Source organism: Bradyrhizobium sp. 164, from assembly GCF_023073715.1.
GTDB lineage: Bacteria > Pseudomonadota > Alphaproteobacteria > Rhizobiales > Xanthobacteraceae > Bradyrhizobium.
The window spans coordinates 1-112,499 of the sequence record NZ_JADPKA010000110.1 but is presented as its reverse complement, the minus strand read 5'-3'; the positions used below and the strand labels follow the sequence as shown (position 1 = coordinate 112,499).

Here is a 112,499-nt window from a genome sequence, read left to right as displayed (position 1 = left end):
TCGCCCAGCAGGGGGTGGCCGATATGGGCGAGGTGGACACGGATCTGGTGGGTGCGCCCGGTCTCGAGCTCGCAGGCGAGCAGGGCAGCGACGGGTTTGCCATCGCGGCCAGCAAAGCTCTCCAGAATTTGCCAATGTGTCACCGCCTCGCGGCCGCCTTGGCGAACCGCCATCTTCTCGCGCGCATGCGGATGGCGGTCGATCGGCGCGTCCACCGTGCCGCGATGCCGGTTCGGCACACCCCAAGCGAAGGCCATGTAGCCGCGCCGCATCTCGCCCGTGCGGCCGTGGTCGGCGAATTGCGTGGACAGCGAGGCATGGGCGAGGTCGTTCTTGGCGACCACCATCAGCCCTGTCGTGTCCTTGTCGAGCCGGTGCACGATGCCGGGCCTGCGCACCCCGCCGATGCCGGAGAGGGAGGCGCCGCAATGGGCGATCAGCGCGTTCACCAGCGTGCCGGTCTCGTGCCCGGCCGCGGGGTGCACGACGAGGCCCTTCGGCTTGTTGATGACGACGATGTCGTTGTCCTCGAACACGATGTCGAGGGCGATATCCTCGCCCTTCGGCTCCGCCGGCGCCGCCTCCGGCACGTCGATTGTGATCGTATCGCCGGGACTGACGTGATAAGCGGGGTCGCGGACCGCGGAGGCCTTCAGGTGTACTGCGCCCGCCAGGATCAGGGCTTTCAGCCTCGATCGCGACAGTTCGGTAAGGTGCGCCGCCAGCACGCGGTCGAGCCGGGCCGAGCCCTCGTCGCCGGCGACGACAACCTCCAACCTTTGCGCAGAGCCCGAGCTTTCCATGACGACCGAAACCGCTGTTCCCGAACCGACCCCCGAGCAGGCCGCGCTGTTCGCGCGGGTGCGGCGGATGATGCTGATCGCGGGGTTGACCACGGCGCTGGCGATCTGCGCCGTCCTGATCGCGGTGGGCTACCGTCTTTTCAAGTCGGAGGGAAGGGCGGTCGAGGTGGCCGGCGACGTCATCGCCACCCTGCCGAAGGGCGCCAGGATCGTCTCCACCGGCGTCGCGGGCGATCGCCTCGTGGTCACACTGGACATCGGCGGCGCCACCGAGCTCCGCACCTTCGATGCCCGCACCTTGAAACCGGCCGGAATGTTGAAATTTGCCAATGAGCCCTAAAACGGCTGCTGGGTCCTTGCGGCGGACAAATTTCGAGGTTATTGGCTAACCCTCACGCTCCCTTCGTCTAGCGGTTAGGACGCGGCCCTCTCAAGGCTGAAACAGGGGTTCGATTCCCCTAGGGAGCGCCATTTGCCTGCGAGCTGGGCACTCCAAAATTGGCCGTTTTACTGCTCGAAGCCGCAACGAGCGCTTGAGCAAGCTCTTGGCGTGGCTTGGCACCGCGCTCCCTTACGCCGTCGTGCCGTCGATCGAGCGGCGGATCACCCGCTGCACTTCCGCATTCGACAGAAACAGATCGTGGTTGACGATGCCCCAGCCTTCCTGGGACGCATCGATCACCCGCACACCGAGCCGCGAGATCGCAGCCTTCTCGGCGGCGCCGACCCTCGTCATTCCACCTGCGATTTGTCCCGACAGCGCCAATGCGCGATCGTTCGTCGCGGCAATCACGGTGATCTTGCCGGCGAGCGGGCCGATGCGCTGGATCGCCGACGAGAATACGTCCATGTCGATATCGGGCGCGGCAAACACGACCGAGCCGATCTTGCTCGCAACGGTGTCGCCGTAGCGGGCATAGAGCTGACGCAGGCTTTCGAGCGTCAGCATGGTTCCCATGCTGTGCGCAACGATGTGCACGCGACCGGCGCTTGGGGCCGACACCAGCGCAGAGAGCACGCGTTCGAAATCGTCGCGAGACCACATCGCGCTGTCGCGGTCATAGGCATAGTCGAACAATCCCGCCTTGGAGGGCCAGGAGAACACCATGGTCCGGCCGCGGAACTTGATCCCATCGGAGAGATGGGCACCGTCCAGCACCGCCGTCTCGAATGTCTGCTTGAAGCCGTGCACATAGATCAGCACGTCTCCTCCGCCAGCCTGCGCAACGAGATCGGCAACGTCGGCCGACACCGGCTCGACCCGATCCAGGCGCCAATCGCCAAGTCCAACAGAGGCGAGAGAAAGACGGCTTTCGTCCGGCGCCACCAGCTTCGCCCGCGCGACCGTCATGCTGGTCGCGCGCTCCGGCCCGAACCAGGGTTTGGTGCGACCGCCGCTCACGGGCTTGCGCGTGGTGGTGACAAGCAATGTGGGGTCGATCGAGAGGGACGAGGCGTCGAAGCGCGCGCCGGTCGCACCCAAGCCGGCGCATCCGCCGAGCGCGAGGGCACTCCCTGCCGACACAAATCCGCCGAGCAGAGCGCGGCGGGAAACGGCATGACGGGAGTCGCGTTGCAGGAGACGTCGGATGATCACAGGAACCTTTGGGAACTTTGCCCACCGTAACGCCGCCCCGGCTAGCTCCCTGAATGACAATGGAGGCGAGAAGACGGCGGAGCCGCTTCGCGATTGGTTGCATGATCATGGCGTCCGCGTCCGCTGCCGCAGGACGTGCGAGCGTCCGGTGAAGTTCTGGAACCGGCTGGCGTCGTTTCAATGATGACCCTCCGACACCCTTGCGGCATAGCAACCTAGCCCCGGTCGTAAAAATTGCCGCGCCGTCGCGCGGTATCGGCGGCGGCTCGGATGGGACCCACCGACGTCGGGCAAAACAGCTAAATTGGCGTCAAGCCTTCCTTGCAAAAATATTCCACTTTACCGAAATTCGGATTTGTCGTATGTGTCGCCCATTCCAGCCCTCCAAAGGGGCGGTCGTACGTCGTCACGAACGCGGGCTGGAGTTGCGGTGGACGCGGGCGGCGTTAAAGGCGGGCTTGTTGCGTGCAGGGCGAGATGAACCTCGTGAGCATGGCACGTCCCGCGAAGGCGGACGGCGCCCATGTCCGGCGAGGCCTTTTGGCGGAGCCGGATGGCTCGCGTGCGGCGAAACCGTGTGGTCCTGGCCGTCGTTGCTACGGTCAAGCTCTTGCGGATGCGGCATTGGCGTCAACCGGCGCGGTGTCCGTGACTTCTGCGAGGGCGAGGGAGGCCAGAACGAATTCGGCTCCCGGGAGAGCGCGGCATAGGCCGTCAAACCATCGCGCAGGGAAGGCCTGGTTTCGGCTGCCCTGTGTCTCCCCTGTGCATTGCGTGTGCATTCGTTCAGCGCAGGGGTCCTATGGGTGCCAGCCGGCGCCCGGTCTTCCCGGCGCCCTTTCTTTCGAGAGGGTGTTAAGAGGAGAGCACAGCTCGGGCACAACATGCCGCGGGGCTGCAAGCGCGCCTCCGTGATCTGCTGCCAAACGACCTTCCGGGGAAGCATGATGCGTCGGCCTCGGTGGAGGTGGTCGTTGCCCGCGGAATCTGCCTTGATGCGATATCAGCGCGGAGGAGTTTCGACATGAGCGGCTTGGTGATCTCTGGCGGTCGGGTAGTGGATCCCGCCAGCGGAATGGACGCCATCGGCGACGTTGCGGTGGTGGACGGCAAGATCGCCGCGGTCGGCGCCTCGCTCGGCAGCGCCGAGCGGGTGATCGACGCGACCGGCCTCGTGGTCGCGCCCGGCTTCATCGATCTGCACGCGCATGGCCAGTCGGTCCCGGCCGACCGCATGCAGGCCTTCGACGGCGTGACGACGACGCTCGATCTCGAGGCCGGCGTGCTGCCGGTCGCATCCTGGTATGAACGCCAGGCCAGGAAGGGGCGCGTGCTGAATTACGGCGCCGCCGCCAACTGGGCATTTGCGCGCATCGGCGCGATGACGGGCTCTAATGCGGAGAGTTCGCTGGAGGCTTTCGGCAATGCCATGCGCGACCGCCGCTGGATCGAGAACGTCGCGACCGATGCGGAGGTCGCCGGCATCCTCGATCGCCTTTCGCGCGGCCTCAACGAGGGCGGCATCGGCATCGGCATTTTGAACGCCTACGCGCCCGGCGCCGGGGTGCAGGAGTTGACCGCGGTCTGCCAGCTCGCGGCCGCCAAGGACGTGCCGACCTTCACCCACGTCGCCTTCATGTCGCGCATCGACCCTGAGAGCGCGGCGGAAGCCTATATCCGCCTGATCGGCTATGCCGGCGCCACCGGCGCGCACATGCACATCTGCCATTTCAATTCATCGAGCAAGACCGACATCGAGCGCTGCCGCGTGCTGGTCGAGAAGGCGCAGGCGCAGGGCCTGCCGATCACGGTCGAGGCCTATCCTTACGGCACGGGCTCGACCGTGCTCGCCGCCGCCTTCTTCAGCGATCCCGAGTTCGTCGAGCGCAACGGCACCGGCTATGATTCGGTGCAGCGGGTGACTGACGGCCATCGCTTTCGCGACCGCGAGGAGCTGCTCAAGGCGCAAACCGAAGAGCCGTCCTCGCTGGTGCTCTGGCACATTCTCGACACCGAGAACAATGCGCATCACCGCGACCTGCTCGACCTGTCGGTGCTGTATCCCGGCGGCGCGATCGCTTCCGACGCGATGCCGTGGACGCTGCCTGACGGCTCGACCTACACCGGCGATGCCTGGCCGCTGCCGGATGATGCCACCTCGCATCCACGCTCGGCCGGCTGCTTCACGAAATTCATCCGCGAATGGGTGCGTGAGCGCAAGACGGTGTCGCTGCTCGAAGGCGTGCGCAAATGCGCGCTGATCCCCGCGGAGATATTGTCGCAGAGCACGCCGGCGATGCGCGCCAAGGGCCGGCTCGACAGGGGCGCGGATGCCGACATCGTCGTGTTCGACTACGAGAAGCTCTCGGACCGCGCGACATTCACGGCGATGAACCGTCCCTCTGAAGGCGTGCGGCATCTGATCGTCAGCGGCGAGCCGCTGATTAGTGACGGCGTGCTGGACGTGGCGGCGCGGCCCGGCCGCCCCGTGCGCCGGCCCGTCATCGGGAGCTGATTCATGCCGGTCCCCATCCTCCTGGTGACGGGCTTTCTGGGGGCGGGCAAGACCACGGTCGTGAACCATCTGCTGGCGCATGCGGACGGGCGACGTATTGCCGCCGTGGTCAACGATTTCGGCGCGATCAACATCGATGCCGAGTTGATCGCCGGTGCGAGCGACGGCGTGGTTAGCCTCGCCAACGGCTGCATCTGCTGCTCGCTCGAAGGAGATCTCTTGCGCACGCTGTCGACGTTGCTGCGGCGTGATCCTAAGCCCGAATATATCGTCATCGAGACCAGCGGCGTCGCGGATCCCGTCGACATCGTGCGCAATCTGATGGATCCGGTGATCCTGCGCGAGGCGCCGCTAGAGACAGTGCTCTGCGTGATGGATGCGACGGCACCGACGGCCTCCCTGGAGGATGCGCTCCAGCGGTCGCAATTGCGCGTTGCTGATATCGTGGCGTTGACCAAGCTGGATCTGGCGGATGCCAGCGCAGGGCTGCGCATGCGCGAGGCCATCCGGGCACAGCGCGTCCCTGCCGCGGTCGTCGATGCGAACCATGGCGAGATTCCTGCCGCGCTGCTGTTTCCTGCGAATGTCGACCGCGCGCCCGCGCTGCGCGAGCCCGGGCCGAAACGTCCCGCCGAGGAGCGCTTCGAGACGCTGAGCTGGACCTCGGAGCAGCCCATCTCGCTGCCGCGTTTGCAGCAGGCCATCAGCCGCCTTGCGCCAAAGCTGGCGCGCGCCAAAGGTCTGTTCGAGACTATCGAGCAGCCCGGCCGCCTGATGGTGTTTCAATTCGCCTCCGGCCGCGCCACGCTGGTGCCGGGTGAAGCGCCGGCACCAGGCGTGCCGCGAGCACGCATCGTTTTCATCGCCGAGCTCGGGGTGCTCTCGAAGGCGGAGCTGGATGGAATCATGGAGGCGTGCGTTGCAGGCTGAAGCTGCAACTCGTACCAATCAGGCGAATTGCGCGATGCCGTTTCCGACGGACCAGTTCTCCTTGGGCGCATCGAGCACGTTCACGAACACGTCCGCGGGCCGGATGCCCGGGCTTTCGCCGAGCAGGTCCGCGATCCGGCGATACAGCGCCATCTTCTGCTCTGCGGTGCGCGAGGCGAACACCGTGATCTGGATCAGCACGGCGTCATCGCTGCGCTGGACGCCGTAGGCGTTGCCGCAGCGGAAATTCGCGGGCGCGAGCTCGCTGATAGTCATGAATTGGTCGCCCTCGGGCACGTTCAGCGTCTCGCGCATGGCGCCGTAGAGACCGTCGAGGATCGCCTGCCGATAGGCTTCCGGCTTGCCGGCGCGCATCGAGATGTGGAGCAGAGGCATCGGGATTGCCCTTTTGGTTTTCGGCGCGACCGCCTGCTAGCGGGCCGGCGCATAGACGATGCTGGCGATCAATTTGTTTTTGACGTAGTTGTCAAGAAATCACGTTCTTGACACCTTGTCAAATACCATCGGCCAAGTCAGGACCGGCAGTTAAAGAGGATCGCCATTGAGACCGCGCGAGTTCGACCACGACGACGTCCTGCGCATCGCGTTCGAGCAGTTCTGGCGCAAGGGTGTGCGCGGCACGTCGCTGTCGGACATCGCGCGTGATGCCGGCGTCCAGCGCGGCAGCCTCTACAATGCGTTCGGCAGCAAGGAGGCGCTGTTCTTGCAAGCCTATGAACGCTACGCAGGCGATTATCTCCTCGTCCTGCAAAAGGCGCTCGGCGCGGGCTCATTGCGCAAACGCCTCACCGCGTTCTTCGACTTGACCATCAGCAACTTCCGCTCCGGCTCTCCCCCGCGGGGATGTCCGACCACGCGTGGCTTGATGGAGCTCGGCGCGGCCAAAGGCGAAGGGCTGGATGAAGAGGCACGGCAGGCTTTTGCAAGCCTCGTCTCGCGCATCACTGCTCTGGTCCAGGATACGTTGTCAGCGGGCGCCGAACGTGGCGAGTTCAGCGGCAACCCCGCCGCCGCAGCCCTGCACATCGTTGCGGTGACGCGCGGTCTCGCCGTGCTCGAACGTGCATTCGGCGACGAGCCGCAATTGCGCAAGATCGCCGCCCACACAATCGACCTCGTGCTGGGTAAGAAGGGTGGCTAGGTGGATATGCGAGAAACGACGATCCCAGCGGTGGTCGCGCCGGGATCGTCTGGAGGTTTTATGGAAGGCGTCGAGCTCCGCCTCTCCATGGCGACGTTGATAGCGCAAGGCCGCGCCGGATGCGACTAGAAGCCGTCAAAATGTCAGCACAACGTCAGTGCAGCGTGGGACTGCCCACAAACCAACTTTTCACGGCCATCGTCCGATCATGTGCGAGTGAGCGGACGTGCCGGTCGGGCAGGATGAGACCTGCCACGCGGAAGATCGTTGCAAGCCCGCGCACCGGCGCCAGCGCCCAATCGGCTCCCTCCGGCAGCAGCCAGCACTCGAACTGCTCGCGCGCGACGCCGATGCGCTCCTGCTGGGCCGCGGCAATCGCCCGCAGGACTCCGTGCTCACTATCGGACATGCGCGGGCAGGTGGGGCAGTGCACTTCGATCGCCGTATGCGCCGTGCACGCAAAGATCTCGATGATGGATTCCAGCGAGGGCACGGCATCGCCGACGCGAAAATGGTCGTACACCTGCTTGATCTCGGCGGCCGTCGGGACGGCGCTTCCGCTGCGTGCTTTCGCCCGAAATCCCCAGATGAAGAGCCGCTCCGCCGCGCTCAGCGCGGGAAGGTTGAGAGACCCGGTATATGTCGATTGATGCATTGAGGCTCCGGCCTTCGGCTGTGCTCACGCCACGGCTGGCGTTGATCATCTGCGCCGATGCTTCTGCCAGAGCCCTCTGCAAGTCAACGTTCGCAGGGGCGATATCGAAGTCTTCTAGATTTGAGAAGCTTCAATCTCGGATGCAAGCCAGCTTTGCAGGCCCGCGAAGCCGGGCGGTGCACCTGCACTCGTCCCCACGCAATTTTGCGGAGACTTGGGAAAGCCAATGCTTAAAGCTTTGCTAAGGAGCGCAGGATAAAACTGACATATCTGCCCTTCCAATTCCTGCGAGCACCGATGATTTTCTCCCGCATCAGTTTCAAGCTGGTCCTGATTGTCGGCATCAGCCTCCTCGGCATGGTCGCGCTGGTGCCGCTCGCGCTATCCACCCTGCGCGCGCAGATGATCGCCGACCGTCAGGCCAAGACGCAGCACATGGTGGATGTCGGCTACGGCATCCTGGCGCATTACCAGAAGCTCGAGAGCGAAGGAAAACTCTCGCGCGAGCAGGCCCAGGCCGGGGCAATGGCCGAAATCAAGAGCCTGCGCTATGACAAGGTCGAGTATTTCTGGATCAATGACATGGCCCCCAAGATGGTCATGCACCCGATCAAGCCCGAGCTCGACGGCAAGGACCTCTCCGGGATGAAGGATCCCGCGGGCAACGCGCTGTTCATGGGCTTCGTAGACGTCGTCAACAAGCAGGGCGCGGGCTTCTACGGCTATCTCTGGCCGAAGCCCGGGTTCGACCAGCCGGTCGGGAAAATCTCCTATGTGAAGGGCTTTGCGCCCTGGGGCTGGATCATCGGTACCGGCATCTATCTCGATGATGTCGACGCCGTCTTCCGCCAGAATGCGATGACGTTCGGCTATTTATGCCTCGCCGTGCTGGTCCTGGTCCTCGGCGCCTCCTTCCTGATTGGGCGAAGCGTCACCCGGCCGCTGGCCAGGATCACCGGGCTGACCGAGCGGCTCGCCGCCGGCGATAGCGCGTTCGATGTGCCCTACACCGACCGCCGCGACGAGGTTGGCGGGCTCGCCAAGGCGCTCGCCATATTCAAGGACAATGCGTCGGCGGTCAGCCGGATGCATGACGAGCAGCAGGAGTTGAAGCAGAAGGCCGACGACGAGAAGCGCAGGGCGATGGCCGATCTTGCCGGCAAGTTCGAGGCAAGCGTTCAGGCTGTCGTGCGCGATGTCTTCAACGAGGCGCGCGCGATGCAGCAGGCCGCGCAGGGCATGGCGGAGACCGCGAACAAGGCGACCGACCGCGCGAGCTTCGTCGCCACCGCCTGCCAGCAGGCCTCGAGCAACGTGCAGACGGTGGCCTCGGCCGCCGGCGAGCTGTCGTCCTCGATCGCCGAAATCAGCCAGCGCGTCGCGCAGGCCGCCAGCGTGGCCGACAAGGCCGCCGCCGATGGTCAGCGCACCAACGACACCGTGCAGGGACTGGCCGCCGCCGCGCACAAGATCGGCGAGGTCATCGACCTCATCAATCAGATCGCCTCGCAGACCAATCTGCTCGCGCTCAACGCCACCATCGAGGCAGCGCGCGCCGGCGAAGCCGGCAAGGGCTTTGCGGTGGTCGCGAGCGAAGTGAAATCGCTGGCGAGCCAGACCGCCAAGGCGACCGACGAGATCGGGGCGCAGATCACCGCGATCCAGGCCGAGACCAACCAGGTGGTTGGCAACATCGAGAGCATTCGCAAAACCATCATGGAGGTCAACGAGATCTCCTCGTCGATCGCAGCGGCGGTCGAGGAGCAGGGCGCTGCGACCCAGGCGATCGCCCACAGCGTGCAGGAGGCGGCCGCCGGTACCGACCAGGTCTCGCAAAATATCTCCGGCGTCACCGATGCCACGGCGGCGACAGGCCAGGCCGCCGGTCTCGTGCTGCAATCGAGCGGCCGGCTGACGCAGAAGCTGCAATCGCTGGAGAACGAGGTCAGCGTCTTCGTTGCGGGCGTGCGGGCGGCCTGATCGTCGCCGATCCGTCTGCCGTGACGTGGACTATTGGCCTCGTCACGGCGCATGCGACTGGATCGAAATTCCGGCCTGCGGGAGCGGTCATTGCGACCGTCCTTCTCGCTCTTGACCGCTGCGGTTAAAGTGAAGAAGCAGGATCATCGAACCTGCCGACCCGCGCCGGGCCTCGCGGGCAAGGAGACCGTTGCATGTCGTTCAAGAAGCTCCTGATCGCCAACCGCGGCGAGATCGCCATCCGCATCGCGCGCGCCGCGGCCGAGGCCGGCATCATGACCGTTGCGATCCACCCCGCCGACGATGCGCTGTCGCTGCATGTGCGTGTTGCCGACGATGCGATCGAGATCGCCGGCCGTGGTGCGCGGGCCTATCTCGACATCGATGCGGTGGTGACGGCAGCGAAAGCGGCCGGTTGCGATGCCGTGCATCCCGGCTACGGCTTTCTCAGCGAGAACGCGGCATTCGCAAGAGCCTGCGCTGACGCGGGCGTCGCTTTCGTCGGGCCGAAGCCGGCAGCGCTCGAGCTGTTCGGCGACAAGGTTGCGGCACGGCAATTGGCGAAGCGCTGCGGTGTGCCGATCATCGCGGGCACCAGCGGGCCGTCCTCACTGGAGGAGATCACAGCCTTCTTCGCCTCGCTCGGCAGCAGCGCCGCGATTGTGATCAAGGCGATGGCCGGCGGTGGCGGTCGCGGCATGCGCGTCGTGGACAATGCCACCGATCTCGCGGAAGCCTATGCGCGCTGCCAGTCCGAAGCCAAGGCGGCGTTCGGCTTCGACGGTGTCTATGCCGAGCGGCTGATCCGGCAGGCCCGCCATATCGAGGTGCAGATCATCGGCGACCGCTTTGGCGCGATCTCTCACCTCTGGGAGCGCGAATGCACCATCCAGCGCCGGCACCAGAAGCTGATCGAGGTCGCGCCGAGTCCCTCGCTGAGCGATGGCTTGCGCGGCCGCATCATCGAGGCGGCAAAGCACCTCGCCGCGGCGGCCTCTTACGACAACCTCGGCACGTTCGAGTTCCTGGTCGATGGCAGCGCCGACGACAGCTTTGCCTTCATCGAGGCCAATCCGCGGCTCCAGGTCGAGCACACCGTGACGGAAGAGGTGCTCGGCCTCGACCTCGTCCGCGCTCAGCTCGCGGTCACCGCAGGTGCGACGCTCGCCTCGATCGGCTTTGCGCAAGTGGATATTCCGAAGCCGCGCGGCTATGCCATGCAGCTTCGCGTCAACATGGAGACGCTGGACGAAACGGGGGCGACGCACCCGACCGGCGGCGTGCTTGCCGTGTTCGAGCCGCCGTCAGGGCCCGGCGTTCGCGTCGATAGCTTTGGCTATGCCGGCTATAAGACCAGCGCGGCATTCGACTCGCTGCTGGCGAAGGTCATCGTGCATACGCCAGTCGATGCCTGGCACGACGTTGTCGCGAAGGCCTCGCGCGCCTTGCGCGGGTTCCGGATCGACGGCGTCGTCACCAACATCGCCTTCCTTCAGGCCGTGCTTGCGCATCCCGATTTCAGGATCAACCGCATCGCGACCGATTTCATCGACCGCAATATCGGCAAGCTCGTGGACGCATCCGACGGTGCTGCAAAGCCGCTGTACTTTGCCGCGAGCGAGCGAAGCAGCGCTCACGGCACCGAGGCGAACGTCGCGCAAGTCGTGCCCGAAGGGGCGGTGATGGTCGCGGCCCCCTTGCAGGGAACCATCGTCACCGTCCAAGTGAAGGAAGGCGAGATCGTCCGCCCCGGCCAGCAGCTCGCCGTGATCGAATCCATGAAGATGGAGCACCTCGTCATGGCCGAGCAGGGTGGCCGGGTCATGAAGCTCGCTGCCGCCGACGGCGTCACGCTGATGCATGGCGAGCCGATTCTTTTTCTGGAACCGCTCGACGTCGCGGCGGATAGCACGGCGGCGGAAGCCGACATCGATCTCGATCACATCCGTCCCGACCTCGCGGAGCTGATCGCCCGTCAGGCCAATACGCTCGACGAGAACCGCCCCGCCGCGGTCGAACGCCGCCGCAACACCAACCAGCGCACCGCGCGCGAGAACGTTGCCCAGCTCGTCGACGCCGGCTCGTTCATGGAGTATGGCAGCCTCGCGATTGCGGCCCAGCGCCGCCGGCGCAAGCTCGACGATCTCATCAAGAACACGCCGGCCGACGGCCTCGTCATGGGCATTGCCACCGTCAACGCCGAGAAGTTCGGCCCGCAAGGCGGGCGCTGCATCGTCGTGGCTTTTGACTACACCGTGCTCGCGGGTACGCAGGGCCACATGAACCACAAGAAGATCGACCGCATGCTGACGCTGGCGGAGGATTGGCGCGTGCCGCTGGTGTTCTACGCCGAAGGCGGCGGGGGCCGGCCCGGCGACACCGACCGGCTCGGCATGACCGGCCTGGACGGGCCGTCCTTCGTGCAGTTCGCAAGGTTGTCCGGCCTCGTGCCCGTAGTCGGTGTCGTCTCCGGCTATTGCTTCGCCGGCAATGCTGCGATGCTCGGCTGCTGCGACGTCATCATCGCGACCAAGAGCGCCTCGATCGGCATGGGTGGCCCGGCAATGATCGAGGGCGGCGGGCTCGGCGTCTATCATCCGGCCGAGGTCGGGCCGGTCTCGTTCCAGGCGCCGAACGGAGTCATCGACATCCTCGTCGAAGACGAAGAGGAGGCAACGCGCGTTGCGCAGAAATACCTGTCCTATTTCCAGGGCGCGGTGTCGAATTGGGAGGCCGCCGACCAGCGCCTGCTCCGCCGCGCCATCCCCGAAAACCGTCTTCGCGTCTACGACATCCGCCGCGTGATCGAGCTCGTCGCGGACAAGGGCTCCGTGCTGGAGCTGCGCCGCGACTACGGCGTCGGCATGATCACCGCGCTGATCCGCATCGAGGGCAAGCCGTTCGGCCTGATTGCCAACAATCCGCGCCATCTCGGCGGCGCGATCGATGCCGATGCCGGCGACAAGGCCGCGCGTTTCCTCCAGCTCTGCGACGCTTTCGATCTGCCCATCGTCTCGCTCTGCGACACACCCGGCTTCATGGTCGGCCCGGAAGCGGAGAAGACCGCGATCGTGCGCCACGTCTCGCGCATGTTCGTGACCGGCGCCAGCCTCACCGTGCCTTTATTCGGCGTCGTGCTGCGCAAGGGCTACGGGCTCGGCGCGCAGTCGATGATCGGCGGCGGCTTCCACGCCTCGTTCTTCACCGCGGCTTGGCCGACCGGCGAGTTTGGCGGCATGGGGCTGGAGGGCTATGTCCGTCTCGGCTTCCGCAAGGAGATGGAGGCGATCGCCGATCCCGCAGAGCGCGAGACCTACTACCGCAACAAGGTCGCCGAGCTCTATGCCAACGGCAAGGCAGTTTCGATTGCCTCCGTGTTCGAGATCGACAACGTCATCGACCCCGCCGAGACGCGGCGCTGGATCATGGCGGGCCTGCGCTCAGTGCCGAAGCCGCCCGCGCGGACGGGCAAGAAGCGGCCGTGCATCGATACGTGGTGAGCGCGGTGCAGCAATTTTGACCGCGCCGCGTACGTTCCCGGTTCCCGATTGACATCCCCGCCCGCAGTGCCAGACTTTGCACAATAATACAGGGTGGAGACGTCCGCGATGGCCAGCCTTTCGGCCTCGAACCATGTCGCCCGTGTCTTGTCCGTCGCCAATCACGTGGCCGACGTCGATGCCTCTTCGCGGATTGCCAATTCCTGGCGGCGCTGCCTGGTCAATCACAAGCTCGATCCCGCCCGCCGCGGGCCGCCGCAGACGCTGACCGAAGCCGAGATCCGTCACGTTGCCGAGCCGATGGAGGAGACGATCAGGCTCGCAACGCCCGAGCTCGACGATCTCGCCACGGTGCTGCGCGAGGCCGGCTATTGCGTCAATCTCGCGGACGCGAGCGCGACCATGCTGTTAAGCCGGTTGCCGGGCGAGGCCGACGCCGACATCTTCCTGCGCTGGAAGGTCTACACCGGCTCCAATTTTTCGGAGGCCTTCGAAGGCACCAACGGACTCGGCACCTGCCTTGCGGAGCAGAAACCGATCCTGGTGCATCGGGACGAGCATTTTCGCGAGCAGTGGAGCATCTTCTCCTGCGCGGTGACGCCCTTGTTCGACCAAGCGGGTCGCATTGCTGGCGCCGTCAACATCACGTCGTGTCGTGATGACCTCAGCCGCGCCGCGCATCAGCTTGCGCTCGCGGTGACGATGGCTGCGGCGCGGCGAATGGAGGACGCGATCTTCCGCGGTCATTTCCGCGACGCCTGGGTTGCGACCGTGCCTGGAGACGGCGGCCGCGGCCTGCTCGCCTATGACGATGATCGGCGCATCGTCGGCGCCTGCCGTTCGGCGCGTGCGCTGCTGGGCCTGACCGACGGCATGATCGCGTCCGGCATCGATCTATCACGCTATGTCAGGTTCGTTCGTCACGCAGCGCGCGGCGCGGACGAGATCGTCGAGCTGCGCCGGGCCGACGGCAGTCCGTTAGGCCGGGGCCGTGTCGCGCCGCCGTTGCGTGCGAGGGCGCGTCGGCCGGCCCCGCGCGGCGACGGCTCCGTCGATCGCTTCGTCGCGCTGCACCGGCTCGCCGGTGGCGACCCCGGACTGATCAGAAGCGTGAAACGGCTCAAGCGCGTCAGTGACCACAATCTGCCGGTGCTGCTGCATGGCGAGACCGGCGTCGGCAAGGACGTGTTCGCGCGCGCCATTCATGCGGCCAGCAACCGCGCGCGCAACAATTATGTCGCGCTGAACTGCGCGGCGATGCCGGAGAGCCTGATCGACGCCGAGCTGTTCGGCTACGAGGCCGGCGCCTTCACCGGCGCGCGGCGCGACGGCTCGAAAGGCCTGATCGTGCAGGCCGATGGCGGCACGCTGTTCCTGGACGAGATCGGCGACATGCCGATCGCGCTCCAGACCCGCTTGCTGCGCGTGCTGGAAAACCGCGAGGTCTGGCCGCTCGGCGCGCTCAAGCCTGTCGCCGTCGACATCCGCCTGATCAGCGCCACCCACCGCGATCTCGGCCGCATGGCCGAGGAGGGCGCCTTCCGCGCCGACCTCTATTTCCGCCTGCGCGGCATGGAGGTGCGATTGCCGGCGTTGCGTGAGCGCGCCGACCGCGACGACGTCATTCGGCAGATCGCACGCGAGGAGGCGCCGAACTGCCGAGTCTCGGATGAAGCCTGGTCGCAGCTCGTGGCCTATCCGTTCCCCGGCAACATGCGCCAACTCCGCCACGTGCTGCGGCTTGCCGGCTGCACCGCGGAGGACGGTGTCATCACCGATGCCGATCTCGATTTGCCGCGGTTCGGAAAGGCGGAGCCGGATCTCGAAGCGGCCGAGCGCGCCACGATCGTCGAGGCGCTGCGCAGGCAGGGTGGTCGCGTCACCGAGGCAGCACGCGCGCTGAAGCTCAGCCGCGCGACGCTCTATCGCAAGATCAAGCTGCTGAAGATCGAGACGACGCAGTAGTGTCGAGAAAACGAGCCGCTCCCGCGAGCGGGGCGAGAGAGCACACCGCCACTGCCGCCGTCACGAAAAATCCGTCCAGCTCAGATGCCGTGCATCGATGTCGCCAATCGTCACGCCCTCGCGGATCTCCTGCGGCCTGTGAAAATTACCGCGCAGATAGACCAGCGGCTTGGCGGCATCCGCATGCGACACGCCGCGCACCTCGCCGATGAAGATCGAATGCGTCTTCGTCTCGAACTCCTGCGCCAGCACGCAGTCGAAAGCCGCGACCGCGTCCGTCAGCACCGGCGCGCCGGTCTTGCCTCGCGTCCATTGTCCGAAAGCGAAGCGGTCGTCGCCGTTGACGCCTTTCTGGCCGCTGAAAGTCAGCGCCAGCAGGGCGTGATCCTCGTGCAGGAAGTTGATTGCAAATGCGCCTTCCTCGCGGATGCGCCCGTGTGCGCTGGCGCTACGGTTGACGCAGACGATCAGCGACGGCGGATTGTCAGAGAGCGAGCAGGCCGACGTCACGGTCAGTCCGGTGCGTTTGCCGTGCTGGGCGCCGACCGTCACCAGCGCAACCGCGCCGGCGCATTGGCGCATCGCCTGCTTGAAATCCTTGGCGTCGACCGTCACGCGGAAATCTCCGAGATTGGGTGGGTGCGGCACGATCGCGCCGCACCCATACCGGGTCAAGCCGCCTTGCGCGCCGAGCCGAGATGCGTCAGGCGCGGCATCACCTCGTTTTTCAGCAGCGACAGCGAATGATGCCAGGCTTCGGCCTTGTGCTTGTAGTCGAAGCCGAACACCAGGAGGACGCCGAAGCCGCCGACCTCGTCGTAGATCTTCTCGATCTTCTCGGCGACGGTCGCCGGCGAGCCGACGATCCAGTTCCGCTTGGCGCAATATTCGACGGTGACGTCGCTGTCGGGCACGTCAGGCGCGTGCTTGAGGTAGTCCTTGAAGCCGAAATGGCCGAGCAGCGGCAGGAAGTATTCGCTCATCATCCGGCCCATCATGTCGCCGGTCGAGAGCTTCCAGGCTTCCTCGTCGGTATCGGCAACGAACACTTCTCGCACCAGCCGCCAGTCCTGTCGGTTCGGTTTGCGTCCGGTCTTGGCGGCGCCGATCTCGACCGAATCCCAATGGCTCGAGACATAGGCCGGGTTGAGGTTGAGGCTCATCGGAATGAATCCGCGCTCGCCCGCCAGTTTTAGCGTGTCCGAATTCTTGGAAAGCCCGGCGACGCCGATCGGCGGATGCGGCGCCTGGAACGGCTTGATGTGAGGCTTGAGGAAGTCGAACATCGTGTCAGGCTTGGTCACCGTCCAGAACTTGCCCTTGTGGGTGAAGGGCGCCGGCTCGGTCCACAGCTTCAGGATGATCTCCAGCGCCTCGCGGGTCATGTCGCGGTTCTGCCCGCTCATGCCGTCGACGTTGAACATCGCCCAGTCGCTCGGCAGGCCGCTCGCCGCGACGCCGAAATTGAGACGGCCCTCGGAGAGATGATCGAGCATCGCGACGCGATTGGCGAGCTCGGCCGGGTGATGGTAGGGCAGCAGGAAGCCGCCCGGTCCGATGCGAAGATTCTTGGTCTGCATCAGCGCCTGTGCGATTAGAAGATCCGGCGTCGGGTTGGGTTCCCAGGGCGCGGTGTGGTGCTCGCCGACCCAGGCCTCCTGATAACCGAGCTCGTCGAGCCAGCGCATGACCTGCAGGTCCCAGTCGTTCCCTTCCTTCAGGCCGCACTCCGGCGGATGCGAGGGCATCGTGAAATAGCCGATCTCCATGGGTTTCCTCATCTGATGTTGACGCGTCTTGTTGCGCGTTGACGGAGTTGAGTGGCGAAGCTTCAGCAAGCGGTGTGCCAGCGCGGCGGGGCTTCAAATCGATGAGAAAGGGCTGGTTTGCCCTCGCAATCGCCGGTATCTCGGCACAGACTTGCAACATGTCGTCTCATTGTCGCGAGACGACGTCTTAGCTGCAAGACGAGGACAGTTTCGAATGACCGAACCCGCCTACGCCGCGGTGGACTGGGGCACCAGCAGCTTTCGGCTCTGGCTGATCGATCGTGCCGGTCAGGTGCTGGCGGAACGCCGCAGCGGCGAGGGCATGCTGGCTGCGGCCAAGACCGGCTTCCCTGCCGTGCTGCAATCGCATCTTGCAGCCGTCGAAGCGCCGGATCATCTGCCGGTTCTCGTCTGCGGCATGGCCGGCGCCAAGACGGGCTGGGTCGAGACCGGCTATGTCGACACGCCGGCGCCACTTGCCGCCATCCTGAAGCAGGCTGCGCTCGTACCGGGCGAGCTGCGCGACATCCGCATCCTGCCGGGCATCGCGCAGCGCGATGCAAACACGCCGGACGTGATGCGCGGCGAGGAGACGCAATTGCTCGGCGCGCTCGGACTCGATGCCGCCGGCGAGGCGCTGGTCTGCATGCCCGGCACGCATTCGAAATGGGTCCGCGTGAAGGGTGGCATTGTCGAGCACTTCTCGACCTTCATGACCGGCGAGCTCTTCAGTGTCGTCTCGCGCGAGACGATCCTGTCGCTCGCGGTCGTCGGAGCCGATGACGCCGAGGACGTCGCAAGCTTCAAGGCGGCGGTGGTTGCTGCATTCAAGGCGCCGGCCTTCGCCGCCAATCTTCTGTTCACCGCGCGCTCGCGGCAGCTCCTGTTCGGCGGCACGCCGGCCGCGGCGCGCGAAACGGTATCGGGTACCCTCATTGGCGTTGAGCTCGCAGCGGGCCTTTCGGGCGCCGTCCCGAAAGCCGGCGTCACGCTGATTGCCTCCGGCCGGCTCGCGACGCTGTATCGGCTCGCCTTCGAGGCGTTAGCAGTCACCGTGCAGCCGATTGACGCCGATGAAGCCGTTCGCCGCGGTCTTTCGATGGCGGCCGCCGCGATCTGGATGAAATGAGAGGAATCTTGAAATGAGCGTTGCCTTTCCGCCGATGAAGCGTCCGCTGGTCGCGATCCTGCGCGGCGTCAAACCGGAGGAAACCGAGGCGATCGTCGGCGTGCTGATCGAGGCTGGCATGACCGCGATCGAGATCCCGCTGAACTCGCCAGATCCGTTCCGCTCGATCGGGACCGCCGCGAAGCTCGCGCCCGCCGGCGTGTTGATCGGCGCCGGCACTGTGCTGACGGCCGCAGACGTCGATCGTCTCAACGACGTCGGCGGCAAGCTGATGGTCTCGCCGAATGTCGATACCGGAGTGCTGGCGCGCGCGCATCAGCACGGCATGGTGACGATGCCCGGCGTGTTCTCGCCGACCGAAGCGCTTCTGGCGGCGCGCGCCGACGCATCGAGCCTGAAGTTCTTTCCGGCGAGCGTGCTCGGCGCGTCCGGCATCGCCGCGATCCGCGCCGTGCTGCCGGCCGGCGTGATGATCGCCGCTGTCGGCGGTGTCTCCGACCAGAATTTTGCCGAATACATCAAGGGCGGCGTGACGGCGTTCGGGCTCGGCTCAAGCCTCTACAAGCCCGGCATGACGGCGACGGACGTTGCCGCTCGCGCAAAGTTGACGATCGCGGCGTACGATCGGGCGATTGCGCAAGCCTGAGCCGCCAATAAACAAGCCGTGATGCCGTCACGGTCCTGCGTTATCCTATCTTGCTGCACCAGCGAGTTCAGGAGACCGACATGGCGATCAACAACATAGCCGATCTGTTCGTGGCGACGCTCGAACAGGCCGGCGTCAAGCGCATCTATGGCATCGTCGGCGATAGCCTGAACGGCCTCACCGAGGCGCTGCGCCGCCGCGGCACCATCGACTGGATCCATGTCCGGCACGAAGAGGTCGCGGCGTTTGCCGCCGCCGGCGAAGCCGAGATGACGGGAAGCCTTGCGGTGTGCGCCGGCTCCTGCGGCCCCGGCAATCTGCATCTGATCAACGGCCTGTTCGACGCGCATCGCAGTCGCGTTCCGGTGCTGGCAATCGCGGCGCAGATCCCCTCGGCCGAGATCGGCGGCGGCTATTTCCAGGAAACGCATCCGCAAAGCCTGTTCCGCGAATGCAGCCATTATTGCGAGCTGGTCTCCGACCCTAGCCAGCTTCCTTACGTGCTGGAGAATGCGATCCGTGCGGCGGTCGGCCTGCGCGGTGTCGCCGTCGTCGCCATGCCCGGCGATGTCGCTTTTCGCAGCCCGCCGAAGCGCGCGCAGTCGACGACGCGCGGGCTTACGCCGGCAGCGCCGAAGGTCGTGCCACAGACGGGTGAGTTGCAAGCGCTCGCGGATCTCTTGAACGGTGCCGAACGCATCACCTTGTTCTGCGGTCGTGGCTGCGCCGGCGCGCATGCGCCGCTGATGCAGTTTGCCGAAACGCTCAAGAGCCCGATCGTGCACGCGCTCGGTGGTAAGGAGCATGTCGAATACGACAATCCCTACGACGTCGGAATGACCGGCTTCATCGGCTTTTCCTCGGGCTACGCGGCCATGCACGCCTGCGACGCGCTGGTGATGCTCGGCACCGATTTCCCCTACAAGCAGTTCTTCCCGACCGACTGCCAGGTCGCGCAGATCGACATCCGCCCCGAAAATCTCGGCCGGCGCTGCAAGATCGATCTCGGCCTCGTCGGCGATGTCCGGCTGACCATCGAGGCGCTGCTGCCGCTCTTGAAGACCAAGACGCAGCGCAGGCATCTCGACGATGCCCTCGCGCACTACAAGAAGGCGCGCGAGGGTCTCGACCAGCTCGCCAGGGGGACGCCGGGAGCCAAGCCGATCCATCCGCAATATCTGGCAAAAGTCATCAGCGACCATGCGTCCGACGATGCCGTGTTCACCGCCGACGTCGGCACGCCCACGGTGTGGGCCGCGCGCTATCTCGACATGAACGGCCGCCGTCGGCTGATCGGCTCCTTCGTGCACGGCTCGATGGCCAATGCCATGCCGCAGGCGATCGGCGCGCAGGCTTCCCAACCCGGCCGCCAGGTGATCTCACTGTCGGGCGACGGCGGCTTCACCATGCTGATGGGCGATCTGATCACCCTGACGCAGATGAAGCTGCCGGTGAAGGTAGTCGTCTTCAACAACGGCGTGCTCGGCTTCGTCGCGCTGGAGATGAAGGCCGCGGGGTTCGTCGATACCAATGTCGATCTGGAGAACCCGGATTTCGCGGCGATGGCGCGCGCGATGGGTATCTTTGCCCAACGCGTCGAAGACCCCGGCGAGCTGCCCGGCGCGATGAAGGAGATGCTGGCTCATAACGGGCCGGCACTGCTCGACGTAGTCACCGCCAAGCAGGAGCTGTCGATGCCGCCGACCATCACGCCCGAGCAGCTCAAGGGCTTCAGCCTCTGGGTGCTGCGCGCCGTGATGAACGGTCGTGGCGACGAGGTGCTGGACCTTGCGAAGACGAATCTGCTGCCGCGTTAACTGCGCTTGGCTGACGGCACCGGTAGCCGCTCGTGGCGGTGCTGGAAGCGCTGCCAGTGCAGCACGGTGCCGATCAGCAGCGCCGGCACGAAGCCGAGCACGATCAGCAAATGCGGCAGCGCCTTCGGCGAGATGAAGGCAATGGCAACGTCCGAAATCAGCCAGAGCGCCGCGAACATCACCGCGAAATCCGTCCGTGGGCAGCGCAGATAATAGAACACGGCAGTGATGACGATGGCAGGCCCGATCGCAATGGCGATCATCACCGCCGTCAGCTCCTTCGGCGTCAGCGCGTCGAGCACCATCGATGCCAGCAGCCAGAGTGCGGCGAACATGGCGACGATGTCGAGCGGATGCCGCAACCCAATACCTCTCGCGGGAACGCGCTATCGTTGTGTCCTGCGCCCCGCCCGTCAAGTGAAATACGCCTATTCCTCGTCACTTCCGGGCGTTGGCCGCAACATGAAATGACCGAAGGCCGTGGCGATCGGCTTGTCCGGATCGTCCTGCCAGGCCCGCGCCTCGAAGGCGACGATGCGCCGCCCCTGCTTCACAATTGATACGTCGGCGAAGGTGTCGAGCGCCCGGCCGGAGCGCAGATAGTTGACGGTGAGGCCGATCGGTTTGGGTGGCGCCGCAGTGCCGAGCTCGCGCGCCACGCCGACGATCGCGGTGGTTTCGAGAAAAGCGCCGGTCATGCCGCCATGGATCGCGGGCAGGATCGGATTGCCGATGATCTTCGGCGAGAACGGCATCGTCAGCGTGGCGTCTCCGTTGACGCGAATGCCGAGGCAGCGCGCGAACGGGCTATTCGCGAACGGGCCATCCGGATCCTCGGGCGCCTCCAGCGTCGGAATGCTGCGCGAATCCATTCTCCGGTCCGCGAGCATGTTGGTGCGGTTGGCGCCGATCATGAAGCAGGCGGTCGCGGTCGCGACCGGATCGTCTTCGGACTCCTGATAGGCGGTGGAGCGGACGAAGGCGATCGAGCGTGTGGTGCGGTAGCAGACGGAATGCGCCTTGATATCGAGGCCCGGCGTTGCCGGCTTCTGATAGTCGATCCGCAGGTCGAGCGTTGCGATCGCGCGCGTGCCGTCGAGCGCGAGCTGCACCGCCATGCCGCAGCTCTCGTCCAGCATCGCGGTGACGACACCGCCATGCAGAACGCCGGTCTCGGTGTCGCCGACGAAGACGGGACGGTAAGGCAGGCTGGACCAGGCCTCACCGGGCGCGAAGCGGTCGAGCTGGAGCCCGCTGATATGGCCGTAATCGGAGCGCCGGCCCTTGATGGCCTCGGCGAGTTCCTCGAAGGGAAGCGTGGTCGATGAGCAAGACATAGCGACGTTCTAGACCAGTGCCGCGCATTGCGCAAAACCCCGCATGTAACCTTCGCACGGTCCTGCAAGGCCGGTTTGGTCTCGACAGAGGCGGCCGAAGCGACGATGGTGGGTGCTTCGTTCGTTCGACCTATCCGCAAGGAGCGCCCATGACCGACCCCGAAACACCCTCGACCGCCCAGGGGCCCGTCACCATTTCGACCTCCAGCTCGGAGCGGGCGCCGATCATCTATTTCGACGGCGCCTCATGCTTCGGCCATCATAACGGCGCGATCCAGATCGAGCTTGCCGCGAATCTCCTGATGCCGGTCGGCGCCGCAGTCAGGGTCGACGTGGTCCAGACCGCGCACCTGCGTTGCAGCGTGGCCGCGGCGCTTGCCCTGCGCGAGGCGCTCGACAAGGCGCTGACGATGTACAAGCAGGGCCAGCAGCAGCCGACGGAGGAGATTCCGGCAGTGAAGAATTGATGGCAGTCGCGCCATTGCAGGGCCTTCATGGTTCGAGACGCGCCGTAAGGCGGCGCTCCTCACCATGAGGGTCAAAATGAGGGTCAAAGATCGCGCTGCGAGGATGACCTCATCTTGAGGGCCCGCCAACGGCAGGCGTCTCGAAGGATGGGCCGCGAGGAATCCGTCGCCAGCTTCCTTGCGGCGGCACTCAGCCCACATGCACCTTCGGCTTCTTGCCGCCGTTCCACTTGCCGTCGAGCGCGCGCTCGATCTGGGCGGCGAGTTGCAGCAAGAGCCCGTCATTGGCCTGCTTGGCGATCGCCTGGATGCCGAGCGGCAGGCCGTGCTCGTGGGTCGCCATTGGCAGCGAGATCGCCGGGATGCCGCAGAGATTGGCGAGCGGCGTGAAGGCGAAATTGCGCCAGAGATTGCCGAACCAGTCGAGCACGTCGGGATTGTCGGAGATCGTGAGATATTCCTTTGTGCCGACCTTCGGCGTCGGCAGCGCGGTGACCGGCGTCAGGATCACGTCCCACTGCTCGAAGAAAGCGCCGAAGCCGCGGGAGGCCGTGTTGAATACGCCTTGCATCTTCGCGCGCTCGGCGAAGCTCGTGTGTCGGCCGGCTTCCCAGATGCGGATGTTCATGGGTTCGATCAGATCTTCCGGCGGCTTCTCCAGCCCGCGCGCGGCGAGCATGTTGGAGATCACCACCGCAAAGTTCGAGATGTAGCAGGTGGTCTGCGCCGCGAACGCAGCGCGGAAATCGAGCTCGGGCAGCGCATAGTCGACGTGATGGCCGAGCCCTTCGAGGAAGCGGCCGGTCTTCTCCAGCTCGGTGGCGATGTGCGACGTTGCGGTGTAATCGCCCCAGGTGTGCGATAGCGCGATCCGGAGCTTGCCGGGATCGCGCTTGATCATCTCGGAATAAGGCTGCGCCGTGGTCCAGAACGGCATGAACTCGCCGGGGGCAGGTCCCCTTGCATGATCGACAAAGGTGGCAGTGTCGCGCACACTGCGCGACTGGCAGCCCTGGATCGAGACGAGGCCGGTGAGATCGGACATGTGCGGTGCGAGCGAGAACACGCCACGCGATACTTTGAGCCCGATATTGCCGTTGACGCCCGCGGGAATGCGGATCGAGCCGCCGCCGTCGGTTGCATGCGCGATCGGCACCACGCCGGCCGCGACCATCGCGGCGCTGCCGGCCGACGAGCCGCAAGTGGTGTAGTCGGTATTCCAGGGATTGCGCGTGACATAGACGGCGGGATTGTCGGCCGAGCTGCAGACGCCGAATTCCGGCGTCGTGGTACGTCCGATCAGGTTGAGGCCAGCCTGGCGGAATTTGCCGGTCAGGAAGGTATCGGCGTCCGCGCGATTGCCGCGCATCAGGAGCGAACCCATCTCCTGGAGGCGGCCCTTCATGGTCGGTCCCAGATCCTTCATCAGGAAAGGCAGGCCGGCGAACGGGCCGGAGAGGTTGGCGCCGTCCTTGGCGGGATCGGCGATCACGTCCTCGAACAGCTCGACCACGCCCGACAGCGCCGGATTGACCTTGGCGACGCCCGCCGCGGCCTGCCGCGCCAGTTCCTTCGCCGTCAGCTCGCCGTTGCGGACGCGCGCGGCCAGCGCCACGCCGTCGTGCTGCGCCCATTCATTCCAGCTCATCGGCAAAGTCATGTCGGCAAAATCCTCTTGATGCGGCGCTACCTTTCCTTTCGCAAGGATCTTCGTGAATCAACTGAGCCGGCGCGGGGGGCAGGGTTGCATGGGGCGGAGAGGTGGAGGCGCAGAGCTGCCGATCGTCTCAATCCGACAGTCGCGCGATCACTGCAACCGGCCCGCCGCCCGGCGGTCCCTGATGCTCGGCCCCGCCGGAGATGTAGATGGCGCCGGTGCCGGCAAGTCCCGCAATCAGGCCGCCGACCGCAGCGCGGGCGTGGCGGGTGGCGCTGATGTCGGTGTCTTCCAGCATGGTGTGGCGAAAGCCGCGCACGCTGCCGCTCGGTGAAGCCTCCGCCTTGGCGAAGATATTGACCAGTTCGCGACCCGTCTTTGCCTGCGGCGCCACGCCGAGCCCGACGCTGTTCAGCGCCGATACCACCGCCGGGGCATCGATCGCGTCGGTCATCACGGCATGCCCGATCTCGAACGCGCTTGCTGAAGACAAGGAGTTGCCGAGCACGATGACGACGTTGTGCATCAACTCGATTCCGGCCGAAGTGGAGGCAACGGACGAGAACAGATCATCGCGCCGCAGCACGTCCTCGTCGCCGACGTCAGGCGCTATCTCGCCGAGCGCGACTGCGACGCCGAGCGCGGAGGCGCCGCGCGAATAGGCCATCGAGCCATAGGCGCTGGTCGTCGCCGTCTTGCTGCCGCGAGCGTTGGCCGCTTCGACGCGATCGCTGGTGAGCAGTGGACACTTGATCTGCACGAAATGAACGTCGGCAGAGTCAGTGATGCCGGCATCCGCCATTGCCGCCTTCACGGCTTTCGCCGTCTCGGTGATCTGTGCCGAGTGGCCGAACTCCTCGGGGAGGAAATCACGGGTGTGTGCCATGCCGATGCTCAGGCGCTTGCCGGACATGCCCGCCGGCCGCCCCTCGACGTCGCGCCGCGTAAACACCGTGATATGCGGGCTGAGCACGCCTTCGGTGCCGCCCGACATCACGAAGGCGATGCGCTGCTCGACCTCCTCTGGAGACAGGCCGAGCCGCGGCGCAAGCGCCGCGCACAACGCGGCCACAGCATATTCCCGCGTGAAATCGTTGACTCCGCCATTGCCCTCGGTCTTGCCGAGGATTGCGAGGATTTCGCTTGGATCGATCGCGCCTGAGCTGATCATACTGATGAGGCCGGACACGTCGCCGGGGCCCTTGGTGGCGATCCTGATGGCGTCGACCGATGTCGTCTGCATTGCACTTCTCTTTGGGGGTTCGGTGGTCCGGCAGACAAAACAGTCGTCCAAGCTTGGCGCCTGTCAATCCCCGTCGTCGTCCTGGCGAAAGCCAGGACCCATTACCCCAGGGAGCAATTTGGCGAAGATTCGTCGTTCGGTATTGCTTCCGGCCGTGATCGACAGACTAGCGGTGAGTCCTGGTCTCTGCCAGGACGACAGCGGAATTTGTGCGCCGTCTTCGCCATCTCCACGAATGTGGCGAGATCGCATCGGTTCAATAAAAAATCCTCTGTCGACGGCCGTCCGCTGCACCTTGATGAATCAACCCCGGTTGGTTCATAAGCGGCGTCCCGTGGCCGGTGGTTCGCCGCCGTTGCTAGGATAGAGGAATTCTCGCGTGGCAAATATCAACCAGAAAATTGCGCAGGAGCTTGGGGTTCGTGCCGAGCAGGTCGAGTCAGCGGTGACGCTGCTCGACGGCGGCGCCACGGTTCCCTTCATCGCCCGCTACCGCAAGGAAGCGACCGGTGCGCTCGACGACGCGCAATTGCGCACCCTGGAGGAGCGCCTGGTTTACCTGCGTGAACTTGAAGACCGCCGCAAGGCCATCCTCGAATCGGTCCGCGAGCAGGGCAAGCTCGACGCGGCTCTCGAAGCCAGCATTCTTGCCGCCGACAGCAAGGCGCGCCTCGAAGACATCTATCTGCCGTTCAAGCCGAAGCGCCGCACCAAGGCCGAGATCGCCAAGGAAGCCGGCCTCGAGCCGCTCGCCAATCAGCTGATGGCAGAGCCTGGCAATGATCCCAAGGCCGTGGCCGAAGCCTTTGTCGACGCCGAGAAGGGCGTTGCCGATGCCGCTGCCGCGCTCGACGGCGCCCGCGCCATCCTGGTCGAACGTTTCGACGAGGACGCCGATCTGATCGGCGCTCTGCGCGAGGAGATGTGGACCAATGCGCGCATGGTCTCCAAGGTGCGCAACGGCAAGAAGACCGAGGGCGAGAAGTTCGCCGATTATTTCGATTTCTCCGAGCCGCTGACGAAGCTGCCGTCGCACCGCATCCTGGCGATGTTCCGCGGCGAGAAGGAAGAGATCCTCGACCTCCAGATCCAGGCCGAGGCCGAGGCGCCGCCGCCGGGCGTGCCGAGCGCCTATGAGCTGAAGATCATGAAGCGGTTCGGCATCGCCGACCTGAAGCGCCCCGGCGACCGCTGGCTGATCGACACCGTGCGCTGGGCTTGGCGCACCAAGATCCAGGTGCATCTCAACATCGATCTGCGCATGCGGTTGTGGAATTCGGCCGAGACCGAGGCCGTCCGGGTGTTCGCCTCGAACCTGCGCGACCTCCTGCTCGCCGCGCCCGCCGGCACCCGCGTCACCATGGGGCTCGATCCCGGCTACCGCACCGGCGTCAAGGTCGCGGTGGTCGATGCGACCGGCAAGGTGGTCGACACCACCGCAATCTACCCGCACGAGCCGCAGCGGCAATGGAACGAGTCGCTGGCGACCCTCGGCAGGCTCGCGCTGAAGCATCGCGTCGAGCTGATCGCGATCGGCAACGGCACCGCCTCGCGCGAGACCGACAAGCTCGCGGCAGACCTCGTCAAAGGCCTGCCCGAACTGAAGATGACCAAGATCGTCGTGTCCGAAGCGGGCGCGTCGGTCTATTCGGCCTCGGCTTTCGCCTCGGAGGAATTGCCTGATCTCGACGTCACCTTACGCGGTGCGGTCTCGATCGCGCGGCGGCTCCAGGACCCGCTCGCCGAGCTTGTCAAGATCGAGCCCAAGGCGATCGGCGTTGGCCAGTACCAGCACGACCTCGGCCAGGCCAAGCTCGCCAAATCGCTCGATGCCGTGGTCGAAGATTGCGTGAACGCCGTCGGCGTCGATGTCAACACTGCGTCCGCACCGCTACTGGCCCGCGTGTCGGGCGTCGGCACAGGTCTTGCGCAGAGCATCGTGGCGCACCGTGACGTCAACGGCCCGTTCAAATCGCGCAAGGCGCTCAAGGACGTGCCGCGGCTCGGGCCGAAGGCATTCGAGCAGTGTGCGGGCTTCCTGCGCATCGTCGGCGGCGAGGATCCGCTCGACGCCTCTGGCGTGCATCCGGAAGCCTATCCGGTGGTGCGCCGGATTCTCGCGGCGACCAAGAGCGACATCAAGGCGCTGATCGGCAGCAGCGAGATCGTGCGCACGCTGAAGCCGAAGGATTTCGTCGACGAGACCTTCGGTCTGCCGACCGTCACCGACATTCTGCGCGAGCTCGAAAAGCCCGGTCGCGACCCGCGCCCGGCGTTCAAGGCCGCGGTGTTCAAGGAAGGCGTCGAGGAGATCAAGGATCTCAAGAAGGGCATGATCCTCGAGGGCACAGTGACCAACGTCGCCGCCTTCGGGGCCTTCGTCGACATCGGCGTGCACCAGGATGGCCTCGTGCACATCTCGGCGATGTCCAAGACCTACATCAAGGATCCGCGCGAGGTGGTGAAGCCCGGCGACATCGTCAAGGTGAAGGTGCTGGACTTCGAGGTCGCCCGCAAGCGCATCTCGCTGACGCTGCGGCTGGATGACGAGATCGGCGCCAAGAAGGACGCGCCCGGCATGCAGCGCGACAACAATTCGCGCAACAGCGCGCGCATGACCTCGTCGGCGCCGCGCAAGCAGGAATCCTCCGGCGGCGGCGCGCTTGCGGAGGCGTTGCGACGTGCAGCCGAGAAGAACGGCGGCAAGCGGGTGTGAGTCTCTCCTCGCCCATCGGGGAGAGGCGATCTGCTCCGCGGATAGCGAGTTCTATCGCGTCGTCATTGCGAGCGTAGCGAAGCAATCCAGACTGCCTCCACTGGACAGTCTGGATTTGCTTCGTCGCAAGAGCTGCTTGCAACTGACGAGGAGAGAGCGGTGGCCCGCCTCCCTAACACGCGCGTCAGAATCTGGCGCATTTGTAAGTTGAAGGAGACGGCGCGTTCTCCTCTTCTGAACCTTCGAGTGCGGCTGTGTGACCACCGCACTGTAGGGAGGATTTTCCGATGAAACACAGGCTTCTCACAGGCCTCGCCGCAGCGGCAGTTGCCGCGACGCTGGCGGTCGCGTCGCCCGTTCTTGCCCGCGCCGGCGGTGGCGGACATGGCGGGTTTGGCGGCGGTGGCCACTTCGGGGGTGGCGGCATGCATGTCGGTGGTGGCGGCATGGGTGGCGGGGGCATGCGAGTGGGCGGCATGGGCGGCGCTCATTTCGGTGGCGCGCGCTTCGCCGGTTCGCCAATGGCCGCCCGCGCCGCCATCGGGCCGCGCTTTGCCGCTGCTCCGCTCGCGACCCGTGCCGCCTTTGGACCGCGGTTTGCCGGCACGGGCTGGCACGGCAGGCCTTTCATCGGCCGGCATGCGTTCTTCCATCATCATCATCGCTTCCACCGGTTCGCCTTCTTTGGCGCGCCCTTCATCTACGCCAGCTATTACGACGACGGCTGCTGGCGCAGGAGCTGGACGCCCTATGGCTGGCGATGGGTCAATGTGTGCGGAGACTATTGGTACTAGCATCGCCGGACCGCACCATTGTCGCGGTCGCCACCGGGCAGTTCCGCTCAGCCCCGGAACGGGATAGTCTGGTGGCGATCGTCGCGCGGAGTTCGTCATGACCGGAGGTCACCGCCGCATCCTGGTCGTCGAGGACGATCCGGAGACTGCAGGCCAGCTCGTCGAGGAACTGACGACCTCCGGTTACGAGGTCGATCTTGCCGGCACGGGCCGCGAAGCGCTTCACCAGGGCGGCGCGCGCGACTATGCCGTGATCACTATCGACCGCATGCTGCCCGATATCGACGGCATCACCGTGATGCGCCAATTGCGCGACGACGGCATCGCTGCGCCGTTCCTGATCATTTCCGCGCTTGGCGAGGTGGATGATCGCGTGCGCGGCCTGCGCGCCGGCGGCGACGATTATCTCGTCAAGCCGTTCTCGTTCGTCGAGCTACTCGCACGGCTGGAGGCGCTTGGCCGCCGCAGCGAGACCATCGCCAAGGAGACGCTGCTGCGGGTCGGCGATCTCGCCGTCGACCTGATCGCACGCAGCGCCAGTCGCCGCGGCCGCAAGATCCCGCTGCTGCCGCGCGAATTCCAGCTGCTTGAATATCTCGTTCGTAACGAGGGCCGCGTCGTCTCCCGCGCAATGCTGCTCCAGCACGTCTGGGACCTGCATTTCGATCCCTCCACCAACATCATCGACGTCTATGTCGGGCGCGTTCGCCGCAAGGTCGACGATGCCCAAGCCTATCCGCTGATCCACACCATCCGCGGCATCGGATATTGCCTCCGTGCTCCTGGCTAAGACGCTCCGCTCCTCGACCTTCCGCCTCGCGCTGATCGCGATCGCGGCGTTCGGGCTGATCGTCGCGGCGATCATGGCTTACGTCTATTTCGGCACGCTCGCCTATGTGCAGAGCCGGCTCGGCGAGGCCGGCGATCACGATGCCTTCGCGCGCATGATCGAGCTCGCGATCGCTGCGGTCGCCGTGCTGCTTCTGGTGCTCTCCGGGCTCGCGGCCGTGCTGGTGACGCGGCGCACGGTCGGGCGGATCGAGCAAATCAACGCCACCAGCCGCGCCATCATGCTCGCCGGCCTCGACCAGCGCATTCCCCTGCGCGGCAGCAACGACGAATGGGACCGCGTCGCGGAAAACCTCAACCAAATGCTCGACCGCATCGAGACGCTGATGGGGGAGGTCAAACAGGTCAGCGACAACGTCGCCCACGATCTGCGCACCCCGCTGACGCGCATGCGCGGACGGCTGGAAAAGGCCTATCACACCCCGCGCAACAGCGAGGCGGATGCGGCGCTGATCGGCGACACCATCGCCGATCTCGACGCCGTGCTCGGCATGTTCGCTTCCATCACCCGGATATCGGAGATCGAGACCCGGGCCCGCACCGGCGCCTTCCGCGGGCTCGACCTCGCCGAGATCGCCGGCGAGGTCGTCGAGCTCTACGATGCCGCCGCCGAGCAGGTCGCCACAAAGCTCAGTCTCGCCAGCGACCGCGAGGTGCCGGTGACCGGCGACCGCGACCTCTTGTTCGATGCCATCGCCAATCTCGTCGACAACGCGATCAAGCACGGCCGCAAAGGCGGGCAGGTGACCGTCACCTGCCGCAGCGCCGATGGCGGCGCGGTGATCGCGATCGCCGACGACGGCCCGGGCATTCCCGCGGAGGAACGCGATTACGTGTTCAAGCGCTTCTACCGGCTCGAGCAGAGCCGCTATACGCCGGGCAATGGCCTCGGTCTCAGTCTCGTTGCCGCAGTCGCGCGCCTCCATGGCGCCGAGATCGCGCTGCATGACAATGCGCCGGGCCTCACCGTCCAGCTCAGCTTCAAGGCGGCACTAGCGACGTGAATTGGTGGTGTCACAGCTCGATCACGCCGCGGCGCGCCGCATGCGCGACCGCGTCGGTGCGGCCGGTGGCATCCAGCTTGTCGAGCAGCGAGCCGACATGGAATTTCACGGTGTGCACGGAGATGCCGAGCTGGCGCGCGATCATCTTGTTGGAGGCGCCCTCGGCCATCAGCGCCAGCACGTCGAGCTCGCGCTGGGTCAGCGCGATCTCGCCGGGCATGATGCGCGGATCGCGGGCAACAATCGTCGCCGCGGCGGCTTCGCCAGGCGCGACGAGGCGAAGTCCGGCGACGTTGCCGAGCAGCTTGGCCAGCCGATCGGCGAGGGCTGGGTCGTCGATCTCCAGCGCGAGCACGATCTCCGGCGCGTTGTCCTCGCTCACGCCTCCGGCCTCTCGCCGACCGTGACCTTGAAGCTGACCGGCTCGCCGCCGCGGCGAACTGCGACATCGACCACCGCGCCGACGCTGGAAGGTCCCAGCGTCCGCGACAGCGCGCGCACGCCGGACAGTTTCTGGTCGTTGACCGCCACGATCACGTCGCCCTGGCGGATGCCGGCCGCGGCCGAAGGCCCGGTCTTATCGACATTCATCACCATCGCACCGATACCGTCGTCGAGCCGCACCGGCTGCAGCCCGACGCCGAGATAACCGCGCGCGATGCGGCCGCGCGCCTCGAGCTGCGGCGCGACGCGCTCGATCGTCGCCGTCGGGATCACCAGCACCCGCCGCGGTCCGAGCACGGCCATGCCGAAGGCTTCACCCGATGCATCGAGCGCAAGGCCGCCCTGCTGGCTACCGCGCAGGCGGACGTCGAGCTCGATCCGTGCATCGATGTCGCCGCCGCGTAAGGAGCGCCAGCTCTTGCCGGACGCCGATACCATCCCGAGCGCCGCACTCGGCGCATCGCGATTGGTGGCGACAACGATCGACAGCGTGCCTAGCGCAGGGACCGATGTGGTCAGCTTGACCGGGGCAATCGCGGCCTCAGTGCGCAGCAGCGCGATATCGGTCGTATGGTCGCGACCGGCGATAGCGGCGGCCACTCGGCTGCCGTCGGGAAGGCCGATCTCGACCGCACCCTCGTCGGCGAGGGCCTCGTCGGCCGTGACGATCAGGCCTGGCTTCCACACGAAGCCGCTCGCGCGGGAGCGATGCGAGTAGACGGAGACGACGGACGGTGCGGTGCGCGCCACCATGTCCGCGAGCGCGGACGACAGTGAAGACAGAGGAGTTGGGTCGGTCATGGCAGGCTCCTGTAGCTGTGCTCAATCTGGGATGTCGCAGGCAATCCGGAAACTGGCCGGGTGGCCAGGGCAGCGTCAGTGCCGGCCGACGAACATGTGATTGGGACCCACTCACGGAAACGTGTAGCAACCGGCCCGACATTGCGCTGTACGGCGTCAAACCATTTCCGCGAGCCCTGACTGAATGAGCATCGATCTCACCCGCCGCACCCTGCTTCAGCTCGCCGGCGCGGCCTCTCTCGCAATGGCGGCGGCTGCCGCGGCGCGCGCCGAAGGCAATGCGCAGGGCGGTGGCCCGACCTATGCCAGCCGAACGCCGATGCGGGTCGGCATGGTGACGCTCCGGGTGAAGAACCTCGACAAGCTCGCCGATTACTACCGCGACGTGATCGGGCTCACCGTGATGGAGCGCTCGGCGACTGGCGCGAAGCTCGGCACGGCCGGCCTCGCGCTGCTGGTGCTGGAAGCCCGTCCCAATGCCGCAATCGAGCCGCGCAACGCCGCCGGCCTCTATCACACCGCCTTCCTGATGCCGACGCGCAAGGATCTCGCGCGTTGGCTGGTGCATGCCGCCGCACATCGCGTGCCGCTGTCGGGATTTGCCGATCACCTTGTCAGCGAATCCATCTATCTCGACGATCCCGAAGGTAACGGCATCGAGGTCTATGCCGACCGCGATCCATCGCAATGGCAGTGGAGCGAGGGCGGCGTGAAGATGGCAACCGACGAGCTCAACATCCCCGACTTGCTGTCGCTGACCAATACACGCGTGGCCGACTATGCCGGTGCGCCGGAAGGGTTGCGCATCGGCCACATGCATCTGCGCGTCGGCGATCTCGCGCAGGCCGAGAGCTTCTATCACGCCAGCATCGGCCTCGACCCGACCCGCCGCCGCAGCGGTGTCGCGTTCCTGTCTTCGGGCCGCTATCATCATCACCTCGGCATGAATGTCTGGCAGAGCCAGGGTGCCGGCCAACGCGACGATCAAATGACCGGTCTTGCCTGGTTCTCGCTGGTGACCGAGAAGCACGACATCCTCGCAGCCCAGGAGGAGCGCCTACGCAAGGTTGGCGCACGGGTCAGGGCGCTTGCGGACGGCCTGGAGGCTGTCGATCCCTGGGGCACGCGGGTGCGCCTTCTCAGGGTTTGATCGCCGGCGCAGGCGTTGGTAATACGCCTCAGGCGCAAACCAATTGACCGGGGTCCACGCCCGACATGTCCGAATTCCACGGTGTCTTTCCCTATCTCGTCTCGCCCGTCGATGCCGGTGGCACGGTGCGCACCGAAGTCCTCGGCAAGCTCTGCGACGATCTAATCGCCGCCGGCGTGCACGGGCTGACGCCGCTGGGCTCGACCGGCGAGTTCGCCTATCTCAATGCCGCGCAGCGCATGGCGATCGTGCAGACCACGATCGAGGCGGCCAAGGGCCGCGTGCCGGTGGTCGCGGGCGTCGCTTCAACCTCGATCGCGGACGCGGTGGCGCAGGCGAAAGCGTACCAGAAGCTCGGTGCCGACGGCATCCTGGCGATTTTGGAGGCGTATTTCCCGCTCGCCGATGCCCAGGTCGAATCCTACTTCCGCGCCATCGCCGATGCCGTGGACATCCCCATCGTGATCTACACCAATCCGCAATTCCAACGCTCCGACCTTACCCTCGATGTCATCGCGCGCCTCGCCGAGCATCCGCGCATCGGCTACATCAAGGACGCCTCGACCAACACCGGCCGGCTGCTCTCCATCATCAACCGCTGCGGCGATGGCTTGCGGGTGTTCTCGGCCTCCGCCCATATCCCGGTCGCGGTGATGCTGATCGGCGGTCTCGGCTGGATGGCAGGCCCGGCCTGCATCATCCCGCGCCAGAGCGTTGCGCTGTACGAACTGTGCAGGGCTGGTCGCTGGGAGGAGGCCATGAAGCTTCAGCGCAGGCTGTGGCGCATCAACGAGGCCTTTGCCCGCTTTAATCTCGCCGCCTGCATCAAGGCGGGGCTTTCGATCCAGGGCTACGACGTCGCCGACCCTGTGCCGCCGCAGGCCGCGCTGACGGCCGAGCAGCGCAGGATCGTGGAAGCGGCGTTGCGGGAGCTGGCATAGCCCGATTGTCACGCGGCAATATGCCCCCAGATGCTGCCGCAAGCCGACCTATTCCTATCTGCTTCGATCAGGAAACTTCCAGGCGCTTGCGACGTTGCTGCGTGAGCGAGATCCGCCACCTCAGGCATGAGCATTCTGAGCATTGTCTTCAGTACACCGCGGTGATCACCCATGAATCGTCGCTACGGAATTGCCGCGGCAGCCCTGGCCGCTCTGCTGCTCGTGGTCACTGCCGCGAAAATCCAGCATGCGCCGTGGACCACTCCCGCCGCGCGAGCCGTCGAGCAGCGCGGGCCGCTGTCGGAGGCCGAAAAGGCCACGATCGACATCTTCGAGCGCGTGTCGCCTTCGGTTGTCCAGGTAGCGGTGAGATCGGCGGCTAGTCCTCTCATGGGTGAGGAGGGCCAGGGCGGCGCTTCCGGCACGGGATTCGTTTGGGACGCCGAGGGGCACCTTGTGACGAACAATCATGTCGTGGCCAATGGCGGCGAGATGGCGGTGCGCTTTGCGTCGGGAGAGGTGGCCCAGGTTGACCTGGTCGGTACGGCTCCCAATTACGATCTTGCGGTCCTGCGAATCCGGAGTGTGCGCGAACTCCCTCCGCCGGTCGCTCTCGGCAGTTCGAACGATCTGAAGGTCGGGCAATCCGCCTTTGCGATCGGCAATCCCTTCGGGCTGGATCAATCCATGACCAGCGGCATCATCAGTGCTCTCAAGCGCAGGCTTCCGACCCATGGCGGCCGGGAGATTGCCAACGTCATCCAGACTGACGCCGCGATCAACCCGGGCAATTCAGGCGGGCCGCTGCTGGATTCCGCAGGCCGCCTGATTGGCGTCACGACGGCGATCATATCGCCGTCCGGCTCGAACGCCGGCATCGGCTTCGCGGTGCCGGTCGATGTCGTGAACCGGATTGTCCCCGAACTCATCCGCAACGGTCGCGTGCCGACCCCCGGCATCGGCATCGTGGCCGCCAGCGAGGATGTTTCGACGCGGCTTGGCGTCCAAGGCGTGATCGTGGTGCGGACGGCCCCCGGCAGCCCTGCGGAGCGGGCGGGGATTCGCGGGGTCAACTTGTCGACTGGCGCGGTCGGAGACATCATCACTGCGGTCGAAGGCAAGCCGGTGAGGCGCCTCTCCGACTTGACCGATGCGCTGGAGCAGGCCGGCGCCGGGAAGACCATTCGCCTCACTGTCAAGCGGGGCTCGGACAGCCGCGACGTGAATGTAGGCATCATCGACATCGAGCGTTCCTGACGTGGCAATCTGCGCGGCCAATGGGGGCGTGGCACGCAATGCTGATGTGCTGCGGCTCGGTTGTATCGACTGCAAAATCGGCTAAAACCGCCGCGGTCGTTTTCCGGATTTCAAGGACATAACGGAATGAACATTCTTCCCGGCAATTTGCGTTTCGGAGCGGGACAGCCCGTCAAGCGTTTGGAAGACCTTAGGCTGCTCACCGGGAAGGGGCAATTCATCGACGACAAACCGGCAGACGGCGCGTTGTGGTTGCACGTGCTGCGCTCGCCGCATGCGCACGCGAAGATCGTCTCGATTGACACCAGCGCCGCGGCGTCGATGCCTGGCGTCACCGCGATCTATACCGGCGCCGAGCTCGTCAAGGACGACATCGGCAGCATTCCGACGCTGAACATTTTCAAACGTCCCGACGGCAAGCCGATGACGGTGCCCCCGCGCCGGCTGCTGGCCCATGAAGTCGTGCGCTACGCCGGCGAAGCGGTTGCCGCCGTCGTGGCCGCCTCGCGCGTGGAGGCGCAGAGCGCGGCCGAAGCGATCGTGGTCGAATACGACGTGCTGCCTGCGGTGGTCGACCCGGTGGAGGCCGTAAAGCCCGGTGCGCCCGTGGTGTGGCCGGAAGCGCCCGATAACATCGTCGGCGCGATGAGCTATGGCGATGCCGCCAAGGTGGACGAGGCTTTTGCCAAAGCGGCGCACACGGTCGAGCTCGATCTCGTCAGCCAACGCCTCGTTCCATCCGCAATGGAGCCGCGCTCGACCATCGCCGAAGTCGACAAGAAGACGGGACGGCTCCTGCTGCACGTGCAGTCGCAGACACCGGCCTCGACTCGCGACGTGCTGGCGGAGGCCGTGCTCAAGCGTCCCAAGGACAGCGTGCGGGTGCTGGTCGGCGACATCGGCGGCGGCTTCGGCCAGAAGACCAACCTCTATCCCGAGGACGGCATCGTCGCCTATGCCGCGACCAAGCTGAACAAGAAGATCCGCTGGCGCGGCGACCGCACCGACGAGTTCGTCGGCGGCACCCATGGCCGCGATCTCACCTCGACCGCTTCCTTCGCGCTGGATGAGAAGGGCAAGGTGCTGGCCTATCGCGTCAAGTCGATCGGCTGCACCGGCGCCTATTCCTCGGGTGCGGCCAACATCATCCCGCTGGTGCTCGGGCCGTTCGTGCAGACCGGCGTCTACGATCTGCCGCTGGTGCATTTCGAGGTGAAGTCGGTGATGACCCACACCGCACCCGTCGGCGCCTATCGCGGTGCGGGCCGTCCCGAAGCCGTCTTCATCGTCGAGCGCCTGTTCGACGCGGCTGCGCGAAAGATCGGCATGGATCCGCGCGCGATCCGCAAGGCCAACTACATCAAGCCGGCGCAGCTGCCTTATACGAACGCCGCGGGCCAGATTTATGACTCCGGCGCCTTTGCGCACATGCTCGACCGCGCCGTGAAGCTCGCCGACTGGGACGGCTTTGCCGCGCGCAAGAAGGCGGCCAGGAAGAAGGGCCTGCTCTACGGTCGCGGTCTCACCTCCTATATCGAATGGACTGGCGGGCGCGCGCATACCGAGAAGGTCAGCCTGCACGCGACCTCGCAAGGCCGCGTCGTGCTGCATTCCGGCACCATGGCGATGGGGCAGGGCTTGCAGACCACCTACACCCAGATGATCTCCGACACCCTCGGCATTCCCATGGACAAGATCGACGTCGTCCAAGGCGACACTGATCTCGCCATGGGCTTTGGCAGCGTCGGCTCCCGTTCGCTGTTCGTCGGCGGCACGGCCGTGGCCGTCTCCTCCAATGACCTCATCCAGAAGGCGCGCGAGAAGGCCGCGAACGTGCTGGAGACCTCGGTCGAGGACATCGAGTATCAGGGCGGCATGCTCACCGTGGTCGGCACCGACCGCCGCATCAGCCTGTTCGATCTCGCCGAGAAGGAGAGCGGCGCCAAGCTCAGCGTCGATTCCGAAGGCGAGGTGGACGGACCGAGCTGGCCGAACGGCACGCATATCTGCGAGGTCGAGATCGATCCCGAGACCGGCGTCTCCCGCGTCGTGCGCTACACCACCGTCGACGACGTCGGCGTTGCCGTGAACCCGATGCTGGTCACCGGGCAGATCCATGGCGGCGTTGTGCAAGGCATTGGTCAGGCGTTGTATGAGGGCGTGTCCTACGATGCCGACGGTCAGCTCCTCACCGCGAGCTACCAGGACTACTGCATCCCGCGCGCCGACGACGTGCCGCCGATTGTGGTGACGCTCGACGATTCCGCGCCCTGCCGCACCAATCCGCTCGGGGCCAAGGGCTGCGGCGAATCCGGCGCCATCGGCGGCCCGCCCTGCGTCGCCAATGGCGTGATGGATGCGCTCGCCGAGCTTGGCATCACCCAGCTCAACACGCCGCTGACGCCGCAGAAGATCTGGCAGGCGATCCGGGACGCGAAGGCGGGTGGTTAATATTTCAGGTGCACCGTCTTTGCGAGCGCAGCGAAGTAATCCAGATTCTCTCCGCGGAAAATTCTGGATTGCTTCGTCGCAAGCGCTCCTCGCAATGACGGATGAGCGAGCCGTAACTCCTATTGCGCTTCGCTCCGTCCGGGCTACAGGCCTCAAATCCCCAGCATCATCTTCGCGATGATATCGCGCTGGATCTCCGACGTGCCGCCGAAGATCGTATACGCTCGCCCGTTGAGATATTCCGGGATCACCGTCAGCATCTCCTCCGGGATCGGCGGCTCGTGGTTGAGCCTGTAGAGCGGCCGCATCGGCTCCACCGCGAGGGCGTCGTGACCGATCACGTCGGCCCCTAACCGCGTCACGGCTTGCCGGATTTCGCTGTTGCGCAGCTTCAGGATCGACGACACCGCGCCGGGATTTTGTCCGGTCTGCAGCGCCGAGAGCACGCGCAGCTCGGTCATTTCAAGCGCATCAATGTCGACCTCGACCTCGGAGATGCGCGTTGCGATGTCAGGGCTGTCGATCGCGCGGCCCGTGAGATCGGACTCGGCAAGGTCCGCGATCGCCTTCAATCCCTCGCGCAGCTTCGCCGAGGCGATGCCGGAGCCGCGCTCGAACTCGAGCAGATATTTGCCATAGGTCCAGCCCTTGCCTTCCTCGCCGACGCGGTTGGCGACGGGCACGCGCACGTCGTCGAAGAACACCTGGTTGACCTCGTGGTCGCCGCCGATGGTGAGGATCGGGCGCGTGGTGATGCCCGGCGTGTTCATGTCGATCAGGATGAAGCTGATGCCGTCCTGCTGCCGCGGCCCGTCGCTGGTGCGCACCAGCGCGAACATGCGGTTGGCGTGGTGGGCATGCGTGGTCCAGATTTTCGTGCCGTTGATGATGTAGTCGTCGCCGTCGCGCACCGCGCGCGTCTTCAGTGACGACAGATCGGAGCCCGAGCCTGGCTCGGAATAGCCCTGGCACCAATAATCGTCACCTGAGAGAATACGCGGCAGATAAAAATTCTTCTGCTCGGGGCTGCCGAAGCCGATGATGACGGGGCCGACCATCTTCACGCCCATCACGTTGACGTTCGGCACGCCGGCGCGTGCGCATTCGGTCTCGAAGATCCAGCGCTGCGCCGGGGTCCAGTCCGGCCCGCCATATTCGACCGGCCAGCCCGGCGCGCCCCAGCCCTGCCGGTGCAGCGCGCGCTGCCAGGCCTTGCCGATGTCAGGATCGGAGAACACCGAGGGCGTCAGCGCGGTTGCGCGCTTCATCTCCTCTGTGAGGTTTTTCGCAATGAAGCCGCGCACCTCGTCCTGGAAGGCGCGCTCCTCGGCATTGAACGACAGGTCCATGATGCGCTCCTCGTATCAGGCCGGCACTTTGGTACGGCCAAGCTGGGCGTGGCGGGCATAGTGGTACGAGCTGCCGCCGAACAGCGTGTCGAAGGCGACCAGCCGCTTGAAATAGGCGCCGACCTCGAGCTCCTCGGTGACGCCCATGCCGCCATGGAGCTGGATCGACTGCTCGCCGACGAAGCGCGCACACTTGCCGATCTTGGCCTTCGCGCCCGACGCAGCCCGCGCGCGCTCAACGGGTTCGGCGTCGGCTTTCAGTGCGGCGCGCAGCGCCATCGAGCGCGCCTCGTCGACCTGCATCGCCATGTCGGCGAGGCGGTGGCGGATCACCTGGTTGGCGGAGAGTGGACGGCCGAACTGCTTTCGGATCTTGGTGTATTCCAGCGTGGTGTCGAGCAGCGTCTGCATGATGCCGATGGCTTCCGCACCTAGCGCGGCCATGGCGCGGTCGACGGCCCATTCGATCGCGGGCAGAGCATCGCTGCCGTCGCCGAGCAGGGCGTCCGCAGGCAGCTGCACGTCCGACAGCTCGATGTTGCAGGCGCGTCCGCCGCCGAGGCGAGCGTAGTCGGAGATTGTGAGGCCCGGTGCCGCCGCCGGCACCACGAACAGGCCGATCCGTTCCGAAGGTCCGTGATGGTCATGCATGAGTGCGGAGACGATGATCTCGTCGGCAGCATGCCCGTCGAGCACCGCGATCTTTTTGCCGGCCAGATGCCAGCCCTGCGACGTCTTGTTGGCGCTGGTTGCGACCTTAGCGAGATCGAACCGCGCCGTGCGCTCGGAATGCGCCAAGGTGAGCTTCAGTGATCCGTCCCCGACCTTGGGCAGGCTCGCCTGCTTTTGCGCCGTGGTGCCGCATCTAGCGATCAGCGCGGCCCCTAGCACCACGGTTGCGACATAGGGCTCCGACACCAGCCCGCGGCCAAAAGCTTCCATCAGGATGCCGACATCGATCGCGCCGCCGCCAAGCCCACCGAACTCTTCAGGAAGCGGCAACGCCAGCCAGCCGAGCTCGGCGAACTGCCTCCAGACGGCCAGGCTGAAGCCGAGCGGATCGCTTGCCATCGTGCGGCGGTGAGCGGCATCGTAGCTTTCGGCTACGAAGCGTTCCGCGCTCTCGCGCAGCAGGCGCTGCTCGTCGCTGAGATTGAGGTCCATGTGTCTACTCCGACGCCGGCGGCTTGCGTACCGAGGGATGCAGGCCGGAGGGATCGACGATCATGCCGTACTCCTGGAGATTGTGGGCATGGCAGAGCTGATGCAGCGCAAAGGCCTGGTCGATCGCGGCGGGCTGGCCCATCACGTCCACCGAGCGGTTGACGGCCTCCTTGGTCAGCTTCAGCGCGAAGGACGGTTTCGTCGCGATCCGGCGCGCCAGCGCCAGCACGCTTGATGACAGCTCCGCGCGCGACACGACCTGATTGACCATACCGAGCTGATGCGCCTCCTGGGCGCTCCAGCTATCGGCGGTGAACAGGAACTCCTTGGCCTTGCGTGGGCCGAGCTCCCAGGGATGGACGAACCATTCGACGCCGCAGACGCCCATGGTGACGACAGGGTCGCAGAACTGCGCATCGTCGCTGGCGATAATGAGGTCGCAGGCCCAGGCCAGCATCAGCCCGCCGGCGATGCACTTTCCGTGCACTTCGGCGATAGTCGGCTTGGCGAGGTTGCGCCAGCGCCGCGTGATCTGGAGATAGATTTCCTGCTCGCGAGCGAAGCGGCCGTGAGCATTCGGCTCGGCAAAGCCACCCCAATTTCCGATCGGCGGAAAATCGACGCCCGCGGCATTCTTAGCCCCGGGACGCAGATCATGCCCGGACGAAAAGTGCGGACCGTTGCCGGCGAGGATGATCACCTTGACCGCGTCGTCCTGCACGGCCGCATCGAAGGCGGCGTTGAGGTCGTAGGTCATTTGCAGGTTTTGCGCGTTGCGCGCGTCGGGCCGGTTCATCACGATCCGGGCAATCGGCGGCTCCGGTCGCTCCACGAGGATGGTCTCGAACGAGCTCATCGCTTTCCCCTTGCCGTTTCCGTTCTTGTTTTATCCGAGTTGACTATGTCGTCGGGGCATAGGCAAGAGGCTTGCGTCAGTCGGCTGCTTTTCTCACGCGCCCAATCTGGTAGTTTGCGCCAGATTCCACCGGGAGAAATTTGATGCGCAAGATCCTGACCGTGCTGGCAGCGCTGGCCTCGCTGAGCCTGGCCAATTGCGGCTACAACGCGATCCAGAGCGAGGACCAGCAGATCAAGGCCAATTGGTCCGAAGTCGTGAACCAGTATCAGCGCCGCGCCGATCTCGTCCCCAATCTGGTCAATTCGGTGAAGGGTTTTGCCCAGCAGGAAAAGGACGTGCTGCTCGGCGTCACCAATGCGCGCGCCAAGGTCGGCAGCATCCAGGCAACGCCGGAGGTGCTGAACGATCCCGCCGCCTTCCAGAAATTCCAGGCCGCCCAAAGCGAGCTCTCCAGCGCGCTGTCGCGGCTCCTCGTCGTCACAGAGAACTATCCGCAGCTCAAATCGGATGCCCTGTTCAAGGATCTGATGTCGCAGCTCGAAGGCACCGAGAACCGCATCACGGTGGCGCGAAACCGCTACATCAAGGCCGTGCAGGAGTACAACATCACGGTCCGATCGTTCCCGACCAACCTCACCGCGATGGCATTCGGCTACAAGGAGAAGCCGAATTTCTCGGTCGAGAACGAGAAAGAGATCTCGACCGCGCCGAAGGTGGACTTCAACCCGGCTCCAGCGCCGTCGAAGTAGGCGCGTCGATTCGCGAATGCGCCAAGCCCCAATCACCGCCGTCATTCCCCGCGAAATCGGGGAATCCAGCTCGCCGCGGCCTCTCCGTATCTCGCCGCCATCTCTGGAATACTGGATCGCCCGGTCCCGGCTCCAAGGGCTTCGCCGGGCACCTCGGTATTGGGCCGGCGAAGCGTCAGCGAAGACGCAAAGCCGGGCGATGACAGCGAGGGTGTGGTGGGCCCTTTCGGTCTTCTCCTCGTTTGTTCTCGCCGTCGCACTTCTCTTCGCCTTCGCGCTCCCCGTCCACGCCGACGTCGCCGTGCCCCAACTCACCGGCCGCGTGGTTGACCAGACCGGCACGCTCTCGAGCGCCGAGATCGCTACGCTGTCGCAAAAGCTGCGCGACTTCGAGAATCGGAAGGGCAGCCAGCTCGCTGTCCTGATCGTGCCGACCACACAGCCGGAGACGATCGAGCAGTTCTCGATCCGCGTTGCCGAGGCCTGGAAGATCGGACGCAAGAAGGTCGACGACGGCGCCATCCTCATCGTCGCCAAGAACGACCGGCATTTGCGCATCGAAGTCGGCTATGGCCTCGAAGGCGCGCTCACCGACGTCACGTCGAGGCGGATCATCGATGAAGTCATCACGCCGAAATTCAGGACCGGCAATTTCAGCGGTGGCATCTCGGACGGTGTCGATCGCATGATGCGGGTCATCGATGGCGAACCGCTGCCGGTTCCCTCGCCGACTGTCAGCTTCGGCCATCTGGACGACCTCGCGCCGGTCTTCCTTGTGACGCTGTTCGCCTCGATCGGGGTCGGCGGGGTCTTCCGGGCCATGCTGGGCCGGCTGCTCGGATCGCTGGCGACCGGCGGCATCATCGCAGCACTGACCTGGCTCATTCTCGGCTCTTTCACCCTCGCCGTGGCGGTCGGCGTTCTCGGCTTCATCATCGGGTTCATCGCCGATCTGTTTTCGGCGATGGGACCAAGCACAGGGTGGTCGCGTGGCGGCTCTTGGTCGAGTGGCTCCCCATCGGGCGGCTGGAGCGGCGGCTCATCGAGCGACAGCGATAGCGGCAGCTTTAGCGGCGGCGGGGGCAGTTTTGGCGGCGGCGGCGCCTCGGGGAGTTGGTAGGTCATGAGCATCAAGCGCATCACCAGGCACCTCGTGCAGCATCATTGGCGGGCGAAGCGGATTTTTCCGCAGGCCGTGCTCGACCGCATCGAGCAGGCGATCAAGCGGGGCGAAGCCACCCATTCCGGCCAGGTCCGCTTCGTCGTCGAAGGCGCGCTCGACGGTGCGCCGCTGTTCCACAACCAGCCGGCGCGCGCGCGCGCGCTCGACATGTTCTCGCATCTGCGCATCTGGGACACCGAGCACAACAACGGCGTTCTCATCTATCTCCTGCTCGCCGACCGCGACGTCGAGATCGTCGCCGACCGTGGCATCGACGCGAAGGTTGGAGCCGAGCGCTGGGAGAGCATCTGCCACGCGATGGAAACCGAGTTCAGGGCGGGCCAGTTCGAGCGCGGCGTGATCGCTGGCATCGAGGCCGTGTCGCGCGAACTGGCGCGGCATTTCCCGCCGCAAAGACCGCATTCGAACGAGCTGCCGGATGCGCCCGTGGTGATGTGATCTCGCCGGTACTGGCCAAGGCCAGAACCACGTCGGAGAGGCGCCCTGCCTCGCGAGTGAATTCTACGGGCGCAATGCGCCCCAATGCCGCCTCCGCTGACAATTTGTTGCACGTCGCCACGCCGGTTCCACTTTCCCGGCCAAATTCGGCCTCGGACGAGTTCCTAAAATTTCGGTAAGCGGGTCCCGAGGTAAGGATTTCGCAAGCAATGAAAGTTACCAAAAGGTCAACCTAGACTGGAGTATTTGAGCCGTGAGCGAACCAATGCCCGAGCAGGCCTCCCTGGATCATGGCGCCGTCGAAGCCGCAGCAAGCGCCTCGCAGACGGTCGAGGCTGCCGGGATCGACGCCCCCTCGATCGCCCCTGACCACGAGGCGCCGCCGAAGCCCGACCCGGTCAAGATCGAGCCGCCAAAAATCGAGACATCAAGGATCGAGGTGCCGAAGTTCGAATCCAAGACTGAACCCAAGGCTCAGTCCAAGGCGGAGTCCAGGGCTGAATCCAAGCCCGAGCCGGAGCCCGGCAAGCTGATTGTGATGGCGCCATCGGAACGCTCCTGGGATCGCGAGGACTTTGCCCCGCATGTGAAGGCGGAGGAGCCGCGCGAAGCCGGCGGCAAGCGCCGCCTGTCGGCGATGGCTGCGGTGGTGGCGATCGCTGCTTGCGTCGGCGCGATCAGCGGCACGCTCGCGACCGCAGGGATGATGCACTTTGCCGCCACGGCCCCGGCGCCGGTACAGGTCGCCGATACCAGCGCGCTGGACGCTTCCGTCGCGCGGATCGATGCCGACCTCGTCGCGCTGAAGGCCAATGTCGAGCGCTCCTCCAAGACCGACGTGAGCCAGTTCAACCGGACCAACGACCGCCTCGACAAGCTCGAGAAGGCGCAGGCCGAGCCGTTGGCCAAGATCGCAAAACTGTCGGAGGCCGTCGACAAACTCCGCGCCGCGCCGCCGGCGGCCCTCGCGCCGGCCGCAGCCGCCGCGTCCGCCAAGGAGACCACCGGCTCGATCGCGCCGACCCAGGTTGCCACCGCCGCGGCTGCGCCCGCACCCGCCGCGCCCAAGACCGAGGTCGGCCGCCTGCCGACGATCGAAGGCTGGAGGCTGCGCAACGCCGCCAATGGCGGCGCGCTGATCGAAGGCCGCGACGGCCTCTACGAGGTATATCCCGGCGATCCCATCCCCGGCGTCGGCCGCGTCGATGCGATCCGCCGCCAGGACGGCCGCTGGGTGGTTGTCACCAGCAAGGGCCTGATCGTCGCGCGTTGAGCCCTCATATCCGGCCTTCGAAAAGGCGCTTCACCACTGCGTGAGGCGCCTTTTTGCTTGAATAGGCTGGTCGCCGCGGTGTTACTTGGGGCATGAGCCGCGCCTTGCGAATTGTCGTTGCTGCCGCCGCATTGTTTGGCGGTGTCGTCTCGCTTTCTGCGGCGGAGAACGTGCAATTGGCGCGCGGCACGGCGATCACCGATCCTGATCTGTTGCGCCGGCTCGATCAGAGCGATGCTCTCACGATCGCGAGCCTGCTAAGGCCGGAGCGGAACGCCGACATCCCGCTCACGACCGACCTGCTGTTCTCGTCGTTGCCGCAGCTCAAAGCGATTCCGCCGGCGATCAATGCGGAACTTGACCGCTACATTTCTCGGTACAAGGCGACATATCCGGGCGAGACCATCGGCGTCGGCGAAGGCTTTGACGTGCAATTGTTCGACCGAGCCAATCTGAGATCGCGCGACACGCGTTTCGTGCTGGCCGGCATCGTCAACCGTATGGACCGCGCCTATGTCTCGGAAGAGTCCTGCGGTGAGATCCGGCTGATCTACCGTCTCGCGCGTTACGAGAGCAGGCCGGAGGGCGGCAAGACCGCAACGCGCCTGCCGATGACGCTCAATCTGGTGATGAAGGCGCGCGACGCGCGCCAGACGGACGGGAATAATCCCGTCACCTGCGCCGCGATCGCGCGGCGCTGGCTCGACGATGGCGACTGGCAGGAGTTGATCGGCAGTCGCTCTTCGCCTCACGATGCCATGCTCGACCGCATCGAGACCAACATCCAGGTCTCCGTCGCGCCGAAATCGGCGCTGCACGATTTTCGCTCGGACTATCTACTCAAGGTGTTCAAGTACGACGCTGCGAGGAAAACGTTCGAGGAAGCGACGCTGGAGAACCAAATCGACCGTGACCGAATCCTTGCCGACGATGCGCTTCGGCGCGACTTTAGGGATTGGTTGCTCGCGCCCGAAAATCTGCGCGAATTCGATCGCGGCACGGTGCTGATCCCGGAAAGATTCCTGGCGACGTCTGCGGTGGTGCCGACACCTGCCGGGCTCGATGCCTCGGCGTTGCAGCCAGAGTTCGGCATGATGCAAGGAGAAGGAAAAGGGGAGGGCAGCGACGTTCCCGTCTTCGGCGATGACGACGTGGTCGGTGCCTTGAACCAGGCTGCCGCGCGCGGCATCGATCTGCAGAACGTCCGCTCGGTCGCTGGCTTTCAGCGCCGTCTCAACGACGTCACTTGTGCCGGCTGCCACCAGACCCGCGGCATCGGCGGCTTCCATTTCCCGGGCGTGGATTGGCTTGTGGACAAGTCCTCGAACTCCGCCAACGTGCCGGCATCGCCGCATTTCTTCGGTGACCAGCTCCGCCGCCGCGACATCCTGACCGCATTCGCCGCGGGCAAACGTCCCGATTTCTCACGCGGATTTGCCAGCCGGCCACAGACCCGCGGTGGCCGCGAGCTGGCCGGGACCGAATATCAGGACGGCTGGGGGGCGCATTGTTCCCTGCAAAATGCGGGATCAGGAACGACGGACAAGAGTTTTACGTCATGGAGCTGTGCTAAAGGCCTCACCTGTCAGGCTGCCGCGGCCTCGCGCCGCATCGGCATGTGCTTCATCAAGACGCGCTAAACCGATTTGGATGACCCATGACGGACCCGAGCGAAGCCAACAAGGAGCGCAATCGCAAGATTGCGCACAACGAGGAAGCCAAGCAGGTCACCGGCAGCATCCGCGTTAGCACCTGGGCGGTCGCGATGGTGGTCATCATCGGCGGGATCCTGTTTACGCTCGGCTGGCTGGCCTTGCGGTAGTCGGCGCCCTCACTTGGCGTAATTCGTCATCCGTTTTCCTGGCAGCAGTTCATAGGCCGGCTTCCAGCCGGGCAGTGCGGCCATGCGGCCGAGCCAGGCGTGGATCGCCGGATGGCTCGCCGCGAAGTCGAAGCCGTGCTCGTCACTCGGATAATGCAGATAGGCCATCATCGAGATATCGGCGACCGTCGGCTTTGCGCCGATCGCGAATTCATTGTGCTGGAGGTGTCCATCGAGGATGCCGAGGAAGTCCTCGAGCCGTCGGCGAAAATGCTTCAGTACCTGCGGATCGTTTTTCGCGGTGAAGGCGCGCATGAAGCGATAGGTCGCCATGTAGCCGGTGAGCTTGTGGTTGTCCCAGAACAGCCAGCGCAACAGCTCGAATTTTTCCTCGTCCGTATCAGCGCCAAAGCGCCCGTACTGATCGGCAAGCTTGAGCAGGAGCGGCGCGGTCTGCGTCATCTTCACGCCGTCGATTTCGAGCACGGGGATCTCACCCATCGGGTTCACCGCCCTGCGCCATTCCGCGGTGCGCGTGACGCCGCCGCCGAAATCGGTCCAGACCGGCTCGAATTTTTCGCCGCAAAGCGTCAGCATCAGCGCCAGCTTGTAGCTGTTGCCGGATTCGGGGAAGTAGTGCAGGCGGTAGCTGGGCATGGGACCTCGCAGGCGGACGGGATGCGCTGCCGATCATTATACCGAGACGGTCTCACGCCGTCATTGCGAGCATAGCGAAGCAATCCAGCAATGCATCCGCGGAGGGATTCTGGATTGCTTCGCAGCGCTCGCGATGACGATGCCGTGCGAGCGCGGCTCCTAACCCACCGCCCCCGTACCCCGCAGCTGCTTGATCGCCGCCTCGTCGTATCCCGCCCCACGCAAAATCTCGTCGCTGTGCTCGCCAACAGCGGGCGGCTTGCGCGGCTGCACCTTCCTGGCGCCGTCGATCCAGATCGGGCTGTTGATGGTGAGCATGGTGTCGTTCTCGAACGGCACCAGAACCTCATTGTCGAGCATTTGCTTGTCGTTGGGGATGTCGTCGAGAATGGCAACGACGCCGAACACGAGGCCGTTGCCGTCGAGGATCCTGCGCCATTCGCCGAGATCCTTGGTGGCGAAGGTGTCGTCCAGAATCTTGATCAGCTCGACCGAGCGGGCGTGGCGGTCGGCCTTGGTGACGAAGCGCGGATCGTCGATCAAGTCCTCGCGCCCGAGGCAGCGCGCCAGCGTCGGCCACTGCCGCTCCTCGTTGAGCAGGGACAGGATCAGCCAGCGGCCGTCCTTGCACTGGTAGTGGTTGGCCACCGCGTTCAGCGCGCGCTCGCGCGGGCGCCGCTCGCCGAACTTGGCGCCGCAGAGTTTTGCCTGTGCCAGCACGCTGGCGGCCCAGACGCCATTGGCCATCAGATTGGAAGCGACATGCGATCCCTTGCCGGTCTTCTCGCGCTGATAGAGCGCGGTGACGATGGCGCCGTAGAAGGCCATGGCGCAGGGATGGTCGCCCATGCCGGCGACGGAGCGGGCCGGTGTCGTGTCGGTATCGGCGCGGACGAGGTCCATCAGGCCGGAGCGCGCCCAATAGGCATTGCTGTCGAAGCCGGGCTTGTTGGCTTCCTCGCCCTTCTCGCCATAGCCGGTGAAGGAGGCGTAGATCAGCCGGTCGTTGAGATGGGCGAGGTGGTCATAGGTGATGCCGAGCTTGGCGCGCACCGGCGGCGGCATATTGGTGATGAAGACGTCGGCCTCCGCCACCAGCTTATAGAGCACGGCCTGCGCTTCCGGCTTGGAGAGGTCGAGCGCGATGCTCTTCTTGTTGCGGGCTTCCAGCAGCCAGGCGAAATTGTGCTCACCGGTCGGATAGCCCGGAAGGTTCGGCAGATTGCGGTAGGGATCCCCGGTGCCGGGCGGCTCGATCTTGACGACGTCGGCGCCGAAATCCGACAGCACGGTCGCGGCCGCGGGCGCTGCGATGAAGCTCGCGCAGTCCAGAACCTTCAGCCCAGCAAAGATGCCCTTTTCCATCGCGGCGTTGCTCCCTCGCTCTTGTCGTTTCCCGCGCGCTGGAATTGGCGCGGGCGCCTCGTGGGAGCATTAGACCGATGTTTCGGCAGGATGCAACGGCGCCCGCTGCAGGGCCTCACTCCTCCCCCGCAAGCAACGCAGCATTGCCGCCGGCCGCCGCGGTGTTGATGGTCACGGTCTGCTCGGTGGCAAAGCGCGCGAGATAGTGCGGGCCGCCGGCCTTGGGGCCAGTTCCGGACAGGCCATTGCCGCCAAACGGCTGCACGCCGACAACGGCGCCGATCATGTTGCGGTTGACGTAGATGTTGCCGACCTGGACTCGATCGATAATGGCCTCGATGGTGTCGTCGATGCGGGAGTGGACGCCGAGGGTGAGGCCGTAGCCGGTGCGCTCGATCGCTTGCAGGACACGTCCCAGATTCTCGGCGCGGTAGCGTACGACATGCAGGATCGGCCCAAACACCTCCTCGGTGAGCTGGCTGGCTTCTTTGAGCTCGAAGATGTGCGGCGCGACGAAGCAGCCCTCCGGTGCGTGCCCTGCAAAGTGCAGCCGCGCCTCGCCCTTCATTCGCGCGATGTGTGCATCGAGACGCTGCTTGGCCTCGCGATCGATCACCGGCCCGACATGGGTCGCGACATCGCTTGGGTCGCCGATTCTGAGCTCGCGCGCCGCGCCCGCGATCATCTCGATCATGCGGTCGGCGACGTCCTCCTGCACGAACAAGAGCCGCAGCGCCGAACAGCGCTGGCCGGCGGAACGGAAGGCAGAGGTCACGACATCGTCGGCGACCTGTTCGGGCAGCGCGGTCGCGTCCGCAATCATGGCGTTGATGCCGCCGGTCTCCGCGATCAGCGGCACGATCGGTCCGTCCTTGGCGGCGAGCGCGCGGTTGATGCTGCGAGCAACCTCGGTCGAGCCGGTAAAGACAATTCCCGCGATGTCGGCATGCGCGGTCAGCGCGGCACCGATGCGGCCGTCGCCAGTGACGAGATGCAGCGCGCTCTTGGGGATGCCAGCCTCGTGCAGCAGGGCTACGGCCTCGCGCGCGATGCGCGGCGTCTGCTCGGCAGGCTTTGCGACAACGCTGTTGCCGGCCATCAGCGCCGCTGTGACCTGGCCGAGGAAGATCGCGAGCGGAAAATTCCACGGCGAGATCGCGACGAAGACGCCGCGGCCGCGCATGGCGAGCGCATTGCTCTCGCCGGTCGGACCGGGCATGGCCGCGTCAACGCCGAACAATTTGCGGCCCTGCGCGGCATAATAGCGGCAGAAATCGGCGGCCTCGCGCAGCTCCGACAGCGCGTCGTCCAGCGTCTTGCCGCCCTCCGCTTGTAGCAGCGCGATGAAATGGGCCCTGCGGCTCTCCAAAAGATGCGCAGCCTGCTCCAGCGCCGCCGCGCGCGCAGCCGCCGGCGTCCGGCTCCAGGCGACAAAGCCGGCGCGCGTAGCAGTCACCGCTGCGTTGGCCCGATCCGGTGTCGCATCTGGGATGGGCTTGAGATCGATCGCCTCAGCCCTGACGTCGGCCAGCAGCTGGTCGAGTGCGGCACGCTCACCGAATTCGACCCCGCGCGAATTGCGGCGCTCCGGTGCAAAGAGATCGCGGGGCAGCGGAATCCTGGGATGAACCGCCTGTTGCGGACGTTCGATGGCGTCGGCCGGACGCTGCAACAGCGCCGACACCGGCACGCGATAATCAGCGGCCTGCGCCACGAAGGAGGAATTGGCGCCGTTCTCGAGCAGCCGCCGCACCAGATAAGCGAGCAGGTCGCGATGGCTGCCGACGGGCGCATAGGTGCGGTAGGCGATGTCAGCATGGTCCTTGGCAAGCTGCTCGTACAGCGCTTCGCCCATGCCATGCAGGCGCTGGAATTCGAAGCCGCCACTGCCTTGCGCAAGCTCGAGCACAGTCGCGACGGTTAGCGCGTTGTGGGTGGCGAATTGCGGGAAGATGCGCGGCCTCAAAGCCAGCAGCTTCGAAGCGCAGGCGATGTAGTTCAGGTCCGTCATCGCCTTGCGCGTGAACACGGGATAACCGTCGAGCCCGCGCTCCTGTGCACGCTTGATCTCGGTGTCCCAATAGGCGCCCTTCACCAGCCGCACCATCAGCTTGCGGTCGTGCGCGCGGGCCAGCGCATCGACATAGTCGATCACCGCGCTCGCGCGCTTCTGATAGGCCTGGATCGCCAGGCCAAATCCGTCCCAGCCGCTCAGCGAGCCATCGGCGAGTGTTGCCGCGATCACGTCGAGCGACAGCTCCAGCCGGTCGGCTTCCTCGGCATCGACGGTGAAGTTCAAATCATGGGCTTTGGCGCGCTGCGCGAGGTCCAGCAGCAGCGGCACCAGTTCGCGCATCACGCGTTCGCGGCTGGTCGCCTCGAAGCGCGGATGCAATGCCGAGAGCTTGACCGAGATGCCGGGCCGATCGGGCAGGGGATGGTTGCCCGCGGTCTTGCCGATGGTCTCGATCGCGCGCGCATAGGCGTCGAAATAGCGCTTGGCGTCCGCCGCCGTGCGTGCGCCTTCGCCGAGCATGTCGAAGGAATAGCGCGGCTTCTGGCCGGAGCGCGGCCGGCCGCGCTCGAGGGCCTGCTCGATCGTCTCCCCCAGCACGAAATGATTGCCCATCAGCCGCATCGCCTGGCGCGTGGCGGTGCGCACGGCGGGCGCCCCCAGCCGCTTCACCAGCCGGCCGATGGTGCCGTCAGGCGTCTCGCCGGGCTGGATTACCCGTGCCGAGAGGCCGAGCGCCCAGGCCGAGGCATTGACCAGGAAGGCGGTGGACTTGGTTTCGTGATGGATGAAGTCGCCCTCGCCGAGCTTGTCCTCGATGAACTGGTCGGCGGTGCGCGCGTCCGGCACGCGCAGCAGCGCCTCGGCCAGCACCATCAAAGCGAGCCCCTCCTTGGTCGAGAGCGCGAATTCCCGCAGCATGTCCTCGACCCCGCCGAGCCGGTCGTCGCGCTTGCGGATCGCCTCGATCAGCCGCGTCGCGGTGCGGTCGATCCGCGCCTCCTGCGGCGGGCTGAGATGCGACGCCGGCAAGAGGCGGGCGGCGATCTCGCTATCATCGGCCGTGTAGGGCGCGGAGAAGGGCGGTGGGATGTTCGGCATGGCGTGTCCTGTGGCTGAAATCCAGGATAAGGCCCGCGTTACCGTAGCTCGATAGACAATTTAGCCAGGTTGCCTTAGAAAATGAAGATCATTGGCTATTTGGCACCGTAAGATATGGAACTTGACCGAATCGACCGGAAAATCCTCTCGATCTTGCAGGAGGATGGGCGCATCGCCAATGTCGAGCTCGCCGAGCGCATCGGCCTGTCGCCGACCTCGATCGGCGAGCGACTGAAGCGCTTGCAGCGCGAGGGGTTTGTCGAAGGCTACGGCGCCCGCCTCAACCCGCACCGGCTTGGCCTCGGTCTCTTGGTGTTCGTCGAGGTGCTGCTCGACAAGACCACGCCCGATAATTTCGAGCGTTTTGCGCGCGCAGTGAAGCTGGCGCCCGAGGTGCTGGAATGTCACATGGTTGCCGGCGGTTTCGACTATCTTCTCAAGGCCCGGCTGGCAGACATGACCGCCTATCGACGCTTCCTCGGTGAGACCCTGCTGTCGATGCCGGGCGTGCGCGAGACGCGGACCTATGCGGTGATGGAGGAGATCAAGCGCGACGCACCGTTGCCGATGGGCTGACGAAATGCCGTCGCGATTGTCATTGCTGTGGCGTTGGATGCGCGGTCTTCACGGGAAAAATAGCTATCCTGTGCAATCGCAACGCCTGTCGTCGAATGCACTGGCCGTCTTCTGAAATTTTTCTTAGCCCAGCTCCCGGACGGATCCGGGAGGCAGCAAAGGCTGACGCGGGCTTATACTTTGAGGTTCTCTGCGGAGGTCTTGCCCCGGTTTGCGATCTCTTCGTATTCCACCGTCTGTCCTTCGTTGAGGGTGGACAGACCGGCCTTCTGCACTGCCGAGATATGCACGAACACATCCTTGCCACCCGACGCAGGCTGGATAAATCCATAACCCTTCGTCGGGTTGAACCACTTGACCGTACCTTTAGCCATCACGACTTCTCCGCGGGTCTTCCTCCGAGATCTCGAATCGCCAGTCCCCGCCAACCGGCCGGTTCGGTCCTAACAGGATACGCGGAATGTGGCAGGCTTGGTAGCTCAAACCACATCGGCATTTCGCCGAATTCCGCTCAACTTCGCAGCGATTTTGCCGGTTTTGCCCGTTTCGCGGTCAAATGGCAGGAGCGCGACGGATCTAATATCGCGAGGGATCATCGCATAGCCGTTCTTCCTTAACCCTCCCCTGGAGGGGGAGGGTCGATCGCGCGAAGCGCGAGCGGGGTGGGGTGATCCTTCCACTCGGGCAGTGTGCGAGATGAGAGACTGTCACCCCACCCCGCTACGCATTGCGCTGCGCTTCATGCATAGCGACCCTCCCCCTCCAGGGGAGGGTAAGAGAAAACGCGTTGACGCGGTCCTTCAGTACGTCGCGGCCAGATAATCGACGATCTTGCCGACATCGGCATCGTCGATCGGTGCGCCATAGACCTTGATCATCTTGGTCACCTCGGCCTGCCAGAAGCCCTTCTTGTCCTTCATCGGCGGCTGCGTGGCGATGTAGTCGGACGAGTGGCAGGCGCTGCAATTGCCCTGCACGACCTCGAGATTGGGCCCGGGCTTTAATGCCGCGACCTCGTCTGGGGTCTTGTAATTGACCGGTGCCGCAAGTGCCGAACCGATCACGGCGGCGAGAGCGAGCGAGATGGCGAGGAGAACGGTGCGTTGCATGATCATTCTCCTTCAGGCCACGGTCACGCGGACGGTTTCGACGACGTTGCGCAGATAACCCGCCGGGTTCCAGCGCGGCGTATCCGGCTGGGTCTCGCCGCCATTGCCGGTGGCGCGGACTTTGAGCTCGTGGCTGCCGGCCGCGAGCTTCACCGGCAGCTTCCATTCGCGGAACGAGTACTTGCCTAGATCCTTGCCGAGCTTGGCGCTGCTCCAGATCTTGCCGCCGTCGGTCGAGACCTGGACCTCCTTGATGCCCTTGCCGCCGTCGAAGGCGATGCCGCGCAGCATCGCAGTTCCCGCCTTCAGCTTGGCGCCGTCGGGGATGCTGGTGATGAAGGAGCGGATGGTGAATCGGTTGATCGGGATCGTCGCCTTCGGCGCGGTGCCCGGCTCGACCGCGTTGTTCGGCGTGTCAGGGATGCGATACGCCGACTTCATCCAGAAGCCGTCATAGACGTTGTCGATCACCGTGATCTCGTTGAGGTGCTTGACCCAGTAGGTGCCGTAATAGCCCGGTACGATCAGGCGCAGCGGGAAACCGTTGAGGAACGGCAGGTCCCCGCCGTTCATGCCATACGCCAGCATCACCTCGCCGTCGGTAGCGTGATCGAGATCGAGCGCCTTGACGAAATCCGGCGTCTTGTCGCTGACCGGGCCGTCCATGCCGTTGAAGGTGACCTGTTTGGCGCCGGCCTGCACGCCCGCCATTTCCAGCACCGCCTTCAGTGGCACGCCGCGCCAGCGCGCATTGCCCATGGCGCCGTTGGCGAGCTGGCCGCCGGCAACACGTGGCTCGAAGAAGCCGCGGCTGTTGCCCGAACACTGGTTGACGGCGACGATCTCGGTCGCCTTCATCTTCTTGATGTCCTTCCGCGACAGCTTCAGCGGTTTGTCGACCTTGCCCTTGACCTCGAGCGTGAACTTGTCGGGGTCGAGATTGTAGGGCAGGTCGGAGAGATGATAGCGCACGAAGAATGCGTTGTTGGGCGTGATCGGGCCCTCGTTGAACACCGCGAACGGCGTCTCGAGCTGCGGCGGCCGGCTGGTCAGGCCGATCATCGGCCGCTTCTGTGGATATTTCACCAGCGGCCGTTCGCCATTTGCAAAGGGCAGGGTGACGGTGTCGAGCGCCAGCGCTCTGGTTGAGTTCAGTGTGGCCGCAAGGGCGGAAAGGCCCGCTCCTTTGAGCAGGTCGCGTCGATCGAACATTCTCATCCCCTCCCGGAGCTTTTCGTCGGATCGCGGTCATCACCGCGATCCCGCACTCATCTGTTGCAACGATTTGGACGAAGTCAATTCGTGCTTTCGCAGCAAGCCCATGCCGCTGCGTTGCAGCAGGCCGGTGTTACGCCGCGATGATTCCAGCGGGGTGGATCAATGGTGCCGCAGAACTCGCTCGACTCTCCCGCTTGCGGGAGAGGTCGCGCCGAAGACGCGGGTGAGGGCTTTCCCCTCTGGGGGATTGTCGCGTTGCGGAAACACCCTCTCCCCAACCCTCCCCCGCAAGCGGGGGAAGCGCACCTTTCGTGTGGCCTACGCGCTACGCGGCAACGCGCTCGCCTCGGTCGACGAGCGCCGTCAAGTCCCTCGCATCCGCGACGACACGCACGGCAAGCGGCTCGTCGCGGCCGCGGATCGCGACCTCCTGCTGCGGCAGGGCGTCGTCGGCAAGGCCCGCGGTGCGGCGGACTTCCTCCGAGACAATAGCCTCGCAAGCGAGCGTCTTGGTCATGTCCTGAAGCCGGGCAGCGACGTTGACAGCATCGCCGAGCGCAGTGAAGACGATGTGATCGCGATAGCCGATGTCGCCGATGATGACCTCGCCGCCATGGATGCCGATGCCGAAGCGGATCGGCTGGCGCAGATCGTGGCTCAGGAGCTCGTTGAGCTCGTCGATACGCGTCGCGATGCCGGAGGCCGCCTTCAGCGCCTGCCGGCAGGCCGCTTGCGGATCGGCCGACAGCCCGAACAGCGCCAGCATGCCGTCGCCGACGAACTGGTTCGGTTGACCGCCGTTCTCGATCACGGCCTGCGACACCGCGCCGAGGAAGCGGTTGACGATGAAGACGGTGTCGAACGGCAGCCGCTTTTCCGCGAGCTGGGTCGAGCCGCGCATGTCCACGAACAGGCTGACCAGATAACGCTCCTGGCCGATTCTGGCGGGCGTCGAGGCTTGCGCATTCGCGGAGAGTGTGTGCGGTGTGAAGAGCTGAAAGAAGGAGAGGTCGGACGTCGGCCGCAGCTGGCAGGCGAGCCTGATCGAGGGGTCGCTGGCGCCGACGCGGGTCAGCACGAAAGCCTCGCGCGGCGACGGCTCGGGCAGGGCGCCATGATCGCCGATGATGCGGATGCGGCAGGTCGAGCAGCGGGCGCGGCCGCCACAGACGCTGGCATGCGGCACATTGTGGCGCAGGCTTGCTTCCAGCACCGACAGCCCCTTGGGGACCCGCACCGTTTTCCCATTGCCGTAGGACAGCGCGATCATGCCGCCGCGCCGTTCGCGCAACGCGCGCACGCCGCGCGCCGCCAGCGCCAGTCCGAGCAGGCCGAAATAACCGATGGTGAGGCTGCCGGTGATGCGGTCGAGCGTATTGCCTTCGGCAGCCGTGCCGATCTGGCGGCGGCTGAGATTGTGCGTACGCCATTCTCCATCGTCGCTCTCGACGGCGACGCTGCGTCCGCCCTGGTAGGTGCCGAGCAGCGACAGCGTCGGAATCAGCACGGCAGCCGCGAGCAGATAGGGTGCCGCCCGCGCGAAGAACGGTTTGAGGCGAAGCCAGAAGAAGATCCCGATGCAGCCGTGCACCCACGCAATCAGAAGCAGGATCGTCATCTGCCAGAGCCGGCCGGGCGAGGCGACGAAGAACAGATAGAGCTCCTGCGGATAGAGTTTCTGGTGTCCATACAGCGTCTGGCCGAGCCGCACTCCGATCACGTGTGCCATGATCAGGACGGGGATGCTCAAGCCCAGCACCAGCTGTAGCGGCTCGATCGTCCGCCAGCGGAACTGCCGGCGCTGGTACAGCGCGTAGAGGCCAAGCCCCATATGGGTAAGTGCGGCCGTGTAGAAGACGATCGCGATTGGGAGGAACTGCCAGAATACGGTGTGGTAATAGACCCCGACCTCCATGGCATCGACCGAGATGTTGCCGAGCGCATGGTTGAGGAAGTGGCTGACCACGTAGGAGAACAGGATGACGCCGCAGACGAGGCGCACCTGCCGCACGCTGGTGGCACGGACGGCAGACATCTGGATGGGAGCGGTGGCCATGATTCGATTGTATCAGTTCATGAGAGAGAACAGCCAGCGTAGCGTTTAATTCCGGAGGTGGACAGCTTTGGAGATCACATGCGCGGCAAGGAGCCACACACTCCGCCGTCGTCCGGGGCGAGCGCGCGTCGATCCGCGACGACAGGGAGAATGGAGCTCCCGCATTGACTCCCCGTCGCAGGTTGGCGAAAAGCGCGGCCGTGACGACAGCCCCTGACATCACCGTTTCCCTTCGCGGCGCCGCGCGCCGGCCCCTCGTCATGGCCGCGGCGATCATCGCCGCGATGACCGTGCTGCGCATCGTCTACGCCTCGGAGATCGAGTTGCGGACCGACGAGGCCTATTACTGGACCTGGTCAAAGGAAACGGCGCTCAGCTTCCTCGATCATCCGCCTGGCGTTGCCTGGCTCATTCGCTTCGGCACCGCGATCTTCGGCGATACCGCGCTCGGCGTCCGCTTCGGCGGCATCGTCGCGATGCTGATGACGCAGCTGCTGCTCGCCGACATCGTCCGTCGTCTCACCCATAACGCACGGGCAATCATGATCGCGGTGCTGATGCCGGAGGCCGCGCTCTATTACGGCCTGCTGATGGCCAAGATCGCGCCCGATGTCGCCATGATCCCGTTCGCAACGGCGATGATGTGGTCGCTGGTGCGGCTGGCGCAGGGCGGCGATGAACGCTGGTGGCTTGCGGCCGGGCTGTTCGCTGGCCTGTCGATGCTGTCGAAATTCACCGCGATCATGTTCGCGCCGGCCGTTGCCGCCTTTCTGCTCGTGCCGGATTGGCGCTGGCGTTGGCTACGTAGCCCCTATCCCTATCTCGCAGTGCTGGTCGCGACCCTCGTGTTCTCGCCGGTGCTGATCTGGAATGCGCAGCACGACTGGGCCTCGTTCCGCTTCCAGGGGGTGCGCGCCACTGCCAATTACGGCATTTCGCTGCGCACCATCGGTGACTACATCGGCCTGCAATTCGGCCTGGTCGGCTTCGTGATGCTGCCGGTGGTGCTAACGGGCCTGGTGCTGACGGCGTGGCGCGGCTATCGCACGCGCGAGCCGGTCGCGATCCTGTTGTCGACCGCGGTGCTGGTGCCGTTTCTCTATTTCCTGGTCAAGTCGATGACGCTGCGGGTCGGCGACACCTGGCCGATGTTCATGTGGCCGGTTGGCTTTGCCGCTGCGGCAGTGAACCTCGCAACGATGACGAAGGAGGGATGGTCGGCTCGCATGCACAGATCGTCGGCGTTCTGGGCCAGGACATCCATCACGACGGGCATTGCCTTCGTCGTCATCGTGTTCCTCTATTACGTCGCCGCGTCCTGGAATCTGCTCGGCAAGATCGATCCGATCGGCGCCGAAGCCGGCTACGAGCAAGTCGCCGCGCGCGCGCAGGCCGCACTCGACGAGACCGGCGCGACCTGGATCGCGACGACCGACTACCGCACCTACGCCATGATGCGCTGGCTGTTCAGGGGCCGCGTGCCCGTCGTCGAGATCAACGAGCGCGGCCGCTTCCAGAATTTCCGCGATCCCGGCATGGACCGGATCAGGGACCACGCCGGCATCTATGTCGGGCGGGAGCCGGATAATCGATCATTGCTGTGGGAGAGCATCCCGGCGAAACGCAAGCAGCTTGGCCAAGTCGAGCGCCGCTGGCGCGGGCTCGTGATGGACACCTATGTGCTGGAAGAGCTCACCGGATGGACCCCGGAGCTCTCACCGCCGAAGGACTCGCCGCTGTTCCAGTGGCGGGTGCTGGCGGGGGAACTCGAGAAGCGAGAGCTCGCCTAGAGGCAAGCTCCTCTTCCTTCTCCCCCTGTGGGAGAAGGTGGCGCGAAGCGCCGGATGAGGGGTTTGCTTCGGCGAACGCTACTGCGAGAGAGAGGGCGCGGAGAGATACCCCTCACCCGTCTCGCCGCTACGCAGCGAGCCACCCTCTCCCACAAGGGGAGAGGGGAAGAAACGCGCTACTCCTCGTCGTCTTTCCGCTGCAACAGATCCGTCGCCAAATCTGACAGCTTCGGCGGCGGCAGCGCCGCGAACGGCAGCGGCCTTGTCACGTCGATCGCAGCCAGCCCCAGCCGCGCCGTCAACAACCCATTGAGCACGCCTTCGCCGAGCCGCTGCGACAGCTTCGCCGCGATGCCGTGGCCCAGCATCTGCTGAACCAGGCTGTCGCTCGCGGCCATGCCGCCCGTGATGGCGAGGTGGGCGATGACTTGGCGGAGCAGGCGGACCATGCCGAGCGCGCCGGGGCGGCCGCCGTAGAGATAGGCGAGCTGGCGGATCAGGCGCAGCGCGGCGACGAACACGAACAGCACGTCGATCGCCGCGCGCGGCGAGACTGCCGTGACGATCGAGACCTTTTGCGCGGCTGACGACACCAGCCGCCGCGCCTCCGCGTCCAGCGGCGACATCAACTCGCGCTCGGCGAGGCGGATCATATCGGCGCCGTCGATGATCTCGCCAGCATGGCTCTCAAGCGTCGCGCGGGCGCGTGCGAGCTGCGGGTTCTGGTGCGCGATCTTCAGGAGGTCGTGCACGATGACGCGGCTTTCCTTGCGATCATCATTGGCAAGGACGGCGGCGGCGCGCTGATGCAGTTTCTCGATCGTCGCGAGCCGCGCCAGCCCGAACGCCTCGCGCCCGATCACGACCGCGAGCGCAAGTGCGGTGACGAACGCGAAGGCAAGGCCAACCATGCCGAGGCTGTCGCTGCGCGCAAACAGATCCTCGATCAGACGGACGACACCGAGCCCGGTACCGAGCAGCGTCAGCCCGGCGAGGCCGGACCAGAACAGCGTGCCCCAGGGAAAGCCGCGCCGCGCCGGAAGCGTGGTTTGAACTGGTACCGGCAGCGCCAGCGGATCGGGCTCCGGCGTAATCTGGATCGTGCCGCGACCGATCCGCCCTGTCTCGTCGGCCTCGGTGACGACGACGCCGGGATCATCCAGCCGGAACGTCGCCGGCCGCCGTTGCTGGGATCGCTCGTTCATGAGAGCTTGTCTCCGATCAGGAACTGCAAGGCACGGTCGAGGCGAATATGTGGCAGCGCCGGCTCTTCTGTGCCTTCGTGCTCGAGCTTTGGCGGCCGGAAGCGCAGGAAGCGGAAATCACTCTTCTCGGCAGCTTGCGTCGCGAGTCCGCGGAACGCATCCGTACCATTGAACAGCGGCTCGGGATCCAGCGGTAGATCGCCTGGAAAGGTCGCAACCTCGATGTTGCCGTCGAAGAACTCGCCGCCAGCGCTTTCGCCTGCGGCCGGTGTTCCCAAAATCGACGGCAATTTGTCGCGGCCATGCGCCACCTGCGCCTCGCGCGTGGCGCGGACGGCGGCGAGCGCGACGACGTCGATCTCCGCGCCGGTATTTTCGGCGCGCATAACCGCGCGGGTGACCGCACGGCGCAGCACGGCCTCGAGCCGGTCGTGGCTGGAATGATGCAGATGGTCCGCCTTGGTTGCCGCGAACAGGATGCGGTCGATGCGCGGCCGAAACAGGCTGGAGAGGAAGGTGCTGCGGCCGATGTTGAAACAATCGAGAATGCCGGCGAGCGCGGCTTCGAGATCGTGCAGCGCTTCGGGTCCGGAGTTGAATGCCGTGAGCGCATCGGCCAGCACGATCTGGCGGTCGAGCCGGGCGAAATGATCGCGAAAGAACGGCCGCACCACCATGTCCTTGTAGGCCTCATAGCGGCGTACCATCATGGCCCACAGCGATCCTTCCGGCGCCTGCCCGCCAGCGGGCAGGTCGAGCGGCGCGAAGGTCAGCGCCGGCGTATCTGCGAGATTGCCGGGCATCAGGAAGCGGCCGGGCGGCAAGAGGCTCATCGCAAACCGTTCGTCGCGGCAGGCGCGTAAGTAATTGGTGAAGAGCTTGGCGGCCGTGAGCGTCGCCTGCTCGTCCTCACGTGCCTCGGGCTTGAGCGTTGCAAGATGCGCGTGCCAGTCTGCGGCAAGATGCGCGCGCGGCGCCTCGCGCGACAGGGCCAGACTTTCGGCCGACCATTGTTCGTAGCTCTTCTGCAGCAGCGGCAAGTCGAGCAGCCATTCGCCGGGATAGTCAACGATGTCGAGCGTGAGCGTGCGGTCCGCGCCGTTCCGGCGCTGATAATCGATGACGAGGCGGAGCTCGCTGATGTCGACGGTCGAGTTCGGCCAGCGCCGCTCCTCGATCAGCGCGCGCAGATGGGCCTCATAGGCAAAGCGCGGCACGGCATCGTCCGGCTGCGGCGCCAGATGCGCCCTCGCGATCCGGCCCGAGGCATAGGCGTCGAACACCGGAAACCGGCCGCCGCGGGTAAGGCCGTGGATCAAGGCGGTGATGAACACCGTCTTGCCGGCCCGCGAGAGGCCGGTGACCCCGAGCCGCACCGTCGGATTGAAGAAATGCTCGCCATAGTCGATCAGCGCCCTCGCCGACAGCCGCGCCTCCTCGACCATATCCTGGAAACTGAATGCCATATGAACGCTGAGTGATCTCGGGCGGGAGGAATGTGCGACCGTTCACAAAAGTGGCAATTGCGTGAGGAAAATCAAGTTTCATACTTCCACCGCCTTTGTCGGCAAATCAGCCGTTTGAACGACGCGCCGGTCGCGAAACACCCATGCAAGAGGGCATTGCCTCACGTTGCGGATTGCCATGACCGTCTTCCAACTGAAACACTTCGCATCCTCCTCCGTCCATGCTGCGGCCGACGCGATCGGCTGGGATTATGACCGCGCCGAGCTGATCGCCGACGGTGTCATTCACGCCATCGGCGTGCTCGCCGGGCTCATCGCCGCGACCGTGCTGGTGGTGCTGGCGGCGGTCTATGCCGACGCCACCGACATCGTTGGCGTCTCGATCTATGTCGCCGGCCTGCTTTCGATGCTGGTGCTGTCGGCGACATATAATCTATGGCCGGTGTCGCCGGCCAAATGGGTGCTGCGGCGGTTCGACCATGCGGCGATCTATCTCCTGATCGCGGCGACCTACACCCCCTTCATCCTGGAGCTGAAGGACAGCGTGTTCGCGCTGCTACTGCTCACCGGCGTCTGGTGCGTCGCGATCCTCGGCATCGTGCTGAAGCTGTTCTATCCCGGCCGGTTCGACCGCATCTCAGTCGGCATCTATCTCGCGATGGGCTGGAGCGGCGTCATGCTCTACGACGCCGTGGTCAGGGCGCTGCCTGCGCTGGCGCTGGGCTTCATCCTTGCGGGCGGCCTGCTTTACAGCTTCGGCGTGATCTTCCACGCCTGGCGGCGGCTCCGCTTCCAGAATGCAATCTGGCACGGCTTTGTCTTGGCCGGCGCGGCGTGTCATTATACCGCGGTGCTCGACCTCGTGTTGAGCTGAGCAAGCCGCGAAGCGGTAGAAGAGACGCGGGCCAAGACAAGAGGAGACGTCGCATGCAGGTGACCGGCAAGGTCGTGGTCGTCACGGGCGGCGCCAACGGCATCGGCAAGGCGTTGTGCGAGGCTTTTCACAGGGCGGGTGCAGCCAAAGTCGTCGTCGCGGACATGGATGCCACCAACGCAAGGGCGGTCGCAGCCATGGTGGATGGTGACGCCTTCAAATGCGACGTCGCGCAGGAAAAGGACATCGCCCACGTTATCGAGCAGACCGAGCGGCAGTTCGGCCCGATCGAGCTGTTCTGCTCCAACGCCGGCATCGGCGGCGGCTTCGATCCGATGTCGGAAAATGCCGGCGGCGACTCCGATGAGCCGTGGCAGCGGAGCTGGGCGATCCACGTCATGGCCCACGTCTATGCCGCGCGGCATCTCGTTCCGCGCATGAGGGCGCGTGGCGGCGGCTATTTCCTCAACACGATCTCGGCCGCAGGCCTGTTGTCGCAGGTCGGCAGCCCAGCTTATTCGACGACGAAGCACGCCGCGGTCGGCTTTGCCGAGAATCTCGCGATCTCGCACAAGGCGCACAACATCAAGGTCTCGATCCTCTGTCCGCAGGGCGTCGACACCAACATGCTGCGCTCGATCCCGAAAGGCCCGCAATCCGGCGACGGCGACCTGACGCCGGAGCAGGTGGCAAAGGACGTGCTCGCCGGCCTCGAACAGGAGACGTTCCTGATCCTGCCGCACCCCCAGGTGCTCGGCTACATGCGCAAGAAGACCGAGAATTACGACCGCTGGATCGGCGGCATGGCCAAGATCCAGGCGAAGATGCGGGAGGAGTTCGGGAAGTAAGGGACGCTGTTCCCGCAGTTGACGCTGTCATCGCCCGCCTTCGCGGACGATGACAGTTGAATGTGTGACGGAATTCGCCCCTAGTGCTTCTGCCCGTAAAGCACCGGCACCGTCGAATCCACGACGACCTCGATCAGGCTCGTGCCCGCAAACGTCATTCCGCGCTTCAGCGCCTCGCCCAGCTCCGCAGCCTTCGTCACCCGTACCGCTTCGCACCCCATGCCTTCGGCGAGCCGCACGAAATCGATCCCTGGCAGCTCCAGCCCCGGCACGTTCCTCACCTGCACTACCTGGCTGAACGAGCGCATCGCGCCATAGCCGGAATTGTTGATGACGACGACGGTGAGCGGCAGCTTGCGCTGCGCAGCGGTCCAAAGCGCCTGGATCGAATACATCGCCGAGCCGTCGCCGATCAGGCAGACCGTGCGCTGCTTCGGCTTGCCGAGCGCCATGCCGACTGCGGCGGGCAAGGAGTAGCCGAGGCCGCCGCTGGACATCGTGTAAAAGCTGTCCTGGCCGCGCATCGGCATGAACTTTTGCATCGCTGGCCGGTGCGAGGGGACTTCCTCGACCAGCGAGGTGCCATCCGGCATTGCCTGCGACAGCGAGTGCAGCAGGAACTCCACGGGCAGCGGATCGGCGGCCTGCGGCGCCGGCGGCAGCGTGCGGCCCTTTGGCGCGGCGCGTTTGCTCTCCGGCAGAAGGTCGAGCAGCAGGCTCAGTGCAGGCTTCATCGTCGCGATGATGCTGGTGCCGACCGGCGTCACGGCCGCTGCATCCGGATCATCGGTGATCTGGAAGATCGTCGCACTGCCGTCGAAGATCGCGGCATGGCCTTCGACATGAAAGGTGAACACCGGCGCGCCGATCACGACGATGAGGTCGTGATCGCGTAGTGCATCGGACAGCTGCGCGGGCGAAGCATGCAGGAAGCCCGCGAATTGCGGATGGCGCTCGGGGAACGAGCAGCGCGCCGAGAACGGGCTGACCCAGACGCTGGCCTTGGCCTTCTCGGCCACGCGCACCATCAGATCGACTGCGCCGGCGCGATCGACGCCGGGGCCGATGACGAGTGCAGGGTGCTTGCACGACGTCAGCGCTTTCACCAGCGCCTGCATCGCATCTGGTTCGGGCCCGATCTCCCGGCTGACCTTGCGCGCCTCGATGGGAGATGCCGCATGCGCCCAATCGTCGATCGGGATCGACACGAAGGTCGGCCCGCACGGGGCCTGCATTGCGGTGTAATAGGCGCGCGCAATGGCGGCCGGCACGTCCTCGGCCCGTGCCGGCTCGACGCTGTATTTGACGTAAGGCCGCGGAAACTCCGACGCGCGCTCGGCGTAGAGAAACGCCTGCAAGGGAAGGATCGAGCGCGCCTGCTGGCCAGCGGTGATCACGAGCGGGGTCTGGTTGCGATGCGCGGTGTAGATGTTGCCGAGCGCGTTGCCGACGCCGGCCGCCGAATGCAAATTGATGAAGCCGGCATTGCGCGTGGCCTGGGCGTAGCCGTCGGCCATGCCGACCGCGCTGGCTTCCTGCAGCGCCAGCACATAGTCGATGTCGTCAGGCCAGTCGCTGAGGAACGGCAGCTCGGTCGAGCCGGGATTGCCGAACACCCTGTCGATGCCGAAAGAGCGCAGCAGGTCGAGCGTGGCCTGCTTCACGGTGACGGACTTGCTGCCGGTCTTGCCGTTCTTTGCCATGGTTTCCGTCCCTTCTCGACCTCATCCTGAGGAGCGCGTCTTCGCGCGTCTCGAAGGATGAAGGCCCGGCTGGTGGCCTCGCCCTTCGAGACGCGCGCGAAGGGCGCGCTCCTCAGGGTGAGGGTCTAAATTCCCGCTTCGTCGCTTCGCTCCTCGCAATGACGAGGAGAGAGCCTCACCACACCGCCGTGCCCTTCATCGTCGGCTGCCCTTCCGCATTCGCGGTCCACAGCTCCATGCTCGCCTCGGTCTCATTCGCATTGATCGAGAACTCCGTGCCCTCGAACAGCGGCTGCACGCCACGATAGGTAAATTTCTTCGGCGCCTTGCCGCCATGCAAGCGGGCCGCCATTTCGATGATCAGCGCCGCCTGCAACGGGCCGTGGAAGATCAGGCCCGGATAGCCCTCGACCTTGGTGACATAGTCGCGGTCGTAGTGGATGCGGTGGCCGTTGAAGGTTAGTGCGGAGTAGCGGAACAGCAGCACGGGATCGGAGACATGAGTCTCGCGATGCTGCGCCTTCGGTAGCGGGGGCGGAGCCTTTGCGGGCGCGCTGCTCGTCATCTCGCGATAGACGATGTCCTGCCGCTCGCGAATGGCGAGCCCGCGTGGCGAGGAAATGCTGTGCTCGACCGAGACGAAGCACAGCGTGCCGGTCGAGCCCGATTTCACCTGCACGTCGGCGATGCGTGAGGTGCGCGTCGATTCATCGCCAACGCGCAGCGGCTCAAGGAACTCGATCTCACCGCCGGCCCACATCCGGCGCGGCAGCGGCACCGGCGGCAGGAAGCCGCCGCGGGTCGGGTGGCCGTCGGGCCCTAACATCGACATTGGAAACACCGGTTGTGCCAGGCACCAATGCACCGTGAACGGTGCGGCATCGCCGTTCCTGGGCTCGCCGACCTCCTGGAACAGCGTCGCGCGCAATCCTTTCACGAGCTGCGCGGTGACGATGTCGGTGGCCTCTTGGTTGCGGCCGATCCATTGCCGCAAATGATCGATGTCGAGCTTCTCGGTCATGACGCCTCGCTCTATTATTTTTTGGATTGGGGACGTTCGCCGATCGCCGGCACCGGCCCATAGCTGCGCGTCTCGCCAACGATGATCGGCGCCGGCGCGGGATAGCTGACCCGGCCGTTGGGCGTATCGACCTCGATGCGGCGCAGATGCGGATGGTTGGTGAGGTCGGCCATGGTGTTGACCTCGGCAAAGGCGATGTCGGCATCGGACAGCCGCTTCAGCAGCTCGTCGCGCGTCATATGACTGAAGGCGTCCGCGACGGTCTTGTCGGTGAAGTCGCGGTTGCGCACGCGTTCGACCATGTTGGCGACGCGCGGATCGCTTGGCAGGTCCGGCTGGTCCAGCACCTTTGCGCAAAGCGTCTTCCACTCGCGCTCGCTCTGGATCGAGATCAAGATGTCCTTGCCATCCTCCGAGGTGAACACGCCATAGGGCGCGATCGAGGGATGGCGCAGGCCCATGCGCTTTGGAGGATTGCCGGCCTCCGAGTTGAGCAGCGGCACGGTGCACCAATCCGCCATCACGTCGAACATGGAGATGCGGATGTCGGCACCTTTGCCGGTACGCCCGCGCCCGATCAGCGCCTCCAGGATCGCCGCATGCGCGGTCGCGCCGGTCGCGACGTCGACGATCGACATGCCGACGCGCGAGGCGCCGTCGGGATTTCCGGTGATCGAGGCCAGGCCGCTTTCCGCCTGAATCAGCAAGTCATAGGCCTTGCGATGCGCGTAGGGGCCCGCGTCGCCGTAGCCGGTGATCGTGCACGAGATCAGCTTGGGATAGTCCTTCAGCAGCCGCTCGCGCGAAAAGCCGAGCTTGTCCATCGAGCCCGGCTTGAGATTCTGGATCAGCACGTCGGCGCTTGCGATCAGCTTTTCCAGCTCGGCGCAGCCTTCTTTCGTTGCGAGATCGACGACCACCGATTGCTTGCCGCGGTTGAGCCACACGAAGTAGCTGCTCTGGCCCTTGGCTGCCGCGTCATAGCCGCGTGCAAAATCGCCCTCGGGCCGCTCGATCTTGATCACCTCCGCGCCGGCATCTGCCAGGCGCGAGGAGCAGAACGGTGCTGCCACCGCCTGCTCGACCGCAATCACCCTGATCCCGTCAAGTGCTCCCATGATGGCTGCCTCAATACGAGCGGGGCATGCCGAGCACGTGCTCGGCGACGTACGACAGCACGAGGTTAGTCGAGATCGGCGCCACCTGGTAGAGTCGCGTCTCGCGGAACTTGCGCTCGACGTCGTACTCCTCGGCGAAGCCGAAACCGCCATGAGTCTGGATGCAGGCATTGGCCGCTTCCCACGACGCGTCCGCCGCGAGCATCTTGGCCATGTTGGCCTCCGCGCCGCAATCGAGCCCGGCCTCGTATTTACGCGTGGCCTCCTTCACCATCAGCTCGGCCGCGCGCATCGAGGCGTAGGCCTTGGCGATCGGAAACTGGATGCCTTGATTCTGGCCGATCGGCCGGCCGAACACCGCGCGCTCCTTGGCATAGTTCGTGGCCTTCGCGATGAACCATTTGGCGTCACCGACGCATTCGGCCGCGATCAAAATGCGCTCGGCATTCATGCCGGAGAGGATGTAGCGAAAGCCCTTGCCTTCCTCGCCGATCAGATTTTCCGCCGGCACCTTCATGTCCGTGAAGAACACTTCGGTGGTCGCGTGGTTCATCATGGTGCGGATCGGGCGGATCTCCAGACCATTGTCCTTGGCCTCGCGCATGTCGACGATGAATACCGAGAGACCATCGGTGCGCTTCTTGACCTGCTCCTTCGGCGTGGTGCGCGCCAGCAGCACCATCAGGTCGGAATGCTCGGCGCGGCTGGTCCAGATCTTCTGGCCGTTGACGATGTAGCTGTCGTTGCCATCCTTGCGCGCGAAGGTCTTGAGCGAGGAGGTGTCGGTGCCGCTGGTCGGCTCAGTGACGCCGAAAGCTTGCAGGCGCAATTCGCCGCTCGCGATCTTCGGCAGATACTTCGCCTTCTGCTCGGCATTACCGTGCCGCAGCACCGTGCCCATCGTGTACATCTGGGCGTGGCAGCCGCCGCCGTTGCAGCCCGCACGTTGAATCTCTTCCAGGATCGCCGCTGCGGCCGAGAGTTTCAGCCCCGCGCCGCCATATTCCTCAGGGATCAGCACCGAGAGATAGCCGGCCTCAGTCAGCGCATCGACGAAAGCCTTCGGGTAAGCCATCTCGCGATCGAGCTTGCGCCAATACTCGCCGGGAAACTGCGCGCAGAGCTTGGCGACCGCTTCGCGGATGTCGGCGTAATCTTCGGAGTGGTGTTCTTGACTCATGGCGTTTCCAATCAATAGCGGCAGTTAAGATAACGCCGGCCAATCCCCCGGCGTTGTGAAAACAACGCCAGCCCCCTATGCTCATTTGCTATAGCGTATGGAGTAGCCTTCCAGGATTGGCAAGCATGGATTTCCGTCAGCTTAGGACCTTCAGTTGCGTGGCGGAGCTCGGCAGCCTGTCCAAGGCGTCCGACACGTTGCGCGTGGCGCAGCCGGCGCTCAGCCGCCAGATCAAGCTCTTGGAACACGAGCTGCGCACCGAGCTGTTCACGCGCAACGGCCGCGGCATGGTGCTGACCGAATCCGGGCGCCTGCTGTTGGCGCGAACCTCCGGCATCGTCCGGCAGATCGACCAGATCCGCGACGACATCCAGTCGGCCAAGGGCCCGCCATCCGGCCAGGTCGTGCTTGGCCTGGTTCCGACCGTGAGCTGCGTGCTGTCGGCGCGCTTTGCGCGGCGCTGCGTCGAGAAATTTCCCGGTATCTCGCTGCGTATCGTCGAGAGCTACAGCGGCCATCTCGTCGAATGGCTGCATCGCGGCGAGATGGACTTGGCCATCCTCTACGGCCGCTCGGCCGACCTGCATCTCAACGTCGAGAGTCTCGGCCGCGACAACATCGTCGCTGTCGGCCCGCGCGGCTGTGGTCTCGCGCGCAGGAAGAGCGTCGACATCGGCTGGCTGCTGCGGCAACGCCTGGTGCTGCCCAGTCATTCGCACGGCCTCCGCGCGCTGATCGAGCACGCGGCGGCCCAGCGCAAGATCAAGCTCGACGTCCAGTTGGAAGCGGATTCGTTTCGGGTGCTGACGAGCCTGGTCGAGGAGGGCCTCGGTTTCGCGCTGCTGCCGCCATCATCCGTCCACGGCGAGGTCGCGGACGGCCGGCTGGAGACCGCGCCCGTGTCCAAGCCGATGACGCGCGAGCTCATTTTCGCTTCTCCGATCGATCGTCCGGCCTCGACGGCCTCGCTCGCCATCACCGGGCTTTTGCGTGAGGAGGTCGCGGCCTGCCGCAAGGAGGGCCTGTGGGACATCAGGCTGAGTTAAGTGCGCTCGTGCTTAGAACAGCCCGGTGCCAACTTGCCTTCGCATCTGGCGCGAGCTGTCATGCCGGAATTTTATAGCCGGGGTGTCGCTGCGCTTGCGGAGTGTCAGGGGCGATGCGCTCTTCGCCTCACCCTCGGTGTCATGGCCCGCGAAGGCGGGCAATCCAGTATTCCAGAGGCCGCACGGCTGGAACCGAAAGGCTGCGGCGTACTGGATGCTCCGCTTTCGCGGAGCATGACAGCGGAGGTTGATGAGGTCGCTTGCCCCAAAGAGCCTTCTAGGAGCGGAGCCTATCCCGGAATCCGCACCGGCAGCGACTCATACCCCTTGATGAAGCTCGAATAGATCCGCTTGGGCTCGCCGACCACCTCGATGCGGTCGAAGCGCTTCAGCATCTCTTCCCAGATGATGCGGAGCTGGAGCTCGGCCAGACGCATGCCGACGCAGCGGTGGATGCCGAACCCGAAGGAGAGGTGGGTGCGCGGCCGCGCGCGGTCGATGATGAAATCGTTCGGCCGCTCGAACATCTCCTCGTCGCGGTTGCCCGAGACGTACCACATCACGACGCGGTCGCCTTTCTTGATGTGCTTGCCGCCGATCTCGGTGTCTTGGAGCGCGGTGCGCCGCATATGCGCCAGCGGCGTCTGCCAGCGGATCACCTCCGGCACCATGGAATCGATCAACGCCGGGTTGGCGCGCAGCTTGTCGTACTGCTCCGGGTTCTCGTTCAGCGCCAGCACCGAGCCGGTCATGGTGTTGCGCGTCGTGTCGTTGCCGCCGACGATGAGCAGGATGATGTTGCCCATGAGGTTGTCGGGGTCCATGTGGCGTGTGGCGTCGTTATGGGCCATCAGCGACAACAGGTCGTTGCGCGGCTCGGAATTGACGCGCTCGTTCCACAGCTTCGACATGTAGGCATAGCACTCGTCCATCTCGCGGCGGCGCTCTTCGGCCGAGGCGACGATGCCGCTCTTGGGCAACGCGGTCGAGACGTCGGACCAGCGCGTCAGCTTTCGCCGCTCCTCCCAGGGGAAGTCGAACAGGGTCGCCAGCATCTGCGTCGTCAGCTCGATCGAGACGCGCTCGACGAAGTTGAAAGTCTCATTGCGCGGCAGATTGTCCAGCACGGTCTGCGAGCGCTGGCGGATCAGTTTGGCCAGTTCGTCCAGATGCTGAGGGGTGAACATCGGCGACACCGTCTTGCGCTGCGCCGAGTGCCGGGGCTGGTCCATGGCGATGAAGCTCGGCCAGTCATAGCCTTCGGGCACGTCGCGGATCGAGATGCCGCCGAGCTTGGAGTCGGAGGAGAAGATGCCGTGATTGGTGTCGACATGCATGATGTCGTTGTACTTCACCACCGACCAGTAGGGCTCGATCGGCGCGTTGGTGCAGTAATGCACCGGCTCTTCGTTGCGCAGCCGCTCGAACCAAGGCCACAAGGTATCGTCCTGGAACAGCCTGGGCGCGCCGGGGTGGAATTGCGACAACGGCGTCGCATAGGCCTCCTCGCGGGCCCTGCGCATGCGTTCGGCCTTGTTCACTCTAACCGGCGCTTGGATGTTCATGGTCGTGGCTCCAGTTGATCTTTCCTTCGCCTCTTTCCGCACGCGGGAGAGGGGAGTTCTTCGACTCACACGGCGATCTTCACCGGCAGCGTCTCGATACCCTTTACGAAACTCGAATAGACCCGCCTGGGTTCGCCGACCACATCGATATGGTCGAAGCGCTTGAGGATCTCTTCCCAGATGATCTTGAGCTGGAGTTCGGCCAGCCGCAAGCCCACGCAGCGGTGGATGCCGAAGCCGAAGGAGAGATGCGTGCGCGGGCGGGCGCGATCGATGATGAAATCGTAGGGCCTCTCGATCACCTCCTCGTCTCGGTTACCCGAGACATACCACATCACGACCTTGTCACCCTTCTTGATCTGCTTGCCGCGGAACTCGAAGTCGGAGAGCGCCGTGCGCCGCATATGCGCGAGCGGCGTCTGCCAGCGGATCACCTCCGGCACGAAGCTGTCGAGCAGATCAGGATTCTCGCGCAGCTTGCGATATTGGTCCGGATGCTGGCTCAGCGCGTAGATCGAGCCCGACATGGTGTTGCGGGTGGTGTCGTTGCCTCCGACGATCAAAAGAATGAGATTGCCGAGGAAGTTCTTCGCATCCATGTCGCGCGTCGCGGCGCCATGCGCCATCATCGACAAGAGGTCGCTCTTCGGCGGCTGCTCGATGCGCTCCTTCCAGAGGCGGGAGAAATAGCCCGCGCATTCCGTCAGCTCGGCCTGTCGTTCGTCTTCGGTGGCGACGAGGCCGTCCGGACCGGGAATGGTGGTGGCGATGTCGGACCAGCGCGTCAGCTTGCGGCGGTCCTCCCAGGGGAAGTCGAACAGCACCGCCAACATCTGCGTGGTGAGCTCGATCGAGACGCGGTCGACCCAGTCGAACACCTCGCCACGCGGCAGGTTGTCCAGGCACTCGGCCGAGCGCTTGCGGATGTTGAGCGCGAGATTGTCCAGATGCGTCGGCGTGAACATCGGCGCCACGGTCTTGCGCTGCGCCGCATGCCGCGGCGGGTCCATCGAGATGAAGCTCTCGCGGCGCAGGTCTGGATCGATGTCGCGGATCGTGATGCCGCCGAGTGCGGAGGCGGAGGAGAACACCGAATGATTGGTCTCGATCTCCATGATGTCATTGTAGCGCGTCACCGACCAGTACGGGCCGAACATCGAGTCCTTGCAATAGTGCACGGGATCCTCCCGGCGCAGGCGGTCGAAATAGGGCCAGAACGTATCGGTCCTGAACAGTTCAGGATCGCCGGGATCGAACTGCTCCAGCGGCAGCGATGTGGCGCGCTCGCGCAACGCGTCGAGCTTGGCTGCGCTCTCGATAGTCCCATGCATGACCGCTCTCCCTGTCGTGAACCGCGCGTCGTTGAATTCTGCGCTGCGGTATTTGATTTGCAATTACAGCCGGTTGTCTGCGCCGGGGCAAGGAGAGTTTTGCCACATCCAACCTTCCCGAGAGCGTCGGACGGACGTCACGCTGGCACGCGAACGTGACCTCCCGCACGCCGCTCAGTGGGGGATCGTGCAAGAAACCAACTGGAATCGAGGTAAATCGAACCCGGTTATCTTGGGATCGACTAACCTCTGATCTATAGTTTGGCCGTCACAGATCCGCACCCCGAGGTTGCCGCCGTGAACGACATGCAATGGGCCCCCACCGGCTCCGAACCCATACCGCCGCCGCTGCCGCCGATGCGGGTCGATTTCACCGGCAGCCGCCCCGAATTCCGCAAGCTGGTCACCAGGGGTGCCATGCTCGAGCTCGTCACCTTCGGCTTCTACCGGTTCTGGCTCGTCACCGACATCCGCCGTCATCTGTGGACCAACACCGCGATCGACGGCGATGCAGCCGAATACACCGGACGTGGTAAGGAGCTTTTGGTCGGCTTCCTGTTCGCACTTGCGATCCTGGTGCCGATCTATCTCGCGTATTTCCTTGTCGGCATCGAGTTCGAACGCTGGCAGGGCTTTGCCTCGGCGCCGCTCTTCATCGCCTTCTATGCCTTCGGCCAGTTCGCGATTTTTCGCGCGCGCCGCTATCGCCTGACGCGCACGGCCTGGCGCGGCGTGCGGTTCTGGATGGACGGCTCGGGCTGGGCCTATTCGTTCCGTGCCATGCTGTGGGGCTTGCTCGTGTTTCTGACGCTCGGCCTGGCGCTGCCCTGGCGTGAGGCTGCGCTCGAACGCTACAAGATGCAGCACACCCATTACGGCGATCTCACCGGCGATTTCGAAGGCGACGGCTGGACGTTCTTCAAGCGCGGCTGGTGGCTGTGGCTGCTCAGCCCGATCGTCCTGGTGATCTTCCCGCTCGCACCGTTCTTCTATGCCGAGTTCAAGGCGCGCGAATGGCGCTGGTGGCTCGACGGCATCCGTATCGGCGGCGTCAGCCTGTCCTCGCGGCTGCCTCATGACGCCTTCTACGGCCTGTACTGGAAGGTGATCGGCTGGTGGCTGCTGCTCTCGATGGCTTTTGCCGCCTATCTTGGCGGCGCCACCATGCTCGTCGTCACCCTGAGCGGCGTTCCGGTGGAGGAGGTGTTCGGCCCGGACAATGCTGCCAAGAGCATCCCGATGCTGGTGATGATGGTGATCGGCTATTTCGCGCTCGCCCTTGCCGTCAACATCATCATGCGCGTCTATCTCCAGCGCGATCTCTGGGCCAAGGTGCTGGAGAACGTCGAGGTGCACAACATCGCGGCCGCCGCGGATGTGCGCGGCAGCGGCGAGCTCGCTGGCGCGCTCGGCGAAGGTTTTGCCGATGGACTGGATGTTGCGGGATTCTGAGCTGTGAGTGAGTTGTTGACCGAGGTCCCCGCGCAGTCCGCAAAGCCGGCGATCTTCTTCGACGGTGTCTCGAGCCGCAGGCGTCAGGTGACGCTGACGCTCGGTGACGCCCTAGAGATCGCCGAGGACGGCGAAGCGCCCGTTCGCTGGGCCTATGCCGATATCCGCCGCGCCGACAGCCCGGCCGGGGTTTTGCGTCTGGCTTCGACATCCGCGCCGCCACTCGCGCGGCTCGAGGTCCGTGATGCCGCGCTCGCAGCCGATCTAACCGCGCGATGCTTGCGCCTCGACGAGCGCCAGACCACGCGCCGTGGTGTCGCGAGGATCGTCGGCTGGTCGGTGGCCGCCGCCGTCTCCATCGTCTGCGTCGTGCTGTTCGGCGTACCGCTCGCCGCCGATCGGCTCGCGCCGCTCGTGCCGAAACCGATCGAGCGCCGCATTGGCGATGCGTCCGAGGTCCAGGTGAAGACCATTTTCGGCCGCAGCGCCTGCGAAGATCCCGCAGGCAAGGCCGCGTTCACAAAGCTCGTCAACCGTCTGCGCGATGCCGCCGGCCTCGACGACGATTCCATGACGGCCGGCGTGCTGCCGAGTTCGGTGCCGAACGCGTTCGCGCTCCCGGGCGGCAAAGTGTTCGTGCTGAAGGGCCTGCTCGACAAGGCTGAAAGCCCCGACGAGCTCGCCGGCATCCTCGCGCACGAGCTCGGCCATCTCAAGCATCACGACAACATGCGCGGCCTGATCTACAACGGTGGCACCTCGTTCCTGATCGGCCTGTTGTTCGGCGACGTCACCGGCTCCTCGGCCGTGATCTTCGCCTCGCGCAGCGTGGTCGAAGCCTCCTATTCGCGCGAGGCCGAGACCGGCGCCGACACCTTCGCCATCGACGTCATGCACGCACTCGGCCGCTCGCCCAAACCCGCGGCCGAGCTGATGTTCCGCATCACCGGCAAGGAAGGCGGCTCCGGTCTCATGACGATCCTCGCCAGCCATCCGCTGACCGAAGACCGTCTTGCGCGCATGACCAAGGAAGATCGCCCTGCCAGCGGCCCGCCGCTGCTGACGGACAAGGAGTGGCGGGCGCTGAAGGCGATTTGCGGCAGCGGAAAGGTGTGAGCCGCCGGGGGTTACTTCGCCGGCGCCGCCGGCGGGTTCGAGCCAGTGGTGACGTTCGGCGCGTTGTTCGGGCTGGATGTCGTGGTCTGCTGACCGACCTCGCGCCCATTGTAGAAGAAGATGGCTGCGACCACGGCGATCACGAAGATGGCGCCGATCGCCCAGCCGACCGGGCTGTTGCGGCGCGCACGGTCAGTCCTGCGGTCATCATTCTGATAGGTCATCGTGCTCTCCATGCTAGAGCAGGAGAACATCGCGCGACGGAAGCTGTTCCTAATGTGCGCGTAGCACTTACCGCGTTCCGTAAGCGCGGTCGCCGGCGTCGCCAAGGCCGGGCAGGATGAAGCCATTCTCGTCGAGGCCTTCGTCCACCGCGGCCGTCCAGATCGGAACGTCCGGGTGCAGTCCGCGCAGGCGCTCGAGGCCTTCCGGCGCGGCGATCAGGCAGGCGAGGCGGATGTCCCTGGCGCCGCGTTCCTTCAGCCGGTCGATGGCCGCGACGGCCGTGTTGGCGGTGGCGACCACGGGCGTCACCACGATCGCGAGCCGTTCGCCGAGATCGGACGGCGATTTGAAGAAATACTCGACCGCGGCAAAGCTGTGCGGCTCGCGGTAGAGCCCGATATGGGCGACGCGCGCGGTCGGCACCAGATCCATCATGCCGTCGACGAAGGTGGTGCCGGCGCGCAGCATCGGCACGAACACCAGCTTCTTGCCGGCGATCTTGGCCGAGTGCATCGTTGCCAGCGGCGTCTCGATGACCGTGTCGGCGAGCGGTAGGTCGCGCGTCACCTCGTAGCACAGCAGCATGCCGATTTCCTTGATCAGCTCGCGAAACGACTTGGTCGAGATGGACTTGTCCCGGACTAGCGTCAGCTTGTGCTGCACCAGCGGATGATCGACGATCGTGACGCCTTCCATGATGGGATGCTCTTCTTCTTCCCTTCTCCCCTTGTGGGAGAAGGTGGCGCGAAGCGCCGGATGAGGGGTCGTCTCCACGAACTTCGATGAGAGATGTGCCCGCGGAGACAACCCTCACCCGGCTTCGCCCTTCGCGAAGCCACCTCTCCCACAAGGGGAGAGGGTTATTAAAAAACCGTGCCGTCGCTGATCACTTTGAGCGGCGGCGAACCGTCCGGACGGCGTGCGAAGGCGATCGCGCGGCCCGCGGCCCAGGTGCCGCCCTCTAGAATGCTGGCGAGCGGTAACGTCTGAGGCGTGCGGTCGAGCTTGGCGCGGATGCGCTCTGCCAGCCGGTCCAGCAGGGCGACGGTGAGCGCGCGCCACTCGACGACGAGCAGCGAATCCACGGCATGCGCGCGCGCGGCATCCGCGGCATCGCGCAGACGCAGCACTTCGTGATCGACGAACAGGCCGCCATTGCGGTATTCGGCGAGCCCGGTCAGGCCGTCGATGTCGGTCACTTCGAAGCCTGCGCGCTGGAGCGGCTCGATGAGCGAATAGCTCAGCCATTGCGACAACTTGTGCAGCGGTACGAGACCGGCGGTGGCGTCGTCCGCCTCGATCGCCGGGTGATGCCAGCAATCGCCAAGCGGAATGCCCGCGAGTTCCAGCCGCGACGGCCAGATTGGTCCGAGCTGGTCCAGCACCGCGGAGAGGATGGCGGGCGCGGGAAGCGCGCCGCCCACAGCTTGCGCCGCGATGTGATCGAACAGGCCGCCCGGCCGCGGCGTATCGTTCAAACCGAATACCTCCGAACGCTCTGCGACCAGCTTGCCCAGACGGCGCAGCAGATCCGTGCGCCCTTCCAGTCCAAGCAGTGGATTGGCATCGCCGACCTGAAAGGCGGATGTGAGCCTGTCGCGCGGCAGCCTTGCAAGCACGTCCGCATCGGCCCTGAACGGCGCGCCGGGATCGCGCGAGAAAAGGCCGCCCGCAAACATATCGAGGCTTGCGATCGCAAGCCCCTCGGACCGGCCGATGCTTTCTCCTGTCACCGCGTCGCGATATCGCCACGCCGCACCCGCGCCGGCATCGAGCAGCACGCTGACGATGGCGAGGTCGAACTCCGCGCGCGCCCGCGCCGCGCGATCCGGCCAGGACGTAGCGTCCGCGAGCTCCGCCCAGCGATCGACGCCGCCAAGCACGAAATGCCGCCATCGTGCATGGAAGGGAATGTCCAGCCTCGGATAGGCCTTGCGCGTCACCGCGAGCACGGCCTGCGCGACGCCGTCCATGCGGCCGAGATCGATCGTGAAATGCTGGAGGCCGCCGGCGAGGCCGATCTCGAGCATCTGCGCGGCCCGCGCGCGAACCGCCGCTGCAGTGAGCAGCGCGCGCGCCTCTCGTTCCAAAGCCTCCGCCATCGCGCGATCAGTATTTTTCCAGCGAACGCCCGACCACGTCGTTGACGTCCTTCTCCGGCGCGATTTCGGTCGAATAATAGCCGGCGGCCTTCTTCGCGGCGATTTCGACATAGGCGTCGGCGGGAATGAGCTCCGGCGGGATCGGCACGCGCTCGACGATGTCGATGCCTTGCGAGGTCAGCGCGTCGTATTTCATGTCGCTCATCGACAGGAAGCGGTCGATGCGGGTCAAGCCGAGCCAGTGAATCGTATCCGGCATCAATTGCTGGAAGCGCGCGTCCTGCACGCCGGCGACGCATTCGGTGCGCTCGAAATAGGCCGCGGCCGCGTCGCCATCCTCCTGGCGCTTGCGCGCGTTGTAGACCAGGAATTTGGTGACCTCGCCGAGCGCACGGCCTTCCTTGCGATTGTAGACGACGAGTCCGAGCCCGCCCTCCTGCGCGCCGCGCGCGGATTCCTCGATGCCGTGAATCAAATAGGGCCGGCAGGTGCAGATGTCGGATCCGAACACGTCCGAGCCGTTGCACTCGTCATGCACGCGGCAGGTGATCTTGGTGCGGTGGTCCGGCAGCTTTGTCACATCGCCGAACAAGTACACCGTGGTGCCGCCGATCGGCGGCAGGAACACTTTCATGTCCGGCCGCGTCACCAGCTCCGGGAACATGCCGGCGGTCTGCTCGAACAGCGTGCGCCGCAGCTCGGTCTCGCCGGTGCCGAAGCGAGTCGCGAGGCCCGGCAGGTACCACACCGGATCGATCGCGATCTTCACCACCGACACGCTGCCATTGGCGTGCACGACCTCGCCGTCGGCGCGTAGCCGGTTTGCCGCCAGCGCCTCGCGGATCTCCGGGAGGTCCAGTCGCGCGCGGGTTACCGCGATGCTCGGCCTGATGTCGAAGCCCTCGGCGATCTCCTGGCGGAAGTTTTCCGCAACGAGATGCCCCCACGGATCGAGCGCGACGATTTTCGTGGGATCATTCCATTGCGGGAACGGGCCAATGGTCGCGGCGGGAAACGTGTTGGTGAGGTCAGGACGCCGGATCGGATCGAGCGCGCCCGCGGACACTGCGAGCGCCCGGTACATCGCGTAGGATCCGCCATGGCTGCCGATCACGTTACGATCCCCAGCGCGCGACACCGTGCCGATGATCGGACCCCGGGCGCGCGCCTCAGTGGCGCCCCAATGGATCGGGAAGGCGGCCTTCCGGCCCGGCTCCGGATGGGAGGTCAGGCGGATGTGGTCGGTACGGTTCGCGCGGCTCATGTCCAGGCTCCCAAAAAGCCAACGGCCCGCCGCTCGGACGGGCCTGGCTCGGTCGCGTTGCCAGTCGAGGACACCGGCGACGCGAGCTCAATCCGACATATTGTAGCGGCGAGGCACGACAGACAAGTTAATCGTGCCGGGCGGGCAGAGCCCCTTCGTGCCTAATTCCCGTCGTCAACGCGCCAGCAGCGCCGCCTTTGGCACCGCGCGCCCGCGTTGGCGGACCCGGCCGCTCTGCCTGTGCGGCCAGTTTAAGAGATTGAAATATTTCCAATTTTCGTGTTTTCAAGGGGTGCCGAATGGTCTGGCTGTGCGGACGACACGTTCTCGACAAAACCTGACTCAGCCCAACCGTAGGATCGCCTCGCCTTGGAGACTGCCATGCCCGCCGCCAGCTACATCGACCCCCGCAACGGACAACTCTATCCGCTGGACCGGCCGCGCTGGTGCTCGGACGAGCGCACGCCGTTGCTGGTGACGCCGGGCGCCGGCATGTCGCGCGAAGACATCGATGGCCGCATGCGATCGCTCTGGCGTTACCGGGCGGCGCTCCCGGTCGAGATCGCAAAGCCGATCACGCTCGGCGAGGGCTGCACGCCCCTGGTCCAGCAGGATTGGGGCGAACTGCGGCCGCTGTTCAAGCTCGAATGGTTCAACCCGACCGGCAGCTTCAAGGACCGTGGCTCTTCCGTGATGCTGTCCTTCCTGCGCCAGATCGGCATCAATGCGGTGCTGGAGGATTCCTCAGGCAATGGCGGCTCGTCCATGGCCGGGCTGGGTGCCGCCGGCGGCATGCGCGTGAAGATCCTCGCGCCTGCCTCGACCTCACCGGCCAAGATCGCGCAGGTGCGCGCCTATGGCGCCGCGGTGCAGCTCGTCGATGGCCCGCGCGAGGAATCGGAGGCCGAGGCGATCCGCCAGTCGCACCAGACGTTCTACGCCAGCCACAATTGGCAGCCGTTTTTCCTCGAAGGCACCAAATCGCTCGCCTATGAGATCTGGGAGGACCTCGGCTTCCACGCGCCCGACAACGTCATCGTCCCGGTCGGTGCCGGCAGCAGCCTGCTCGGTTGCGCCTTCGGCTTCCGGGAGCTGCGCAAAGCCGGCCAGATCACAAAGCTGCCGCGCCTGTTCGCGGCGCAGCCGCAAAATTGCTCGCCGATCGATGCAAGCTTCCAGGCCGGCGTCGATACGCCTGTCGCGCGCGAGGTGCACAAGACCATCGCCGAAGGCACCGCCATCAAGAATCCGCTGCGCCTGCGCGAGATCATCGGCGCCTTGCGCGAAAGCGGCGGCGGCACCGTCGCGCTCACCGAGGACGAGATCGTTGCTGCCCTGCGGCGTCTTGCACGGCAAGGATTGTTTGCCGAGCCGACCAGCGCCAGCGCGGCTGCCGCGCTGGAAAAACTGTCCGCTGCCGGCGCCATCAAGGCGAACGAGACCACGGTCGCCGTCCTCACCGGCACCGGCCTGAAAGCCGCCACCACCGTTGCCGATCTCGTGCAATAGCCTTCGATCTATTGAGCCTGTAGCGCGGGCCCGCGCGGGGTTAGGCTGTTGCAGTGGGATCGTCATTCCCGGGCTTGTCCCGCGCATCCACGTTCCTCGTGCCGCGGAGCCTTGCATGGATGGACGGACAAGGCGGACCATACGGGAAGAAGGTTTCGGTGAGCGCGTTGAACCTTCGGCGTCCGTCGTCAGCCTCATGAACATCGAGCTCGAGAAGGAGAGTTCCATGACCGCGCAGGATCCGTTTGCAGGTTTCAAGGCCGTTCAGAAGGAAGCCTGGTCGCTGTTCACCCCGATGGAAGTGTTCACCACACCGGCCGCCGCCAAGCTGGTCGGTTTTGCCGGCGTTGTCGCCGGCCAAAGGTTGGTCGACGTCGCATGCGGCACGGGTGTGGTCGCAATCACGGCCGCGCGCCGCGGTGCGAAGGTCAGGGGTCTCGACCTGTCGCCGGTTCTGATCGAGCGCGCCCGCGAGCACGCGCAGCTGGTGAACCTCGATATTGACTTCGCTGACGGTGACGCCGAAAGCCTGCCCTATGGCGACAATGAGTTTGACGTGGTGCTCAGCCAGTTCGGCCACATGTTTGCACCGAGTCCGGACCTTGCAATCGGCGAGATGCTGCGGGTGCTGAAGCCCGGCGGCACCATCGCTTTCTCCACTTGGCCGCCACATCTCTATGTCGGACGGATGTTCGCGCTGATCGGCCGCCATCTGCCGCCGCCCGAGGGTGTGGCGTCGCCGGTGTTGTGGGGCGATCCGAAAACGGTCGCCGAGCGTCTCGCCGGGAAAGCACAGGACCTCTCCTTCGAGATGGACATGATGACGCCGTCCGCACTCAGCCCGCAGCATTTCCGCCGCACCATGGAAACGACGATCGGGCCTTTGATCAAGCTCGTCGCCCAGTATCAGGACGAGCCGGACAAGCTCAGGAGCTTCCGCGCCGAGTTCGAGGCGTTGATCTCGGAATATTTCGATGCCGGCAACAACGTGATGCGCCAGCAGTATCTGATGACGAGAGCAAGGAAGGTGTGAGGGCGCGATCTCAGGCTAATGGCTTGCCGGGTTAAGTCTTGCTCGTCCTCCCCTGGAGGGCCGGGCTATCGCATTTGAAGACTGTTCGCCTTCGGCTATCCTTCGAGACGCCCGGCTTTGGCGGGCCCTTAGGATGAGGACCGCAGTTTCAACGAACACCGGTGCCGCTTAGCCTCATCCTGAGGAGACCGCTGGAAGCGGTCGTCTCGAAGGACGAGGCGCGCGCTCATTCGCCGCCCAAAAACCCATATGCGATTGCCTGCTCTCCAGGGAAGGGTAAGAAGCGCCTCATTCCTTCAGATCGTTCACCCGCTTCACCCATGTGCGCACGTCGGCGAGCACCTGGGGCAGCACCGCCTTGACCTCCTGCACCGTCATGCCGGGCTTGATGCGGGGGTCGTAGAGCAGATTGAGGATGTACTGGTCGTAGACGTCGAAATAGCCCATCGAGACGTTGTCATTGAACATCGTCCACGGCACGCTGGCGGTGTCGTTGATGGGCCCGAGCGATTGCAAGAGCTCCTCGTAGGCGCAGTCGAGGAAGACGAAATCGCCGTTGTCGACCGTGAGGATGACGTCGGAATGCTCGATCTCGAAATTGTCGTTCTTGCGAAAGCCGGACAGGCATTGCGGATCGAGCGAGGTGCGGATCTCGCGCGCCTTCTCCGCGCCGTAGAAGCTGGTGAGGGTGCGGTAGAGATCGCGATCGCGCACGAGCTTCACCCGCACATTCGCCGCCTCATTGGTGTCGGTCATGGCGATGTCGAGATGCTGCACGCGGGCGGCGATGTCAGTCACGACCCTTGCGAGTTGCATCTTGCGGTCGGCGCGGTCGCTCTCGGCGTACACGCGCACCGGCCCGTCGAACTTGCGGATGCGGTCGACGCGGCCGGCGAGGTGATATTCGGCGCCGAACGCCGTTTTGAGAAAACCGTCAACGATCTCGCCGTCGGTAAAGCTCTTCTTCTCGGAGCGCTGGCGCGAGGCGATCGCGGGCAGTTCGCCCGCTCGGGCCGTGGTCGCGGTGTCAGGCACCAATGTGAGCGCGGCGAGCGCCAGCAGGGCGGCGCGGACGGCGGGCGCGGTCAGGTTCAATGCGCTCATTGTCGTGCGACGCTGCCGCATTCGCGTCGCGCGCACAAGCCCGCAAATTCACGCGCCCTGCGGGTTCCCTCTGTGGCGGCCTAGTTGTTCAGCACCACCACGGTGGTGCCGACCGCGACCCGGCTGTAGAGGTCGGTGACGTCCTCATTGGTCATGCGGAAGCAGCCCGAGGACACGGCCTGGCCGATCGTCTCCGGTTCGTTGGAGCCGTGGATGCGGTACAGCGTCGAGCCCAGATACATCGCGCGCGCGCCCAGCGGATTGTCGACGCCGCCTTTCATGTGGCGCGGCAAATCGGGCCGGCGGGCCAGCATCTGCGACGGCGGCGTCCAGTCCGGCCATTCCTTCTTGGCGGTGATCCTGTGCACCCCGCCCCAGCGGAAGCCGTCGCGGCCGACGCCGATGCCGTAGCGCAGCGCCTGGCCGTTCTGGAGCACGAGATACAGCCGCCGCTCGCTCGTGTTCACCACGATCGTGCCGGGCGCGTAATTGCCGTTATAGATGACGGTGGTGCGGGGGACGGGGTTGGCGCCGGAACGGAAGAAATTCGGGCCGCCGCCCATGATGTCGCGCGAGTCGAACTCTTCGGCGAGCGCGCCTCCTGCCATGGCCGACACCAGTGCCATGGCGGCCATCGGCGCGGCAAAAAACCGGATCATTGTCTCCCCCAAGCAAAAAATCGATTCAATGGAAGCCAGAGGCCATATTTGCGGGCATTTCGCAAGCCACGGCCGCGTGAGGGACGCCATGCTTAACGATTGGCGTTACCAAATCGGCAACCGCGCCCCATCTGCCGAAAGGAATTAGCCCAGCCAGCGCATCGTTACGCCGGGCAGGGCCGCGATGGCGGCTATTGCTTTGACGGAACGCGCGAACAATGATTGATCGCACGGATATCTGGACAATGCCTGTCGTGGGAGCCTTGGGATGAACGGTGCGGAAAGCCTGGTGCGGACAATGGTCAAGGGCGGGGTGGACGTCTGCTTCACCAACCCCGGCACCTCCGAAATGCATTTTGTCGCAGCGCTCGACCGCGTGCCCGGCATGCGTTGCGTGCTCGGCCTGTTCGAAGGTGTGGTCACCGGAGCTGCCGACGGTTATTTCCGCATGAAGGGAACACCGGCCTCGACGCTGCTGCATCTCGGCCCCGGCCTCGCCAACGGCCTTGCCAATCTGCACAACGCGAAGAAGGCCAATTCCGGCATCGTCAACATTGTCGGCCAGCACGCCGTCTACCACATCGGCTACAACGCGCCGCTGACCTCCGACATCGAGGGCCTGGCCCGGCCGATGTCGTCCTGGGTCCGCACCTCGCCGGATTCCAAATCGGTCGCCGCCGACGGCGCAGCAGCGATTGCCGCCGCCAAGAGCGCGCCGCCGCAGATCGCCACCCTGATCCTGCCCGCCGACACCGCCTGGAACGAGGCCGACGGCATCGCCGAGGTTCCGGCCGAGCAGCAGCGGGCGAGCTATTCGCCGCAGGCGGTCGACCAGGCCGCAAGGATCCTGCATGGCGACGGCGAGGGCACGCTGCTGCTGATGACCGGCAGCGCGCTGAGCGAGCAGGGCCTGGCGCTCGCCGAGCGAATCGCCGGCAAGACCGGATGCACGGTGATGGGCCCGACCTTCCGTCCCAAGATGGCGCGCGGCCGCGGCCGTTTCTCGATCGATCGCATTCACTACGTCATCGAGCAGGCGCTGCCGATGCTGGCAAAATTCCGTCACATCGTGCTGGTCGAGTCTGACGATCCCGTGGCGTTCTTCGCCTATCCGAACAAGCCGAGCATGCTCAAGCCCCAGGGCTGCGAGGTCCATCGCATGACCTCCTGGGGCGAGAACTCGGTCGCGGCGCTGGAAGCGCTTGCGGGCGCCGTAAAGGCCAGCGCCAAGGACGTCAAGCCGCAGGCTTTGCAGGAACTGGTCAAGCCGACCGGCGCGCTCACCTTTGCCTCGATCGCACAGGCGATCGCCTGTGCGATTCCCGAGAACGCCATCATGGTCGACGAATCCCTCACCACCGGCCGCGGCTTCTTCCCGCCGACGGCGGTCGCCGCCCCGCACGACTGGCTCCAGAACATGGGCGGCTCGATCGGCTTCTCGACGCCGCTGTCGATCGGCGCCGCAATCGCCTGTCCGGATCGCAAGGTGATCACCATGGTCGGCGATGGCAGCGCGATGTACACGATCCAGTCGCTGTGGACGCAGGCCCGCGAGAACCTCGACATCGTCACCATCGTGTTCGCCAACCGCATCTACCAGATCCTGCGCGGCGAGTTCGACAATGTCGGCGCCGGCGAGCCCGGCCAGCGCGCCAACGACATGCTGCGGCTCGATCGTCCGACGCTGGATTTCGTCGCGCTCGCGAAGGGCATGGGCGTGCCTGGCCGCGCCGTCACCAATGCCGACGAGTTCAACAAGGCGCTGGCCGAAGCCGTCGCCGAGCCCGGGCCGCGCCTGATCGAAGTCCAGATGTGAGTCTGGCCGGTTGCGCCGCGACTTCAGTCCTCATCCTGAGGAGCCCGCGTGAGCGGGCGCCTCGAAGGATGCTTGCAGGTGGGATACGGGCCTTCATGGTTCGAGACGCGCGTTCCGCGCTCCTCACCATGAGGATCTGGCAGCGGCGCAACTGAGGGCGCGTGATGGGCCCGGAGGCACGATGCAAACCGAGCTGAACAAGGTGATCGCGGCGCTCCGGGACTTCTACGCGCAGGAAGCATTCCTGTTCGAGAAGGACGTCGGCGAGCGCGCGATCACGCACCGCTTCGCCGTGCACTTGGAGAAGCAGTTCTCCGGCTGGTCAGTTGATTGCAATTACGACCGGCTTGGTGAGCGCACGCTGCATCTGCCGCACGGCACTATCATCTCGACCGACGACCATCTCGGCAAGTCGATCTATCCTGATGTCGCCGTGCATCAGCGCGAGATCCCGAACAATTTGCTCACTGTCGAGATCCGCAAGGCGAGCAATCACACGCCGCTCGAGCACGACCAGCACAAACTGAGGGCGCTGACCGACGTGCATGTCTGGTTTCCCTATTGGATGGGCGTACTGCTGGTGCTGGACAGGCACCACGTCACGATGTCGGAGGTCCATGTCAGCGGGCTCGTCGATGAAGCGCTGTCGCGCTGGTTCGCGATGCGGCTGGAGGAGACCGGTCTCGGAGCTCGCGCATAGCGGAGCGCGGCGTGCGCGGTCACGCACGCCGCCTTCTCGTCAGTAATAGTACGGCTGCGAGTAGGCGTAGCGCGGATTGATGCCGCAAGAGGCCGATGTGCCGGAGGCGGTGGCGGCACATTGCTGATAGCTTGCGAACTGGCAATTGCCGGGATAGCCCCAGTTGCGGCCTTGCAGGCAATATCTGTCGTTTGCGGCCTGGGCCGGCGCCGCCGCCAAGGACGCGGCGATCACGGTTGCGAACGATGCAAGGGTGAGGATGGTGCGACGCATTTCAATCTCCTTCTAGGGCGGGGTGGAACGGCCGTGCCTTGGCGTTCCCCGTGGCCTGACGGACGCACGGTCATGCCTATCTTGGTGTCCGCGACGCGGGATGCGTTCGAGGTGAGATACATCCTGACGCAGCCGGCGGCGGACAATGTGATCTCCACCACAGTTCGCGCACAGGTTCTGACCTAATCTCAACGAACTTGCACGCCTCGATCCCGTGGGACTAGGCTTGCCTCATTCGGATCAGGCATTTTGGAGGTTCTGATGCAGAGATCATATTTGCTGGCTGCGACGGCAGCGCTGGTGCTCCTGATGCAAACGCCGCTGGCCCTGGCGCAGGGCGCACCGGCCGCCGGCGGAACCGCTGCGCCTGCCGCAACGAGCACTGCGCCAGCCGCGACGACGGCACCGGCTGCGGCCACCGACACCTCCAGCCAGCCGACCGATTCCAAGAAGAGCGCATCGAAGAAGCCGGCGAAGAAGAAGATGACGCGGCAGCAGGAGATCGATCATTCGGTCGACACCGGCACCGTCCCCGCGCGCTACCGCAGCTCGGTGCCCAAGCAATACCAGCAATACATTCCGTTCGATAAACAGTAGCGGATTGCGCCGCGGCGCGACCGGGATAGCGGTTGCGGCGCCGGTGCCGTCGAACGCATGGGCTTGGCCAGATTGGGTTCGACCGCATACATTGTGGCGATCCGCTTGCGGGTGCTAGTGTGGGCCAAGGTCCGGGGGAAGGAATGAGCGAGGACGGGAAGGATGCTGGCTTGGTGGCCATGATCACCAGCATCCTGGGGGGCAACAAGCGCGCCGACGTCGTGACGCCGCCGCCGCTCGCCGAGGCTCCACCGACAGCGCCGACGAACGGGTTTGAGTCGGTCGAGCCGTCCAACACAGATGCTGCAGCGGCCAAGCCTGCCGCCGAGGCCGTAGCAGCCGACACGCAGCCGGTCGAGGCGCCTCCGAAAATCGTCACCACACGAGACGGCAAGCAATTGCTCCCTGCGGAAGCGATTGCCGATCTCGTGCTTGGCGAATTGCGCAAGATGGAGAATTTTCCCGCGACCGGCGCCTCCGTCACGGTCTACGGTTACAAGCACTGGAATGCCATGATCACCTTCGCGCCGTTCTCGACCACGTTCCAGAATGCGACCCGGTTCCGCCAGGCCATGCCGGACATCGTCGTCAAGCTACGCCGTTTCGTCGAACTTGAGATATAGTCCAGGTCAATCAGCGGCGGCGGAACGCTGCCGGTAGCCAGGACAGTCCGACAGGATTTTGAAATTGAGCGTCGCCTTCACCAAGGAAGAAAGCGCCGAAACCGCGTCCGAAACGCTGTTGCCGGACCGCCCGATCTCGCCGCATCCGAACCTCGTGACGAAAAAAGGCTTGCAGGCGTTGCAGACGCAGCTTGCCGAGGCGCGCGAGGCCTATGAAGCCGCGCAAGCGATCGATGACGTCAACGAAAAGCGCCGGCAATCAGCCGCGCCACTGCGCGACGTCCGCTATCTCACCGAACGGCTGCGCACCGCGCAGGTCGTTCCCGATCCGACCTCGAGCGATGTCGTTGCCTTCGGCAGCACCGTCACCTTCAGCCGCACTGATGGCCGCGTGCAGACCTACCGCATCGTCGGCGAGGACGAAGCCGACCCGAAGGCGGGGACGATCTCGTTCGTCTCGCCAGTGGCGCGGGCGTTGATGGGGAAGGCGGTTGGCGACGTGGTTGGCTCTGGTAACCAGGAGATCGAGATTCTGTCGATCGGATAGATGCCCAGGGCGAGGCGAGGATTGCGTGAGCAAAGGGCGCTATCGACAGGAGCAATCTCATTCGCCTAAAGCATGATCCGGAAAAGAGCGAGGCCGCTATGTCCGCGCAACAAAGCTTGATGGTTGAATGAGACGGTTTCTCTCCGGCGCATTGCCGTTTTACGCGTTGGCCGGATTGGCCATTTGCATGTACCTCGTCCTGTACAGGACGAATCTTTTCGACTTGAACGCCATCGTCCAGGGGGCGACCGGTTCATCATGGTTTCCGGTCTTCATGTTCGTCTGCATTCTCGCCGAGTCGCTCTTCCCCTATTTTGGCTATTTTCCCGGAACTGCCCTCATCTTGATGTCCGTCGCGCTCACTCCGAAGTCCGCGGATGTCTCCGTTTTTATCGTGGCGTGGCTGGCCATCATCGTGGGCGCCGTTCTGAGTTACGGACAGGCTCGCTTTTTCAGACCGCTCCTGCAGCGCGTTGCCTCGAGAGCGGCCCTGAGCCGATGTGAGTCCTTGCTCGACGCTTATGGCCGCTACGCCCGCGTTGCCTTGTTCGTCCATCCCAACGCTTGCGCGATGTATTTTACGGCACTCGGACTTCTCGGCCGGAACCTGACGCGAGAGCTCGCCCATCTTTGCGTGGGTGCGGCGGCCTCAGTGAGCGTTCTGTTCATCGTCGTGACCAGATTTGTGTCATCCGTGGGCGCCACCGATGACGGGCAATTGCAGGTGCTGCTCGCGGCAGGGCTGGTCGCCATCGGGACCCTCGTCGGTCTGTACGCGGCATGGCGGCCGGATCGGGTCGATTGAAGCTTGCTCCGTCATTGCGAGCGCAGTGAAGCAATCCAGAGTGTGTCCGCGGAGGCAGACTGGATTGCTTCGCTGCGCTCGCAATGACGACGAATCATCGCGCTTTACGCCTCCGGCAGCTCAACGCCCGTCAGCTTGCTCAATTTGCCGATGAGTTGGTCCTGAAATATCCGATCGCTCGCCTCACTGGCCGGCTGCTGCTGCTGGAGATGATGCCAGTAGCGCCCGCTGACCAGGGCCGCGGAATCCTCGCTCACCGCCAGCCAGGTCTGGGTCCGTTGTCCAGTGTCGAGATCGACCGGGGCGCTCGCACCACCCATCTTCGTGCGCACCCATCCGGGATCGACGGCGTTGCTCAGGACCTTGGGCCAGCGTCGTGCCAGCGCAACAGCGAGCGCGACGACATGCAGCTTGCTCTCGGCATAGGCCTTTGCCGAATCCCAGGCCCGCTTCGTCCAGTCGAGGTCGTCCAGCGAACCCTCTCCGCCGCGGTGCAGCCCGCTGCTGAGATACACCAATCGGTCGGGCCGCTCGATCAGGGCCGTCAGCATGTACGGCGCAAGCGTGTTGATGGCCAGAGTCTCGGCATGGCCTTCCGGCGTCGAGCCACGGCTCGGCCGCGTGTAGACGCCGGCGTTGTGGATGATCGCATCCATGCGCCCGATCGCATTGACCTGGTCGGCGATGCTCTTCGTCTCAGCGGCACTTCTGAGATCACCGACCACCATTCCGGCGGCACGCGACGCAAGCTGGCCAAGTGCTGCGGCACGATCGGCCGAACGCGCGTGCAGCACGACGCGGTGACCTTGATCGAGGAGGGATTTTGCCGCCGCGCGGCCGAGACCGTCCGCGCTGCCCGTGATGAATACGATCGCCATGCGCCGCTCCTCCGGATGTTTCAGAACGCATTCTACATTGCCCGCGCATCGTTTCCGATGTTGGTCGTCGCTCAGCTTGCCGGGATCGGCGAGAGAGCGCCATCGGCTGCTTTCTCATCTCACCAAAGGGGTAGCGCGTCTGTCTCGGAAACGATGCCGACAAAGGGCAGCAGGTCGACGTCCCGCTCGTCGAGGCGTGCTTTCGTGCTGGCGGTAACAATGTTCCGTGCGCCCTCGATGTAAGAGAGCTGTCCAGCCAGCATGTCTTGTGCGGATTTGAGGATCTTGCGACGGGCCGCGAGGATCTCGGCTTCGTTCCAACTCATCGTCTGGCGGGCTTCTCCGCGGATGATGTCATCCTGCCCCTGTTTTGCCCGACGAGTCAATCGTTGATTCGGAAAAGTCGTAGAAGTCTAACCCCTTGATCCGGCTGATGTCGGCTACTGTGCATGGGGTTGTTTTCGCATTTTTGGTTGAGACGGGTCGCCGAACACCATCAGCGTCGACGATCATTCAAAACCGGTAGGGTTCAGGAAAAGGAATGGTGGGCGCACAAGGGATCGAACCTTGGACCTCTCCCGTGTGAACCACAATCTGTAGATCGCCGCCAACCAAATCCCGCCACAGTAAAGTTGCACAAGTGTCTGCCTTAAGGGGGCTAGCTGTCCATATGCGACCGCAATGGTCCATGGCGGGACATCCCATATTTTTGTATGCCCCCGTTGTACCCGCCGTGATTTTTCCCTGCGGGCACAATAGAGGAACGTGAAGCGAACGGGTTGTCATCGATTTATCGGCTCTCGCCTGGGATGTCGCGGGAGCGGGACAAAAGGAAAGGGTAGGGACGATGGAAGCGAGCGACAAAGCCCTCAGCGCTGGAGCGAGGACGAACTACTTCAGGCTCACTGATGCGGCGATCCGCGCGGCCGCGCTGCCGTCGGGCAAGTCCCAGCACTACTTACACGACACCGAGCAGCCTGGGCTTGCGATCAGGATGCGCGCGACTGGCGGCCGGACTTGGGTCTACCTGTTCACCAAGCCTGAGGCGAGGGGCACGCAACGCAAGACGTTGGGTGCATGGCCCAAGTTCAACGAGAAAGCCGCGCGCCAGGCCGCCACCATCGCCGCCGGCGAGGTGGCCAAGGGGGGCGATCCGAACGACGCCAAGCGTGAGGCCAAACGACAACAGCAGGCCGAGCGGGAGTGCATCACGCTGGCGAACCTGATCGTTGAGGACGGCCCCTACGAAACATCGCTGACTGGACGCCAAGTCGTCAACTGGAAGCCAGCGATGTCGGCGCTCAGGCGCGGTCTCAAGGCTCATGTCGATCTCGCCATCGGCGAACTGACGCGGCGGCAAATCATGGCGGCGGTGGATAAGATCGCCAAGACTGGCAAGCGCGGCGCAGCCAAGGACCTGCGCAAGCACGCCCACACATTCCTCGAATGGTGTGTCGGTGAAGGTTACGTCGAGCACAACGTGCTCGCCGGCTATCGCGCGCCGAAGGAAACCCGGGCGCAGCGGCTCGGCCGTCGCACAAAAGGACGGGCGCTGACCGACGACGAGATCATCAAGGTCTGGCAGGCGGCCGGCAAGCTTGGAGCGTTTGGGCTATTGACGCGCATGTGCCTGCTCAGCGGCCCGCGGCGAAGCGAGCCAACCACAATCGAGTGGCGAAAGCACATCATGGATGATCGCGTTACCTTCGATGCGGCGTGGACCAAGATGGGGCTGCACCACGACGTACCACGCACCCACCTCGTTGACGAGGTGCTCTCTGCGGCGAAATACTTCCAGCGGGCAACCTCCGACTATGTCTTCCCGTCACCGAAGACCGGCGGCCAGATGTCGGGTTTTACCAAGATGGTTAGCCGCCTGGTGAAGGAAGCAGGTGTCGCCAGATTCACCATGCATGATTTAAGGCGCAGCTTGCGCACCATCATGTCACGGTGCGGCTACGACAACGAGATCCAGCGGCTGTGCGTCGGGCAAAAGCCGCGGGGCATCGATCAGGTCTACAACCACGACGAACAGTGGATCATCCGCAAGATGGCGTTTGAAGCTGCACATGACTACATCGCGCAGTTGGTCGGCGCGAAACGGGTCGGCAAGGTCGTGCGGCTGCAGCGGACGAATCCGCTCGACGCTATTAAGGCCGAACTGCTGGGTCGTCTCCGCGAGCATTATGCGGCTGAGGGCGCCTAACAGTGTTATCGCACCCATCCAAATAGTCGCGCACTGCATCGACGCGATAGAGCGGGCGTCCATCGACGTAGCGCCATCTCAACGGGTGGTCCGGATTGCGTCGCCATTGCTCGAGCGCTCCAGGCGTACGCCGGATGATCGCGGCGACCTCCAGTGCCGTCAAATTGGAGCTGCCCGGCAGCTTATCGAAATCGAACGTCGCTGGCGGCGGCATGCCACGGTTCTTGCGTTTCACATCACGCGACATTTTCCTATTACCTCGCAACCCAAATACATCGATCCGAGTGATTTCGTCCTCGTCGCCCGTGTCTTCGACTGAACGAGGCAAAAAGATATTGGGCTTCCTTAGCAAGGAAGGAAGCTAGAGCTGGGGTAGGGCTGCCGGGTGGCTATGGCGTACAAATAGGACGAATACCCGTTAATCTGTGGGGCTTTCGCACGCACAAGCCGAGCACGGATTTATGGGGGGACAACAACCTGCCGTCACACTGCGCCGTACCAAAAGCACAATGCAACGATGGCGAACCTACTGTGGATGAGCGCATGCAGCCATCGTTCGCGCCTCCAATGAATGATTCTCTGGAAGAGCGACAACAACGCGTTCGCTCCAGACTAACAACGGCCTGTCGCTCCATCTTGGAACCGGCTCCGCCACGAGGGTAGCGTCAATGGCGGAGTTGATGAGATCGGTGACCAGATTGTCTCTCGTCCCGTCGACCAGATGTGTCTCGACAGGCGTAACGATGCCGGTGGTCGAGGTAGCCCGAAGACACCACCAGCCGAGAGGAAGGCGTGAACGCCGATAGCCAATCGACCGCTCTCGCCGCGGGAGTGGGTCTTAAGCGGCTTCCGCATCACCGAAGATCCGTCGCGTGCGGCATCGGAAATCCACTGCCCTAAATGATACGTTTACGGATCTTTGTTATAAAAAAGATACATAAACGGAACATAATGGCTTGACGCTAATGCCTGGGGGGGTATGTATACGTATCTTTGTTTGAACAAAAGGTACGAGTACAGCTCATGGAGCGCGGTTCGGAGACCACCTTCCAGCTAGGGCGCCTCCTCCGGGATGCCAGGAAACAAGCGGGTCTGACTCAAGAGCAGGTGGCCGAACGCGCCGGGATTTCCAGGCCTCGTTACCGTGATATCGAGCAGGGCGCGGCCGCCGCGCGTGCCACGACCCTGATCAACGTCGCCCGCGCGCTGGGTATGGAGTTGATGCTGATCCCACAAGCAATGGTCCCGGGCGTCAATGCTCTGCTTCGCCCTTCCGACGACGAAGACCGGCCGGCCTTCACAACCGATCGGGACGATGATCAATGAGTGTCCAGGTCCGCGCCCCCAAAACCATCCAATCGCTCGACGTGTTCCTTCAAAAGCTACAGGTCGGAACGCTGGTACGCACCCCGGGCGATTTCAACGCCTTCAGCCTCGATCCAGCCTATCGAGCCATGGCGAGGCCTCCCATCTTGAGTCTTTCCTTGCGCTCTGTCGACGGTGGCCTTCGCAAAGATCCGAAGCCCGCGGCGCACGTCTTGCCGGCATTCTTTGCGAACATGTTGCCTGAGGACAGGCTCCGCGAGGCAATGGAGAAGCACCACGCAGGAGCGGTGAGGCCGGGTAACGATTTCGACCTGCTGGCTGCGCTTGGCACGGACTTGCCGGGCGCCGTGCGCGTCGTGCCGAGCGACGGCACCACCACGAGAGCTGCTCAAGACGATCTGCATGCGATCAAAGCCCGCTTTTCTCTGGCCGGAGTTCAGATGAAGCTCTCTGTGATGAAGAACACGGGCAGGGCAGGCGGACTAACCTTGTCCATCGGCGACGAGCAGGGCCAATACATTGCGAAATTCCCTTCAACCAATCTTGTCGGATTGTCGGAAAATGAGTTCGCCATCCTGGCACTCTCGGAGGCCATCGGTATGGATGTGCCTCAACGAGAGCTTGTTGAAAAATCCGATTTCGAGGAAATACCCGAAGAGTTCAACACCCTCTCAACCGGTAAGGTTCTGTTGGTGAAGCGTTTCGATAGGGGCCCCGAAGGCAGTCGGATACATATCGAAGACTTTGCTCAGGTTTTCGGCCGGCAACCATCCAAAAAGTACGACGACGCTTCATACCACGATATCGCCTCCGCACTGAATGTTGCGGTGTCGACAGATGCCGCACTCGAATTTGTTCGCCGCCTGGCTCTTGCCGCGCTTGTCGGGAACGGAGACATGCACTTGAAAAATTGGTCCGCGATCTATCCGGGCGACGGTTGCACTCCGGCCATCGCCCCAGTGTACGACGTGCTGTCGACCACGGCCTATTTTCCAAAGGACGACATGGCGCTGTCATTGGGAGGCGAGAAGTCCTTCAAGGCACTTACTCCGGATCGTTGGCGGAAGTTTGCCAACCGGGCGCGGCTACCGGATCCCGCCGTCATCTCGGCCGTCAAGCAAGTCGTTTCATCGGTGAACGATCTTTGGTGGAAGCTTCCTGAGCGGGATGTTGTTCCGACGGCTGTCCTCGAAAAGATCGATGGAAAAATCCGCGAGATGAGCTTGGTTCTGGATCCGAGGTAAGTCTCAAATCTTTTTTGCCCTTAAGGTTCGCGAGCATTGCTGAGTTGGAAAGGCTGGCCATTATTTCAATATTCCCGCGCAACTAGCGACATCGCGCGTGACGCGGAATGATGCCGCTGCCAGATACCGTATTGTGCTGCGGCGCGGACGCCTACGCTCCGTGCGTGTTCGGTCGCTCCTCATAAAGCATGCGCGCGCGCCGTTGACGCATTTCATGGCAAAACCGCGATCAAGCGCGAGCTCTAAAGCGCAAATTCAGTATAGATCGCCCACATCAGTGCGCGGCAAGCCGAGCTAAAACAGAAGTATGCAGCGCTGACTGCCAAAATCGAGTTTTGACAGAACCTGGCTGTGCCCGGATCCCTTTCTCCGCCACATCCACCGCGGCATCCGAGGTCAGCCGACAAGGTCTCTCGGTCGATCTAAGCCAGACGAACGTGTGTCAGTTGGAGCCGCCACTTACCTCGGACCTGAGCACAGGCCAGCGTTGATCCTTGCGCGAAAAGATAGTCTCCGAGTGCATCCGGGCGGTTGACGACGAGCTGGGGAGTGCCGATCTTCAGAGAGATGGTCGCGAGAGTCGCCGATGGGGAATTTTACTTTGACCGACGCGCCGACATGCTAAAATACCATCCGAACAGATCGGATGCTAAGTGATACAAAGTTCATTTCCTTCGGCGCATATGAGTGCCGACGATCTCCACGCCTATGATTTCTCAAATCCCATGGATTTGAAATCCTGGGGCGTGGAGGATCCGTTCCTGCTTGAGATAGTTTCCACGCCAGCATTCCAGCGTCTTCGTTCCATCAGGTTCCTCGGGGGTATCGATTACGTTCTCGTGCAAAATCCGAATGGCGTTTGGGGCAATACGCGCTACACGCGCTACCAGCATAGTTTAGGTGTCGCGCGGCTCAGTCTCATGTACAGCCGCGCCTGCGGATTACCCGATCATGACCGACGACTTATCTTCGCGGCTGCCGCTCTGCATGACGTGGGCCACGCGCCGCTCTCGCACTCCCTGGAGCCGGTCTTCAAGGAGCTGTTTGAAATCGATCATCATGAAGCCACGAAGGACATTATCAGGGGTCGCGTTTCCATTGGTCAATCACTTTCGCAGACTTTGCGAACTTACGGAATAGATGCCGACAGAGTGATCGCCCTCATCTCGGGGCAAGATGCCAGCTACCACGGCTTCTTCTCTGGTCCGATCAATTTTGACACGATCGAAGGAATTCTTAGAACGAGAGCATATACGAGGCCCTCGATTAGTCCCTTGGCCCCCGAGCTCGTTGTCGCTGCCGCAGTAAACAGGTCTAGCGCCGCCGACCGGCAAACGGTCGATCAATTCTGGTTATACAAGGATCAGATCTATACGCATGTCATCAATTCGAAGGCAGGTGTATTGGCTGATCTGGCTTGCCAGGTTTTCATGAGGCAGCACTTGGCTGACATTGAACGGGAGGATTATTTCTCTACTGAGGATGCCATCTTCAGAAAGTTGCCTGGGCTCCGCAACTTGCTGAGAAGTAGGAATTTTGACGAGTTGGTTACCAGGTCCGTTAGCGGAACTATCGGAGTTACGATAAGAAGATTCTTCGTGGACCAGAATAGCGATTTCTTTGAGCGAGACGATAAAAAGCGCTATTTGCAAACACGGAGATCCGCGGCGCTGCAAGTCGACCTTCATGAAATGAAGGAAGTGCACGAAATGGGAGATCTGTTTGGTGACCGAGGCGATTGAACGAGCAAAGCATTATTCCGAGAAACAACTTGAAAAGTTGCGGAGCAATATCAAAGATCTGGTGCCCTCGGACGAAATGGTTTTCGTTAACGGCTCCTATGCGCGGCGGGAAGCTTCAGAGGGATCTGATATCGACTTCTATGTCGTAACCACCGGGCCGAAACCGGAGGAAACGCCCGATTGGGTACACAAGGTAAAATCCGAAATTGAACGGGTTGTGCCGATTGAACCCGCGGAGGATGGGGCTTTCGCAAAAATCGAGCCGCGAGAAACCCTTCTGCACAATATCGGCGGGGAAAACGACAGCAACCAGAACATCACGCGGCGCATGCTCCTCCTGCTGGAAGGCGAATGGCTGTTCAACGATGCCGGGCTCAAGAGCGTTCGTAGATCGATCCTAGAGCGATATATAGCCGACACCATCACCGATCATCAGCTCGCGCTGTTTTTGCTCAACGACATTGTTCGTTATTATCGGACCATGGCCGTGGATTACGAGTTCAAGACCGTCGAGGGTCCGAAGAAGAAGCCCTGGGGCATTAGAAATATAAAGCTCATTTTTTCCCGCAAGCTGCTTTACGCCGGCGGCTTGTTCAGCGTTGCGGCGACTGCCGATCTCCGGCGCGATAAGAAGATAGAGGAGCTCGAGAAGCTGTTCAACATGACTGTCATCGATCGTTTGCTCGACATCTGCGGTAAGCACGATTGTCGGCAGGTCTTGAGGAGTTACGACCGATTTCTGAACCAACTGGAGAAACCTGAAATTCGTGAGCATCTTAAGGGGCTCACCAAAGAGCAGCGGGATGACCCGGTTTTTCGTGATCTGAAGAATGAAGGGCACCACTTCACGCGCGAGCTGCTCAAGTTGTTTGAGCGAACCTTCGATTCAACTCATCCCATCAGGCGCGCGATCATCTTCTAACGGTGTTGAGCTAGAAGTCTGAGCTGTTGGGGGCAATCGCGTACGATGAGCTCACGAACAAAAAGCCGTCGATGGGCTGGCTGGTGAGCGTCAGCTCTGGCGATGAAATGAATTTGCTTTGTTGTGTGGCGGGCCAGCACGAACCGCGTGAGATGGCCATCCATCGCAGACGACTGCGTGCGCGCGCACGAGACACAGCATAGATTGAGGTGCTTCCGCGCGTCATTCGGTCCGATTTTGTGGTCCGCGAAGCAGTCGAAATTGCGGTCACGATTGCAAATCTTTCAGCGGTTGGGTCACGGGCGAGGCGATCATTGCCTTGCAGCAAAAACAAAGCTGATTTCGTTTCATTGACTGGATTGCGATCGCTTTTACGATCTGCGGTGTCCAAACGAGGTCGTTCATCATGCGGCAATCCGATCAAATCTGCGTCCTTCGCAAAGCGTTGCAGCCGGCTTCGGCTCTGAACGCGCTGCGCTGTGCAGACGCGACGACGGAGAGCTGTATCACCGCGCATCGGCTACAGCGGCCTGTTCGCCGACCGCCGGAGCGCATCGCGGTCCACTAGGATCGAAGCCAGAAAATAACTCCATCCCTAACTCCGCTGTTGCTCGGGCGACCAGCGCGCGGCGGAGCTTTGTTCAGACATCCCAATCGAGAGCACAATCATGAGCAATATTACCATCATCGACAACGTCATTCCCCGTGCGGACATCGTCAAGCGCGCGGCCCGGCTCGGAGCCGAAATCAAGAACGTCAGATTGTCAGGGGATCTCCCCGACGACGTTGTTCGTGCCATCAATCAGGTGCTGCTCGAGCACAAGGTCATCTTCTTCCGCGATCAGGCACATCTGGATGACGCGGAGCAGGAGCGCTTCGCCGTCAGGCTCGGCAAGCTGGTGCCACATCCGACCGTGGGCGCAACCAAGGGAACGTCATCGATTCTGGAGCTGGATTCGGAGCGCGGCGGCGGTCGCGCGGACCAATGGCACACGGACGTGACGTTCGTCGATGCTTATCCGAAGATCTCTGTGCTGCGAGGCGTTGTGATTCCGGCCTTCGGCGGCGACACAGTGTGGTCGAACACCGCGGCGGCGTATCTCGATCTACCGGCCCCCTTGCGCAAGCTCGCTGAGGAGCTTTGGGCGGTTCACAGCAATGCCTATGACTACGCGGTGAGGACCCGCGCGAGTGAGGCGGACAGGAAGCATTTCGAGGAAGTCTTCACCGGCACGATCTATGAGACCGAGCATCCGGTGGTGCGGGTTCATCCGGAGACCGGCGAGCGGACGCTGGTGCTCGGCAACTTCGTCCAGCGTTTCGTCGGCCTGCCGAAATATGACGGGCAGAAGTTGTTCGACCTGTTCCAGTCCCACATCACGGCGCCGGAAAACACCGTGCGATGGAGCTGGAAAGCCGGTGACGTCGCGATCTGGGACAATCGCGCGACCCAGCACTATGCGGTCAACGACTACGGTGATCAGCACCGGGTGGTCCGCCGCGCCACGATCGATGGCGACGTTCCGCTCAGCGTCGATGGCCGCCGCAGCGTGACCCGCATCAAGACATCGAAGCCGCAGGCGGCGAAGGCCGCCTGATCCGATCCGAGCAACCACCAGGATGCATGCAATGATCAAATTCCTTCGTGCGGGGCACGACGCCGCGCGGCTTCTGCTCGCAGGTGCATTGAGCCTTGGCCTGATGGCCCCGGCTTTCGCTGAGCCACCGCTTGAGAAGACCGAGATCCGCTACCAGGGTTGGGTCGGGCAGGTGACGTTCATCGAGCTTGCCGAGGACCTCGGCTATCTCGCGCCGCTGAAGCTCAAATGGGTCGGCAACACCATCAGCGGGCCGCAGGATATCCAGGCTGTCGTGACCGGCGATATCGACATCGGGGACGCCTTCTATGGCGCGATCCTCAAGCTGATCTCGGCGCGGGCACCGATCAAGGCCGTCGTCGGCTACTACGCCTCGGACGCCAACACTTACCAAGGCTACTACGTCAAGGACGACAGCCCGATCAAGACGGCGCGAGACCTGATTGGCAAGAAGGTGGCCGTCAATACGCTGGGCGCCCACTTGGAGTTCGTCCTTCGCGAATATCTGGCGCGGAACGGCCTTAGCGCAAGCGAGGCCAAGCAGGTCACCCTGGTCGCGGTGCCGCCCGTCACGGGCGAGCAGGCGCTGCGTCAGGGACAGGTCGAGGTGAGCACGCTGAGCGGCATCTTGCGCGACAAAGCTCTGGAGCGCGGCGGAATCCACGCGCTCTTCAACGACACTGATCTATTCGGTCAATTCACCGGCGGTTCCTACGTGCTGCGGGAGAAGTTCATCAAGGACAATCCCGAAGCATCCCGCAAGCTCGTGGAGGGCGTCTCCCGCGCCATCGGATGGGCACACACAGCACCGGCTGAGGAGGTGAGGGCGCGGTTCGAGCGGATCATCGCAGATCGCAAGCGCAATGAAGACGGCTCCTCGATCAAATACTGGAAGAGCACGGGCGTTGCGGCCAAAGGCGGCATGATCTCGGATGCCGAGATCCAGGTGTGGATCGACTGGCTTGTGAAGGATGGCTTGTTCAAGCCGGGTCAGATCAAGGCGTCAGATACCTATACCAACGCGTTCAACTATTTCCGTCCTGGGAAGACCGCGGAGGCCAGATGACCACGTCCAAAATCCGCTTCGAGCATGTGCGCAAGGAATTCCTTGTCCGCGGCAAGGATGGCAGGCCGGCGCAGGGCTTCACAGCTCTGGATGACATCACGCTGGACGCCCGTGCCGGCGAATTCCTGGCGCTGGTGGGACCGAGCGGCTGCGGCAAGTCGACCCTGCTGGACCTGCTCGGCGGCCTCACCCGGCCGAGCAGCGGACGGATCCTGCTCGACGGCAAAGTGATCGAGGGGCCTGCGCGCGATCGGGGCATCGTGTTTCAGCAATACGCGTTGTTTCCGTGGCGTACGGCCGCACAGAATGTCGAGTTTGGGCTCGACATCGCTGGTTTAAAGACAAAGGAGCGGCGCGAACGCGCGCTGCATTACCTCGACCTGGTCGGGCTATCCGGCTTCGCCGACCGGTACCCCCACGAGCTCTCCGGTGGCATGAAGCAGCGCGTCGCCATCGCGCGAAGTCTCGCCTACGATCCCGAGGTCCTGCTGATGGATGAGCCCTTTGCTGCATTGCTGGAGAGCTCTATGATGATGTCTCCGCGAGCCTGCTACGGGCCTTGAGCGGCTTCCTGATATCAGTCGTGCTGATCGTGCCACTTGGTCTCGCTGTCGGTTGGTATTCGCGCCTCGGCAATCTCCTGAACCAGTTCATCGAGATCTGCCGGAACACGGCCCCGCTCGCGCTGTTGCCGGTGTTCATCTTGCTGCTCGGCATCGGCCAGATGTCGAAGATCACCATGGTGATCTATAGCTGCGCTTGGCCGCTTCTCCTCAACACCGTCGCGGCTGTAAAGCAGGTGGATCCGCTCCTCATCAAATCGGCGCGAACCATGGGGGCTACGCCGCAGCAACTCTTCCGCAAAGTTATTCTTCCCGCCGCGTTTCCGACCATCTTTGTCGGCATCCGCCTTGCGAGCGCGTCCGCGATGCTGGTCTTAGTGGCGTCCGAGATGGTCGGGGCGAAGGCTGGCCTTGGCTACCTCATCATCAACAGCCAGTACAGCTTCCTGATCCCTCAGATGTATTTCGGTATCTTGGGTATCACCGTGATCGGCCTCGCGTTGAATGCCATGCTTCAAGGTCTGGAGCGGCACCTCATGCGATGGAAGCCACAGGCAGCAGCCTGAAGCACCACCGATCGCTATTTCGTGCCAATCATGATCGCCCCAAGCCAGCGCGGAGGGCACATCTGCGCCGGCCGGATTATTTGAACTTGATGCCGTCGCGTCGTGCTGGTGTTCGACGGCAGACCCGCAGGCATCTGGAAAGCGGTGCGTGCAGCCGGTGTCATTCATGCGTGCCACAGGGATTTCCGCGGTACCTGGAGCGCCAGTCCGGCGGTTCGGGGTGCCTGATATACGTGTGATCGGTGTTGTGTATCGGCGGTACAGTCGGCTGCCTGATCGTGGCTGTCCCTCCTGCCGTTGAACAATCTCCGAGCTTAAGACGATGTCCCGAGAAAGTGCAGGACCTATCTCACACGTCGAGCAGCGTCGCCCAGAGGGCTTTGAAAATAAACTCGCTCCAAACAGGCTTATCAATCCTTGTCCTGGTCCACCTGATTCTTTCAGTTTAACGAAAAGGTGCCAATGTTTCGAATAGACATCTGACTGTAGCGTTTTCGTCAGCCTCATGGTCCATCATGGTGTCACCATTGGGAGATCTCGAAAATGCTTGATGCCGCCACAACTGCGCTTCTACGATCCGTCCTCGATGAGGTCTGTGCGAGCCTTCCCCGCGATGAGACCGGCGCTCGCGCTCACGTTGCCGCAAAGATCTTAGAGGCGGCCAATACAGGTGAGAAAGCCCGCGAGCGTCTGAAGCACATCGCTCGTGAGGCTCTGTCAGGAACGACTAGAAATGTCAGAGCTGAAAGCAAGAATGTTGTGCAGGTGATCTGATGTATGGTCTGCAGCAGACCAGCGTTCACGGAAGGCAGCCGGACCGCCGAATACGATCGCTGAGCTCTGATAGGTCGGCGCGGATCGGCGTTATGCTCAAGCTCTTCTTCTTCGAGATGTGAGTAGACCCAAGTTTGACGCGTCGGCGCGGCACTGGCGCTCATGCGCCGGACTGAGCCAGCCGCGCTGCTTCGGAGCGCGGACCCTCTGAGAGCAGTTCAGCTCTCGTCCGCCTGGTTTGCTTTAGGGTGGAAAACTACCATACGCGCCTGAATATATCCGCGCCCTTCAGCTTGCGGGGCTTGCCTTTGCTGTCAACGTAGAAAAGCGTCCATGACGTTGGCATCTGCGATCCCTTGATTGTACCCACCCAGCTAGTGAAGGAATTGCACTGGGCAAAAGTGACAACAAAATACAAGCCGGTTGGACTAACCGATCCCGATGCAGGATACGGTATGCCCTGGCAGGCGAAACCTTGGGCATGGTTTGTGAAGGTCCCTTGTAGTACCCCGCCATTGGTAGACCAAACAAACAGTTCAGAGCCGCGTTCATTTTTCCAGTAAGAGGGGGCAGGAAGCCCTTGCGCCATGGCCTCGGCGGAGAGCAATACGGATTGAACGAGCAACAAAAATCCTAGAAGTTTCTTCATATTGAAGCTCCCAAACAGACGTGGAACACCGTGCAGTCTGGTACAACCTGAGGTCACGTTCGCTGCTCATATCGTGCATTCGACAACAGAATGCGGCGCGCATGCCCCAACTCACGCTGGATCGCGGCGCAGGGCTCAGTTGAGTCCCACACTCTTACTTGCCACATGGTTTCCGGCGATGACTGCCCCGCACTCGGCTCATTGACGTTTGCGCCGAATGAGTTTTGATCGCGAGTTGGAGAGCGACTTTGGCCCGGACTTTTCGTCAAGGCATCGATTGCGTGTCTATACTGCGGCTGAGTTAGGCCGAACAGTCGTCGAGGGCGAGAAGATTGTCGTTCCAGACCCCATCGGCATAAGTCTGAATGAATTTACGTCCCGAGGGGCTTTTTCGCACGGCAACCCAGGCCGTCGAATTGCCGTTTTGCGTATAGAACCGGTGGTACTTGTTCTCGATAGAATGGACGACGTTCTCCACCTTGTCCCGCCATCGTCCTCCTTCGGGCTTGGGTCCACCCACCTCCGTGATGTGTTCATGCTGGCTCATGCGGTTCGGCTTGCGAACACAATCAATACGGTAAGTCGCCATAGTCTTAGTTTCCTTCCAACCAAGAATATATTCGGCGCGATCAAGCCCTGTGTCGGTACGTGAGGGGCTTACCGGAGCTCCTGCGAATGCGTCGCGCACGTCCTTGATCGTCAATTCAGGTGCCAGCGGCAATACCGAGAACGCGATGGCGGCTGGGGTGCCACGCAATGCTTTCAGTACTGCGTGATCCGATTTGCATCGCTAACACAACGCGATGCAGATATTCGGCAAAAAATCTCTTCTGGTCGCCGCGAATCACTATCGAACTGGTATTACGCAGCACGGAAGCCAATTGCTTACCGCGATCAGCAATGTGCGGCGCCAGTCGTGCCCGCTAGTGTCGAAGCTATGGTGAGGCCTTTACTCGACTCCATCGACAGAATTCCTGAGCTTGCGGCTAGAGCTCTAGAGATTTAGCGGCAACAATTGATGGCTTTAGTCGGGGAGAAAGAAGCTGAAACATGTAAGTTGGCTTGCGCGGCTTCTACAATCACCGGTAAATGATGATGTTTTGCTTGCCGGTGAAAATAAATGGCTCAATCCCGTATCCTTGCTGTTTACGTCGCGCTAACGGTTCTGTTTCTCTCTGCGCCGGCGAGAGGGCAGCAGGCTCAGCCGGCACAGGGTGACGGACAGAGCCCTGCGCAGTCAGCGGGCGCTAACGCCCCTCAGATCGCGCCGAGCGATCCGCAGAAGCAATGTGTCAAGCCCGGAGAGTTCGCTGTAGAACTTCGATCTGGTCGCAATCCTGTAGGCTCCCCAATCGTCCTGGCCACGAACTTCTTGCCCACCGACCAGCGGGTCGATGTCGGCGTGCGCGCGCCGTTTGTCGATGGTGTGCGCTATTTCGCGGGCATCGACTACGGAGACGAGACCTATCTTTTTAAGCGGCAAGACGTCGTCACCCACCGCGCGACGGAGACGGACGCCTTAGTCAAGAAGCATCTGCTCGAGCCCGATCAGACCATCGTCACATTGAATATGGGCGACGATCTGGCCTGGTTTTGGAGTAGGGTCGATCTCTATCTCTACACCTGCAACAGCCCAGTCGGTCAGTCGCCCTGGCGTGTATCATCCGTAAGCGTCCGCCTCAGTCCGTACTGGTTCAGCATTGGGACCGTCCTTGTCGAGGTGCTGGTTCTCTACCTCTGGATAGCCTTTGCACTCCGCAAGAAGGATCACACGTTGGGATCTTTCTTGCGCGCGTTGAACCCCGCACAGGTCTCCGCGGGCCCGGACGGCAAAGGAAGTCTGTCGACCTTCCAGACACTGGCTTTCTCTCTGGCGGTTGCTGCCCTGATTTCGCTGCTTCTCCTTCAGACCGGAACGTTGGTTGATCTGTCCGGATCGATCCTGACGCTCTTGGGCATTAGCGGCATTGGCGCAACCATAGCAAAGGGCACTGACAGCCAACGGAACACGTTGTCGGCAGACAATCGGGCATGGCTCCTGCGCCGCAATTGGCTTCCGATGGCAAAGACGTCAGTCGATCCGTCGAATGCGAGCTGGCGTGACTTCTTCTCCACTGACGGTGTCTTCGATGTGTACCGCTACCAAAGCTTTATATTCGGGCTGGTCGTGATCGGTGGGCTGATCGCGGCGGGCGTAAACCAGCTTTCGACCTTCGTCGTTCCGGACACGATCCTGGGCATCGTCGGACTTAGCCAGCTCGTCTACATCGGCGGCAAGCTGGTGACACCGACGAACATTTCCGACCTCAATGCGGCCATTGCCAGTCTCCGCTCTGAAGAGCAGAAGCTCAAGGCCGCCGCGATCGCCGCTAAGCAGGGGCAGGTGATAAGCCTGGCAGAGGCGATCCCGCTCGTGGGCCAAAGCACCTACGACGCATACCGTCAGAAAGCCAGGGATGTAGCCGCCATCTTCACCGATGCGACCGGCATTACCGTCGCAGATGCATCCCTCGAACCTCTCGTCACATGATAAAGGCAGACTGACATGGCTAAGAACATCTTGGTGTTCGCGGACGGCACGGGCAACGAAGGCGGTCTCCTGCCTGACGAGAGCCGCACGAACGTCTATAAGCTCTACCGAGCAACGCGTACCGGGCCGGATTCGATCATCGACCCAAAGAGGCAATTAGCACTCTACATTCCCGGTATTGGGACGCCTGTGCCTGGACACACCAACGCTTGGGGCAGGTTGAAAGAGACTGTCCAGCAGATGTTCGGATTCGGCATCACGAAGAAGATCATCGATTGCTATGTCGCGATTATCGGCGTCTGGGAGCCTGAAGATCGTATCTACCTGTTCGGCTTCAGCCGCGGCGCCTATACGGCGAGGTGCCTCGCGCACGTACTCGAGCTCTGCGGTATTCCGACGAAGGAGCGGGACGGTCAGCCGATCAGTCTTGATCCGGCTTCGTTGAGGAAAGTTGCCAAGGAGGCAGTCTCCTCGATCTACTGGCTTGGAATGCCAAGGGCAGCCGCGGAGGCCGACAAGCGGGCGGCGCAGTTTCGCAATGCCTACAGCTCACAGGTCGGACGTCGTGCAGGGGCTTCCGCCTATTTTATCGGAATTTGGGACGCTGTCGCCGCGATCGGTTGGCAACGCTTCTTTCCAGACTGGGCTTACGATCGACATTTTCCATCCGATATCCAGTACGCCCGGCATCTGCAATCAATCGATGAGGGCCGGAGGGACTTCAAGCGGGTACCCTGGGGTGGAAGCGGTACCGTGAAGTGGCCGGAGCGACAGGGTGAGCCCGAGCAGTTCGACCAGATCTGGTTTGCCGGCAATCACGCCGACATCGGTGGAAGCTATCCCGAGAACGAATCTCGCCTGTCTGACATCACGCTTGCCTGGATGGTGGAATTCATCACCCAGAAGATTCCGGAGACCGGTCGCGTCTTGGTCGATAGAGACCTATTAAGATTATATCCGTCGGCGGACGGCATGATGCACGATGAATGCATGATGGGTATGGGTGGCAACGCGCTCAAATGGTCAAAGGCGGTGCGCCAGGTGCCCGACACAGCGCAACTTCACCCAACCGTCTATGAGCGGCTAGCAATGAAGGCGGTGCGCAATTTTACGAGCTTCGCACCGTACCGGCCCGTCGCCTTGCAGAACCATCTTAAGGCCAAGACATACTACCAGGCTGATAGCAGCGGAGGCGGCGATACGGTCGCAACCAGCCTCGAGAAGAAGCCGGAACCTACCGCGAGTGGCACTTTGCCCAGTTGATTCGAGCGCATGCTGACCTGCATTTCCGGATGGCGATCGAATGCGACCGCCTTGAATCGTCCCTGGCCAAGAGAAAGATAAAGGAAAATGCTGCCACAGCACAGTCGGGGTCCGATATTCCAGCCCCACAAACGTAAATCGCGTTGTTCGGCGAGGACGACTTAGCTCGCCACTCGATGTCTGCGGGAGGCGACATAGTCGATCTCAGCCCGGCTGACGGCGAAATTCATCAATTCCCGATCGCTCAAATCTGACAAAGAGGCGCGCATTGTCTGGCGCTCGCGACGCGCCCTATAAACACCAGAATACTTGGAGATGATCGAGGAAAGAACCGATGCCAATGTCGCGTAGGCCGCCATTCGGCATCTCCAATCGACCCAAATAGCAAGGGCAGGACTATTAAGTCCCGTCTTGAGGTAAGTCTGCATTCCCGCGCAAGCTCGCTCAAGCTTTCTCCCCGCTCGTGCAGGGTGTTTCTTGGCCTCATTGAGCAGCTTTTACGCGCAGTTTTCTGTTTTGCCGCGGAGAATCATCTCCAGATCAGAAGAAGCTGACGGAGCGCGCCGAACCCTGGATAAGTTCGATCTGCGGGAGTGCAGTCAGCGGACACTTGCTCGACCGAGTCGCGCTCTCGTGTTCTCACCCTTTGATGGGAATGGAATTCTGTTCGAAGAGGAGATGTCAGCTGGATCGAGCATAAAATGAAAGTGCCTGTTTGTAGAGTGTCACGCCTGGAGCAGGACCGGTTCAAATGACGCAGCTCCTGAGCCCTGTACTCAGCGGGGGGTTACTACGAGTGCAAGCCCATCCCGACATCGGACCGATGTTGCCTTTGCTGTTGTTCAGCGGAGCCGGCGATATTGCTATCGCTCGTAGTGGCCATCTGCTCGCCTGAGAATCTTGGCTGCGCTTTCGCAATAGTGCCGTAGACCTAGAAGAGAAAGACCAGAGCGGAACGACGGTGGAGGCCGCGTTTCTATCTCATCCGGCAGACGAATAGGCGCGAGGCGACTACGAGAACGAGGCCCAGCAGCCGTCTTCCTCGTGACCGCCTGTTCTCCGATTGCAGGTATCATCGAGGAGCCGCTGCCCCACCTTCTTCCAGATCAACTCGGGACCGTATAGCCGCAAGGCGTCAACCTTCTGAATTTCGACCGTGCGCCCGCATCGGCGGCAGTCGACGCGCAACACGTGCCGGTTGATCTCACAGAGGCGCCGAGCCTCGGCCGAGCTGGGGGCGGGCCGCGCGTCGGCGGCAGCTTGGTCCAAAATCGCCTGCCAGTATTCCGGCGGCATCGGATCTGCCGGACCGACCGCAGGCGATATCGAGGCGGTCTTGCCGGCTTGGGGAGCGGCAGCAGCCAACTTGTCCATTTGTTTTCGGGTCGGCATGCGCCAACTCGCGGGTCTTTCGGAGGCCATCGGCGATTAGAACATATAACGAACATCGCAGTCGACTCGGAACCTGTAAAGCCAAAACAAGCAGGTCCGCGATCGCAGCATGCTATGGTTTTTCTAAAAAAACCAAAATATAACTAGAAAAGCTTGGACTTGGTATGGGTTCCCATGAAGCGCAGTGATCTCAGCCACACGATCCGCGAGACCCTTAAGAGGTTGCCCCCGCCCTACGATTCCCATTATGGGATCGTCCCGCCGGCGCCTCCGGAAGACGGCGTCTTCGCCCCTGGAGCGACCAAAACCCTTGAAGCTGCTCAAGCGGCTTTCGGGAAGGTCGACGCCATCGCGGCCCAGATGAAGGACCCCTACATCGTCAGCCGGGTCCTGACCAGACGTGAGGCGGTCAGCTCCTCATCAATCGAAGGTACCCAGAGCACCCTCGACGAATTGCTGTCCGTTGAGGAGACCGGCGATGATGGCGCCCGGGACGAAGCGCGCCAAGTCCGCAACTACGCCGTTGCCTTGGATGGCTTCATCCCGAGGGCCGCCAAGCACGGCTACAGCGTCTTCACGATGGACCTGATCAGTGATCTCCATCGCGCTGTGATGAAGGACGATCCCGACTACCAGGATGTTCCCGGCGACCTCCGCTCCCGCGTCGTGTGGATCGGCGGAAATAAGGACATCGCGTATTCAAGTCTCAACCCTCCGCCCCCCGCCGATGTCCCGGGCTGCCTCGCCCAAACGGTTGATTACCTTCGCAACGAAGGGATGCAGCAGATGACGCAAGGGTTCATCACGCGCATGGCGATCGCCCACACCCATTTCGAGGCGGTACACCCATTCCGCGACGGCAACGGTCGCGTCGGTCGCCTTTTACTTCCGCTGATGATGGCGGCGGAGAAGCATGTGCCTCTGTACCTATCGCCTTACATCGAAAGCAAAAAGGGTACGTACTACGCCTCGCTGAAGCACGCGCAACAACGGCTTGACTGGGAGCCCATCATCACATTCATGGCCGACGCTATAGCCGGTACCGTCGAAGAACTGATCCGAACCAGGACGGCGCTGTCGGAATTATCTGAGCGCTGGAGGCAGCGACGAAAATTCCGAAAGGGCTCGGCCGCGTTGCGAACCTTGGACGAACTTCACAACTATCCAGTGGTGACCGCGAAGCGACTTGGACAACTCCTCGATGTCTCCCCTGCACAGATAAATCAGGGCATCGCACAATTGCAAGAAGCCGGCATTCTGCAAGAGAGGACCGGATACGCGCGCAACCGCGTCTACGCCGCTCCGGAAGCTCTCGCCATCATCAACCGTCCGTTCGGCGAAGAGCCCATCCTTACCGAGACCGATTTCGACGAAACTTGATCCGACCGAGATCTCGGCTGGTACGAAGCGGCCTCGATCAGACCTGCGCTTGCGTATCCGATGGTCATCATGATCATCGGCACTTATGCCGTTCGATGCGTCATCATCATACTGGCGATGATCATCGCATGGCGATCATCGGTATCGTGAACCAGGCCGGCAGAGGACCGGCAGCAGCAGCAGAGTTCTTCAGGCCCGGACATCGACATTGCGCACAATGGCAGCGTGGCGTGATTTTGCGCAGCGACGACACCTCGTTGCGCCGTCCTTCAATATGTCGGACGCAGCACGAGGCGCTCGCCAACTAGCCTTGCAAGATAACCGCTCGGTTGAGAAGATGCGACAGTCGACAATCGCGACGGAAGTCAGGTCAGGGCGTTGGGGTGTCACAATGTCGGGCGAATCGCTGCGGTGTCGATCACAAGAAATAACCACTACGTCCCGCAATGGTATCAACAGGGGTTCTTTGAGCCTGGGTGCTCGTCGCTTGCCTACGTCGACACGACACCTGATCGGAAGGTCCTGGCGGACGGCCGCGTGATTACTCAAAGGGGCGCGTGGGACAGTACGCCGACCTCATTGGCATTTCGCCAGAAGGACTTGTATTCGACCTTTTTCGGAACGTCCGTCAATGACGAAATTGAGCGCCGCTTATTCGGCGATGTCGACGCCAGGGGCTCGCAAGCGGTTCGCGCCTTCATAGGCACAGACATTGGCGAATGGCACGACCATTTCCAAGACTTCTTCGAGTTTCTCGATATCCAGAAACTCCGTACGCCGAAGGGCTTGGACTGGCTCAAGGCCCAATATCCCAATCTCACGCAGAACGAACTGATGTTCGAGATGCAGGGCATCTGCATGCTGCACTGCGCGATCTGGGTCGGAGGCGTGCCCGAGATTGTCTCTGCCGAAGACTCCGACGTGAAGTTCATTACTAGCGACCACCCCGTGACGATCTACAACCACGCGGTCCCTCCCACGGATGGCGCGTGCGCGTACCCGCTTGATCCCGGAATAGCGCTGCGGGGTTCGCAGACGCTTTACCCGATGGATCGCGACCACTGTTTGATCCTCACGAATCTGGAGTACGCAAAGGACCCGAGGACTGACCCCCTCCAGAAGAGGACCTTTGCGCGCAACTACCGGCAGTCCATAACCAAGATCGACTCGTTGATCCGCGAGCGGAGGCTTACCGCGCAGGAAGTTGCGGAAATCAATTTCATCGTCAAAAAGCGTGCGCGCCGCTATATCGGCGGTGGGCGCAAGGAATGGCTATACACTTAGCAGCGAAGGTCGCACACCAGCATCTTCACCAATGAAATTGAAGCGATTGCCGATATTCGTTTCCCGAATTCGCGCTAGAAAAAAGCTCTCGAATCCAGCCGCGTCGATTTCGTCCATCAATTGAAAATCTTCGTCGGCCGGGCCGACAATATGGAAAATCATTCTTTGGATGGAAATTCCGCTTAGTACACTGTCGTCCAAAAGGCCCATTCATGTCCCCCGTCAGATGCCGCGAAGCAGCAGGACGGAAGTAGCAGAAACTTCGCCACTCAACTAACGTGAAGCGAAGAACATAAAGAGAACGATCCGGCCCGTCAAGTCGTTTTGCGGGGGCGGCAGAGCCGCCCCTCGATCTAAAGTCTTATCACCGCCGAGTAGTCTTGGCCTTCTGAACCGTAGAAACGATTACGTTGGGCAGACTAACCCTGAGGTCAGCAATCTGTTGCTGAACCCTCGCCAACCCCGCAGCATCAGCACCACGCGCATCAATGGTTACGTTGACTGGCGCGCTAACTGATGCTCCCGGCATCACTCCGTTAGGCAGAACCTGCAAGCCCTTCGGCAGATTGACTAGCTCCGGCCCTTTCTCGCCAACAATTGACCAACCGCCCGGTGCGTTGTCCGTGCCGTCTGCAAACATTGGGAACGAAAGACCGCCAGTACCTGCACCAAGTCCGCTAGAGCATGTTGGAGCGCTACCACCGCCGCCAGTGCCGAACAGCCCTAGCAATCCCCCACCGGTCGTACCGCCGAACGCCTTTGACCAAAGGTTGTCGATTGCCATTGACATCAGCTTGTCGGCAATCTTGTTCAGCGCGTTTACACCGGCCGGCTGGAAGGAAGACCAAAACGAGTTGCTCGCCTGCATAGCGTGCGTTAGGTCTGTCGCGAATCCGGTAATGTCCTGTCGGGCTGCCCTCATATGCAACGACCATTCAACGCTAGACTTGCGCCAACGTTCGTCGAACTCTGCCGCCTTATCTATTGTCTCGTCACTGATAACTACCCCGGCGTCTTGCGCCGCATTCCTGATGCTGTCCAAGCCGTGTGCGGCTTGCTCTAGAAACGGAATCCATTCCTTGGTAAAGCCAAGCATCTGCGCAATTGCGATTTGATCTTGTGGGGTCTGAGCCCTGCGCACAAGGTCGCCTGCAGTCGTCAACAGTTGCGTCTCAGTCAGTAGCTGACCGTTGGCATTTTTGATGCTAAGTCCGTTCTCCTGCTAGAAGCCCCGTTTCAATCAGGAGCCTCCATGCCAAAGAAAACCAAGAAGATTACCCGCCGTGAATGGACCGCAGCGGACGTGAAAGAGTTGCGCGCCCATTCAAAGGCGAAAACACCTGTGACAAAAATCTCGAAGCAGACCAAGCGAAGCGTGCCCTCTTTACGGATGAAGGCATCAAGCCTCGGAATTGGACTCGGTCACCAACGTTGACTCGTCGCTGTTTCGTTCTCTCCGATCAAGATGTTCGCGGAAGGTTTTTCCTACTGCCGGAAAGAGATTTCCGACAATGAACCAATCGCGAACATCTATCGCTTTGTGCGTGGGTTTTGGCGCACCGTCGCAGCGCTTTCCGCATTTGCGGATGCCAGCGCATCAACGCGTGCGCTTAGTGCGCCTAACTGATCCGACATCAGCTTGCGATTACTGCCTTCCGATGCAATTTTTCGCTGGATGTCCGCTATCCGGTCCACAAGACTTTGCTGGCTCGACTGAAGATCTTTTACCGTTTGCTCAAGAGCTGCTACCGCACGATTTGTCTGTTCGACGCCAGAATCTTGGCGAGTAGCAGTCGCTGCCTGCAGGGCCTCAATTCTGTTATTCATCCAAACGAAGCCGCCTCCGGCCAGCACAACAACCAGCGTGACGACGAGCCAAGGCAAGACCGGCCGGTTGGAATTAACGGACTCTGTCATCATCACTCCTTCGGATAGCATTACGACCATCCAACGCACGGAATCTGACATAGTTGCGGCGGCTGATCCATTTCTAGGATGTTGCTTGCCGCTTCATGGGCAAACTATATCGATGACTCCAAACCATGTTCTCCTTGTCGCCATACTCTTCCCAGAGCGCCGCTAACTCTTCCTGAGACTTAAAGCGGAAGAAGCCGCATGCGGCGTCACCGCGAAGCCAAGCCTGCGCGTTAGCGCTCAGAGCCTGTCGCTTATTCAGCGCCCTTTTTCTTGGTGCCATGCATCACCGCCGATTAGCAGGCAACGCTGGCGGACGGCCGGAAGCCGCTTCACCGATATCAAGGCCAAGTTCTCGAAATAAACGGGCCATGCCGATACGGCTATCCCGCTCGATCGCAACGGCCGGGTGCGCCCGTGGGCTGCCGAACCGGTCCTGATACGTCATACCTTCTTTGGCAATAACCTTCCGGGCGTCTTCCGCGCGGTCGTAGGCTTCTCAAGCCTTGGTTAGAAGAATGATGTGGTGCGGCTCGAATTCGTATTCCGCGACGCCGCCGCTGAAGAATGCTGCCGCATCCTTGCTAAGGTGCTTGGGTGGTTTGTAGGTCTGTGTAGCCATTGTTGCCTTTCTAAAATTTTTGATTTGAACGGGGTCACCGTCCGTAAAAGTTTTCCCATGGGCCGATTAGAGCCCTTAACGCTGTGAGGACTCGACGCCCCCTAGCCCTATCCCGAACGGGCCAGTTAAGACTGTCTGGCTTCGCCGATTTCCTTGCGCGTTAGCCCGACGTACGCGATGCTACCGCTTGGTTCGTCAGGGCCGCCAAGGTCGCAGATTAAAAGCCGCAACTGCGCCTGAAAGATCGCTCGCTTTCTTACGGCATTCAGATGTCCTTAGCTTGACATCATCACGGTTGTTTTCGTGGAGACGTCTCTCGAAATGCATTCCGGCCGCATGCAGCACGCCAGCGCCTATCTCGATTGCGATGGCCAGGGCGGTTATAAAGAACTCGCCAGAGGCAAAGTGATATATTCCAAATCCGAGAGCGGCAGCTTCGAACCCGAACATGATGTATCCTAAAGCCTTTAGCGGTCCCAACGCTTCACTGTTGACATTTGTCCGCTTGATATCATTTGCCAGACGTTTCAGTTGGCGTGCGTGGTCCGCGACCCTCATGGCAGCTGTCCGTTGAGCGTACGTTCATGGGGCGGCTCTTCACCTTCCACAACTATCTCTATGGTGGAATCCTCTTTGGCCTTGATCCTCAGTTCGGATATCACCGCCTCGTTGAATTTGCTTACAAGTGAGCTGCTGCCGGTTTGATGGACACCGAGATTAGGTGTTTCATGAAGCCGGAGGTGGGCGATGAAGAGACGGAAGTTCAGTCGCGAGTTCAAGATCGAGGCGGTCAAGCTTGTTAGGGAGCGTGGGGTGTCGGTGGCGCAGGCCGGGCGCGACCTGGATGTTCATGAGAACGTTCTGCGCAAATGGGTGAAAGAGTTCGGCTCCGATCCGGTGCAGGCCTTTCCCGGCCACGGGCAGATGAAGCCGGAGCAGCAGGAGATCGAGCGGTTGCGCCGTGAGGTCGCCAGGTTGAAGGCCGAGCGGGATATCCTAAAAAACTGTCCAGCGTTGTGGCGCGCCTGCGCGGGGTAGAAACAGCCTTGTGCTATCTTCTTGGCTAGGAGGGTAGCGGCCGTCAGCTTATTGGAGG

103 protein-coding genes, 1 tRNA gene and 2 pseudogenes (1 of these 106 running past the window's edge) are annotated in these 112,499 nt (G+C 63.5%); 57 read left to right on the top strand and 49 right to left on the bottom strand.

Annotation, left to right across the window (positions count from 1 at the left end; translation table 11 throughout):
* On the bottom strand, positions 1–803 hold the 5' portion of the coding sequence (locus tag IVB01_RS33365; RefSeq protein ID WP_247277459.1) for an RluA family pseudouridine synthase. The gene continues 205 nt to the left of window position 1, outside the view; 803 of the gene's 1,008 nt are visible here — the first part of the coding sequence; its start codon is at positions 801–803; its stop codon lies off the left edge, out of view.
* On the opposite strand from IVB01_RS33365, the gene IVB01_RS33360 reads away from it, so the two are divergent.
* Both IVB01_RS33360 and IVB01_RS33355 read left to right on the top strand, forming a co-directional pair.
* A complete protein-coding gene (locus IVB01_RS33360; protein WP_247277458.1) occupies positions 802–1,143 on the top strand; it encodes a hypothetical protein in 342 nt (113 codons plus the stop codon). The two genes, IVB01_RS33365 and IVB01_RS33360, sit on opposite strands and share 2 nt — an antisense overlap.
* A 56-nt stretch (positions 1,144–1,199) precedes the next feature.
* Positions 1,200–1,274: transfer RNA gene (locus IVB01_RS33355), tRNA-Glu, on the top strand.
* Between the two features lie 100 nt (positions 1,275–1,374).
* Here IVB01_RS33355 and IVB01_RS33350 read toward each other — a convergent pair.
* Positions 1,375–2,400 carry an alpha/beta fold hydrolase gene (locus IVB01_RS33350; protein ID WP_247277457.1) on the bottom strand — a complete coding sequence of 342 codons (1,026 nt, stop codon included), beginning with the start codon at positions 2,398–2,400 and terminating at the stop codon, positions 1,375–1,377.
* Between the two features lie 1,024 nt (positions 2,401–3,424).
* Here IVB01_RS33350 and IVB01_RS33345 point away from each other — a divergent pair.
* Together IVB01_RS33345 and IVB01_RS33340 are read left to right on the top strand one after the other, a co-directional pair.
* The gene (locus IVB01_RS33345) at positions 3,425–4,915 is read left to right on the top strand and encodes an amidohydrolase family protein (protein WP_247277456.1); all 1,491 of its coding nucleotides are present in this window, start codon (positions 3,425–3,427) and stop codon (positions 4,913–4,915) included.
* 3 nt (positions 4,916–4,918) lie between these two features.
* On the top strand, positions 4,919–5,845 hold the full coding sequence (locus IVB01_RS33340; RefSeq protein WP_247277455.1) for a GTP-binding protein: 927 nt from the start codon (positions 4,919–4,921) through the stop codon (positions 5,843–5,845).
* Between the two features lie 18 nt (positions 5,846–5,863).
* On the opposite strand, the gene IVB01_RS33335 is transcribed toward IVB01_RS33340, so the two are convergent.
* Positions 5,864–6,241 carry a tautomerase family protein gene (locus IVB01_RS33335; RefSeq protein ID WP_247277454.1) on the bottom strand — a complete coding sequence of 126 codons (378 nt, stop codon included), beginning with the start codon at positions 6,239–6,241 and terminating at the stop codon, positions 5,864–5,866.
* A gap of 166 nt (positions 6,242–6,407) precedes the next feature.
* On the opposite strand from IVB01_RS33335, the gene IVB01_RS33330 reads away from it, so the two are divergent.
* On the top strand, positions 6,408–7,007 hold the full coding sequence (locus IVB01_RS33330) for a TetR/AcrR family transcriptional regulator (protein ID WP_247277453.1): 600 nt from the start codon (positions 6,408–6,410) through the stop codon (positions 7,005–7,007).
* Positions 7,008–7,161: 154 nt separating this feature from the next.
* Here IVB01_RS33330 and IVB01_RS33325 read toward each other — a convergent pair whose 3' ends face one another.
* Positions 7,162–7,662: a hypothetical protein gene (locus tag IVB01_RS33325; protein WP_247277452.1), complete on the bottom strand. Its 501-nt coding sequence runs from the start codon at positions 7,660–7,662 to the stop codon at positions 7,162–7,164.
* 297 nt (positions 7,663–7,959) lie between these two features.
* Between IVB01_RS33325 and IVB01_RS33320 the strand changes: the two genes are divergently transcribed.
* From IVB01_RS33320 to IVB01_RS33310, 3 genes are all read left to right on the top strand, one after another.
* Positions 7,960–9,642 (top strand): cache domain-containing protein, encoded by a 1,683-nt coding sequence (locus tag IVB01_RS33320; protein ID WP_247277451.1) that lies wholly within the window; start codon positions 7,960–7,962, stop codon positions 9,640–9,642.
* Positions 9,643–9,836: 194 nt separating this feature from the next.
* Positions 9,837–13,142, top strand: a complete 3,306-nt coding sequence (locus IVB01_RS33315; protein ID WP_247495201.1) for a carboxyl transferase domain-containing protein — start codon at positions 9,837–9,839, stop codon at positions 13,140–13,142.
* Positions 13,143–13,250: 108 nt separating this feature from the next.
* Complete coding sequence (locus IVB01_RS33310) at positions 13,251–15,107, top strand: sigma-54-dependent Fis family transcriptional regulator (protein WP_247414945.1); 1,857 nt, start codon at positions 13,251–13,253, stop codon at positions 15,105–15,107.
* Between the two features lie 60 nt (positions 15,108–15,167).
* Here IVB01_RS33310 and IVB01_RS33305 read toward each other — a convergent pair whose 3' ends face one another.
* Together IVB01_RS33305 and IVB01_RS33300 are read right to left on the bottom strand one after the other, a co-directional pair.
* The gene (locus tag IVB01_RS33305; RefSeq protein ID WP_247414943.1) at positions 15,168–15,722 is read right to left on the bottom strand and encodes a flavin reductase family protein; all 555 of its coding nucleotides are present in this window, start codon (positions 15,720–15,722) and stop codon (positions 15,168–15,170) included.
* Between the two features lie 56 nt (positions 15,723–15,778).
* Entirely contained in the window at positions 15,779–16,876 is a 1,098-nt protein-coding gene (locus IVB01_RS33300; RefSeq protein WP_247414941.1) for an LLM class flavin-dependent oxidoreductase, read from the bottom strand.
* Between the two features lie 214 nt (positions 16,877–17,090).
* On the opposite strand from IVB01_RS33300, the gene IVB01_RS33295 reads away from it, so the two are divergent.
* The 3 genes from IVB01_RS33295 (at position 17,091) to poxB (ending at position 20,468) form a co-directional block, all read left to right on the top strand.
* Positions 17,091–18,005: a 2-dehydro-3-deoxygalactonokinase gene (locus IVB01_RS33295; RefSeq protein ID WP_247277446.1), complete on the top strand. Its 915-nt coding sequence runs from the start codon at positions 17,091–17,093 to the stop codon at positions 18,003–18,005.
* Between the two features lie 13 nt (positions 18,006–18,018).
* Positions 18,019–18,651 (top strand): 2-dehydro-3-deoxy-6-phosphogalactonate aldolase, encoded by a 633-nt coding sequence (locus IVB01_RS33290; protein ID WP_247277445.1) that lies wholly within the window; start codon positions 18,019–18,021, stop codon positions 18,649–18,651.
* 80 nt (positions 18,652–18,731) lie between these two features.
* Positions 18,732–20,468 carry a ubiquinone-dependent pyruvate dehydrogenase gene (gene poxB / locus IVB01_RS33285; protein ID WP_247277444.1) on the top strand — a complete coding sequence of 579 codons (1,737 nt, stop codon included), beginning with the start codon at positions 18,732–18,734 and terminating at the stop codon, positions 20,466–20,468.
* On the opposite strand, the gene IVB01_RS33280 is transcribed toward poxB, so the two are convergent.
* Both IVB01_RS33280 and IVB01_RS33275 read right to left on the bottom strand, forming a co-directional pair.
* The gene (locus IVB01_RS33280) at positions 20,465–20,830 is read right to left on the bottom strand and encodes a hypothetical protein (protein WP_247277443.1); all 366 of its coding nucleotides are present in this window, start codon (positions 20,828–20,830) and stop codon (positions 20,465–20,467) included. The two genes, poxB and IVB01_RS33280, sit on opposite strands and share 4 nt — an antisense overlap.
* Before the next feature lie 66 nt (positions 20,831–20,896).
* Positions 20,897–21,805 (bottom strand): PaaI family thioesterase, encoded by a 909-nt coding sequence (locus tag IVB01_RS33275; RefSeq protein WP_247277442.1) that lies wholly within the window; start codon positions 21,803–21,805, stop codon positions 20,897–20,899.
* Positions 21,806–21,954: 149 nt separating this feature from the next.
* Here IVB01_RS33275 and IVB01_RS33270 point away from each other — a divergent pair, with 149 nt between their 5' ends.
* The gene (locus tag IVB01_RS33270; RefSeq protein ID WP_247277441.1) at positions 21,955–22,272 is read left to right on the top strand and encodes a hypothetical protein; all 318 of its coding nucleotides are present in this window, start codon (positions 21,955–21,957) and stop codon (positions 22,270–22,272) included.
* Between the two features lie 190 nt (positions 22,273–22,462).
* Here IVB01_RS33270 and IVB01_RS33265 read toward each other — a convergent pair whose 3' ends face one another.
* Both IVB01_RS33265 and IVB01_RS33260 read right to left on the bottom strand, forming a co-directional pair.
* The gene (locus IVB01_RS33265) at positions 22,463–23,932 is read right to left on the bottom strand and encodes an amidase (protein ID WP_247277440.1); all 1,470 of its coding nucleotides are present in this window, start codon (positions 23,930–23,932) and stop codon (positions 22,463–22,465) included.
* 127 nt (positions 23,933–24,059) lie between these two features.
* Complete coding sequence (locus tag IVB01_RS33260) at positions 24,060–25,172, bottom strand: ring-opening amidohydrolase (RefSeq protein WP_247277439.1); 1,113 nt, start codon at positions 25,170–25,172, stop codon at positions 24,060–24,062.
* A 379-nt stretch (positions 25,173–25,551) separates the two neighbouring features.
* Between IVB01_RS33260 and IVB01_RS33255 the strand changes: the two genes are divergently transcribed.
* From IVB01_RS33255 to IVB01_RS33240, 4 genes are all read left to right on the top strand, one after another.
* The gene (locus IVB01_RS33255; protein ID WP_247277438.1) at positions 25,552–27,888 is read left to right on the top strand and encodes a Tex family protein; all 2,337 of its coding nucleotides are present in this window, start codon (positions 25,552–25,554) and stop codon (positions 27,886–27,888) included.
* 287 nt (positions 27,889–28,175) lie between these two features.
* On the top strand, positions 28,176–28,682 hold the full coding sequence (locus IVB01_RS33250; protein WP_247277437.1) for a hypothetical protein: 507 nt from the start codon (positions 28,176–28,178) through the stop codon (positions 28,680–28,682).
* Positions 28,683–28,779: 97 nt separating this feature from the next.
* Positions 28,780–29,472: a response regulator transcription factor gene (locus IVB01_RS33245; protein WP_247277436.1), complete on the top strand. Its 693-nt coding sequence runs from the start codon at positions 28,780–28,782 to the stop codon at positions 29,470–29,472.
* The gene (locus IVB01_RS33240) at positions 29,459–30,535 is read left to right on the top strand and encodes a HAMP domain-containing sensor histidine kinase (RefSeq protein WP_247495200.1); all 1,077 of its coding nucleotides are present in this window, start codon (positions 29,459–29,461) and stop codon (positions 30,533–30,535) included. The genes IVB01_RS33245 and IVB01_RS33240 overlap by 14 nt, the downstream gene beginning before the upstream one ends.
* Positions 30,536–30,545: 10 nt before the next feature.
* Here IVB01_RS33240 and IVB01_RS33235 read toward each other — a convergent pair whose 3' ends face one another.
* Both IVB01_RS33235 and IVB01_RS33230 read right to left on the bottom strand, forming a co-directional pair.
* Positions 30,546–30,917 (bottom strand): helix-turn-helix transcriptional regulator, encoded by a 372-nt coding sequence (locus IVB01_RS33235; RefSeq protein ID WP_247495199.1) that lies wholly within the window; start codon positions 30,915–30,917, stop codon positions 30,546–30,548.
* A complete protein-coding gene (locus IVB01_RS33230) occupies positions 30,914–31,780 on the bottom strand; it encodes a S1C family serine protease (RefSeq protein ID WP_247277433.1) in 867 nt (288 codons plus the stop codon). The genes IVB01_RS33235 and IVB01_RS33230 overlap by 4 nt, the downstream gene beginning before the upstream one ends.
* A gap of 184 nt (positions 31,781–31,964) precedes the next feature.
* Between IVB01_RS33230 and IVB01_RS33225 the strand changes: the two genes are divergently transcribed.
* From IVB01_RS33225 to IVB01_RS33210, 4 genes are all read left to right on the top strand, one after another.
* A complete protein-coding gene (locus IVB01_RS33225) occupies positions 31,965–32,930 on the top strand; it encodes a VOC family protein (protein WP_247277432.1) in 966 nt (321 codons plus the stop codon).
* Between the two features lie 65 nt (positions 32,931–32,995).
* Positions 32,996–33,871, top strand: a complete 876-nt coding sequence (locus tag IVB01_RS33220) for a dihydrodipicolinate synthase family protein (RefSeq protein ID WP_247277431.1) — start codon at positions 32,996–32,998, stop codon at positions 33,869–33,871.
* 171 nt (positions 33,872–34,042) lie between these two features.
* On the top strand, positions 34,043–35,128 hold the full coding sequence (locus IVB01_RS33215; protein WP_247459108.1) for a trypsin-like peptidase domain-containing protein: 1,086 nt from the start codon (positions 34,043–34,045) through the stop codon (positions 35,126–35,128).
* Between the two features lie 126 nt (positions 35,129–35,254).
* Positions 35,255–37,579 carry a xanthine dehydrogenase family protein molybdopterin-binding subunit gene (locus IVB01_RS33210; RefSeq protein WP_247277429.1) on the top strand — a complete coding sequence of 775 codons (2,325 nt, stop codon included), beginning with the start codon at positions 35,255–35,257 and terminating at the stop codon, positions 37,577–37,579.
* Positions 37,580–37,731: 152 nt separating this feature from the next.
* Here IVB01_RS33210 and IVB01_RS33205 read toward each other — a convergent pair whose 3' ends face one another.
* Genes IVB01_RS33205 through IVB01_RS33195 form a run of 3 tightly spaced genes read right to left on the bottom strand, consistent with a single transcriptional unit; the run spans position 37,732 to position 40,948 of the window.
* Entirely contained in the window at positions 37,732–38,928 is a 1,197-nt protein-coding gene (locus tag IVB01_RS33205) for an acyl-CoA dehydrogenase family protein (protein WP_247277428.1), read from the bottom strand.
* 15 nt (positions 38,929–38,943) lie between these two features.
* A complete protein-coding gene (locus tag IVB01_RS33200) occupies positions 38,944–40,092 on the bottom strand; it encodes an acyl-CoA dehydrogenase (protein WP_247277427.1) in 1,149 nt (382 codons plus the stop codon).
* Positions 40,093–40,096: 4 nt separating this feature from the next.
* Entirely contained in the window at positions 40,097–40,948 is an 852-nt protein-coding gene (locus tag IVB01_RS33195) for an enoyl-CoA hydratase (RefSeq protein WP_247277426.1), read from the bottom strand.
* Between the two features lie 143 nt (positions 40,949–41,091).
* On the opposite strand from IVB01_RS33195, the gene IVB01_RS33190 reads away from it, so the two are divergent.
* The 6 genes from IVB01_RS33190 (at position 41,092) to IVB01_RS33165 (ending at position 46,416) form a co-directional block, all read left to right on the top strand.
* Positions 41,092–41,700 (top strand): LemA family protein, encoded by a 609-nt coding sequence (locus tag IVB01_RS33190; RefSeq protein ID WP_247277425.1) that lies wholly within the window; start codon positions 41,092–41,094, stop codon positions 41,698–41,700.
* A 199-nt stretch (positions 41,701–41,899) separates the two neighbouring features.
* Positions 41,900–42,820 (top strand): YgcG family protein, encoded by a 921-nt coding sequence (locus IVB01_RS33185; RefSeq protein ID WP_247277424.1) that lies wholly within the window; start codon positions 41,900–41,902, stop codon positions 42,818–42,820.
* A 3-nt stretch (positions 42,821–42,823) separates the two neighbouring features.
* Positions 42,824–43,321 (top strand): TPM domain-containing protein, encoded by a 498-nt coding sequence (locus tag IVB01_RS33180; RefSeq protein ID WP_247277423.1) that lies wholly within the window; start codon positions 42,824–42,826, stop codon positions 43,319–43,321.
* Positions 43,322–43,586: 265 nt separating this feature from the next.
* The gene (locus tag IVB01_RS33175; RefSeq protein ID WP_247277747.1) at positions 43,587–44,594 is read left to right on the top strand and encodes a hypothetical protein; all 1,008 of its coding nucleotides are present in this window, start codon (positions 43,587–43,589) and stop codon (positions 44,592–44,594) included.
* 92 nt (positions 44,595–44,686) lie between these two features.
* On the top strand, positions 44,687–46,234 hold the full coding sequence (locus IVB01_RS33170) for a hypothetical protein (protein ID WP_247277422.1): 1,548 nt from the start codon (positions 44,687–44,689) through the stop codon (positions 46,232–46,234).
* A gap of 17 nt (positions 46,235–46,251) precedes the next feature.
* On the top strand, positions 46,252–46,416 hold the full coding sequence (locus IVB01_RS33165) for a hypothetical protein (protein ID WP_247277421.1): 165 nt from the start codon (positions 46,252–46,254) through the stop codon (positions 46,414–46,416).
* 9 nt (positions 46,417–46,425) lie between these two features.
* Here the strand turns inward: IVB01_RS33165 and IVB01_RS33160 are convergent, their stop codons facing one another.
* The 3 genes from IVB01_RS33160 to putA all read right to left on the bottom strand — a co-directional run bounded on the left by IVB01_RS33160 (position 46,426) and on the right by putA (position 51,553).
* Positions 46,426–47,073, bottom strand: a complete 648-nt coding sequence (locus IVB01_RS33160) for a glutathione S-transferase family protein (protein WP_247277420.1) — start codon at positions 47,071–47,073, stop codon at positions 46,426–46,428.
* Positions 47,074–47,232: 159 nt separating this feature from the next.
* Entirely contained in the window at positions 47,233–48,438 is a 1,206-nt protein-coding gene (locus IVB01_RS33155; protein WP_247277419.1) for a CoA transferase, read from the bottom strand.
* A 115-nt stretch (positions 48,439–48,553) separates the two neighbouring features.
* The gene (gene putA, locus IVB01_RS33150; protein ID WP_247277418.1) at positions 48,554–51,553 is read right to left on the bottom strand and encodes a bifunctional proline dehydrogenase/L-glutamate gamma-semialdehyde dehydrogenase PutA; all 3,000 of its coding nucleotides are present in this window, start codon (positions 51,551–51,553) and stop codon (positions 48,554–48,556) included.
* A 114-nt stretch (positions 51,554–51,667) separates the two neighbouring features.
* On the opposite strand from putA, the gene IVB01_RS33145 reads away from it, so the two are divergent.
* Positions 51,668–52,129 carry an Lrp/AsnC ligand binding domain-containing protein gene (locus tag IVB01_RS33145; protein WP_247277417.1) on the top strand — a complete coding sequence of 154 codons (462 nt, stop codon included), beginning with the start codon at positions 51,668–51,670 and terminating at the stop codon, positions 52,127–52,129.
* Between the two features lie 173 nt (positions 52,130–52,302).
* Here IVB01_RS33145 and IVB01_RS33140 read toward each other — a convergent pair whose 3' ends face one another.
* The 4 genes from IVB01_RS33140 to IVB01_RS33125 form a co-directional block, all read right to left on the bottom strand.
* Complete coding sequence (locus tag IVB01_RS33140; protein WP_008563500.1) at positions 52,303–52,503, bottom strand: cold-shock protein; 201 nt, start codon at positions 52,501–52,503, stop codon at positions 52,303–52,305.
* Positions 52,504–52,929: 426 nt separating this feature from the next.
* Entirely contained in the window at positions 52,930–53,238 is a 309-nt protein-coding gene (locus IVB01_RS33135; protein WP_247277416.1) for a cytochrome c, read from the bottom strand.
* 12 nt (positions 53,239–53,250) lie between these two features.
* On the bottom strand, positions 53,251–54,450 hold the full coding sequence (locus IVB01_RS33130; RefSeq protein ID WP_247495198.1) for a molybdopterin-dependent oxidoreductase: 1,200 nt from the start codon (positions 54,448–54,450) through the stop codon (positions 53,251–53,253).
* 331 nt (positions 54,451–54,781) lie between these two features.
* Complete coding sequence (locus IVB01_RS33125; RefSeq protein ID WP_247277414.1) at positions 54,782–56,512, bottom strand: adenylate/guanylate cyclase domain-containing protein; 1,731 nt, start codon at positions 56,510–56,512, stop codon at positions 54,782–54,784.
* Positions 56,513–56,772: 260 nt separating this feature from the next.
* On the opposite strand from IVB01_RS33125, the gene IVB01_RS33120 reads away from it, so the two are divergent.
* On the top strand, positions 56,773–58,302 hold the full coding sequence (locus IVB01_RS33120) for a glycosyltransferase family 39 protein (protein ID WP_247277746.1): 1,530 nt from the start codon (positions 56,773–56,775) through the stop codon (positions 58,300–58,302).
* A gap of 176 nt (positions 58,303–58,478) precedes the next feature.
* On the opposite strand, the gene IVB01_RS33115 is transcribed toward IVB01_RS33120, so the two are convergent.
* Positions 58,479–59,507: a TIGR01620 family protein gene (locus IVB01_RS33115; protein WP_247277413.1), complete on the bottom strand. Its 1,029-nt coding sequence runs from the start codon at positions 59,505–59,507 to the stop codon at positions 58,479–58,481.
* Positions 59,504–60,973, bottom strand: coding sequence for a YcjX family protein (locus IVB01_RS33110; RefSeq protein WP_247277412.1), 1,470 nt, complete (start codon positions 60,971–60,973; stop codon positions 59,504–59,506). The genes IVB01_RS33115 and IVB01_RS33110 overlap by 4 nt, the downstream gene beginning before the upstream one ends.
* Positions 60,974–61,151: 178 nt before the next feature.
* On the opposite strand from IVB01_RS33110, the gene IVB01_RS33105 reads away from it, so the two are divergent.
* Together IVB01_RS33105 and IVB01_RS33100 are read left to right on the top strand one after the other, a co-directional pair.
* Entirely contained in the window at positions 61,152–61,847 is a 696-nt protein-coding gene (locus IVB01_RS33105) for a hemolysin III family protein (RefSeq protein ID WP_247277411.1), read from the top strand.
* Between the two features lie 53 nt (positions 61,848–61,900).
* Positions 61,901–62,695 (top strand): SDR family oxidoreductase, encoded by a 795-nt coding sequence (locus tag IVB01_RS33100; protein WP_247277410.1) that lies wholly within the window; start codon positions 61,901–61,903, stop codon positions 62,693–62,695.
* Positions 62,696–62,775: 80 nt separating this feature from the next.
* Here the strand turns inward: IVB01_RS33100 and mdlC are convergent, their stop codons facing one another.
* The 4 genes from mdlC to IVB01_RS33080 form a co-directional block, all read right to left on the bottom strand.
* On the bottom strand, positions 62,776–64,398 hold the full coding sequence (gene mdlC / locus IVB01_RS33095; protein ID WP_247277409.1) for a benzoylformate decarboxylase: 1,623 nt from the start codon (positions 64,396–64,398) through the stop codon (positions 62,776–62,778).
* A gap of 175 nt (positions 64,399–64,573) precedes the next feature.
* Positions 64,574–65,419, bottom strand: a complete 846-nt coding sequence (locus IVB01_RS33090; protein ID WP_247277408.1) for a MaoC family dehydratase N-terminal domain-containing protein — start codon at positions 65,417–65,419, stop codon at positions 64,574–64,576.
* Between the two features lie 14 nt (positions 65,420–65,433).
* Complete coding sequence (locus IVB01_RS33085; RefSeq protein ID WP_247277407.1) at positions 65,434–66,537, bottom strand: CaiB/BaiF CoA-transferase family protein; 1,104 nt, start codon at positions 66,535–66,537, stop codon at positions 65,434–65,436.
* Between the two features lie 10 nt (positions 66,538–66,547).
* Positions 66,548–67,717, bottom strand: a complete 1,170-nt coding sequence (locus tag IVB01_RS33080; RefSeq protein ID WP_247277406.1) for an acyl-CoA dehydrogenase family protein — start codon at positions 67,715–67,717, stop codon at positions 66,548–66,550.
* 125 nt (positions 67,718–67,842) lie between these two features.
* On the opposite strand from IVB01_RS33080, the gene IVB01_RS33075 reads away from it, so the two are divergent.
* Positions 67,843–68,763 (top strand): LysR substrate-binding domain-containing protein, encoded by a 921-nt coding sequence (locus IVB01_RS33075; RefSeq protein WP_247277405.1) that lies wholly within the window; start codon positions 67,843–67,845, stop codon positions 68,761–68,763.
* Between the two features lie 290 nt (positions 68,764–69,053).
* On the opposite strand, the gene IVB01_RS33070 is transcribed toward IVB01_RS33075, so the two are convergent.
* Together IVB01_RS33070 and IVB01_RS33065 are read right to left on the bottom strand one after the other, a co-directional pair.
* Entirely contained in the window at positions 69,054–70,328 is a 1,275-nt protein-coding gene (locus tag IVB01_RS33070) for a cytochrome P450 (RefSeq protein ID WP_247277404.1), read from the bottom strand.
* Positions 70,329–70,393: 65 nt separating this feature from the next.
* The gene (locus IVB01_RS33065; RefSeq protein WP_247277403.1) at positions 70,394–71,659 is read right to left on the bottom strand and encodes a cytochrome P450; all 1,266 of its coding nucleotides are present in this window, start codon (positions 71,657–71,659) and stop codon (positions 70,394–70,396) included.
* A gap of 306 nt (positions 71,660–71,965) precedes the next feature.
* Between IVB01_RS33065 and IVB01_RS33060 the strand changes: the two genes are divergently transcribed.
* Positions 71,966–73,111, top strand: coding sequence for a YjgN family protein (locus IVB01_RS33060; RefSeq protein ID WP_247277745.1), 1,146 nt, complete (start codon positions 71,966–71,968; stop codon positions 73,109–73,111).
* Positions 73,112–73,114: 3 nt separating this feature from the next.
* Complete coding sequence (locus IVB01_RS33055) at positions 73,115–74,227, top strand: M48 family metallopeptidase (protein WP_247277402.1); 1,113 nt, start codon at positions 73,115–73,117, stop codon at positions 74,225–74,227.
* A gap of 11 nt (positions 74,228–74,238) precedes the next feature.
* Here the strand turns inward: IVB01_RS33055 and IVB01_RS33050 are convergent, their stop codons facing one another.
* The 4 genes from IVB01_RS33050 to IVB01_RS33035 form a co-directional block, all read right to left on the bottom strand.
* Positions 74,239–74,451 (bottom strand): hypothetical protein, encoded by a 213-nt coding sequence (locus IVB01_RS33050; RefSeq protein ID WP_247277401.1) that lies wholly within the window; start codon positions 74,449–74,451, stop codon positions 74,239–74,241.
* A gap of 67 nt (positions 74,452–74,518) precedes the next feature.
* Positions 74,519–75,148, bottom strand: coding sequence for a uracil phosphoribosyltransferase (gene upp / locus IVB01_RS33045; protein WP_018317218.1), 630 nt, complete (start codon positions 75,146–75,148; stop codon positions 74,519–74,521).
* 167 nt (positions 75,149–75,315) lie between these two features.
* A complete protein-coding gene (locus IVB01_RS33040; RefSeq protein WP_247448703.1) occupies positions 75,316–76,554 on the bottom strand; it encodes a URC4/urg3 family protein in 1,239 nt (412 codons plus the stop codon).
* A gap of 7 nt (positions 76,555–76,561) precedes the next feature.
* A complete protein-coding gene (locus IVB01_RS33035) occupies positions 76,562–77,818 on the bottom strand; it encodes a GTP cyclohydrolase II (RefSeq protein WP_247277399.1) in 1,257 nt (418 codons plus the stop codon).
* A 381-nt stretch (positions 77,819–78,199) separates the two neighbouring features.
* Here IVB01_RS33035 and IVB01_RS33030 point away from each other — a divergent pair, with 381 nt between their 5' ends.
* Entirely contained in the window at positions 78,200–79,327 is a 1,128-nt protein-coding gene (locus IVB01_RS33030; protein WP_247277398.1) for a threonine synthase, read from the top strand.
* A gap of 226 nt (positions 79,328–79,553) precedes the next feature.
* On the top strand, positions 79,554–80,360 hold the full coding sequence (locus IVB01_RS33025) for a class I SAM-dependent methyltransferase (protein ID WP_247495197.1): 807 nt from the start codon (positions 79,554–79,556) through the stop codon (positions 80,358–80,360).
* Positions 80,361–80,648: 288 nt separating this feature from the next.
* On the opposite strand, the gene IVB01_RS33020 is transcribed toward IVB01_RS33025, so the two are convergent.
* Together IVB01_RS33020 and IVB01_RS33015 are read right to left on the bottom strand one after the other, a co-directional pair.
* Positions 80,649–81,464 carry a DUF2927 domain-containing protein gene (locus IVB01_RS33020; protein ID WP_247277396.1) on the bottom strand — a complete coding sequence of 272 codons (816 nt, stop codon included), beginning with the start codon at positions 81,462–81,464 and terminating at the stop codon, positions 80,649–80,651.
* An 80-nt stretch (positions 81,465–81,544) separates the two neighbouring features.
* Positions 81,545–82,123, bottom strand: a complete 579-nt coding sequence (locus IVB01_RS33015) for a L,D-transpeptidase (protein WP_247277395.1) — start codon at positions 82,121–82,123, stop codon at positions 81,545–81,547.
* Between the two features lie 268 nt (positions 82,124–82,391).
* Here IVB01_RS33015 and IVB01_RS33010 point away from each other — a divergent pair, with 268 nt between their 5' ends.
* Together IVB01_RS33010 and IVB01_RS33005 are read left to right on the top strand one after the other, a co-directional pair.
* Complete coding sequence (locus tag IVB01_RS33010; RefSeq protein WP_247277394.1) at positions 82,392–83,939, top strand: acetolactate synthase large subunit; 1,548 nt, start codon at positions 82,392–82,394, stop codon at positions 83,937–83,939.
* A 181-nt stretch (positions 83,940–84,120) separates the two neighbouring features.
* A complete protein-coding gene (locus IVB01_RS33005) occupies positions 84,121–84,639 on the top strand; it encodes a hypothetical protein (protein ID WP_247495196.1) in 519 nt (172 codons plus the stop codon).
* 39 nt (positions 84,640–84,678) lie between these two features.
* Here the strand turns inward: IVB01_RS33005 and IVB01_RS33000 are convergent, their stop codons facing one another.
* Positions 84,679–84,912 carry a DUF3551 domain-containing protein gene (locus tag IVB01_RS33000; protein WP_247277392.1) on the bottom strand — a complete coding sequence of 78 codons (234 nt, stop codon included), beginning with the start codon at positions 84,910–84,912 and terminating at the stop codon, positions 84,679–84,681.
* Between the two features lie 261 nt (positions 84,913–85,173).
* On the opposite strand from IVB01_RS33000, the gene IVB01_RS32995 reads away from it, so the two are divergent.
* The 4 genes from IVB01_RS32995 (at position 85,174) to IVB01_RS32980 (ending at position 87,484) form a co-directional block, all read left to right on the top strand.
* On the top strand, positions 85,174–85,509 hold the full coding sequence (locus IVB01_RS32995; protein WP_247416647.1) for a hypothetical protein: 336 nt from the start codon (positions 85,174–85,176) through the stop codon (positions 85,507–85,509).
* A 143-nt stretch (positions 85,510–85,652) separates the two neighbouring features.
* Complete coding sequence (locus IVB01_RS32990) at positions 85,653–86,132, top strand: hypothetical protein (RefSeq protein WP_247277390.1); 480 nt, start codon at positions 85,653–85,655, stop codon at positions 86,130–86,132.
* A gap of 64 nt (positions 86,133–86,196) precedes the next feature.
* Complete coding sequence (gene greA, locus IVB01_RS32985) at positions 86,197–86,679, top strand: transcription elongation factor GreA (protein ID WP_247277389.1); 483 nt, start codon at positions 86,197–86,199, stop codon at positions 86,677–86,679.
* A 127-nt stretch (positions 86,680–86,806) separates the two neighbouring features.
* Positions 86,807–87,484, top strand: coding sequence for a hypothetical protein (locus tag IVB01_RS32980; RefSeq protein WP_247277388.1), 678 nt, complete (start codon positions 86,807–86,809; stop codon positions 87,482–87,484).
* Between the two features lie 104 nt (positions 87,485–87,588).
* Here IVB01_RS32980 and IVB01_RS32975 read toward each other — a convergent pair whose 3' ends face one another.
* Both IVB01_RS32975 and IVB01_RS32970 read right to left on the bottom strand, forming a co-directional pair.
* A complete protein-coding gene (locus tag IVB01_RS32975; protein ID WP_247277387.1) occupies positions 87,589–88,362 on the bottom strand; it encodes an SDR family NAD(P)-dependent oxidoreductase in 774 nt (257 codons plus the stop codon).
* A gap of 119 nt (positions 88,363–88,481) precedes the next feature.
* Positions 88,482–88,688 carry a hypothetical protein gene (locus IVB01_RS32970; protein WP_247277386.1) on the bottom strand — a complete coding sequence of 69 codons (207 nt, stop codon included), beginning with the start codon at positions 88,686–88,688 and terminating at the stop codon, positions 88,482–88,484.
* A gap of 521 nt (positions 88,689–89,209) precedes the next feature.
* Between IVB01_RS32970 and IVB01_RS32965 the strand changes: the two genes are divergently transcribed.
* The 5 genes from IVB01_RS32965 to IVB01_RS32945 all read left to right on the top strand — a co-directional run bounded on the left by IVB01_RS32965 (position 89,210) and on the right by IVB01_RS32945 (position 95,802).
* Entirely contained in the window at positions 89,210–90,568 is a 1,359-nt protein-coding gene (locus IVB01_RS32965; RefSeq protein ID WP_247332857.1) for an integrase arm-type DNA-binding domain-containing protein, read from the top strand.
* A 1,023-nt stretch (positions 90,569–91,591) separates the two neighbouring features.
* The gene (locus tag IVB01_RS32960) at positions 91,592–91,894 is read left to right on the top strand and encodes a helix-turn-helix transcriptional regulator (RefSeq protein WP_346015850.1); all 303 of its coding nucleotides are present in this window, start codon (positions 91,592–91,594) and stop codon (positions 91,892–91,894) included.
* Positions 91,891–93,138 carry a HipA domain-containing protein gene (locus tag IVB01_RS32955; RefSeq protein ID WP_247332858.1) on the top strand — a complete coding sequence of 416 codons (1,248 nt, stop codon included), beginning with the start codon at positions 91,891–91,893 and terminating at the stop codon, positions 93,136–93,138. The genes IVB01_RS32960 and IVB01_RS32955 overlap by 4 nt, the downstream gene beginning before the upstream one ends.
* 683 nt (positions 93,139–93,821) lie before the next feature.
* A complete protein-coding gene (locus IVB01_RS32950) occupies positions 93,822–94,880 on the top strand; it encodes an HD domain-containing protein (RefSeq protein ID WP_247332860.1) in 1,059 nt (352 codons plus the stop codon).
* The gene (locus tag IVB01_RS32945) at positions 94,864–95,802 is read left to right on the top strand and encodes a nucleotidyltransferase domain-containing protein (RefSeq protein WP_247307184.1); all 939 of its coding nucleotides are present in this window, start codon (positions 94,864–94,866) and stop codon (positions 95,800–95,802) included. Before IVB01_RS32950 ends, IVB01_RS32945 begins: the two co-directional genes overlap by 17 nt.
* A gap of 10 nt (positions 95,803–95,812) precedes the next feature.
* On the opposite strand, the gene IVB01_RS32940 is transcribed toward IVB01_RS32945, so the two are convergent.
* Positions 95,813–96,226 carry a hypothetical protein gene (locus IVB01_RS32940; RefSeq protein ID WP_247332868.1) on the bottom strand — a complete coding sequence of 138 codons (414 nt, stop codon included), beginning with the start codon at positions 96,224–96,226 and terminating at the stop codon, positions 95,813–95,815.
* 244 nt (positions 96,227–96,470) lie between these two features.
* Between IVB01_RS32940 and IVB01_RS32935 the strand changes: the two genes are divergently transcribed.
* The 5 genes and pseudogenes from IVB01_RS32935 (at position 96,471) to IVB01_RS32915 (ending at position 100,369) form a co-directional block, all read left to right on the top strand.
* Positions 96,471–97,400, top strand: a complete 930-nt coding sequence (locus IVB01_RS32935) for a TauD/TfdA family dioxygenase (RefSeq protein WP_247307180.1) — start codon at positions 96,471–96,473, stop codon at positions 97,398–97,400.
* Between the two features lie 31 nt (positions 97,401–97,431).
* Positions 97,432–98,466 (top strand): ABC transporter substrate-binding protein, encoded by a 1,035-nt coding sequence (locus tag IVB01_RS32930; RefSeq protein ID WP_247495195.1) that lies wholly within the window; start codon positions 97,432–97,434, stop codon positions 98,464–98,466.
* A pseudogene (locus tag IVB01_RS32925) lies at positions 98,463–98,981 on the top strand (ATP-binding cassette domain-containing protein); the annotation flags it as partial. The gene IVB01_RS32930 and the pseudogene IVB01_RS32925, both read left to right, overlap by 4 nt.
* 68 nt (positions 98,982–99,049) lie before the next feature.
* The gene (locus IVB01_RS32920; RefSeq protein WP_247495194.1) at positions 99,050–99,595 is read left to right on the top strand and encodes an ABC transporter permease; all 546 of its coding nucleotides are present in this window, start codon (positions 99,050–99,052) and stop codon (positions 99,593–99,595) included.
* 543 nt (positions 99,596–100,138) lie between these two features.
* Positions 100,139–100,369 (top strand): hypothetical protein, encoded by a 231-nt coding sequence (locus tag IVB01_RS32915; protein WP_247332874.1) that lies wholly within the window; start codon positions 100,139–100,141, stop codon positions 100,367–100,369.
* Between the two features lie 256 nt (positions 100,370–100,625).
* Here the strand turns inward: IVB01_RS32915 and IVB01_RS32910 are convergent, their stop codons facing one another.
* Positions 100,626–101,018, bottom strand: a complete 393-nt coding sequence (locus IVB01_RS32910; protein WP_247307169.1) for an avidin/streptavidin family protein — start codon at positions 101,016–101,018, stop codon at positions 100,626–100,628.
* Between the two features lie 301 nt (positions 101,019–101,319).
* Positions 101,320–101,721, bottom strand: a complete 402-nt coding sequence (locus IVB01_RS32905; protein ID WP_247332877.1) for a DUF3892 domain-containing protein — start codon at positions 101,719–101,721, stop codon at positions 101,320–101,322.
* Positions 101,722–102,138: 417 nt separating this feature from the next.
* Here IVB01_RS32905 and IVB01_RS32900 point away from each other — a divergent pair, with 417 nt between their 5' ends.
* Positions 102,139–103,548, top strand: a complete 1,410-nt coding sequence (locus tag IVB01_RS32900) for a hypothetical protein (RefSeq protein ID WP_247307162.1) — start codon at positions 102,139–102,141, stop codon at positions 103,546–103,548.
* 15 nt (positions 103,549–103,563) lie between these two features.
* Positions 103,564–104,811: a DUF2235 domain-containing protein gene (locus IVB01_RS32895; RefSeq protein WP_247495193.1), complete on the top strand. Its 1,248-nt coding sequence runs from the start codon at positions 103,564–103,566 to the stop codon at positions 104,809–104,811.
* 161 nt (positions 104,812–104,972) lie between these two features.
* Here IVB01_RS32895 and IVB01_RS32890 read toward each other — a convergent pair whose 3' ends face one another.
* Both IVB01_RS32890 and IVB01_RS32885 read right to left on the bottom strand, forming a co-directional pair.
* The gene (locus tag IVB01_RS32890) at positions 104,973–105,170 is read right to left on the bottom strand and encodes a hypothetical protein (RefSeq protein WP_247332881.1); all 198 of its coding nucleotides are present in this window, start codon (positions 105,168–105,170) and stop codon (positions 104,973–104,975) included.
* Between the two features lie 652 nt (positions 105,171–105,822).
* The gene (locus IVB01_RS32885) at positions 105,823–106,203 is read right to left on the bottom strand and encodes a hypothetical protein (RefSeq protein ID WP_247307156.1); all 381 of its coding nucleotides are present in this window, start codon (positions 106,201–106,203) and stop codon (positions 105,823–105,825) included.
* 174 nt (positions 106,204–106,377) lie between these two features.
* Here IVB01_RS32885 and IVB01_RS32880 point away from each other — a divergent pair, with 174 nt between their 5' ends.
* Both IVB01_RS32880 and IVB01_RS32875 read left to right on the top strand, forming a co-directional pair.
* The gene (locus IVB01_RS32880) at positions 106,378–107,583 is read left to right on the top strand and encodes a Fic/DOC family N-terminal domain-containing protein (protein ID WP_247307154.1); all 1,206 of its coding nucleotides are present in this window, start codon (positions 106,378–106,380) and stop codon (positions 107,581–107,583) included.
* A gap of 411 nt (positions 107,584–107,994) precedes the next feature.
* On the top strand, positions 107,995–108,867 hold the full coding sequence (locus IVB01_RS32875; protein ID WP_247332883.1) for a DUF4238 domain-containing protein: 873 nt from the start codon (positions 107,995–107,997) through the stop codon (positions 108,865–108,867).
* Here IVB01_RS32875 and IVB01_RS32870 read toward each other — a convergent pair.
* Together IVB01_RS32870 and IVB01_RS32865 are read right to left on the bottom strand one after the other, a co-directional pair.
* Positions 108,856–109,077, bottom strand: a complete 222-nt coding sequence (locus IVB01_RS32870; protein ID WP_247332885.1) for a hypothetical protein — start codon at positions 109,075–109,077, stop codon at positions 108,856–108,858. The two genes, IVB01_RS32875 and IVB01_RS32870, sit on opposite strands and share 12 nt — an antisense overlap.
* 154 nt (positions 109,078–109,231) lie before the next feature.
* Positions 109,232–110,029, bottom strand: coding sequence for a hypothetical protein (locus IVB01_RS32865; protein ID WP_247495192.1), 798 nt, complete (start codon positions 110,027–110,029; stop codon positions 109,232–109,234).
* A 90-nt stretch (positions 110,030–110,119) separates the two neighbouring features.
* Here IVB01_RS32865 and IVB01_RS32860 point away from each other — a divergent pair, with 90 nt between their 5' ends.
* Positions 110,120–110,302 (top strand): hypothetical protein, encoded by a 183-nt coding sequence (locus IVB01_RS32860; RefSeq protein WP_247332889.1) that lies wholly within the window; start codon positions 110,120–110,122, stop codon positions 110,300–110,302.
* Positions 110,303–110,397: 95 nt separating this feature from the next.
* Here IVB01_RS32860 and IVB01_RS32855 read toward each other — a convergent pair whose 3' ends face one another.
* From IVB01_RS32855 to IVB01_RS32850, 3 genes are all read right to left on the bottom strand, one after another.
* Positions 110,398–110,787 carry a hypothetical protein gene (locus IVB01_RS32855; RefSeq protein WP_247495191.1) on the bottom strand — a complete coding sequence of 130 codons (390 nt, stop codon included), beginning with the start codon at positions 110,785–110,787 and terminating at the stop codon, positions 110,398–110,400.
* 493 nt (positions 110,788–111,280) lie between these two features.
* Complete coding sequence (locus tag IVB01_RS35545) at positions 111,281–111,403, bottom strand: hypothetical protein (RefSeq protein WP_256464883.1); 123 nt, start codon at positions 111,401–111,403, stop codon at positions 111,281–111,283.
* 195 nt (positions 111,404–111,598) lie between these two features.
* Entirely contained in the window at positions 111,599–111,961 is a 363-nt protein-coding gene (locus tag IVB01_RS32850; protein WP_247332892.1) for a hypothetical protein, read from the bottom strand.
* 189 nt (positions 111,962–112,150) lie between these two features.
* Here IVB01_RS32850 and IVB01_RS32845 point away from each other — a divergent pair.
* Positions 112,151–112,405 (top strand): annotated as a pseudogene (locus IVB01_RS32845) (transposase); the annotation flags it as partial.
* Positions 112,406–112,499: the final 94 nt, after the last annotated feature.

Bases quoted from the DNA above. Each gene is read 5' to 3' on its own strand.
- IVB01_RS33360 (WP_247277458.1), top strand. From the start codon at position 802: ATGACGACCGAAACCGCTGTTCCCGAACCGACCCCCGAGCAGGCCGCG.
- IVB01_RS33345 (WP_247277456.1), top strand. From the start codon at position 3,425: ATGAGCGGCTTGGTGATCTCTGGCGGTCGGGTAGTGGATCCCGCCAGC.
- IVB01_RS33340 (WP_247277455.1), top strand. From the start codon at position 4,919: ATGCCGGTCCCCATCCTCCTGGTGACGGGCTTTCTGGGGGCGGGCAAG.
- IVB01_RS33335 (WP_247277454.1), bottom strand. From the start codon at position 6,241: ATGCCTCTGCTCCACATCTCGATGCGCGCCGGCAAGCCGGAAGCCTAT.
- IVB01_RS33325 (WP_247277452.1), bottom strand. From the start codon at position 7,662: ATGCATCAATCGACATATACCGGGTCTCTCAACCTTCCCGCGCTGAGC.
- IVB01_RS33320 (WP_247277451.1), top strand. From the start codon at position 7,960: ATGATTTTCTCCCGCATCAGTTTCAAGCTGGTCCTGATTGTCGGCATC.
- IVB01_RS33315 (WP_247495201.1), top strand. From the start codon at position 9,837: ATGTCGTTCAAGAAGCTCCTGATCGCCAACCGCGGCGAGATCGCCATC.
- IVB01_RS33310 (WP_247414945.1), top strand. From the start codon at position 13,251: ATGGCCAGCCTTTCGGCCTCGAACCATGTCGCCCGTGTCTTGTCCGTC.
- IVB01_RS33300 (WP_247414941.1), bottom strand. From the start codon at position 16,876: ATGGAGATCGGCTATTTCACGATGCCCTCGCATCCGCCGGAGTGCGGC.
- IVB01_RS33295 (WP_247277446.1), top strand. From the start codon at position 17,091: ATGACCGAACCCGCCTACGCCGCGGTGGACTGGGGCACCAGCAGCTTT.
- IVB01_RS33290 (WP_247277445.1), top strand. From the start codon at position 18,019: ATGAGCGTTGCCTTTCCGCCGATGAAGCGTCCGCTGGTCGCGATCCTG.
- poxB (WP_247277444.1), top strand. From the start codon at position 18,732: ATGGCGATCAACAACATAGCCGATCTGTTCGTGGCGACGCTCGAACAG.
- IVB01_RS33275 (WP_247277442.1), bottom strand. From the start codon at position 21,805: ATGTCTTGCTCATCGACCACGCTTCCCTTCGAGGAACTCGCCGAGGCC.
- IVB01_RS33270 (WP_247277441.1), top strand. From the start codon at position 21,955: ATGACCGACCCCGAAACACCCTCGACCGCCCAGGGGCCCGTCACCATT.
- IVB01_RS33265 (WP_247277440.1), bottom strand. From the start codon at position 23,932: ATGACTTTGCCGATGAGCTGGAATGAATGGGCGCAGCACGACGGCGTG.
- IVB01_RS33260 (WP_247277439.1), bottom strand. From the start codon at position 25,172: ATGCAGACGACATCGGTCGACGCCATCAGGATCGCCACCAAGGGCCCC.
- IVB01_RS33250 (WP_247277437.1), top strand. From the start codon at position 28,176: ATGAAACACAGGCTTCTCACAGGCCTCGCCGCAGCGGCAGTTGCCGCG.
- IVB01_RS33245 (WP_247277436.1), top strand. From the start codon at position 28,780: ATGACCGGAGGTCACCGCCGCATCCTGGTCGTCGAGGACGATCCGGAG.
- IVB01_RS33230 (WP_247277433.1), bottom strand. From the start codon at position 31,780: ATGACCGACCCAACTCCTCTGTCTTCACTGTCGTCCGCGCTCGCGGAC.
- IVB01_RS33225 (WP_247277432.1), top strand. From the start codon at position 31,965: ATGAGCATCGATCTCACCCGCCGCACCCTGCTTCAGCTCGCCGGCGCG.
- IVB01_RS33220 (WP_247277431.1), top strand. From the start codon at position 32,996: ATGTCCGAATTCCACGGTGTCTTTCCCTATCTCGTCTCGCCCGTCGAT.
- IVB01_RS33215 (WP_247459108.1), top strand. From the start codon at position 34,043: ATGAATCGTCGCTACGGAATTGCCGCGGCAGCCCTGGCCGCTCTGCTG.
- IVB01_RS33210 (WP_247277429.1), top strand. From the start codon at position 35,255: ATGAACATTCTTCCCGGCAATTTGCGTTTCGGAGCGGGACAGCCCGTC.
- IVB01_RS33205 (WP_247277428.1), bottom strand. From the start codon at position 38,928: ATGGACCTGTCGTTCAATGCCGAGGAGCGCGCCTTCCAGGACGAGGTG.
- IVB01_RS33200 (WP_247277427.1), bottom strand. From the start codon at position 40,092: ATGGACCTCAATCTCAGCGACGAGCAGCGCCTGCTGCGCGAGAGCGCG.
- IVB01_RS33195 (WP_247277426.1), bottom strand. From the start codon at position 40,948: ATGAGCTCGTTCGAGACCATCCTCGTGGAGCGACCGGAGCCGCCGATT.
- IVB01_RS33190 (WP_247277425.1), top strand. From the start codon at position 41,092: ATGCGCAAGATCCTGACCGTGCTGGCAGCGCTGGCCTCGCTGAGCCTG.
- IVB01_RS33185 (WP_247277424.1), top strand. From the start codon at position 41,900: ATGACAGCGAGGGTGTGGTGGGCCCTTTCGGTCTTCTCCTCGTTTGTT.
- IVB01_RS33180 (WP_247277423.1), top strand. From the start codon at position 42,824: ATGAGCATCAAGCGCATCACCAGGCACCTCGTGCAGCATCATTGGCGG.
- IVB01_RS33175 (WP_247277747.1), top strand. From the start codon at position 43,587: ATGCCCGAGCAGGCCTCCCTGGATCATGGCGCCGTCGAAGCCGCAGCA.
- IVB01_RS33170 (WP_247277422.1), top strand. From the start codon at position 44,687: ATGAGCCGCGCCTTGCGAATTGTCGTTGCTGCCGCCGCATTGTTTGGC.
- IVB01_RS33165 (WP_247277421.1), top strand. From the start codon at position 46,252: ATGACGGACCCGAGCGAAGCCAACAAGGAGCGCAATCGCAAGATTGCG.
- IVB01_RS33160 (WP_247277420.1), bottom strand. From the start codon at position 47,073: ATGCCCAGCTACCGCCTGCACTACTTCCCCGAATCCGGCAACAGCTAC.
- IVB01_RS33155 (WP_247277419.1), bottom strand. From the start codon at position 48,438: ATGGAAAAGGGCATCTTTGCTGGGCTGAAGGTTCTGGACTGCGCGAGC.
- putA (WP_247277418.1), bottom strand. From the start codon at position 51,553: ATGCCGAACATCCCACCGCCCTTCTCCGCGCCCTACACGGCCGATGAT.
- IVB01_RS33145 (WP_247277417.1), top strand. From the start codon at position 51,668: ATGGAACTTGACCGAATCGACCGGAAAATCCTCTCGATCTTGCAGGAG.
- IVB01_RS33140 (WP_008563500.1), bottom strand. From the start codon at position 52,503: ATGGCTAAAGGTACGGTCAAGTGGTTCAACCCGACGAAGGGTTATGGA.
- IVB01_RS33135 (WP_247277416.1), bottom strand. From the start codon at position 53,238: ATGCAACGCACCGTTCTCCTCGCCATCTCGCTCGCTCTCGCCGCCGTG.
- IVB01_RS33130 (WP_247495198.1), bottom strand. From the start codon at position 54,450: ATGTTCGATCGACGCGACCTGCTCAAAGGAGCGGGCCTTTCCGCCCTT.
- IVB01_RS33125 (WP_247277414.1), bottom strand. From the start codon at position 56,512: ATGGCCACCGCTCCCATCCAGATGTCTGCCGTCCGTGCCACCAGCGTG.
- IVB01_RS33120 (WP_247277746.1), top strand. From the start codon at position 56,773: ATGGCCGCGGCGATCATCGCCGCGATGACCGTGCTGCGCATCGTCTAC.
- IVB01_RS33115 (WP_247277413.1), bottom strand. From the start codon at position 59,507: ATGAACGAGCGATCCCAGCAACGGCGGCCGGCGACGTTCCGGCTGGAT.
- IVB01_RS33110 (WP_247277412.1), bottom strand. From the start codon at position 60,973: ATGGCATTCAGTTTCCAGGATATGGTCGAGGAGGCGCGGCTGTCGGCG.
- IVB01_RS33105 (WP_247277411.1), top strand. From the start codon at position 61,152: ATGACCGTCTTCCAACTGAAACACTTCGCATCCTCCTCCGTCCATGCT.
- IVB01_RS33100 (WP_247277410.1), top strand. From the start codon at position 61,901: ATGCAGGTGACCGGCAAGGTCGTGGTCGTCACGGGCGGCGCCAACGGC.
- mdlC (WP_247277409.1), bottom strand. From the start codon at position 64,398: ATGGCAAAGAACGGCAAGACCGGCAGCAAGTCCGTCACCGTGAAGCAG.
- IVB01_RS33090 (WP_247277408.1), bottom strand. From the start codon at position 65,419: ATGACCGAGAAGCTCGACATCGATCATTTGCGGCAATGGATCGGCCGC.
- IVB01_RS33085 (WP_247277407.1), bottom strand. From the start codon at position 66,537: ATGGGAGCACTTGACGGGATCAGGGTGATTGCGGTCGAGCAGGCGGTG.
- IVB01_RS33080 (WP_247277406.1), bottom strand. From the start codon at position 67,717: ATGAGTCAAGAACACCACTCCGAAGATTACGCCGACATCCGCGAAGCG.
- IVB01_RS33075 (WP_247277405.1), top strand. From the start codon at position 67,843: ATGGATTTCCGTCAGCTTAGGACCTTCAGTTGCGTGGCGGAGCTCGGC.
- IVB01_RS33070 (WP_247277404.1), bottom strand. From the start codon at position 70,328: ATGAACATCCAAGCGCCGGTTAGAGTGAACAAGGCCGAACGCATGCGC.
- IVB01_RS33065 (WP_247277403.1), bottom strand. From the start codon at position 71,659: ATGCATGGGACTATCGAGAGCGCAGCCAAGCTCGACGCGTTGCGCGAG.
- IVB01_RS33060 (WP_247277745.1), top strand. From the start codon at position 71,966: ATGCAATGGGCCCCCACCGGCTCCGAACCCATACCGCCGCCGCTGCCG.
- IVB01_RS33050 (WP_247277401.1), bottom strand. From the start codon at position 74,451: ATGACCTATCAGAATGATGACCGCAGGACTGACCGTGCGCGCCGCAAC.
- upp (WP_018317218.1), bottom strand. From the start codon at position 75,148: ATGGAAGGCGTCACGATCGTCGATCATCCGCTGGTGCAGCACAAGCTG.
- IVB01_RS33040 (WP_247448703.1), bottom strand. From the start codon at position 76,554: ATGGCGGAGGCTTTGGAACGAGAGGCGCGCGCGCTGCTCACTGCAGCG.
- IVB01_RS33035 (WP_247277399.1), bottom strand. From the start codon at position 77,818: ATGAGCCGCGCGAACCGTACCGACCACATCCGCCTGACCTCCCATCCG.
- IVB01_RS33030 (WP_247277398.1), top strand. From the start codon at position 78,200: ATGCCCGCCGCCAGCTACATCGACCCCCGCAACGGACAACTCTATCCG.
- IVB01_RS33025 (WP_247495197.1), top strand. From the start codon at position 79,554: ATGACCGCGCAGGATCCGTTTGCAGGTTTCAAGGCCGTTCAGAAGGAA.
- IVB01_RS33020 (WP_247277396.1), bottom strand. From the start codon at position 81,464: ATGAGCGCATTGAACCTGACCGCGCCCGCCGTCCGCGCCGCCCTGCTG.
- IVB01_RS33015 (WP_247277395.1), bottom strand. From the start codon at position 82,123: ATGATCCGGTTTTTTGCCGCGCCGATGGCCGCCATGGCACTGGTGTCG.
- IVB01_RS33010 (WP_247277394.1), top strand. From the start codon at position 82,392: ATGAACGGTGCGGAAAGCCTGGTGCGGACAATGGTCAAGGGCGGGGTG.
- IVB01_RS33005 (WP_247495196.1), top strand. From the start codon at position 84,121: ATGCAAACCGAGCTGAACAAGGTGATCGCGGCGCTCCGGGACTTCTAC.
- IVB01_RS33000 (WP_247277392.1), bottom strand. From the start codon at position 84,912: ATGCGTCGCACCATCCTCACCCTTGCATCGTTCGCAACCGTGATCGCC.
- IVB01_RS32995 (WP_247416647.1), top strand. From the start codon at position 85,174: ATGCAGAGATCATATTTGCTGGCTGCGACGGCAGCGCTGGTGCTCCTG.
- IVB01_RS32990 (WP_247277390.1), top strand. From the start codon at position 85,653: ATGAGCGAGGACGGGAAGGATGCTGGCTTGGTGGCCATGATCACCAGC.
- IVB01_RS32980 (WP_247277388.1), top strand. From the start codon at position 86,807: ATGAGACGGTTTCTCTCCGGCGCATTGCCGTTTTACGCGTTGGCCGGA.
- IVB01_RS32975 (WP_247277387.1), bottom strand. From the start codon at position 88,362: ATGGCGATCGTATTCATCACGGGCAGCGCGGACGGTCTCGGCCGCGCG.
- IVB01_RS32970 (WP_247277386.1), bottom strand. From the start codon at position 88,688: ATGAGTTGGAACGAAGCCGAGATCCTCGCGGCCCGTCGCAAGATCCTC.
- IVB01_RS32965 (WP_247332857.1), top strand. From the start codon at position 89,210: ATGGAAGCGAGCGACAAAGCCCTCAGCGCTGGAGCGAGGACGAACTAC.
- IVB01_RS32960 (WP_346015850.1), top strand. From the start codon at position 91,592: ATGGAGCGCGGTTCGGAGACCACCTTCCAGCTAGGGCGCCTCCTCCGG.
- IVB01_RS32955 (WP_247332858.1), top strand. From the start codon at position 91,891: ATGAGTGTCCAGGTCCGCGCCCCCAAAACCATCCAATCGCTCGACGTG.
- IVB01_RS32950 (WP_247332860.1), top strand. From the start codon at position 93,822: ATGAGTGCCGACGATCTCCACGCCTATGATTTCTCAAATCCCATGGAT.
- IVB01_RS32935 (WP_247307180.1), top strand. From the start codon at position 96,471: ATGAGCAATATTACCATCATCGACAACGTCATTCCCCGTGCGGACATC.
- IVB01_RS32930 (WP_247495195.1), top strand. From the start codon at position 97,432: ATGATCAAATTCCTTCGTGCGGGGCACGACGCCGCGCGGCTTCTGCTC.
- IVB01_RS32915 (WP_247332874.1), top strand. From the start codon at position 100,139: ATGCTTGATGCCGCCACAACTGCGCTTCTACGATCCGTCCTCGATGAG.
- IVB01_RS32910 (WP_247307169.1), bottom strand. From the start codon at position 101,018: ATGAAGAAACTTCTAGGATTTTTGTTGCTCGTTCAATCCGTATTGCTC.
- IVB01_RS32900 (WP_247307162.1), top strand. From the start codon at position 102,139: ATGGCTCAATCCCGTATCCTTGCTGTTTACGTCGCGCTAACGGTTCTG.
- IVB01_RS32895 (WP_247495193.1), top strand. From the start codon at position 103,564: ATGGCTAAGAACATCTTGGTGTTCGCGGACGGCACGGGCAACGAAGGC.
- IVB01_RS32890 (WP_247332881.1), bottom strand. From the start codon at position 105,170: ATGGCGGCCTACGCGACATTGGCATCGGTTCTTTCCTCGATCATCTCC.
- IVB01_RS32885 (WP_247307156.1), bottom strand. From the start codon at position 106,203: ATGCCGACCCGAAAACAAATGGACAAGTTGGCTGCTGCCGCTCCCCAA.
- IVB01_RS32880 (WP_247307154.1), top strand. From the start codon at position 106,378: ATGAAGCGCAGTGATCTCAGCCACACGATCCGCGAGACCCTTAAGAGG.
- IVB01_RS32870 (WP_247332885.1), bottom strand. From the start codon at position 109,077: ATGGGCCTTTTGGACGACAGTGTACTAAGCGGAATTTCCATCCAAAGA.
- IVB01_RS32860 (WP_247332889.1), top strand. From the start codon at position 110,120: ATGCCAAAGAAAACCAAGAAGATTACCCGCCGTGAATGGACCGCAGCG.
- IVB01_RS32855 (WP_247495191.1), bottom strand. From the start codon at position 110,787: ATGATGACAGAGTCCGTTAATTCCAACCGGCCGGTCTTGCCTTGGCTC.
- IVB01_RS35545 (WP_256464883.1), bottom strand. From the start codon at position 111,403: ATGGCTACACAGACCTACAAACCACCCAAGCACCTTAGCAAGGATGCG.
- IVB01_RS32850 (WP_247332892.1), bottom strand. From the start codon at position 111,961: ATGAGGGTCGCGGACCACGCACGCCAACTGAAACGTCTGGCAAATGAT.